Raw genomic sequence first — 111,812 nt, forward strand, 5'->3', positions numbered from 1 at the left:
AATCGCACGCCGTGCGCCACCACGCCGTCGAGGATACATCAGTCGTCGCATTGCGGTTCGCAAACGGCGTTCTCGCCACGCTGACCGGCAGCGATGCGGTGGCCGCACCCTGGAGCTGGGAGGCGACGACGGGCGAGAATCCTGCATTTCCCCGCTATGCCGGACATTGCTACCAGATCGGCGGCACGAAGGGTTCGCTCGGCATTCCCGATCTGACGCTTTGGACAGCGACGGCGAAACCGGATTGGCTGGAGCCGCTTGCCGAAGAGCGCGTGGCTTACGAAGCCGCCGATCCGCTTTGCCGTCAGCTCAGCCATTTTTGCGATGTCATTCGCGGCGAAGCAGCACCTCTCGTGAGCGGGCGGGAGGGCCTTGCCACCCTCAGGGTCGTCGAAGCGATCAAGAGATCGGCGCGCTCGGGGCAGATGATCCACCTCTCTGACGCCGGCGCCTCTGCCGATCCCCAGAAAGTCTAGCCACATGATCACCGGGACGACCAAACTCATCGCCCACCTCGGCTACCCCACCGAGTCCTTCAAGGCGCCTCTGATCTACAATCCCTATTTCGAGAAGAACGGCATCGATGCGGTCGTCGTGCCGATGGGCTGCAGGCCGGAAGACTATCCGGCGTTCCTGAAGCTTGTCTTCCGGCTCTCCAATATTCACGGCGCGCTCATCACCATGCCGCACAAGATTGCGACGATGGCACTGCTCGACGAAGCCTCGACCAACGCCAAAGTCGCGGGCTCGTGCAATGCGGTGCGTCTCGATCCGAACGGCAGGCTGATCGGCGACATGTTCGATGGCGAGGGCTTTGTGCGGGGAGTTCTGCGCAAGGGCAAAAAAGTCGAAGGGGCAAATGCGCTGGTCGTCGGCGCCGGCGGCGTCGGCTCGGCGATCGCGGCATCCCTAGCGAAGGCGGGCGTCGCCCATCTGGCGATCGTCGACGCCAACGAGGCGACCGCGGCGGCGCTGCTCGACCGGTTGAAGACATATTACCCCCACCTCCACGTCACGATCGGCTCTCTCGACCCGACGGGCTTCGACATCGTCGTCAACGCGACACCGCTTGGAATGCGGCGGGGTGACCCACTGCCGATCGATGTCGACCGCATCTCCCCATCGACCTTCGTCGGCGAGGTGGTGTTGAGCAAGGAGATCACCCCTTTCCTCGAGGCGGCCCGGGCGCGCGGCTGCACCTTTCAGGTCGGCACGGATATGCTGTTCGAACAAATCCCCGCCTATCTTGAATTCTTCGAATTCCCGACAACGACGGCCGACAATCTGCGGGCCATCGCCAAGCTCGGTTGATGCCCGTTTCGCGCGGCTTTAGGCAGTTCCGAGCCGCTTGATATTGCCTGTCAGTTCCCCCGCCAGCCGCAGCGAAGCGGCGGTCGCCATCGTCATTTGCGGCAGCAGCAGCCATTCGAGCGTCCAGGCGGCACCCGAGCGTTCCTGTTCATGGACGAGGGACTGGTGGATGCCCGACAGCGCCGTGGCGTTGAAGCGGGCGAGCGCGACCAGGGTTTCGGCGGCGACCGGGTTCTGCTTGTGCGCCATCGCCGACGAGGTGCCGCCGCCTGCGATTTCGATTTCGCCGCCGGCCTGGGCAAGCAGAGCGATATCCTGGCCGATCTTGCCGAGGCTGCCGGAGATCGAGACAAACAGGCCGGCGATATCGGCGATCGGCAGACGCCCGCTCTGCCATTGCCTGCAATCGGTCAGGCCAAGTTCCTGGGCGAGCGCGGCGCGGATGGCCGGGCCTTGCGGTCCGAGCTTGTCGAGGGTGCCGGCGGCGCCGCCGAACTGGACGGGGAAGCTCTGCTCGGTCAGCCGGTCGCGATAGATCTCCAATGGCGCGCGCCACGCAGTGAGGCGGTCGCTGACGGAAATCGGGATGGCTGACTGCATGCGGGTATGACCCATCAGCCGGTTGCGGCCGAACCGGCGATCGAGCCCATCGAGCCCGGCGACGATGGCGGAAAGCCGGCCGGCAAACAGGAAAACCACCGCCTTCAAGCGGATCATCAGGCTGGTGTCGATCACATCCTGGCTGGTGGCGCCGAGATGCAGGCTTTTGGCCGCTTCCTCGCCGACTTTGGCGCGCAGCTGCTTGATAAGCTCTGGAACGAGGACGCCGTCCCTTGCCGTTGCCGCACGCAGACGATGCAGATCGGCGGAGAAGGCGGCGCAGATTTCGGCGATCCGCCTTGCGGCTTCGGCGGGGATCAGGCCATGCGCGGCTTCGGCCCTCGCCAACGCAGCCTCGATGAAGAGCATGGCACGGATGTCGGCCTCGGCGGAGAAATAGGGCGCGATTTCATCGTCGCCGAGCAGGCCGGAGAGGAAGGGGTGGTCGAAGGGCGATGCGGTCATGGGTTGCTCGTTCGTGGTCGTGGCCCCCTCATCCGGCTGCCGCCACCTTCTCCCCGAGGGGAGAAGGGATTTGAAGGCAGCGCCGGCGCCTATGGGCTGTCATCTCGTATGGCACATCCCCTCTCCCCTCGGGGAGAGGGAAGGGTGAGGGGGCTACGGGCGCCGGGCTCTCCGTACAAGCCGCTGGCCAGCCCCTCAAATATCCAAAAACACCGTCTCGTTGGCACCCTGCAGATAGATGTCGAAATGGCAGGTGGCGCCGTCGCGGGTGGCGATCACGGTGGCGACCCGCTCGCGATGTTCGATGCGCTGAAGCAGCGGGTCGGCGGCGTTGGCTTCCGTCTCCTCCGGGAAGTACATGCGCGTATGCAGGCCGATATTGATGCCGCGGGCGACGATCCAAAAGGTGATGTGCGGGGCTTGTCTGCGGCCGTCCTTGAAGGGGACGCGGCCGGGCTTGATGGTTTCGAAGCTGTAGACGCCGTCTTCAGCGCGGGTTGGGCAGCGGCCCCAGCCGGTAAAATTGGGATCGGCGGCGCCGCGCATTTCCGAGGGGCTATTATAGAGGCCGGCGCTGTCGGCCTGCCAGATCTCGACGACGGCATCGCGCACCAAGGCGCCGGCGCCGTCGAGAATGCGGCCGGTGACGGTGATGCGTTCGCCGAGCGTCTTGTCGTTGACCATCGCCGTGCCGAGATCGCTGTCGTAGACACCCGTTATGTCGCAGAAATTCGGCGTCAGGCCGATATGGACATAAGGCCCTGCCGTCTGCGACGGGGTTTCCTTGAGATAACCGAGCTGCTGCATGGTCAATTGCCCTCCAGCCTGTTTTCGAACATCGTCGAGCGGCGGCCGCGCAGCACGATATCGAATTTATAGGCGCGTGAATCCATCGGGATGGTGTTGCCCCAGTCGAGCGGCGCGATCAGCTGTTCGATCGCCGCCTTGTCGGGGATGGTGCCGACGATCGGACATTTCCAGATCATCGGATCGCCCTCGAAATACATCTGGGTGATCAGGCGCTGGGCAAAGCCGTGGCCGAAAACCGAGAAGTGAATATGCGCCGGGCGCCAGTCGTTGATCCCATTCGGCCAGGGATAGGCGCCGGGCCGCACCGTGCGGAAATGGTAGCGGCCTTCCTCATCGGTGACGGCACGGCCGCAGCCGCCGAAATTCGGATCGATCGCCGCCAGATAGCTTTCCTTCTTGTGGCGGTAGCGCCCGCCGGCATTGGCCTGCCAGAATTCGACCAAGGCGCCCGCAACCGGCTTGGCGCGCTCGTCGAGCACCCGTCCATGGACGATGATGCGCTCGCCGATGGCGCTTTCGCCGGGCCGCGCATAATTCAGGATCAGGTCGTTGTCGAGCTCACCAATCATCGAATGGCCGAAGACCGGGCCCGTCGTTTCGGAGATCGTGCCGTCGAGCGAGAGCAGCGCGCGCTGGGGCGCGCGCAGCACGGAGGTTTTGTAGCCGGGGGTCAGCGCCGGCGCGTGCCAAGCACGGTCGCGGGCGAAGAAGGCGCCGGTCTCCGGCTTGCGGTTCGGTAGTTCGGACATTTCTCCCCCTCAGGCCGCCTTTTCGGCGTCCATTTGTGCAAAGGTCTGTTTGGCGATCTTGATTGCATGATTGGCGGCGGGAACGCCGGCATAGATCGCCACATGCAAGAGTGCCTCGCAGACATCCTCGCGGCTCGCACCTGTGTTGGCGGTGGCGCGCACATGCATGGCGACCTCGTCGTCCTGGCCGAGAGCAGCGAGCAGGGCGATGGTCACGATCGAGCGCTCGCGCTTGCTCAGCGCCGGCCGCGACCAGACATGGCCCCAGGCGGCTTCGGTGATCAGCTCCTGGAAGGGGCGGTCGAATTCGGTCGCCGCAGCGGCCGCGCGGTCGACATGGGCGTCGCCGAGCACGGCGCGGCGGGTCGCCATGCCCTGCCGGTAGCGCTCGGAGGAGGCGGTCTCGTTCATCGGTTGGTTTCTCCAGGCGCAAGAGTTGTCAGGAAGGCGCGGATGATCGCCGTCAGCGCTTCCGGCTGCTCGACGCAGGGAATGTGGGCGCAGTCTGGGATGACCTCGTAGCGGGCACCGGGGATCAGCTTTGCTGTGGAAAGCACGAGATCGGGCGGCGTCGAGCCGTCCTGATCGCCGACGATGCAGATCGTCGGCACTGCGATCCTCTTTGCCGCTTCGGTGAAATCGGCATCGCGGATCGCTTCGCAGGCGGCGATATAACCTTCGACCGGCTGGCGCGTCAGCATGTTGCAATAGCCTGAATAGGCGGTGTTTTCGGGCCGGCGGAAGGCAGGCGTGAACCAGCGCTCCATGATGGCGTCGACGATGCTGCCGATGCCGTTTTTCTCGACCGCGGCGATGCGGGCATTCCAGCTTTCCGCCGTGCCGATCTTGTGGGCGGTGTCGCTGAGGATGAGGGCGCCGACGAGATCCGGCCGGCGCTGATAGAGCGACTGGGCGATGAGGCCGCCGACGGAGAGGCCCAAGATGACGGCGTCCTTGACCGAAAGCAGATCGAGCAGGCCGGCGAGATCGGTCGCATGATCCTCGATCGACGAGGGGAGCTGGCCGACATCGGAAAGCCCGTGGCCGCGCTTGTCGTAAAGCAGGATGGCGTAATCCCCGGCAAGCCGCACGACGACATCGCGCCAGATGCGGAAATCCGTGCCGAGCGAATTGACAAAAACGATCACCGGCCGGTCGGCGGGCGCGCCGATGACCTGATAGTGGATCGTTACGTCGTTTATGCGGGCGAACTGCACGTCAATCTCCTCAATTCAGCCGGGGCGGCCCCTCATCCGGCTGCCGCCACCTTCTCCCCGGCGCGGGGAGAAGGAGATATGCCGCACCGTCTCCGTCAACCTCAACGCCACGTTTGGCACGTCCCCTCGCCCCGCTTGCGGGGAGAGGGTTAGGGTGAGGGGCATTGGCGCCCTCCGTCATCCTCGGGTTTGACCCGAGCATCCACGCGACACCCACCGGCAGCCGCGGCATGGATCCTCGGGTCAAGCCCGAGGATGACGGAATGCGGGGGTCGCTTCTTGCCAAGCTCGCCTTTGAAGCCCATCCAACCGCACATACTCCTAATCGCAAAACTGACCGGTTGATCAGGTTAAGTAAAATGATATTTATAGGCCTTTCGATAACCCTGGAGTTATGTGAACGATGATCGACAGCCGCGTCAAGTTTCGCCACCTGCAGACCTTTGTCGAGGTGGCGCGGCAGAAGAGCGTCATGAAGGCGGCCGAATTGCTGCATGTCAGCCAGCCGGCGGTGACGAAGACGATCCGTGAGCTGGAGCAGGCGCTGGGTGTCGACGTCTTCGAACGTGACGGCCGCGGCATCAAGATTACCCGCTACGGCGAGGTCTTTCTGCGGCACGCCGGGGCGGCGCTGACGGCTTTGCGCCAGGGTCTCGATTCCGTCTCGCAGGAGCAATTCGCCGACGCGCCGCCGATCCGGATCGGCGCCCTGCCGACAGTGTCGTCGCGCATCATGCCGCGGGCGATGGAACTCTTCCTCAAAGAGCGGACCTGGAGCCGGGTGAAGATCGTCACCGGCGAGAACGCCGTGCTGCTGGAGCAGCTTCGTGTCGGCGATCTCGACATCGTCGTCGGCCGTCTGGCGGGGGCCGAGAAGATGGCGGGCTTTTCCTTCGAGCATCTTTATTCCGAGCAGGTGGTGTTTGCCGTGCGCGCCGGCCATCCGCTGCTCGACGGCGGCCAATCGCCCTTTGCCGGTTTCGGCGATTACACGGTGCTAATGCCGACGCGGGGGTCGATCATCCGGCCGGTGGTCGAAAATTTCCTCATCGCCAACGGCGTCTCCAGCCTGCCGAACCAGATCGAGACGGTGTCGGATTCCTTCGGCCGAGCCTTCCTGCGCTCGAGCGACGCGATCTGGATCATTTCCAACGGCGTGGTCGCCGATGACGTCGCCGACGGGCGGCTGGCGCTGCTGCCGGTCGATACCAGCGAGACTAGAGGGCCGGTCGGGCTGACGATGCGCGCCGATGCCGTACCGTCGGTGCCGCAATCGATCCTGATGCAGACGGTCCGCGAGGCGGCGGGCGAGTTGTCCTGAGCCTCGGCTCTTTAAATCTGCTTGTGAATTGCCCAGATTTGGACTATGTCTAATTCAAGACAGGAGGCTGTTATGCAGCATGCACGACACAGGGCGCAACGGGAAAGCCTGGAGCCGCAGCGGCTGGAAACCAGCCGGTTTGCAGCGGCGAACCGCAAAAGGCTGAGTGCACCGGCCTTGCGAACCTTCCTGGCGATCGCCGATCTTTGGGGCTTGAGCGAAGAGCAGCGTCTGCTCGTGCTCGGCTACCCCTCCCGGTCGACCTATCACAGCTGGGCCAAGCAGGCGCGTGAGCATGGGGCCTTCACGCTCGATGTCGATACGCTGACCCGGATCTCCGCCGTGCTCGGTATCCATCAGGCGCTCGGCGTGCTGTTTGCCGACGAACGCGCCGCCGTTGCCTGGCTGCGCATGCCGCATCAGGCGCCGGTTTTCGGCGGGTATCCGCCACTCGATATCGTGACCAACGGAACCCAGGACGGGTTGATGACCGTGCGCCGGTTTCTCGATGGCGCAAGAGGCGGTGTCTACATGCAGCCGAATAGGCTTGACGAGGCCTTCACACCTTACGAAGACGCGGACATCGTCTTCCGGTGAGCGCGCGTTTTGCCCAAGCGCCGCGTCCCTCCTACCGGCTCATCCCATCGCAATTTCCGCCGATCGGACTTTTCGATACGGTGACGCGGGCGGCCGATCTCGAAGCCGTAATGGACCTCGTCGGCTGGACCAATGATCGCCTCGTCGCCGATCGCATCCAGCGACTTCCCGAGGATGAATGGGTTTACGGCACGCCGAATGCCAGCATCGTGATGGCGGCGTTCCTGCACGTCGCTCCCGGCGGCATGCGCTTCAACGGCCCCGATCTCGGCGCCTGGTATGCCGCCGATGCTCTGACGACAGCCGCCGCCGAGGTCGGCCATCATTTGAGGCGAGAGGCAGTCGCCCGCAGCGTGGCGACGATGGCGCGCACCTATCGAAGCTATGCGGCCACGCTGATCGGCGACTATCTCGATATTCGCGGCGAGCAGACATTGCGGCCCCATGTCTATGACGGCGCGAGCTATGCGGCGTCGCAAGTGCTTGGTGAAGAGGTGCGATTGAGTGGCGGCGCCGGCATCCTCTATGACAGCGTCCGGCTGAGGGGTGGCGTCAACATCGCCGCGCATCGGCCGCGCAACATTCGCGATGTGCTGCAGGCCGACCACTTCGAAATCACCGTTTTCGCCGCCGACCGGCGCATCGATGTCAGGAAGCTCGCGGCCTAGATCACAACACGCTCCGCCCAGGCCTTTGCCGTCTTCGCCATCGTGGCGAGGTGATCGCCAGCGGAGAAGCCGGAGATTTTCTTGCGCGGCTTCAGGTCGTGGTCGCCGTCCTCGAGCCAGAGGATTTCGATCCGGTCAGAGAGATCGTAGCCCGGCACCTCGTCCCGCGTGCCGAATTCGTCGCGCGTTCCCTGGCAGATCAGCGCGGATGTTGTCAGCCCCTTGAGGTGAGCGGTGCGCAGTTTGGTCGGCTGGCCGGGCGGATGGAAGGGATAGCCGAGGCAGAGCAGGCCGGCGATCTTGCCCCTGCCATGGAGATCGTCGGCGATCATGCTGGCGACCCGGCCGCCCATCGACTTGCCGCCGATGATCAGCGGGCCGCTGACGCCGAGTTCGGCAATCGCCGCTTCATATTCGGGATTGAGCGTTTCGGCCCGCGGCGGCGGCTTGCGGGCTCCGGTACGGCGGGCGGCCATATAGGCGAATTCAAACCTGATTACCCTGAAGCCGACGCCGGCAAGCGCTTCCGCCGCTGCTGTCATCGACGCCGAATCCATCGGCGCGCCGGCGCCATGGGCCAATAGGATGGTGAAGCGCGCATCCTGCGGCCCCTGGAGCAGAAATCTGTCGAGCATCGGCAATCCTCCATAGCGTCATCGGAACCATCTCTACGGCCGCGACTTCTTGCCTGAAAGGAGACAGACAATGTCGACGAATGACGAAAACGTAAAGCCTGAGCAGCGCCGCCCCAACGATGTCAGCACTGTTCCCGACAAGCCGGAGCCTGCCGATGCAGAATCGCTGGCGCCACCGACGGTGCAGCCGGCTGGGGCGGCCGACAAAAGCGAACGGCCGGTCGTCAACCCCGTAACCGGCGTCGCTTTTTAGGGATCGCAAAATTATGATGCCGATCGGCCCTTGAAACCGCGGCGGAGAGGGCGCATATACCAGCCCTGCCTGAAAAATGGATGCGTGGGTATCGACGTCGTCGAACCCTTTGCTGTCCGACAGGATAAGGGCGCTCCCCGCAAGGGTCGAGCGCCCTTTTTGCTTTTCAGACATGCGTTCGCGGAAGCGTTTGTGTCGATCCGGGCGACCGTGACGAACTCCCACCATACTCTATATAGCACTTCGGAATCCCGAAATTGGTTGGCGCATTGAAATCATTGCCTGTTTTCCGCAGTGCCTCCGTGAAAAGCCCGGCGGATTTCGGAATCCCGAAGCGGCAGTCCTTCGGGATTCCGAAGTGGGATTTTTTCTTGCCGCCGTTTTTTCGCCGGCGCTGTCGATTTTCGCATTCGCCGATCGTCATCCTAAAGATGTGCTGCAATCGTGCGGCAACAGAAGGAGGAAATGTCATGGATCATCAGCATCTCGTCCCCGCCGCTGTGCTTGCGGCAAAGAACGGCGTCCGCTTTCCCAATGAGAGCCAGGAATATCGCAGCGCCCGCGACGCGCTGCTCGCCGAAGAGATCGAATTGCGCCGCCATATCGAACGTGTGGCCGTCCAGCGCCGGGCGCTGCCGCCGGGCGGCGAGGTGAAGAAAGACTACCGTTTCGAAGGCGTCGACGGGCCGATCGGTTTCAGCGAACTCTTCGCCGACAAGGAAACGCTGGTCGTCTACAGCTATATGTTCGGGCCGCAGCGGGAGCGCCCGTGCCCGATGTGCACCTCGCTGCTGTCGGCCTGGGACGGCGAGGTGCCTGATATGCTGCAGCGCGTCGGGCTTGCCGTCGTCGCCCGCTCGCCGCTCGAACGGCTGCTCGCCTTCAAGAAGGAACGCGGCTGGCATCACCTGCCGCTTTATTCCGACACGACGGATGAATACAGCCGCGACTATCACGCCATCGGCAAAGACGGCAGCGATGACGCCGCTTTCAACGTCTTCACCCGGCGCGACGGCACCATCCGCCATTTCTGGAGCGGAGAGATGGGCGTCGTGACGGCCGACCCCGGCGAGGATCCGCGCGGCGCGCCCGATCTGATGCCGCTCTGGACCGTGCTCGATTCAACGCCGGAAGGCCGGGCGCCGGATTGGTATCCGAAGCTGTCCTATTGAGGTCGTGGGCCGTCAACCAGTGGAGCGGTTTCTCGACGTTTCGATCCATTCGAGATTGGCGACCGAAGCCTCCGGCAGCGGTGACGGATCGACCTCGTAGACATAGCCGGCGAGCATGTCGGCGGCGCGTTCGGCTGCCTTGATCTTCGCCTCGGTTTCCGCGACCGCCTTGCCAATCGCTTCGATGCGGGCGCGGAACATGTGAGCGAGCACATCGCGGCCGGACTGTTTTTCGAGCCGTTCCAGATGCAGGCCGATGCGCGAGGCGTGGCGTTCCAGCTCGCTCTTGCTGAACCGCGCCTTGCGCAGTTCCTCGGAAAGGCTTTCCTGCATGACGGCGACGGGATCGAAACTTCCGGGCACGCGCTCGTCGAGCACGGCGTCGGTGACGAGCTTTTCGATCATGACGAGCGCCTGCAACTCGGCGGCGTCGGCGAGTTCGACGTCATAGCCGGTATCGTCATAAACCTTGCGGCGGACGGGATCGAGAAGCAGCCCATAGGCTTTCTGCAACTTGTCGAAAGCCTCTGTATCCCCGCCCGAATCGGGGTGGGCGACCTTGGCCAGACGCCGATAGGCGGCCTTCAGCTGCGCTTCGTTCGCATCGCGTTCAACGCCGAGAATATCGTATGGATCCGTCACGCCTGCTCCCCTGCTGCCCCTGGGTATCGCGGGCAGTCTAGGTCTTCTTCTGCATCAGAAAGGCGAAGTTTAGACCGAAAGCAGGAATGACGTCCATGGCCCGAAATAGCAACGGTTCACGCGAATACCCGGGCCGTTTTTCGATTGTCCATTTTTTTCAAGCTGTTGGACCAAGATCAGCCGGCGGCGATCGAAGCGACATAACATGTCGCGTCACCATCGATTTTGAGTTCGGTTCCCGCCGCATCCGTCATCAGCAGCGCGTCGCCGACCGCAAGCCTGCCGGTCTCGTCGCCCTGCCGGAACGACAGGCTGCCGCGGTGGCAGAGCAACAAGCATGTCGACGCCGTCAGCGGCAGGGTCCTGCCGCCATCGATTTCGAGCCGCACCAGCGTGTGAACAAGCCCCGCGCGGCGGGTCATGACATTGAGATCGGTGATCGCGCCGTCCTGGAGGCTGGCCGCGACCGGGATATCCGCCGGGAAGGCGAGGGGATCGCTCGCCGTCGTCAGCAGCGCCGGCGCCCTGCCTTTGATGTCGAGCGTCATGCCGTTGCCGTTAAGGATCGCCAGCGTGCGGTCGATGCCGGGAAAGATCGAGAACGGCCCGTCCGTTGCAACAGTCGCCATGCTGACGCGCCAGTCGAAGCCGGCAAGGCCGGCATCTTCGGGCGAAACGGCGATCTCCACCGTTTCGCCGCCACCGTTTTTCCACGGCATGCGCTTGTGGTCGCCGGCGCGCAGGATCCGCATGAGGCTCAGTTCCCGAGAATGCCGGGCAGGCGCAGGCCCTTGTCCCTCGCGCAGTCGAGGGCGATGTCGTAGCCGGCATCGGCGTGGCGCATGACGCCGGTCGCCGGATCGTTCCAGAGCACCCGCTCGAGGCGCTTGGCCGCATCGTCGGTGCCATCGGCGCAGATGACGACGCCCGAATGCTGGGAGAAGCCCATGCCGACGCCGCCGCCATGATGCAGCGATACCCAGGTGGCGCCCGAGGCGGTGTTGAGCAGCGCGTTCAGCAGCGGCCAGTCGGAGACGGCGTCCGAGCCGTCCTTCATGGCTTCGGTTTCGCGGTTCGGCGAGGCGACGGAACCGGAATCGAGGTGGTCGCGGCCGATGACGATCGGGGCGGAAAGCTCGCCATTCCTGACCATTTCATTGAAGGCCAGAGCCAGGCGGTGGCGGTCGCCGAGGCCGACCCAGCAGATGCGCGCCGGCAGGCCCTGGAAGGCGATGCGCTCTCTGGCCATGTCGAGCCAGTTGTGCAGGTGGGTATTGCCGGGGGTCAGTTCCCTCACCTTGGCATCGGTCTTGTAGATATCCTCCGGGTCGCCCGACAAGGCGGCCCAGCGGAAGGGGCCGATGCCGCGGCAGAACAGCGGTCTTATATAGGCCGGCACGAAGCCCGGGAAGGCGAAGGCGTTTTCCAGGCCTTCTTCCTTGGCTACCTGGCGGATGTTGTTGCCGTAGTCGAGTGTCGGAATACCGGCGTTCCAGAAGGCGATCATCGCCTCGACATGCTCGCGCATCGAGGCGCGCGCCGCTTTTTCCACGGCCTTCGGATCGCTCTCGCGCTTGGCCTTCCATTCGGCCATCGTCCAGCCCTTCGGCAGGTAGCCGTTGATCGGGTCATGCGCCGAGGTCTGGTCGGTGACCATGTCGGGGCGGATGCCGCGGCGGACCATTTCCGGCAGGATTTCGGCGGCATTGCCGAGCAGGCCGACGGACTTGGCTTCGCCTGATTTGGTCCAGCGGTCGATCATCTCGAGCGCCTCATCAAGCGTCTCGGCCTTGGCGTCGAGATAGCGGGTGCGCAGGCGGAAATCGATCGAGTCAGGATTGCACTCGACGGCGAGGCAGCAGGCGCCGGCCATGACGGCGGCGAGCGGCTGGGCGCCGCCCATGCCGCCGAGGCCGCCAGTCAGGATCCACTTGCCCTTGAGGTTACCGCCATAATGCTGGCGGCCGGCCTCGACGAAGGTCTCGTAGGTGCCCTGCACGATGCCCTGCGTGCCGATATAGATCCACGAGCCGGCCGTCATCTGGCCGTACATGGCAAGGCCCTTCTTATCCAGCTCGTTGAAATGATCCCAGGTCGCCCAATGCGGCACGAGGTTGGAATTTGCGATCAGCACGCGCGGCGCATCCTTGTGGGTGCGGAAGACGCCGACCGGCTTGCCGGATTGGACGAGCAGCGTTTCTTCTTCCGTCAGCGTCTTCAGCGTCGCGACGATGCGGTCGAAGTCCTCCCAGGTGCGGGCAGCGCGGCCGATGCCGCCATAGACGACGAGCTCGTTCGGATTTTCCGCCACGTCGGGATCGAGATTGTTCATCAGCATGCGCAGCGGCGCTTCGGTCATCCAGCTCTTGGCATTGAGCTCGTTGCCGCGGGGCGCATGGATTTCGCGGATATTGTGGCGTGGATTGCTCATGGCGGTTCCCCTGTCGAGTGATCGTTATCGTTTCAGGCCTGGCGCGATCTGTTCGATGCGCACCAGAATGTCTTTGAGATGGACGCGAAGCCTGTCCGCTTTCGCGGTATCGTAGGCAAAGGGTGGTGCTTCGGCCTGCAGATGGGTCGATTGCGCAAGCTCCATCTGGATCGCATGCACGCCGGTCTCCGGCCTGCCATAATGGCGCGTCGTCCAGCCGCCCTTGAAGCGGCCGTTGAGCACGCTGTCGTAGCCTTCCGCGGCTTCGACGACGGTGAGCGTCGCCTGCTCGATGGCGCCGTCGCAGGTCTTGCCCATATCGGTGCCGATGTTGAAATCCGGCAGCTTGCCTTCGAAGAGGAAGGGAATGTGCGAGCGGATCGAGTGGCAATCATAGAGGATCGCCACGCCATGCATTGCTCTGACGCGCTCGATCTCGGCGGCAAGAGCGGCGTGGTAGGGCGCATGAAAATCCCGCAGCCGGGCGGCGATATCGGCCTCGTCGGGCGCCTGCCCATCCTTCCAGATCGCCTTGCCGTCGAAATCCGTCTCGGGAACGAGGCCGGTGGTGTTCTGGCCGGGATAGAGGCTGACGCCCTCTGGATCGCGGTTGGCGTCGATCACATAGCGGTGGAAGGTGGCGCGCACGGTCGTGACATCATTGAGCAGCCCGTCATAGAGCTCGTGGATGTGCCAGTCGGTATCGGCGAGAATCCGGCCGTTGTCGTTGAGGCGGTCGTAGATCTCGGGCGGGACCTCGGTGCCGGTATGGGGGAAAGCGAGGATGACGGGGGAGGTGCCCCGATGGATTTCGAAGACGGGATTGGTCATGGCAAAAACCCCTCCCCAACCCCTCCCCACAAGGGGGAGAAGCTAGAGCCAGCCGCATGGTCTGCGTTCAAGATTGAATGCAGCCGGGGCCGCAGGTTAAGCCCCTCCCCATTGTGGGGAGGGGTTGGGGAGGGGACTTTCTTCTTCACAATCATTTCAACCCTCCAAAACCGGCAGAATGCCATTCGAAACCGAAGCATTCAGTGCGCCCGTCGCCACCAGCTCGGCCGCCGCGGCGAGGTCGTTCGCCATATAGCGGTCGCTGTCGAGGCTCGGCACCTGGCTGCGGATTGCGGCGATCGCCTTCAAAAGCTCCGGGCTGGTGGCAAGCGGCGCGCGCAGCTCGACCCCTTGCGCAGCGGTCAGCGCCTCGATGCCGATGATGCCGAACAGGTTCTCGGTCATGCCGAGCAGGCGCCGGGCACCGTGGCAAGCCATCGAGACATGGTCTTCCTGATTGGCCGAGGTCGGGGTCGAATCGACCGAGGCCGGGTGCGACATTTGCTTGTTCTCCGACATCAGCGCCGCCGAGGTGACCTCGGCAATCATCAGGCCGGAGTTCAGGCCTGGCTTTTTGGCGAGGAAGGCCGGCAGGCCGTAGGAAAGTACCGGATCGACCAGCAGCGCGATGCGTCGCTGCGAGATCGCGCCGATCTCGCAGACGGCAAGGGCTATCTGATCGGCGGCGAAGGCGACGGGTTCGGCGTGGAAGTTGCCACCGGAGACAACCGAGTTGTCCGACAGCACCAGCGGATTGTCGGTGACGGCATTGGCCTCGATTTCAAGGGTGCGGGCGACCGAACGCAAGAGGTCGAGGCAGGCGCCGTCCACCTGCGGCTGGCACCGGATGCAATAGGGATCCTGTACGCGCTCGTCGCCCTCGATATGGCTCTGGCGGATGACGGAGTTTTCGAGCAGGCCGCGAAGCGCGGCTGCGGTATCGATCTGGCCCTTGTGGCCGCGCAACGTGTGGATATCGGCGTGGAAGGGCGCCGAGGACCCCATGGCTGCGTCGGTCGACATGGCGCCGGTGATGAGCGCCGACTGCGCGGCGCGATGGGCGCGGAAGAGGCCAGCGAGCGCCAGCGCCGTCGAGGTCTGTGTGCCGTTGATCAGCGCCAGGCCTTCCTTGGCGGCGAGCACGATAGGTTTCAGTCCGGCCTTTTCCAGGGCCACTGCACCGGAAAGTCGTTCGCCGGCGAAGAAGGCTTCGGCCTCGCCCATCATCACCGCCGCCATATGGGCGAGCGGGGCAAGATCGCCGGAGGCGCCGACCGAGCCCTTTTCCGGGATCAGCGGAATAACGCCCGTATCCAGCATGCCTTCGATCAGCCGCACCAGCTGCAGCCGGACGCCGGAGGCGCCGCGCCCGAGCGAAACAAGCTTCAGCGCCATGATCAGCCGGACGATATTTTCCGGAAGCGGCGCGCCGACGCCGCAGCAATGCGACAGGATGAGATTGCGCTGCAGCGTGGCGACGTCGGCGCTGTCGATCTTGATCGAGGCGAGTTTGCCGAAGCCGGTATTGATGCCGTAAACCGGCGCATTGCCGGCGGCGATCTCGGCGATGCGGGCGGCGGCCTTGGCGATGCCGGCATCGAAGGCGGGATCGAGCCTGGCCGGCGCACCGGTCCAATAGATGGTCTCGAGATCCTTGAGCGAGACGGAGCCCGGGTGGAGCGTGATGGTCATCGACCGTTCCTTTCGCCCTTGAAGACGCGTGCGTGAAGCGGATTGAAGCCGATGCGGTAGACGAGCTCGGCAAGGCTCTCGATATTCCAGACGGCGAGATCGGCGGATTTGCCGGCTTCGAGCGTGCCGGTCTCGCCGATAAGGCCGAGCGCACGGGCGCCTTCGCGGGTGGCGCCGGCGATGCATTCCTCGACGGTGAGGCCGAACAGCGTTGCCGACATGTTCATGGTCAGCAGCATCGAGGTGAGCGGCGAGGTGCCGGGATTGCAGTCGGTGGCGATCGCGAGCGGCACGCCCGCCCGGCGCAACGCTTCCACCGGCGGCTTCTGTTTTTCATGGATGGCATAGAAGGCGCCGGGCAGGAGCACGGCGACGGTGCCGGCCGCGGCCATTGCGGCAACGCCCTCCTCGTCGAGATATTCCAGATGATCACAGGACAGCGCGCCATAGGCGGCAGCCAGCTTGGCGCCGCCGAGATTGGAGAGCTGCTCGGCATGCAGCTTGACCGGCAGGCCGAGCGTTTTGGCCTTGTCGAAGACGCGGGCGATCTCGACTGTCGAAAAAGCGATGCCTTCGCAGAAGCCGTCGACGGCATCGGCAAGGCCGAGGTTGTACATGTCGTCGAGGCCAGGCAGCACGACATCGTCGAGATAGTCGCCGTTGCGGCCCTTGTATTCCACCGGCGTCGCATGCGCACCGAGATAGGTGGTGGCAACGCGCACCGGCCTGATATGGCTGAGCAGGCGGGCGCTCTGCAGCATCTTCACTTCGCCGGTCCGGTTGAGGCCATAGCCGGATTTGATCTCGACAGTGGTCACGCCTTCGGCAAGCAGCGTATCGAGCCGCGGCAGTGCTTCGGCGACGAGTTCCTCGACCGACAGCGCATTGGTCGCCTGAACCGAGGAGACGATGCCGCCACCGGCCCGCGCGATCTCTTCGTAGGTCGCGCCTTCAAGGCGCATCTCGAATTCTCGAGCGCGATTGCCGCCGTGAACGATATGGGTGTGGCAGTCGACGAGGCCTGGTGTCACCCAGCGGCCTTCGAGATCGACGATGTCGGAGCGTTCGATAGCCGATGCCGGCAGCTCGCTTTCGGCGCCTGAGAAGGCGATGCGGCCGTTTTCGATCAGAACGGCGCCCTTTTCGACGATGCCGAGCCCGGCTTTGTCAGGCGCGAGCGTCGCCAGGCGCGCATTGCGCCACAGCGCCGGCCTGACCTCGGCGGATGCGGTTCCTTCAGAAAAATTGTTCCCGGTCATCAGCTTTGCGCCTTTCCTTATGCTGAAACATGTATATACATAATAAGCAGGTGACAAGAGAAATTTTGCGCGCTCTTCTGGAAAAGAAAGATCGGCGGCGCGGCAGAAGGGAGAAAAGGCCATGACCGTACTTCACGCGAGGACTGCTCTGACGCCGCAAGGCTGGCAGAAGGACCTGCGGCTGACGCTCGAGGCCGGGCGCATCGCCCGGCTCGAGGTGGGCGTTGCCTCCGCGCCCGGTGATGAGCGCCATGCTCTGATCGTTCCGGCCATCGGCAACCTGCACAGCCACGCCTTCCAGCGGGCGATGGCCGGTCTTGCCGAAGTGCGCGGCCCGGCAAACGACAGCTTCTGGAGCTGGCGCACGGTCATGTACAAGTTCGCTTTGGCGATGACGCCTGAACATGTCGAGGCGGTTGCCGCCAAGCTTTATGCGGAGATGCTTGAGGCTGGCTTTTCCCGCGTCGGCGAATTCCATTATCTCCATCACGACAGGGATGGCGGCACCTATGCCAATATCGCCGAGCTTGCCGAACGTATCGGTGCGGCAAGCGAAGAGACCGGGATCGGTCTGACCCTCCTGCCGGTCTTCTACGCCCATTCCGGTTTCGGCGGCGCTCAGCCGATCGACGGCCAGCGGCGTTTCATCAATTCGCTCGAAAGCTTCGAAAGGCTGATGGAGGGATGTCGGGCAGTGACTGGCCGGCTCGACGGCGCCGAACTCGGACTTGCGCCGCACAGCCTGCGCGCCGCAACACCGGAGCAATTGGCGAAGCTCGTGCCGATGGCGGGCGATGGCCCGATCCATATTCATGTCGCCGAGCAGGTGAAGGAGGTCGAGGACTGCGTCGCCTGGTCGGGCGCGCGGCCGGTGCAATGGCTGCTCGATCATATGCCAGTGGATGAGCGCTGGTGCCTGATCCATGCGACTCACATGACCGAGGACGAGACGCGGCGTATGGCGAATAGCGGCGCGATCGCCGGCCTCTGCCCGATCACCGAGGCCAATCTCGGCGACGGCGCCTTTGCCGCGCCCCTTTTCCTTCAAGAGGGCGGCCGTTACGGCATCGGCTCGGATTCCAACGTGCTGATCTCCTTGCCGGAAGAATTGCGCCAGCTCGAATATTCGCAGCGCCTGGCGCTGCGCGCCCGCAATGTCGTCGCAGCACCCGGCGGTTCGACGGCGCTTTGCCTGTTCAACCAGGCGCTTGCCGGCGGCGGTGCGGCGCTGAAAGCCCCGGCCGGTATCGCCGAAGGCCATCACGCCGATCTCGTTTCGCTCGATATGTCAGCCGTTCCCTATCTCTCCGGCGATCAGATCCTCGATCACTGGCTGTTTGCCGGCGGCATTTCCATCGATTGCGTCTGGGCGCGCGGCCGCAAGCAGGTGGTGGGTGGGCGTCATGTCGGGCGCGAGGCTATCGACCGGCGGTTCCTTGCCGCGATGGGCGAATTGCTGGCTGGCTGAAAAAGCGCTTTTCATAAGCAGGCATTCGATCTAGAGCGGGAGATCAATGGGAACGTGGCGATGAACCAAAGCAGGGATCCCACCTTGCACCAGCGCATCCTCGGCGAGATCGAGGGCCGTATCGTCTCGGGCGAATGGCCGCCGGGACACCGTATTCCCTTCGAGGTCGATCTCGCTACCCAATATGACGTCTCGCGCATGACGGTGAACAAGGTGCTGACCCAGCTCGCCAAGGCCGGCCTCATCGAGCGCCGCAAGAAATCCGGCAGCTTCGTCACCCAGCCGCAGGCGCAATCGGCCGTTCTCGAAATCCACGACATCAAGGCCGAGGTGCAGTCGCTGAACCTGCCCTATTCCTACGCGGTGTCGAAGACGGCGAGCCGCAAGGCCAAGGCTGAGGACAGCCGCCGGCTGGAGCTGCCTGTGGCGTCCTCGGTCGTCGAGGTGGTCTGCATCCACAATGCCGGCACGCGGCCCTTCTGCCTGGAGGAGCGGCTGATCAGCCTTGCGACCGTACCTGAGGCCGCCGATGCCGATTTCCTGACGGTGGCGCCGGGGCCGTGGCTGCTCAACCAGGTGCCGTGGAGCACCGCCGAACACCGGATCCACGCCGTCTCCGCCAGCGCCGAGGTGGCGGCGGCCCTCGACATCGCCCGCAACACCGCCTGCCTGGTGGTCGAGCGCCGCACCTGGAGTGGCGCCGGGCCGGTGACCCATGTGCGCTTCACTTATCCCGGCGATCGCCACGCCCTGGTGGCGCGTTTCACGCCGGCGTCGCAATAGCAGTAGCCGGAGGTTCCATATACAATGTCGCGGGTGTTTTAGTCTTCGAACATCTTGCCGCTGCGCGCCTCGAGCCGGTAGCGATAGCCGGGATAGACGAGGCGGGCTGTGGAGACCACCTGTTTTGCCGACCATGTGCGCCGGCGGATCGTCAGGCAGGGTTCGGTCTTCAGGATGGTCAGGAGCTTGCATTCCCAGGCCTGCGGCATCGCTGCCTCGACGACGTGCTCGGAGCCGCTGAGCGGGGCGGCCGCCGTCAGATAGGCGTTCGGCGTCAAGGTGGTGAAATCCTGGTCGAGATATTCGGGGGCGGCCTCCGGATGGACGAAACGGTCCTCGATCTGCACCGGAACGCCGTTTTCGCTGTGCACGATCAGTGAGTGGAAGACTGCCGCGCCGATCGCAAGTTCGAGCGCGTCGGCGATCTCCGGAGAGGCCGTTTCCTGGGCGAGAACGACGACGGAGGCCTCATGGACATGGCCGCGTTCGGCGATTTCCTCGGCGATGTTGCGCACCTCGAACAGCGCCGAATAGCCCTTGCGTTCGGCGACGAAGGAGCCGACGCCCTGGATGCGGACGAGTTCGCCTTCATTGGCAAGTTCGCGCAGCGCCCGGTTGGCGGTCATCTTGCTGACGCCGAGCTCGACGACCAACTCGTTTTCCGACGGCACGCGGTATTTCGGCGGCCATTCGCCGCTGTGGATGCGGTCGAGGATCACCTGCTTGACGCCGGCGTAAAGCGGCGTGCTATCATTTTCCGCCAGTTCGCGCTTCATCTCGCCGGAACGCTTCATTGCCTATTCCTTTTGCACGAATGGAATTCGCCACCTAAATCGACTTTCCTCTTGCATATCACAAAATATCTCATATGGTACCATATACAACCTCCCAATCAGTCCTGGACACAGAAATAGGACGGAAAGGGCAAGCCGGCGAAGATCGGCGTGGTGCCGCAAGGTCTGTTTCAACTCCAGAGGAGAATTCATCAATGAAATTCAGCACAATCCTGTTTTGCGGCGTCGCCGCTCTTTCCGCCTTCGCAGCACCCGCTTTCGCCAAGGACTGGACGAAGGCGACGATCACGCTCGAAGGCGCCTATGCGCCGTGGAACCTCACCAATGCCGACGGCACGCTCGGCGGCTTCGAACCGGAGCTCGCCAAGGTGCTCTGCGAACGCGCCAAGATCGAATGCACGCTTGTTGCTTCCGATTGGGACGGCATGATCCCGGCGCTGAACGCCGGCAAGTTCGACGTCATCATGGACGCGCTGTCGATCACCGAAGAGCGCAAGCAGGTGATCGATTTCACTATTCCCTATGCAGCCACGCCCGCCGCCTTCGCCACCGCCAAGGACAGCCCGCTGGCGAAAGCCGCCGGCACCGGCGCCACGATCAAGATGACGCCCGGCCAGACCGGCGTGAAGGAGATCGACGCGCTGAAGGAAGCCTTCAAGGGCAAGACGATCGGCATCCAGGCGGCCACCGTCTACGCCAAGTTCGTCTATGACAATTTCGGCGATATTGCCGAGATCCGCGAGTACAAGACCGGCGCCGACCGCGACCTCGACCTGCAGAACGGCCGCATCGACCTCGGCTTCGACGACGCCGTCTATTTCGCCAATGCCTTCAAGACCGCCAACGGCGCGCTCGACTTTACCGGTCCGGAGATCGTCGGCTCGATCTGGGGCGAGGGCGAAGGCCTCGGCGTCCGCAAGGCCGATACCGATCTGCGCGACAAGTTCAGCGAGGCGATCAAGTCCGCGCTCGCCGACGGCACCGTCAAGAACCTCTCGATGAAGTGGTTCCAGGTCGACGTCAGCCCGCAGCAGTAAGCGCTTCGGCCTTTTGGCCGCAGGCGCCGGTCTCCGGCTTTGTCGCCGGAGACCGCGTGTTATTCTCGATCCAGAAAATACTGCCACGGACGGGGAACGGACGATATGGCAAGCTTGGAACTGCTTGGCTTCGGCTCGACGGGATGGGGCGCGCTGCTCATTCTCGCCACCTTGATGACGCTCGCCGTCACCGCGACGGCGTTGGCGATCGGCGCGGTGCTCGGCGCGATCGTCGCGGGGGCGAAGCTCTCCGGCAATCCCTTTCTTGTGGCGCTCGGCAATGTCTATACGACGGTGTTTCGCGGCGTGCCGGAACTGCTGATCATCTATCTCATCTATTTCGGCGGCTCCTCGGCGGTCACCGCGATCGGCAAGGCGATGGGTTTCGAGGGTTTTCTCGGCCTGCCTTCCTTTGCCGCCGGCGCGCTGGCCGTCGGCATCATTTCCGGCTCCTATCAGGCGGAGGTGTTCCGCGGCGCCTTCCTCGCCATCTCCAAGGGTGAGCTCGAGGCGGCCTCGGCGATCGGCATGCATCGCGCCATGCGCTTTCGCCGCATCATCATGCCGCAGGTGCTGCGGCTGGCCATTCCCGGCCTCGGCAATGTCTGGCAGCTCAGCCTCAAGGATTCGGCGCTGATCTCGGTCACCGGCCTTGCAGAACTGATGCGCACCAGCCAGGTGGCGGCGGGTTCGACCCGGCAATATTTCCTGTTCTTCATCGCCGGCGGCTGCCTCTATCTGATCCTGACCAGCCTTTCCGACCGCATCTTCAACGGTGCGGAACGCCGCGCCAACCGCAGCATGCCGGCATCCGCCATGGGCCAGGCGTAAGGAGGCGATGATGGATTTCACCTTTCTCGCGTCAACCATGGTTACCCTGCTCAAGGCCGTGCCGACGACGCTGATCCTGTTTTCGCTGTCGATCTTCTTCGGCGGCCTGCTGGCGCTCGTCATCGTCTCGATGCGGGTCAGCGGCAACCGCTACCTGTCCGGTTTCGCCAAGGGCTACATCTTCGTCTTCCGCGGCTCGCCGCTGTTGATCCAGATGTTCCTGGTGTTCTATGGCCTCGGCCAGTTTGGCGTCATCCGCTATTCCTTCCTCTGGCCGTTCCTGCGCGAGCCGATGGTCTGCGCCGTGCTGTCGCTGGCGCTCTGCACCGCCGGCTACACGGCTGAGATTTTTCGCGGCGGCATTCGCGCCGTTTCGCCGAAGGAGATCGAGGCGGCGCGCTCGATCGGCATGTCCGGCTTCCTGCTGGTGCGCCGCATCCTGGCGCCGATCGCCTTTCGCCATGCGCTGCCGGCCTATTCCACCGAGATCGTGCTGATGATGAAATCGACGGCGCTCGCCAGCCTCGTCACTGTCTGGGAGGTCACCGGTGTCGCCCAACGGCTGATCTCGCAGACCTACCGCACGATGGAAGTCTTCCTCTGCGCCGCGATCATCTATCTCGTGCTGAACTTCATCATCCTGCAGGGCATGGCCCTGCTCGAATATTCGCTGTCCCGACACCGCCGCGCTGCGCCGCAGCCGCTGAAGGCGTAAGCGGTTTTTGAAGATTGGAGCAATCATGCCAGGCGTTACCCGACTTTCGGTCCGCAATATCCGCAAGAGCTTCGGCACACACGAGGTCCTGCGCGGCATTTCCCTCGATGCTGAGGACGGCGATGTAATTTCGCTGCTCGGCGCCTCCGGCTCCGGCAAATCCACCTTTCTGCGCTGCATCAACATGCTCGAAACCGCAAGCGACGGCGAGATCTGGGTCGATGGCGAGCACATCGAGATGGTGCACAAGAACGGGCGTAGCAAGCCGGCGAGCCAGAAGCAGGTGGACCATATCCGCTCCGAGCTCGGCATGGTGTTCCAGTCCTTCAATCTCTGGTCCCATATGACGATCCTGCAGAACGTCATCGAGGGCCCGATCCATGTGCTGAAGCGGCCGCGCGCCGACTGTATTGCCGAGGCCGAAGCGCTGCTCGAAAAGGTCGGGATCGCCGATAAACGCCATGCCTATCCCGCCCATCTCTCCGGCGGCCAGCAGCAGCGCGCCGCAATCGCCCGCGCTTTGGCGATGAAGCCGAAGGTGATGCTCTTCGACGAGCCGACCTCGGCGCTCGATCCGGAACTCGTCGGCGAGGTGCTGCGCGTCATGCGCGCGCTTGCCGAAGAAGGCATGACCATGCTCGTCGTCACCCATGAGATGAGCTTTGCCCGCAACGTCTCCAACCGCGTCGTCTTCATGCGCGAAGGGCTGGTCGAAAGCAGCGGCAAGCCCGACGACATGTTCACCGGCGGCGCCACACCCGCCTTCCGCCAGTTCATCGGCCATTTCGGAAGCGGTCAATGACGATCACCATCGAGACTGTGCTGACCTGGCGCGGTGTCGCGCGCGTCGGGGCAGGGGAAGCGCTGGCGCTGTCGCCGGCCGCCTGGGCGCGGGTCGAGCAGGCAAGCCGCATCGTTGCGCGCATCGTCGAGACCGGCGTGCGCGCCTATGGCGTCAACACCGGCGTCGGAGCGCTCGCCGATACCGTGGTCGACCGGGCCTCGCAGAGCCTGTTGTCACGCAGCATCGTGCTCAGTCACGCCTGCGGCGTGGGACCGCTGCTGGCGGCTCGCGAAGTGCGCGCCATCATCGCCGCCCAGATCGCCAATTTTTCCCATGGCCATTCCGGTGTGCGGCGCGAGATCGTCCAGTATCTCACGGCCATGCTGGAGCATCACTGCATTCCCGACGTGCCGTCGAAGGGCTCGGCCGGTTATCTCACCCACAACGCTCACACCGCGCTCGTCCTGATCGGCGAAGGCAGTGCCACCATGGCCGGGCGGCGCATGAGCGGCCGCGAGGCGCTGGCGGCGATCGGCCTGCAGCCGTTGGTGCTCGGCGCCAAGGAGGGCCTGAGCCTCGTCAACGGCACGGCCTGCGCAACCGGGCTGTCAGCTATCGCGCTTTCGCGCGCCGAACCGCTGCTCGACTGGGCCGATGCCATCGCGGCCCTGACGCTTGAGGCGGCAGGCTGCCAGATCGCCGCCTTCGACGAGGCGGTGCTGGCGCTGCGCCCATCTGCCGGGATCGACAAGGTCGGAGCCAGCTTGCGCGCCCGCCTCCAGGGCAGCGGCCTCGTCGCCGCCGCCTTCGGCCGGCGCACCCAGGATGCCCTCAGCCTTCGCTCGGTGCCGCATGCGCATGGCGCCGCCCGCGATGTCTTCGACAATTCCGCCCGCATCGCCGATCAGGAACTCGCTTCCGTCACCGACAACCCGGCTGTGTCGGGCACGCCGGAGAACCCGATCGTCTCCTCCGAGGCGCATGCCGTCGCCCCGGCGCTCGGGCAGGCGGCCGATAGCCTCGCCATTGCGCTCGCGCAGATCGGTGCGATCAGCGAACGGCGCATGGACCGGCTGGTCAATCCGCTGGTGAGCGGCCTGCCGCCGTTTCTTGCGAGCGATGCCGGCAGCCATTCCGGCTTCATGATCGCCCAATATACCGCCGCCGCCCTCAGCAACGAGAACCGCCGCCTCGCCGCACCCGCGGCGATGGACGGCGGCCTGACCTCCGGCCTGCAGGAGGATTTCCTTGCGCATCCGACAGCCGCCGCCGGCAAGCTGCTCGCAGTGATCGACAATGCCGAATATATTCTGGCGATCGAGCTGATGGCGGCTGCCCAGGCGCATGATTTCCTGGCCGCGACCGCGCCGCGGGCGCCAGGTACGGATCTCGTCTATCAGGCGGTGCGGCAGCGCATCTCCCATTATGGCGACGAACGGCCGCTGAACGGCGATATCGAGGCCGCGCGCAGCCTGATCCGCGAGACCGCGCCGCCGGCGATCGTTTGAACCAGAAAATTGTCAGAACGGCTTGCTGGTGGCGGAATCCTGCTTGGGCTTTTCGCCGGCCTCGAGCCGCTTGAGGCACTCACGATACGTCGGGTAGAGCTGATCCACCCGCGACAACGGCAGCGTCCAGTCACCTTCGTCGCCGGCAAAGGTCAGCTGTACGTCAGGGGTTCCGGCAAAAGCGTTCTTGATAATCTTCTTCAGGCCGCCGCTTCCTTTGCTGGCTGGCGGCCAGAGGCGAAGCGTGGTCTTGTCGAAGAATTCGGCGGCGACGACTTTCGTCATCGAACGATCGGTCAGCGTCACCTCGGTCGTGGTGCCGGCCGGAATATCCCAGCTGTCCTTGGTGACCAGCCAGAAGGTTTCTGTGACGGTCTGGCGGAATTCCATGGTCTTGCCGAGCTCGCTGTTCCACAGCAGCCGGCAATAGGCAGGGCGCTCGCTTGAGAAGCCGACCGACCATTGTCTTGCGCCACCCATCCATTCGGTCTCGCCCAAGGCGGCGACCGGCTGCAGGACAGCCGCCATCAGAACCATCGCTGTCAGAATTTTCATCGCCGAAATCATCTCCAGGACAATCCGCTCCAGCCATAACAAAAGAAGGTTGAGCTTTTGCTACCGGCTGGCTTCGAATGCCGCAAGGGCTTGAATTTGCGGCTCACCTTGCCGATCTGGCGTAGATCGACATGAAGTGAAGGAGCGTGGCGGCGGGCATGAGCGAGGTTGAACGACGCGGATTTTTGGCGAGGCTCACCGCATATGAGCCGCTGACGCTCATCATGCTGGCATCCGTCGCGGGCGGGCTGTTCGTGCTGCAGCGGCTGACGAGCGAGGTTCTCGAAGGCGAGACGCTCCGTTTCGACGAAACGATCCTGCTGGCGTTGCGACGGCCGGGTGAGCTTGGCGTGCCGATCGGCCCCGGCTGGCTGACGCATGCCGTCGGCGACATCACCAGTCTCGGTGGCATCACCGTTCTCTCGCTAATGACCGCTCTCGTCACAGTCTATCTCTTGCTTGACCGGCGCTGGCCGATCGCGATCTTCGTCTTTTCCTCGGTACTATCAGGCTGGTTGGCAAGCACACTGCTGAAGATTCTCGTCGCCAGGCCGCGTCCAGACATCGTCCCGCATCTCGTCGAGGTCAGCGATCTCAGCTTTCCCTCCGGCCACGCCATGGTCTCGGCCGTGACCTATCTGACGCTCGGGGCACTGCTGGCCCGCACGCAGCGTTACCGTTCGACGCGGATCTTCGTCATGGCCGCCGGCGTCTTCCTGGCCGTCATCATCGGCCTGAGCCGGATTTATCTCGGCGTCCATTACCCGACTGATGTCTTCGCCGGATGGTGCGCCGGGGCCCTCTGGGCGCTCGGCTGCTGGCTGATCTCGAAACGCTTCGTTCCGAGCCGAGCCCCGGGCGATAGCCTCGAAAACGGCAATGGCGACGGTGACTAGAACATAGGCTTAGAACGACTGTGGCGCCCGAATGGGGCGCCACAAGTGCTTGAGCGCTACGTACGCGGCTTCAGATTTTCCGGGTCGTAGATCGGCTTGTAGCCGACGCCGACGACTTCCACCGGATAGGTTTCGGCAAAGTATTCGACATTCAGCTTGCGACCGACCTGGCAATGCGACCAGGGCAGGTAGGCGAGCGCAATGTTCTTGCCGACTGTCGGACCGTAGGCGATCGAGGTCGTGTAGGAGCGGCGGCCGAGTTCGTCGACCAGGACCTCTCCGGTGGCGGGATCGACGACCGGCAGGTTGCCGAGCGGATAACGCTTGACGCCCGACTTGTCGGTATTCTCGGTCATCACAAGCGTGCAGAGCATGGCCGGCTGGTGTTCACGCGCCTTGTATTCCAGATGTTTCGCCTTGCCGCGGAAATCGGCTTCCTTGACCTTTGGACGGGCGAGATCGGCTTCGATCAGGTTGTACTGGGTCAGCAGGTCGGCGTTTTGCAGGCGCAGGCTCTTTTCCATGCGGCGCGAGTTTGCATAGGTCTCGACGCCGAAGGCCATCACGCCGGTCGAGCGCAGCGCATCCCAGACGGCGAGGCCGTCTTCGTATTTCATATGCAGCTCCCAGCCCTGCTCGCCGACATAAGAGATGCGGAAGGCGGTGACCGTCTTGCCGGCGATTTCGATCGGCTTGATCGCTGCGAAGGCGAAGTTTTCCTGATCGAGACCGGCCGGATCGGCCACGACCTTCTTCAGCGTGTCGCGGGCGTTCGGACCCCAGATGCCGACCGTCACGAATTTTTCCGAGACGTCGGTGATGGTGACGTCGAGGCCGCGATCTTCGGCGACGCGCTTCATATAGTGCAGGTCGCGCGGGCCGGCATCGGCGCCGTTGACGAGACGGCAGCGGTCGGCCATGCGGAAGACGGTGAAGTCGGCGCGGACCATGCCTTCGTCGTCGAGGAAGTGGGTGTAGACGCCCTTGCCGATGTTGGCATCGCCGCCGACCTTGGCGGCGCACAGCCATTCCATCAGTTCGACATGGTCAGGTCCCTCGATATCGACCATGTGGAAGTGGCTGAGATTGACGATGCCGCAATCCTCGCTCATCGCCAGATGCTCGGCATTCGACACCCGCCAGAAATGGCGGTTGTCCCATTCGTTCTCGCGGACCGGCACGCGGTCGCCATATTTCTCCAGCAGGTGCTCGTTGGCGGCATAGCCGTGTGCACGCTCCCAACCGCCCAGTTCCATGAAGTAACCGCCCAACTCCTTTTCGCGCTCGTAGAAGGGCGAGCGCTTGGCGTTGCGGCCGGATAGATAGGGTTCGCGGGTGTGAACTGCCGGGAAATAGATCTTCTGAGCGGCTTCGTAGCAGCGGCCTTCGATGAATTCTTCGGTCAACTGATGCGGATAGAAGCGGGCGTAGTCGATGCTGTTGTGGTCGATTTCGGTACGGCCGTCGGTCATCCAGTCGGCGATCAGCTTGCCGTAGCCCGGGCCGTCCTTGACCCAGATGGCAACGCAATACCAGAGTCCCCTGACCTTCTGGCTCTCGCCGCAGGACGCGCCGCCGCCGGCGGAAACCTGCAGCAGGCCGTTGAAGGAGTGACCCTCGTTATAGCCGAGTTCGCCGAGGATCGGCGTCAGTTCCATGGCGCGCTCGAGCGGCTCGATGATCTGTTCCATCTCGAGGTCACGCTGCGACGGCGAAAGGCGGGCTTCGTGCTTTTCGAGAAGTTCGCGCGGATGGCACATGCGCGGATTGTTGGCTTCGTAATAGCCCCACTCGATCTGACCGCCCTCGGTCGTCGCCGGGTCGCCGGTATCGCGCATATAGGCAGAGTTGCCCTGGTCGCGCAGCAGCGGGAAGCCGATTTCCTTGCCGGTGCCTTCGAACTCGTTATAGGGACCGAAGAAGGTGAGCGGATGATCGACCGGCATGACCGGCAGGTCTTCGCCGACCATCTCGGCGATCAGGCGGCCCCAAAGGCCGGCGCAGACGATGACGTGGTCGGCCATGATCGTGCCGCGATGGGTGACGACGCCCTTGATGCGGCCGCCTTCGACGATCAGCGACTTGGCCGGCGTATTGCCGAACACCTGCAGCTTGCCGGCCTTTTCGGCGGCATCGACCAGCTTGCCGGCAACGGTCTGCGAGCGCGGAATGACCAGGCCGGCATCCGGATCGTAAAGGCCGCCCATCACCTGGTCTTCCTCGATCAGCGGGAACTTTTCCTTGATCTCGGAAGGGCTGACATAATGGGCGCGCGTGCCGAAAGCGCGGGCCGAGGACAGCTTGCGCTTGATCTCTTCCATCCAGGCATCGTCGCCGGTGCGCGCCACTTCGAGGCCGCCGATGCGGGCGTAGTGGCCCATCTTCTCGTAGAAATCGATCGAATATTGCGTCGTCCAGACCGAGAGATAGTCGTGGCTGGTGGTGTAACAGAAGTCCGAGGCATGGGCTGTCGAGCCGATATCGGTCGGGATGCCCGACTTGTCGATGCCGACGATATCGTCCCATCCGCGCTCGACGAGATGATGCGCGATGGAGGCGCCGACGATACCGCCGAGGCCGATGATGACGACCTTTGCCTTTTCCGGAAATGCTGCCACGTGCTGTTCCTTCTACTGATCGGACGAACTAAATTTTGCCAGCCGCCCTCGACTTGCGACGCGGGCATTATGCATCAGGCTGACGACCGTCATTGGTCCTACGCCGCCGAGGACCGGCGTGATTGCGCCAGCGGCGCACGCCAGGCGCCCCGGGGATCACGGCGCTGAAATCGCCTGTAGCCGGTCGATATCCGCGAGCACGATGTCGTCGGAAACAGGCTCGCGATTGTGCAGGCGGAACCAATCCATCGCTTCGCGCACGCGGTCTCCATGCGGGCCTGGATAGGCGCCAAGGCCGAGGACCCATTCGCGCACAGTCTCGCGTTCCATTCGCCCGGCCCGGTATCGGTCGCAGACGGTTTTCGCAGAGGCGACCAGATCATTGATGCTTTTCACGACGATTCCTCAGTGAACGGACGGCTCTTCATCGTCGAGAAAGGATCGAATGCCATCGCGAGCGACAGTGGCGAGGAATTCGTCGAAAGCTTCCCGGTCAGTGGCAAAGGGTTCGTCCCAGCGGATCAGATCCTCGGCCTGGGTGACGACTTCCATCGTCCAGTCTTCATTGCTGCCGGATGTGCGGAAGATATCGACGAGCACGGTGATCCCGTCATCGGTGAATTCTCCGGCCAATTCCGAGTGTTCCAGCTTTTCTTTCTTTGTCATCAGTCAGCCACCCGCGCCGGGCGGCGCGTCGTTTTCGAGATACTCTTCATATTGAACCGTTTCGGCCTCGTTGGTGTCGATCGAATTTGCGCGTTTGGCAAGGCGCACACCGGCCCCTCCACCGTTTTCCGGGATGAAAACGACGCCGCCGGCTTCCAGGGCCTGCTTCATATCCTGAAGGGTCCGGTCATAGGGCGAGCGTTTGCCCGCCTCGAAATTGGCGATCGTCGCCTTGGCGACGTTTGCGGCCGAGGAGAGATCGTCCTGCGACCAGGCCAGGAGGGCGCGCGCGGCGCGGCATTGGGCGGATGACAGGTCCGTCATGATAGCCTTGCGTCGAAAGTGTCGTGGGACGGATTATATAAAAAATGCAATCTTGCACAAGCGATGATGAGAGCATGGATGGTGAGCACCGCTGTCAGGTTCGCGATTGGCCAAGACCCCTCCCCACAAGGGGGAGGGGCTTATATGCCGCTCCCGACGCTTTTCACTTCAACGTTTCATCTGCAGAAAGGCTGATGTTTTTTTGCAGGCGGATGCTGCGGGTTAGCCCTCCCCCTTGTGGCAGGGGTTGGGGAGGGGCTTACAAACCCGCCTGCACAACGCTCCGGTTGCGCCTGACAGCTACCCCGCGTGTTACTCCACCCCCCGCATTCTTTCGACCCTTAATACTTCAGATTTATCCCCTGAAAGGGAAGGTTGATTGACTGAATATTATTAAAGTCTAATTTTTAAATTCCTGAAACACGCGCGTGGGAGGAAACAATGCGTGAGCCGGATATGCAGAAACTCGATGCACTCGTCGGCCGGCTGGTCGGTGATGTCGGCGCCGCCATGTCGGGCGCCTTGGTCGTGCTGGGCGACAAGGTGGGAATTTTCAAGGCGATGGCCGATGGGACGCCGATGAACGTCCAGCAGCTTTCGCAAAAGACCGGGGTGAAGGAGCGTTATCTTCGGGAATGGCTGAGCGCCCAGGCTGCGGCTGATTATATCGTCTATGACGAAAAAACCGATCGTTTCAGCCTGACGCCGGAGCAGGCGATGGTCTTTGCCGAGGAAAACAGCCCGGCCTTCTTCGTCGGCGCCTTCGAGGTGGTGCAATCGATGTGGATGGACGAGCCGAAGGTCGCCGACGCCTTCCGTACCGGCAAGGGCCTCGGCTGGCACGAGCACAGCACCTGCCTGTTCCGGGGAACCGAGCGCTTCTTCCGCCCGGGTTATAACAGCCATCTCGTCGCCGAATGGATACCCGCCCTGTCCGGGGTCGAGGAAAAGCTCAAGGCCGGCGCCAAAGTCGCCGATGTCGGCTGCGGCCATGGGGCCTCGACCATCCTGATGGCGCAGGCCTATCCCGCCTCCCACTTTACCGGCTTTGATTACCACGGCCCGTCGATCGATAAAGCCAAGGCGGCTGCGAAAGAGGCAGGTGTCGGTGACCGTGTGACGTTCGAGCAGAGCCGGGCGGCGGAATTTCCAGGCCGCGGCTATGATATGGTCGCGATGTTCGACTGCCTGCACGACATGGGCGATCCGGTCGGCGCCGGCCAGCATGTCAAGGAAACGCTTGGACCGAACGGCACCTGGCTGATCGTCGAGCCCTTTGCTCATGACCATCTCAAGGACAATCTCAACCCCGTCGGCCGCGTCTATTACGGCGCCTCGACGATGATCTGCACGCCGGCATCGCTCTCGCAGGAGGTGGGACTCGGGCTCGGCGCCCAGGCGGGAGAGATGAAGCTTCGCAAGGTGGCGCTCGATGCCGGCTTTACGCATTTCCGCCGCGCCACGGAAACCCCGTTCAACATGGTGTTCGAGGTGCGAGCCTAAGACAACCGGCGTCCTTCGGCGGCTATCTCAGCTTGCCGATGCTGGCATACATGCCGGTGGTGCGGAATTCCGTCGGGTTGGTGCCGTAGACTCGGCGGAAGACCTTGGAGAAATAATTCGGATCCTCGAAGCCGCACATGATGGCGACTTCCTTGACCGGCAGGAAGTCCGCTTTGGTGAGAAGCTTGACGGCGCGCTGCAGCCGCTGCTGCAGCACGAATTCGGCCGGCGGCATGCCCTCGCTCTCGGCAAAGCTGCGCGAGAAATGTGCGCGGCTGAGGCCGACGATGCCGGCAAGTTCGCTGACCGGCAACGGCTTTTCGAGATTGGCGTTGATATGGTCGATCACCGGCTGCATCAGGCTGAGTTCGGCGGCAAAGGCCGGCGAGCCGAAGACGTCGTCATAGAGCGCCATCGCCGCTTCATAGGCAATCGCCGAGGCAGCCCCCGGCGAGGTCGCGCCGGTGACGAGGCGCAGGCTGCAGTCGGCGAGGTGATCTATGGTCGAGGGCTGCAGTTTCAGCACCGGGCCGGCAGTTGACAGCACCAGCTGGTGAATGCGCAGCGTCTCCTCGCCATTCATCGAAATCCAGAAATATTCCCAGCGGTCGCCTTTCTCCAGCCAGTAGCGATGATTGTGCGGCACGAGCACCAACAGCGTATCGCCGCCCTGAAGCCGATAATTGCGGTTCTGGTAGCGCAGCCGGCCGGTGCCGCTGATCGTGTGCTGCAGCACGGTGAAGGGCGTCTGGCCGCGCCTGCGGCCATCCCAGTCATAGGGTTCGTTCTCGCGCACTTCATAGCCGGAGCTCGTCGGCATGGCATGCAATCGCTGGCGGCCGCGGGGCAGCGAAACCGTCCTCATCGACTGTCCGTTGGCAATCAAATTCTGCAGCACAAAATTACCCCTGAAAGCATAATCCTTCTCTGGTCGGCTTGCCGATTTCGGGCATAATCCCGCTCGACAAACAGGGAAGAGACCACGGCCGAAAGAGCGGCCGGGAGGAAAACAGACAGTTTTTCGGCTTTTTCAACCGCATGCGCTAGCATGCGGCCTGATCCTTCATGGCCGTCTTTTCTGTAGCATTCGATTGGGTCGAGGTGAAGATCATGAGTTTCAAAATCGCTATCATCGGTGCGGGCAGCGTTGGTTTCACCAAGAAGCTGTTTACCGACATTTTGTGCGTTCCGGAGTTTCGCGACGTTGAATTCGCGCTGACCGATCTCAGCGAACATAATCTGGAGATGATCAAGGCGATCCTCGACCGGGTCGTCGAGGCGAACGGATTGCCGACCAAGGTGACGGCGACGACCGACCGGCGCCAGGCAGTGACCGGCGCGCGCTACATCATCAGCTGCGTGCGCGTCGGCGGCCTTGAGGCCTATGCCGACGATATCAGAATCCCGCTGAAATACGGCATCGACCAATGCGTCGGCGATACGATCTGCGCCGGCGGCATCCTCTATGGCCAGCGCAACATCCCCGTCATCCTCGACTTCTGCAAGGATATCCGCGAGGTCGCCGAGCCCGGCGCGAAATTCCTGAACTATGCCAATCCGATGGCGATGAACACCTGGGCGGCGATCGAATACGGCAAGGTCGATACCGTCGGCCTCTGCCACGGCGTCCAGCACGGCGCCGAACAGATCGCCGAGGTGCTCGGCGCCAAGTCGCTGGGTGAACTCGACTATGTCTGCTCCGGCATCAACCACCAGACCTGGTTCATCGACCTGCGCCTCAACGGCCGCAGGATCGGCAAGGACGAGCTGATCGCCGCCTTCGAGGCGCATCCGGTCTATTCGCAGCAGGAGAAGCTGCGCATCGACGTGCTGAAGCGGTTCGGCGTCTATTCCACCGAGAGCAACGGCCACCTTTCGGAGTACCTGCCCTGGTACCGCAAGCGGCCGGAGGAAATCACCCGCTGGATCGACATGTCCGACTGGATCCACGGCGAAACCGGCGGCTATCTCCGCCATTCTACCGAAACCCGCAACTGGTTCGAGACCGAATTCCCGCAATTCCTGGAATCCGCCTCAAAGCCGATCGACCCCGCCAAGCGCTCGAACGAACATGCGAGCCACATCCTCGAGGCGCTGGAGACGAACCGGGTCTATCGCGGCCATTTCAACGTCAAGAATAACGGCGTCATCACCAACCTGCCCTCCGATGCGATCATCGAATCGCCCGGCTTCGTCGACCGCTTCGGCATCAACATGGTCTCGGGCGTCACCCTGCCGGAAGCCTGTGCCGCTACCTGCATCGCCTCGATCAACGTCCAGCGCATGTCGGTGCATGCGGCGATCACAGGCGACATCGACCTGCTGAAGCTTGCCGTGCTGCACGACCCGCTGGTCGGCGCCGTCTCGACGCCCGAGGAGGTTTGGCAGATGGTCGACGAGATGGTCGTTGCCCAGGCGCGCTGGCTGCCGCAATATGCCGATGCCGTGCCGGCCGCCAAGGAGCGGCTGTCGAAATCCAAGGTGCAGACCCGCGACTGGGCGGGCGCTGCACGCCGCAACGTTCGCTCGATCGAAGAGCTGCGCGCGGAAAAGGCGGCGCTGAAACAGGCCGTCTGACATTTCGTGAAGGCTGGTCGTCATGGGTTTCCGGGAGGGAAATCCATGACACCGGGCCCGCCTTCATATCGTTCGAGGAGAAGAGAGCCGCGTGACCCGCGCTCCGGAACAAAAGGGAGAAACGATCATGAATTTCCGCAACGCAAGCATTCTGGCCGGACTGGCGCTCGGCGTCTCGGTTCTGGCGGTGAATGCCTATGCCTCCGAGGCAACCGTGCCGCCGGTGCCACCGGATTTCCCGGCCGAAGGCAAGATCAACTATGTGGCGCGCGACTCCATCCTCGAGTTCAAGGCGCTGCCCGAATATCACGAGCCCGACTGGGTCACGAAGAATTTCGTCTCCGCCGGCAAGCTGCCGCCGGTCAAGGACCGTCTGCCGAAGGAGCCGATGGTCTTCAAAACCGGCAACATGCCCGACGGCATCGGCGTCTACGGCGATACGATGCGCCACGTCATCGGCGGCCGGCCGGAAGGCTGGAACTACGGCGCCGGCCAGACGCAGGGCTGGGGCGGTATCGATATCGGCCTTTCCGAATGCCTGACGCGCACCGCGCCGCTGTTCCAGGTGAAAGCCCAGGACACCGAGCCGCTGCCGAACCTGGCCAAGAGCTGGGATTGGTCCGCCGACGGCCACAAGCTGACCATGCACCTGGTCGAAGGCGCCAAGTGGTCTGACGGTGCGCCGTTCAATGCCGACGACATCATGTTCTACTGGGATGACGAAGTCATCGATCCGAACGTCTCGCCGCTCGGCGGCGGCGCCTCGCCGGAGGCTTTCGGCGCCGGCACGACGCTGAAGAAGATCGACGATTACACCGTCGAATGGACCTTCAAGGAGGCCTTCCCGAAGCAATATCTCTACACGATGTCCTACCCGAACTTCTGCCCGGGTCCGTCGCATATCCTGAAACCCCAGCATCCGAAATATTCGAAGAACACCTACGACCAGTTCAAGAACGCCTTCCCGCCGGAATACATGAACATGCCGGTGATGGGCGCCTGGGTGCCAGTGGAATATCGCTCCGACGATATCATCGTACTGCGCCGCAACCCCTATTACTGGAAGGTCGACGAGAAGGGCAATCAGCTGCCTTATCTCAATGAGCTGCACTACAAGCTCTCGACCTGGGCCGACCGCGACGTGCAGGCGGTGGCGGGATCCGCCGACATTTCCAACCTCGAGCAGCCGGAGAACTTCGTGGCCTCGCTGAAGCGTGCCGCCGAGAAGACGGCACCCGCCCGCCTGGCCTTCGGGCCGCGCCTCATCGGCTATAACCTGCGCATGAACTTTTCCGCCAACGGCTGGGGCAGCCCGGACGAGCGCGGCCAGGCGATCCGCGAACTGAACCGCAACGAGGACTTCCGCAAGGCCGTCACCATGGCGCTCGACCGCAAGGCGATCGGCGACTCGCTGGTCAAGGGACCGTTCACGGCGATCTATCCGGGCGGGCTTTCGTCCGGCACCAGCTTCTACGACCGCAACTCCACCGTCTACTATCCCTTCGATCTCAAAGGCGCCAAGGCGGAACTCGCCAAGGCAGGGCTGAAGGATACCGACGGCGACGGCATCGTGAACTTCCCCGCCGGGACGGCCGGCGGCAAGAATGTCGAAATCGTCATGCTGATCAACAATCAGTACACGACCGACAAGAGCCTTGCCGAAGGCGTCGTCGGCCAGATGGAGAAGCTCGGGCTGAAGATCGTCCTCAACGCGCTCGACGGCGCCAAGCGTGACGATGCGCATTATGCCGGCCGCTTCGACTGGCTGATCCAGCGCAACACGACGGAACTGTCGTCGGTGGTGCAGAATACCGAGCAGCTCGCCCCCGTCGGCCCGCGCACCAGCTGGCAACATCGCGCCGGCAAGGATGACAAGCTCGATCTGATGCCCTTCGAAAACGAGCTTGTCGACGTCGTCAACAAGTTCACGACAAGCCAGAGCAACGACGAGCGCGTCGATCTGATGAAGCAATATCAGAAGATCTCGACCGAGCACGTCAACACGGTGGGCCTGACCGAATATCCGGGCGCGCTGATCATCAACAAGCGGTTCTCGAACGTGCCGCAGGGCACCCCGATCTTCATGTTCAACTGGGCTGAAGATTCGGTCATCCGTGAACGTCTGTGGGTGGCCGCCGACAAGCAGGGCAAATATGAGCTGTTCCCCGAGCAGCTGCCCGGCAAGCCCGGCGACAAGGGCCCGATCAACTGATCGGTGTCATCAGGACAAAGAGCTGAGCGCGTCGCATCCGATGCGGCGCGCCGGAGGACTCCCTCCCAGCTGAAATGAGCTTCCGGCCGCGCGTGGCGCGCGGCCGGATATGACCAACGAGCCGGCCGCGCCGACAAGGAGCGACTGGCGGCAAGGAAAAGCGGACCGTCCGATGTTACGATTCCTGCTCGTGCGCATAGCCTCCGCGATCCCCGTCCTCTTCATCCTGAGCGTGGTGACCTTCGCGATCATCCAGGCTCCGCCCGGCGACTACGCCGACTATATAAGATCGCAGCTGATCAACCAGGGCGGCGCTTCCTACGCCCAGGCCGACGCCCAGGCACAGGCCTACCGGGTCGAACACGGCCTGGATAAGCCGATGGTAGTGCAATACGTCAACTGGATCGGCGGCATCGTCACCCGCGGCGATTTCGGCTACAGCATGTTCTACAACAAGCCGGTCGCCGATGTCGTTGCCGAGCGGCTGCCGCGCACGCTGCTCTTGGCGCTCGTCTGCCACATCTTCGCTTCCGTGCTCGGCATCGGCTTCGGCATCTGGGCGGCGACCCGCCAATACAGCTGGATCGACAGCACGCTTTCGGCGGTTTCCTTTCTCGGCATGACGGTGCCGCGCTTCCTGATGGCGCTGATCATCGTCTATCTGCTGGTCTTCCAGTTCAACGTGTCCGAAATCGGCAGCTTCTTCTCGCCGCAGTATGGCGGGGCGCCGTGGTCCTGGGCGAAATTCGTCGACCTCGTCCACCATGTCTGGCCGGTCGTGGCGATCGCCACTTTCGGCGGGCTCGCCTACAATATGCGGGTGATGCGCGGCAACCTGCTCGATACGCTGAATGCCCAATATGTCGAGACAGCCAGGGCCAAGGGGCTTTCCGGCGGGGCGGTGGTGATGCGCCACGCGGTGCCGAATGCGCTGCACCCGCTGGTGATGTATCAGGGCGTCGTGCTGCCCTACATGCTGACCGGCGAGATCGAGACCGCCATCATCTTCGCGCTACCGACCGTCGGCCCGGCGATCGTCGGCTCGATGGCGATCGGCGACGTCTATGTCACCGCCACCTTCATGCTGGTGCTGTCGGCGACGCTGATCGTCGGCAACATCATCGCCGACATGCTGCTGGCGCTGCTCGACCCGCGTGTCCGCCAATATGAAGGAGCCTGAGATGCTGGCTTTCGACTCCTCGCCGCCACCGCCGACGACGACCGAACCTTCGGTCAGCAAGCCATCGCGCGGGCATGAGAGCTACATCGCCCTGGTCTGGCGCCGGCTCAGGCGCTCCTGGACCGGCATGGCCGGGCTCATCCTCGTCGGGCTGCTGCTGCTGATGGCGATCTTTGCCGATTTCGTCGCGCCGATGGACCCGAAGGCGACCGATGTCGGCTTCGCCCCGCCGCAGGTGATGAGCTTCCACGACAAGGACGGCAATTTCGTCTTCCAGCCGCGCGTCTATGCGCTGTCGGATTCCGAGGAACTCGACCCGGTCACCTTCCAGCCGATCGTCGGAATGGATTACGACAATCCGAGGCTGCTTGGCTTCTTCGTCAAGGGCGCCGAATACAAGCTGTTCGGCCTGATCCCGGCCGACCGCCACTTCTTCGGCTCGACCGATGGCCAGCCGGTGCATTTCCTCGGCACCGACAAGTTCGGCCGTGACGTGCTGTCGCGCGCCATCATCGGCTCGCGCATCTCGCTGATGATCGCGCTGACCGTCGTCTTCATCGTCACCCTGATCGGCACGACGGTCGGCATGGTTTCGGGCTATTTCGGCGGCACCTTCGATATCTGGCTGCAGCGCTTCGTCGAGCTGGTGCTCGCCTTCCCGCAATTGCCGCTCTATCTGGCGCTGACCTCGCTGATCCCGGTGACGGCGCCGACCAATGTCTTCCTCGCCTTCGTCATCTTCGTCATGTCGGCGCTCGGCTGGGCGCAGATGTCGCGCGAGGTGCGCGGCAAGACCTTAGCGCTTGCCCGCATCGATTATGTCCGGGCGGCAATGGCGGTCGGCGCCACCGACAAGCGCATCATCATGCAGCATATCTTCCCGAACGTGATGAGCCATGTCATCGTCGCGGTGACACTGCACATACCGAGCGTCGTGCTTCTGGAATCCTTCCTCGGTTTCCTCGGCTTTGCCGTCAAGCCGCCACTGATCTCCTGGGGGCTGATGCTGCAGGATACGGCGACCTATTCGGTCATCGGTTCCTATCCCTGGATTCTCTCCCCCGTCGGCTTCGTGCTCGTCACCGTCTTCGCCTTCAATGCGCTGGGCGACGGACTGCGCGACGCGGTCGATCCTTATTGAGGTGATTGATATGGCTCTTTCCCTGGTCAATTCCTTCGCCCCGCTTGTCCGCCACGACCATGACGGCCGCTCGGAAGCACCAATCATCGACGCCCGCAATGTGGCGGTAAATTTCAAGGTCGAGGACGGCATGGTCGAAGCCGTCAAGGACGTCTCCTTCCAGCTCTATCGCGGCGAGACCATCGCCATCGTCGGCGAATCCGGCTCCGGCAAATCGGTGACCGCAAGAACGGTGATGGGGCTTCTGTCGAAGCGCGCCGTCGTCTCCGGCAAATCGACGGTTTCCTATGACGGCAGCAATATTCTCAAATTCTCCGAGCGGGCCCGCCGCAAGCTGCGCGGCGACCGCATCTCGATGATCTTCCAGGAGCCGATGAGCTCGCTGAATCCGATCTATACGATCGGCAGCCAGATCGTCGAGGCGATCCGCGTGCATCGCCGCATGAGCCGCAGGGATGCGGAAAAGCGGGCGCTCGAACTGCTCGAACATGTGCAGATCCCCGACCCCGCCGCACGCATCCGGCAATATCCGCATCAGCTTTCCGGCGGCCAGCGCCAGCGCGTGATGATCGCCATGGCGCTCGCCAACGATCCGGACGTCTTGATCGCCGACGAGCCGACGACGGCGCTCGACGTCACCGTGCAGGCGCAGATCCTCAACCTGATCCGCAACCTGCAGAAGGAAATGGGGATGGCCGTCATCCTCATCACCCACGACCTGACGGTGGTGCGGCAGTTTTCCGATTACGTCTATGTGATGCAGCATGGCGAAGTGCGCGAGCACAACACCACGGAAGCGCTGTTTGCCAATCCGCAGCACGCCTATACAAGGCATCTGCTTGCCTCCGAGCCGCGCGGCGAGGCCAACCCGCTGCCGGCGGGATCGGATGTCATCCTCGACGCCAAGGGCGTGCGCGTCGCCTTCATGCTGCGCCACGGTTCCTTCCTCAAGCCGGCGATGCGCGAGCTTGTCGCCGTCGACAGCCTCGATCTGACGCTGCGCCGTCACGAGACGCTCGGCCTCGTCGGTGAATCCGGCTCCGGCAAGACGACCTTCGGCCAGGCGATCCTGCGGCTGAATACGCCCGACAGCGGCGAGATCCATTTCGACCATCAGCCGATCCACGGGCTTTCCCGCGCCGAGATGCGGCCGCTACGGGCCCGCATGCAGGTGGTGTTCCAGGACCCGTTCTCCTCGCTCAACCCGCGCATGACGATCGGCCAGATCATCGAGGAGGGGCTCGTCGTCAACCGGCTGGGCGCCACCAAGGGCGAGCGGCAGGACCGGGTGCGCGAGGCGCTGATCTCAGCCGGCATGCCCGGCAATATCCTGTCGCGTTTCCCGCATGAATTTTCCGGCGGCCAGCGCCAGCGCATCGCCATTGCCCGCGCCATCGCGCTGGAGCCGGAATTCATCCTGCTCGACGAGCCGACATCGGCGCTCGACCTTTCCGTCCAGGCCCAGATCATCGAACTGCTGCGCAAGCTGCAGGACGAGCGGGGTCTGAGCTACCTCTTCATTTCCCACGACCTCAAGGTCGTCCGCGCTCTCTGCCACCGCGTCATCGTCATGCAGCATGGCAAGATCGTCGAAGAGGGACCCGTCAACGAAGTTTTATCCCATCCCAAGACCGCCTACACCGAACGGCTCGTCAAAGCCGCTTTCGAGGTAGCATGACTATCGAATGCCGGAGGTTATAATGGCAGCAAATCCCAAGATCACATTCATCGGAGCTGGCTCCACCGTTTTCATGAAGAACATCATCGGCGACGTGTTGCAGCGTCCGGCGCTTTCGGGCGCGACGATCGCGCTGATGGATCTCAACCCGCAGCGGCTTGAGGAAAGCGCCATCGTCGTCAACAAGCTGATCTCGACGCTCGGGGTCAAGGCCAAGGCAGAGACCTATTCCGACCAGCGCAAGGCGCTTGCCGGCGCCGATTTCGTCGTCGTCGCCTTCCAGATCGGCGGCTATGAGCCCTGCACCGTCACCGATTTCGAGGTGCCGAAGAAATACGGGCTGCGCCAGACGATCGCCGATACGCTCGGCGTCGGCGGCATCATGCGCGGCTTACGCACCGTGCCGCATCTCTGGAAGGTCTGCGAGGACATGCTCGCCGTCTGCCCGGAGGCGATCATGCTGCAATATGTCAACCCGATGGCGATCAACACCTGGGCGATATCGGAGAAATACCCGACCATCCGCCAGGTCGGCCTCTGCCACTCGGTGCAGGGCACGGCGATGGAGCTGGCCCACGACCTCGACATTCCCTACGAGGAAATCCGCTACCGCGCCGCCGGCATCAACCACATGGCCTTCTATCTCAAATTCGAGCACCGCCTGGCCGACGGCTCCCACCGCAACCTCTATCCCGATCTCGTCCGCGGCTACCGCGAGGGCAGGGCGCCGAAGCCCGGCTGGAACCCGCGTTGCCCGAACAAGGTGCGCTACGAGATGCTGACGCGGCTCGGCTATTTCGTCACTGAAAGCTCGGAGCATTTCGCCGAATACACGCCCTATTTCATCAAGGAGGGCCGCGACGACCTGATCGAGAAATTCGGCATCCCGCTCGATGAATATCCGAAGCGCTGCATCGAGCAGATCGAGCGCTGGAAGGGCCAGGCGGAAGCCTACCGCAGCGCCGACAAGATCGAGGTGACGCCCTCGAAGGAATATGCCTCCTCGATCATCAACTCGGTCTGGACCGGCGAACCCTCCGTCATCTACGGCAACGTCCGCAACAATGGCTGCATCACCTCGCTGCCGGAAAATTGCGCCGCCGAAGTGCCTTGCCTGGTCGACGCCTCAGGCATCCAGCCGACCTTCATCGGCGACCTGCCGCCGCAGCTGACCGCGCTGATCCGCACCAACATCAACGTCCAGGAACTGACGGTGCAGGCGCTGATGACCGAAAATCGCGAGCACATCTACCACGCCGCGATGATGGACCCGCACACCGCCGCCGACCTCGACCTCGACCAGATCTGGTCGCTGGTCGACGACCTGCTCGCCACCCACGGCGACTGGCTGCCGGAATGGGCCCGCACATCTAGAAAAGTTCAAGCCGCCTGACCTCTTTCTCCCGGGTCAGGCGTCAAAGAGCCCCGCGGTGTGGCAACGACCGCGGGGCTTTTCGTGGGGCTTTGCAGTTGAGGGGGTGGTCAGCACGAGCGTGTCGACAACGAAACAGTATGCAATAATTAAATAGCTGAGAAACGAGAATGATGGGAATATTCCTTGCAAGGAATGCAGCGCTGGATTAGCACCTCAGTATTGCGGAGTGGCATGGCATGGGCAGACTGGCGGGAAAAATCATTGAAGCTTCGGCGGCGAAGGAGCCGCGCGATGAACATGCTGCTGGTGTTGACCTCCAGCGCCTTAGGCTGTTGTCCGGATTGACGCAAGCCGAGATGGCGACCCGAATGAATATTCAGCAGGCGGCCATCTCGAAGATTGAAAAGGGCGGCGAAGTCTATTTGTCGACGGTCCAACGCTATGTCGAGGCACTCGGCGCCTCTCTGCGTGTCGATGCCGTCTTCCCTGCCGACGCCCGTCTCGTCTTGCGCGTCAAGGCTTTTGATGCCGAGTACGGGCACGATGACCAACTCGTCTTTCCCCTTATGGCGGATGAACCCTTTCGCGCTCAGCGCGACGTTGTACTTTCCATTCGACCGCAGTACTCCGAAAAGATTCTCGACGGCCGCAAGACCGTTGAACTCCGTCGACGATTTCCGGTATCAGCGCCCGGGACGGTTGCCTATATTTATTCTACCTCACCCGTCAGAGCTATGGTCGGAGTGGGGGAGATCAGGGACGTGCTCAAACTCCCAATCGAACAAATCTGGGCTGAGTTTGAAGATACTGCATTTATAGGGCGCAACGACTTTGAGAGCTATTTCCACGGCTTGGAGTTTGGGTATGCTCTGCTTTTTGAAGATGTGAAGCCATTCTCCCGCCCGGTACCCCTTACAGAGCTGCGTGAAAAATTTGGCTTTGAGCCCCCTCAGTCCTTCTTGTACGCTAGCCGCGATCTTCGAAAGGCCTTGAGACATGAGGCAACAGTCGTATCTCATTGATACGAACATTCTGATCGGTCTGGAAGACTATCGCGCTGTCGAAGCCGCATACGCTAAATTTTCAAGCCTCGCTGCCGCTCACAAGATCACGATTTTCGTCCACGAAGCAGCCCGCGACGATATTTCCCGCGACAAGAATGCGGAACGTCGCCGGATTTCCCTTAGCAAAATCTCGAAGTACCAGATCTTCGGCAAGCAACGCGGCTTGAGCCAGGCCGATCTCGAAGCCGACTTCGGCCCTTTGAAGCGGCCGAATGACATAGTCGACGCAACTCTCCTCCATGCCCTTAAAAGCGACGCAGTCGATTTCCTCGTCACACAGGACAAAGGCCTTCATGAGCGCGCATTCAAACATTCTGCCGACCTCGGCCGACGTGTCTTGTTCGTCGGCGACGCGGCCGATCTTCTTACGCAGACATACGAGCCGAAGCAGGTCCCGATCAGGCACGTAGCCGAAGTTGAGGCTCACATGATCAGCCACAAAGACGGCTTCTTTGACAGCCTTCGCGAAGGATATCCGGAGTTCGACGATTGGTGGCGGAAAAAATGCGTTCGCCAGCACCGCCCTTGTTGGGTCGTCTACGACAATGACGAACTTGCTGGCCTGATTGTACGAAAGGACGAAAGCGCCAACGATACGGATGCGGTGACCAAGGCCAACAAGATCTTGAAAGTCTGCACTTTCAAAGTCGCGCCCGACAAGCGCGGTGTCAAACTTGGAGAGCTGCTTTTGAAGCAGGTCCTCTGGTACGCCCAGCGAAATGGATACGACCTTGCGTATCTGACGACATATGAAAACCAGGCGGCGCTGATCAACCTCTTGGAATTCTATGGCTTCTCCCATGCCGGCACGAAAGATAACGGAGAGCTGATTTACGAACGGGGATTTTCTTCGGCAAAGCTTATTGATGATCCCCTCATCACAGTCTTTGAGGCGGCCAGAAAAAACTACCCTCGCTTTCTTGTAACTGATCAAGTTCGCGGCTTCGGGATTCCTATCAAAGAGGACTATCACGACACCCTTTACCCTGATTTATGGAAGCCGACGCAGCCAGACTTATTTGTCGGCGCATCGCGGGCCGATCGTCCGACGCGACCAGGCAATACGATCAGGAAAGTCTACTTATGCCGAGCACCGTCAAACCTCGGTAACGCAGGCTCTCTGCTGTTCTTCTATAAGGGTGCTTCAAAGGAGCGCCCCTCCCAAGCCATGACAACGCTCGGAATACTAGAGAGCGTTACATTCGCAAACTCGACCCGAGAGCTGATGCAATTGACGGGCGGCCGATCCGTTTACAGCGAGCGACAGCTTGAGCAGTGGCAGGCAACAACGGCTAAGCCGGTAAAAGTGATCAACTATCTCCTGGCCGCTTATATCGATCCCGCAATCGGTCTCGATGAATTGCGAGGTCTTGGCGTTGTGAACGGCAACCCATAGCAGTCGATCTATGAGCTTAGGTCTGACGTCCTTCGGCGGCTTCTCGATCGCGCCAACCTGGAATTCAAGGTATGACACAGCGGGTGATCGCGTTCGTTGGCATCTCAGGGGTGGGGAAATCGACCTTTCTGAGAGCCGCGGCCAAGTTGATTACGTTTCAGCACCTGGTGGCCGGCTCATTGATCGGAACAGCACGCGAAACCGAACATGAGCATGACCGTCTTCGCTTGCAGAACATTGACCAGAACCAACAACTGCTTGTTAAGGGCTTTCACTTGAAGAAAGATGCTGGAAGCCGATTAGTTGTGCTCGACGGGCACGCTATTATCGATGGTGCGGAAGGGGTTCAAACTGTCAGCGAACAGGTGTTTGCTAGCGTGGGCACCGACGCCATCGTTCATCTTGCGGCTGACCCAAGGCAGATTCTTGCAAATCGCAAAGGGGACAGATCGCGTGACCGTCCAACGCTGTCGGTGAATGAACTGGCAGCTCACCAAGCTCGGTCGCTTGCTGCCGCTATCGATATTGGCCGCTCATTGTCGATTCCATTCAGATTGTTTTCTCACATGGATGTGTCTGGGTTTTGCGCTTTTGCCGCTAGTCTTTAATTTTCAGTCAGTCCACCCACGGGATCAATGCGTCGGTTGATGGCTCAAATCTGTATAAGGCGAGGATAGCCTACTCTCATGCTGCATCATGATTAGCGGGTTTCGTATCGACAAATACGGTCTGTCTGCCGAGGAGCCGTTTCTTGTCTTTCACGGCGACATCGTTGGTTGGCGGGACGCCAGTGAGTTGTGGCGATGTCCGGGAAGGTGACGCTGCCATTGTCTGTCCACAGATCTCTTCTCCAAAGCGAGTGGAAAATCATGGATGGTCGGGTACGATGCAGCGGCCATGGGAGACTATGCTATGCGCACTATCCTAAAAGTTGGTCTGGCCGTCCTTTCAGAAGGACGGATACTTCTGGTGCGCAAAAGGGGCGGGGACCATCTTATCCTTCCCGGGGGCAAGCCTGAAGAGGGCGAAAATGACATCGACACACTTGAGCGAGAGGTCTGCGAAGAACTCGGCTGCGGTATCAAAAGAACGTCGTTGAACTACTCTGGTTGCTTTAGCGACCGGGCAGCCGGTCTTGGCGAAACTCTCGTTTCGGTCCGGCTGTATATCGGGGAGTTGACGGGGACACCGCAGCCTCGTGCGGAGATTGAGGCGTTGGATTGGTATCCCATCCAGGCCTCAGACAGTCCGCTGCTTGCCCCCAGTCTACGAAATTCCATCCTCCCCAGCCTAGCTCGAGCGAATCCCTGCTCGGTGGAGGAAGGAGGCAAGTGACTGAGCGAACTGTTCAATTGAACCTTCGTTCAAAATGTGGCCGGTTGTGCTTCGAAACACCCGATCTATCTGCAGGCTTTCAACTTCGATTCGGTCTCTCTTCTCGACCTGCTGCGGTGTCATGGAACGACCGGGGCGCCTCTCCAGCCGCTCCGCTCGGATTTTGAAACTCGCATCAACGTATAAAAGGTGTACGGGCCATGTCACACTGCTTTTGAGACAATCATACTCGGCAGGTGACATGACGGCATCGACAAGCGCGGTCTTGCCGAGCTCTAAGCAATTCTTGATCCTGTCAACGTTCATCCGAGCCAGGGCAGCGCCGTCAGCCCGCCGCAATTCCATCCGCACTTGGCTCTGGTTCTCCGGGGTGGGCTCGACCCCTCTTCGATCAAGTTCATCAAAGATGGCCTGCCCGAGGTAGATGTACTGCCCTCCGGTGGCTTGCTGGAGGAGTTCGAGAGCCGTCGATTTGCCGGCTCCGGTAAAGCCACAGACGCCGACAAGGCAGGACATCAATTTTCGCTCGCCACTCGCTTGATGCTTAATATGCAGTAGCCGTCGCTCAGGCCGTCGCCGGAAAGGGCGCAGGGGAACTCGGAAGATGTGATATAGGTGATGCGCACATTGAGCTCTCGTCCCGTATAGGAATCTGTCGAGGGCTCGAACTCCTGCAGGCAGAGCACGTCTCCGACGCGGTAGTCGCGATCGGTACTCCGACGCATATCGTGTGTCTTTGCGCCGCTGAGAGTGGCTTCGAACAGATGGGGCCATGACTTGACCTTGTGGAGCGCCGAGCGGCGGTCGCCGGCGTCCGTGGGTGCCGTCCTGCCCCGCGAATCCGCTAGAATGGTTTTTTCCATGTGCATACCTGCGACTTATCTAGAGGACCTGGCGGATCGGAATGAAGTCGGAGTACTCAAGGTTCAACTGATCTGTCCCTTCAAGGCGCGGCAGCCGGATGCCATCCACGATCTCAAGTGCATGATCGACTTCCTCAGGAATTGGCTGCGCCAGATACCACCTGCTTCGACCGCGCGCCAGCTCGCTATTGGAGATCCGATCAATGTCGGCAAGTGCATCGCTGTGCAAGTTTTCCGCAAATCTTTCGATCATTCCGAGGACCACCTGAAGTTTTTCTCCATCCAGAAAGAAGTTCTCAGCCTTACTGTCAATATATAATACTCCTGTGACGGGGTTGCGACCACCTTTCTTGTCCGACGTCAGCATCGGCAGCGCTGAGACAAACCGAACTTCCGGAGACATCTTCCGTGAGGCCTGGTGCAGGTTGAGGAACTGCATGGCCTTCGCGAGTGCGTCGGGATCGACTCCCTGCCGCGACCTTATCATCTGATGCGTCTTGTAGGCCAGACCGATGGTTGCGTTGTCCGCCGGAAATGTCCTGCCGGCGGGGCTGTCGTCCCCCGGGGGAAGGTTGATGCCAAAGTATCTGCAGCATTGCTGCAGCACTTCCTCCGTCCCGAAGCTTACAGCCCGATGGAGCGTGACGCGAAGCCGACTGTCCGCTGGATGGTCCTTCGCGAGAAAGCCCGCGACTGCCGAACAGAAGGTCGAGGCAACCAGCGCAGTCGCACCGGGAAGATATTCCTTGCGCCAAGCATCCTTGGTGCCGTCGTCCGCGTTGAAGGCATGTTCCTTGGCGCCCGTGTAGCCAAAATAGCCACCGCTCCACATCTGTTCGTCTACCTGCCGGAACTTGTCCTTGTTTCGAGATTCCATAACCGTGAACAGCGGCTCCGACAGGATGCCCTTCAGCAGCATCTCCCGCTTTGTTCCGTGCCGCTGTATGATCCGATCGGGAGGAATGGCGTGCTGTCTAGCGAGGACAGTCTCTTTCTCCGTCGACGGGACGAAGCCTCCGCACTTGTAGAGCACGTAGACCAGAACCCGGTTCTGGAACGAAATTCTAACATCTCCGTCAAAGAGATCGGAGAGCTTCTTGACCTTCAGCCTCAGAATCACGTCAGTATCGCGGCGTAGCCTGCTTCCAAGCTTTGTCTTGACCTTTCCGAACGCTACCTCCTCCTCCTGCCAGAGGGTCTCGAATTTCTGAAATGTCCCCTTCGTGACGTCCTTCTCGTGCTCAGTCTTTATTTCCCGTAGTCTTTCGATGAGCGTTGGGCTGTCCCTGAAGAGCTCTGAAAGGATGCGGTCCTGACGAAAATGCGAAATCCGAAGGCGGAGAAGATCGACCATGGCGCCATCACCCTGACCGGAAAGAACGAAGGTAAGGCGAGGTTGCTCAAGGTTCGGCTGTCCGACAATGTCGTTTCGCCAATAGGATAGGCGGCTGTCCGCCTCTATCCCGAAGCCGATGGCGAGGATCACAGCGTCGAAGTCGTCAGTCTGACCGGTGCTGCCCGCTGGTGTTCCAGCGTTGGAGTTTCCACTCTTCACGTCCCTTGCTTCGCCAATCCATTCGATGGTAGCTTTTTTGGATCTTTCGATTCATGGATCTGCAGATGCCGGGTGTTGCAGTAGAGCTTGATCCGTTTGCCGGAGGGACCATCAACAAGCGATCTCCATTGACCCAGAACCTGGACGACAACGTCCGAGGCCCGTGCCGCAGTCCAGTTCAGCAGTGGCAGGTTCGCCGCGCTGATTTCGCTACCCTCTGCCGGCCAGTTGTAAATGTGTGGGTGAAGCCAGCGAGTGTCGCTGCCTTGCTGCAGTGGAAGCAGTGTGTCGCGCTGTTCGAAGAGCGTGATTTCTGCCTCGACGCCCTTTGAGACAAGACCAGCAGCAACCGAGAGCCCGGTGAATCCCCCGCCGACTATCGCGATCTTCTTTTGAAAATCCTTCGGTGGGGTGGCGCCCGCATGTGTCGACGGGATGACGCCTCCTTCCACCAGTGCGTATACTAGGTTCAAAGCGCGAATCTGTTGGCTCAAGACCGTGACGCCATTGTCAAAGGTTCCAACCAGATAGAGGGGCTGATCCGGTATTTTGTAGCTAGACTCGATATCGGAGGGATTTGGATTGTGCATAGTCTGCCTGCTCTGCCGTTGATTGTCATATTTCTCCGTCCAGAGATGTGCGTCGGACGGAACTAAATCGGGGCGCCCCAAGTATTTCTTGTAGTGTCCGCCAGCCGCCAAGGCGGGGCTTTGTGCAATTGCCCTGCGATGCGGCTGCCACAGGAAATCGTCGCCGTTCTCATGTATGCTCAAAGGCTAGGCGAACAATGTTAATTAATAATGCGATCAATGATTGTGCTCACAACATCATCTGGCAGCAGGTGGTGGAGCCGGGGTGCCTAACCGGGCACCTAACGCATTTCTTCAAGCTTCCGGCGCTAGACTATTAGTTGCTTATGAGTGGTACTAGTGTACTTGTCACGATTTCGCCTTTGCGCACGAATGATGTTGTTCACGTTGGTGGTGACATCGTGGGTGGATGTAGATTGAAAGCCGAGTTCGTTTTCAGCAGACGGGGTCACGACAAGTCGGGGGCAGGCCTTTCACCTCTTCAAGCGTCAGGCCGCACCAGGGGCACGAGTCCTTAATCCCTGCCTCGTCGAGTTGCTGGCCCCGTTCGGATGAGCGGATCGTGACTAGGATCCGATCATCGTCTCCTCGGTGCGTTTGCCAGGTCGCGCCAGAGATCTGGGTCGTCTATGGTTTTGCCTCCTGCCTTGCTGCAGGTCCAACTGCCGCCTCGTCATCGAAAGCGGTCAACTCAAACATGCAGAACCACCTAAATGCGACGAGGTTAGCGGTGATGCCACCTGGGCTGCAGTAAACATCAACACTGGGGTTGTGATTTTGCGATCCGTTTGATGTTGGGCAGTAGAGCGTCGGCATCCAGCTTTGGCAGGCTGCGGTTTGCAAAATCGGTAAGGAATATTTTGACGAAATCGAGGTCAGCCTTCGAGATGACCATACCCCTGTCGTCCTTCGCACACTCGGCAAGGAATGCCTCCTCTAGACCTGCCTTTCGAATGGTGTCCACCGCCATGAAAATCGTAGCGGCAGGAATGAGTTTCTGTTCGACCTTCGAAAGAACTGGTTTAATTTTCTGTTCTGTCATGGTGGTGTCTCCTCAATGGTTGGCAAAGGAACGCAGGTCATCCCGCAAACGCAAATATTCCAATTCGGCGCGTACGCGCTCTTCGGCAATCGTTAGAGATCTTTGATCGCCGCCCGCCGGCAAAACCATGACTATCGATACCTGATGCACGTCCGTGCGCGTATTCTCAGCGGATCCATCTACTCCCACCAGCTCCCAGGTTAGTCCCCTCGTTGGCAAATCAAGATCCGGCGTCAGTTTGGAATTCCACATGGTCGTGAACTTGAGCTTAATGCTATAGGTCGCCAAATCCTTGCTGCCCTCAGCGCCTGCCAGGTTTCCAGACTGGTTGTGGTCGAGATATTTTTTGACGTAGCTGATCAGGTTCAAATTTCCTGTGATCGGATACATGTAGTTTTTTGGTTTGTAGACATCGGGCTTGCAATAATCGGCGTTGCTGACCATGGTCGCCAACTTCACGAAGCTGTCGAGCTCGCGAAAAGTTTCGACATTATTACGTTCACGGTTGTTGGTGATACTTGTGCCAATGCCGAAGGTTCCCCGTGTAAAAGTGTTCAACACGTCGGCGCCCGCGGTAACATCGTTCCGCTCGGTGATGTCGAAATTCCAGTCATATCCAATTAGCGTGTCTTTATAGACGTTGACGATGCTTTGAGCATCTCGGCCGAGCGTAGCAAAATCGAATTTTAGGAAATCTTCGTCTGTAACGAGTTTTGCTGCGATTTCGGGTTGGCGCCTAGCAATTGCTTCCTTGGCCTTTTGACGAACAGCGTCTCGCATCTCACAGCGGACGCGCCGCGTAATGTCGTAAGTATCGACATGCGCAAAATCTCTAACATCGGGCGGTATCGCACACGTATTTAGCGCTGTCGCAAGCCCTGTAATGGCTGCTACACAATAGTATTTTCGGTACATCATTGACCCCTCAACAATATGAAAAAGGATATTACGCTCGCCTAAATTGTAGTCAATAAGAACTTTTACTGCTCGACGGGTTCGTTTTTGTCGTGTTGATGGCTCGATTATTGGCTGTTGCAGGGTTGGTTGGCCGCGTACTCGGCCGCAGAAAAATAAACACCTAAATCTTGTCCGATAGGCCGGAGTTTCACTTCTTCAAATTCAGCTGACATGCACGAGTGCGATCCCCGACACCAGCTCTGCGCTGTGCCGAATATGTTTTACTGCCATTCTGCAAACCATCCCATTTTTGTCACCCGCTTGCCAAAAAACCATAATTGCGCCACCTAAATCACCTATCGACAACCCAGATCGCTGGCGCCAGATGGCAAGCGCACCGAGAGACGGCGGCGGGATCCTGGTGACGAGCGGGCCTCCGTCTGCGGCCAGGGCGCCTTCTAGCGCAGCACCGCTAATCTTCCTTCACGCTGAAATCGAAACCCTGCTTGAGCAGGCTTAATGCAAGTCAAAGCGTTGTGAAACTGAACACCTCTGGCGCCTTGCGGCGGTTCAGGGCATCCTGTGATGGCTGAAAATTGTGTTTATGGCAGTTGGAGGAATGCCGATGCGCTGCTTTACCGTGCTTGGACCCTCGCAGACCGGAAAATCGACAGTCGTGGAAAAGCTCGGCTCGCTGGAGGGGACGCCGAGAAAATCCAGCTCCCCTTATGGATTGAACCTCACAGAGTTCATCTTCGGAAACGAGGCGTGGTGTGCATTGGATGCGCCAGGACCCAACGAAGCGTTGGCGCATGCGCAGCACGCGCTTCTTGCCAGCGACGCCTGCATATTGTGCGTTTCATCGGCACCCGAGGAGGCTGTGCTCGCCGCGCCCTATCTCAGGATCATCGAAGCCTCGGGGACGCCTTGCATCCTCTTCGTCAACCGGATGGACGAACCGAGGGGGCGGTTGAGGGATGTGATCGCCGCGCTTCAAGACTACGCCAGCCACACCCTTTTGCTTCGCCAGATCCCGATCCGCGAGGCGGACAGGATCGTAGGCAGTTGCGATCTGATTTCGGAACGGGCGTGGCGCTACCGGGAAGGTCAGACTTCAGCGCTGATCGCAATCCCCGAAAGCACTGCCGAACGCGAGCACGAAGCGCGCACCGAGCTCCTGGAACATCTGTCCGAATTCGATGACTGGCTTCTCGAGGAACTGATCGAGGACCGCGAGCCACCCAGCGACGCGCTCTATGCCATTTCATCACGGGTTCTGAGCGAAAACAGGATTATCCCGGTCCTGATCGGTGCCGCAAGTCACGGCAACGGCATGATGAGGCTGATGAAGGCGTTGCGCCATGAGGCGCCGCCGGTCGGGATTCTCAGGCAGCGTCTCGCTCATGCGGGAACTGTCGATGAAGGCAAGCTGATGGCCGTGAGCTTCCATGCCTATCATCGCCAGAATGTCGGCAAGACGGTGCTCGTGCGCGCACTTGGCGAGGGACTGCGGCAAGGCGCATCACTGGGCGGCTCCAGCCTCGGCGCCGTCCAAAATCTCGCAAACGGGCGGTCCAATTCGGCGGTTCTGCCTGCGCCGGGGGATGTCTTCGCGACCGTCAAGTCCGACCATCTGCGCGTCCCTTCGCTCTTGACCGCCGGCGCGGTGATCGCCCCGCCTGAGTGGACGGAACCACCCACGCCGATGCTTGAAAGGATCCTGATTCCGGGCAGCGAGCGCGATGAAAACAAGCTTTCCGAAACGCTGGCAAAACTTTCCGAGACGGATCGCGGCCTGAAAGTCTTGCAGGAGGAAGGCACGGGCGCTCAACTCGTCCGCGCCCAGGGGCCGGTACATTTGCGTGAACTTTGCCGAACGCTGGCGGAAGTCTTTCACATCTCCGTGACCGACCGAACGCCCAGCCCGATCTACCGCGAGACAATCACGAAACCATCGGAGGTTCATTACCGCCATCGCAAACAGACCGGTGGTGCCGGGCAATTCGCGGATGTGAAGCTGAGCATCCACCCCAACGAGCGCGGCGAGGGTTTTACCTTTGGCGAAACCGTCAAGGGCGGCGCCGTTCCGCGCAATTACTTCCCCGCCGTCGAAGCAGGCGCGCGCGAAGCGATGGAGAAAGGACCGCTCGGCTTCGAGGTCATCGATGTCGGCGTAACGCTGTCGGATGGTCAGCACCATGCCGTCGACAGTTCGGAACACGCCTTCCGGACTGCGTCGAAAATGGGGGTGCGTCAGGCGCTTGCCGAGGGATCGACCGTCTTGATGCAGCCGGTCTTCCGCAGCGAGATTCACATTCCGTCGGTCTATTCGGGCAGCCTCGTCCAGATCGTCTCCGCCCTCAACGGCCAGGTTCTCGGCTTCGACCGGGATGAAACCGCCAAGGGTTGGGACATCTTCCGCGCGCTCGTTCCGGGTGGCGCACTTGAGGAACTGGCGCGGGCGCTGCGCTCGGCGACGCAGGGCATTGGTTATTTTTCCAAGACCTTCGATCACTTCGAGGAGCTATACGGCAAGGAAGCGGACGCCATTGTGAGGGCAAAGGAGAAACCAGGCACCGCACACTGAAACCTTCGCGCCACTTCATGCTCGCGCGCAGATATGCTGCCGGACGTCCGATACGAGCCGTTCTCGCTGAACGATTTCGCTCCGGTACGCTTCAGGGCCTCCTGACCGATCAGCTCGGATAGTTTTGCGGCTGCCCAGACGAAGTTCCTCCCTGCTTGCCAAAAAACCACAATTGCCTCACTTAGTTCACACCTCCACCCTCGGCATGAAGAATTGGATCAACGCTGCATGCGCATAGCTTACGTTTTTCTCGGTGCATTTCTTGCACTCGTACAGTCCGCCTCCGCTGAAGTCGCATCGCCGCCGGTTTTGGCGCCGCTGGAGCGACAGGCGGAAGCCGCTCAGTTGAGCGCGCAATTTCTCTCGCGCTATAGCTATAAGCCGGTTCCGCTCGACGATGCCTTGTCGGCCAGGGTCATGGATGGGTTCATCAAGTCGTTGGATCCGGACCGCATGCTTTTCCTGCAGGCCGATATCGACAAGTTCATGGCTGAGCGCAGCGAGATCGACGATGCGATCGAGCGGAAGGATTTGAAGATCCCGTTTGCGATCTTCAACGCCTATGAACAGCGCGTCGTCGACCGCATGACCTATGCGCGCAGCCTGCTGAAGCAGGATTTCGATTTCAGCGGGCAGGACAATTATTCGGTGCTGCGCGAGAAAGCGCCCTGGCCGCAGTCGCAAGCAGAAAGCGATGATCTCTGGCGCAAGCGTGTCAAGAGCGACTGGCTGCGGCTGAAGCTCGGCGGCAAGGCCGATGCGGCCATTCGCGAAACGCTCGACAAACGCTATGAAAACACGCTCGAGCGCGCTTACAAATTCAAGAGCGACGACGTTTTCCAGTCGTTCATGGACGCCTATTCGAATGCGATCGATCCGCACACGGATTATTTCGGCGCGGCCGCTTCGGCCGATTTCGATGTATCGATGAAGCTTTCGCTGTTCGGCATCGGGGCGGTGCTGCAGGAGCGCGACGACTATACGACGATCCGTGAGCTGGTGCCCGGCGGGCCGGCTGAGCTTTCCGGCAAGCTTGCGGTCGGCGACCGCATCACCGGCGTCGGTCAGGGCAAGAATGGGCCGATCAAGGAAGTGGTTGGCACGCGGCTGGATGAAGTCGTGCAGATGATCCGCGGGAAAAAAGGCTCCGTCGTGCGCCTCGACATCCTGCCGGCCGATGCCGGCGCCGATGCCACGCATCGCGTCGTCAGCCTGGTGCGCGACAAGATCAGCCTGGAAAAGCAGGCCGCCAGGAAGACCGTGCAGACCGTGAAAGTCGGCGATACCGAGCGCAAGATCGGCATCATCACCCTGCCGGTCTTCTATGAGGATTTTGAAGCCAAGGCCAAAGGCGACAAGGATTACAAAAGCGCCAGCCGCGATGTCGCCAAGCTTCTCGGCGAGTTGAAGGATGAAAAGGTCGACAGCGTTCTCGTGGACCTGCGCAACAATGGCGGCGGTTCATTGGAAGAGGCGATCGATTTGACCGGCCTCTTCATCGGCAAGGGTCCGGTCGTTCAGCAGCGCCGCAGCGACGGCAAGATCGAGGTCAAAAGCTCGGATCTTGCCGAGCCTGTCTGGTCAGGCCCGATGGGTGTCTTGATCAATCGCGGCTCTGCCTCGGCCTCGGAGATTTTTGCCGCGGCCATCCAGGATTACGGCCGCGGCGTGATTGTCGGCGAAGCCAGCTTCGGTAAGGGCACGGTGCAGACGGTCGTCGATCTCGACCAGATGGTTCACAACAGCAAGCCCGAATATGGCGAGCTGAAGGTGACGATCGCCCAGTTCTTCCGGGTCAATGGCGGCACGACGCAGCTGCGCGGCGTCACCCCCGATATCAGCCTGCCGGGACTGTCTGATCCGACAAGCTTCGGCGAGACCAGCTATGACAATGCCCTGCCATGGGCGGAGATCAAGCCGGCGAAATACGCGCCCGAGGGCAATGTCACGGCCTTGCTGCCGGCATTGCAAAGCCGCCATGATGCGCGGGTCAAGGGCGATCCGGATTTCCAGCGCCTGGTGAAAGACATTGCCGATCTGAAGGCGCAGCGCGAGAAAGGCATCGTCTCCCTGAATGAAGCCGAACGCCGCAAGGAAGCAGCGGCGCGCGAGAAGCGCTTCAAGGAGCGGGCGCAGGCGAGCGATGGCGACAACCCCGCTGGCGATGATGGCCTGGAGGCGGGCGAGCGCAGCCTGAGCGCCGATATCGCCCTCGAAAACGCCCGCAAGAACGCAAAAGACGTCCTGCTCGACGAGGCCGCCGCGATTCTTGCAGACGAGGTGGGCTTGCAGGACGGCGTGCTGAATGCAGCCACGAAACCAGCGGGACAGGCGGACGGGAAATAGGCACACCGGCTGGGTGAGAGATAGCCGACAAAGCGCGTAGCGACGCCATCTTTACAGCGCTTGTAGAGATGAGCATCGTTGCGCTATGTGTCTGCTCCAGACAGGAGTTTCCCATGCCCTCCTCGCCCAGGAACAAAAGTGCGGAAGTGCTGCTTGAGCGGACCATATTCACGGTCAGCCCCGAGATCTATGCCGAATACCTTGCCCGCCTCGACGCGCCAGCAAAGCCCAATGACCGCCTGAAACGGACCATGTCGACCAAAGCGCCGTGGGATGAGCCTACACCGCCGGGCTGAAATCCGCCGCCAGCACCGCGGCGTCCCTTCTGACGTTCGAAATCGCTAATGAAAAATCTGGTCAAAGAAACATGACCGCGTCCTCCGTGTCGGCACCTTCGAGACCATTGCCGGTATTCCGCCTAATCCTGCTCTGCGGCTGGTGCTCCTTGATGGCAGGGATTTTTCTCTGGTCAGTCCACCCGATCGCCTACTACGATTGGGACCTCACCACTGTCCTTATGTGTCTGTTGTGGTTTTCGGGTCCGCTTGTGGCTTTTGCCATTTCGGTCGGTGCCCTTATTCTGGATCAACCGGCTTCTCGCTTAATGAGGCGAGCCGTCGCTGTGCACTTCGGGATGAATCTGGTTGTTGCTCTAATGGTATGGGTGACGGATCAGTTTAGTCCCGCCATCTGGTTGTTTGTATTGCTGGCGGGCCTGGTCGATCTGCCGATCCTTGCGCTCGCGCCAGGCAGGATCGATAGCGCGCGGGCGGTCAAACTGCTGCATATGGTGGTGATATCGTCGGTTGCTGGGCCTATTGCCGGCCTATTTCTTTGGTCGGTCCTCAACATCAAGATTGTGGAATGGCGTGCACTCGCGGTCGCCGGTTCACATCCCTATTGCGTGCAGGTGCCCAAGGATTATCTCGGGCGGTACAAGGCAGTCAGCCGATGGACTGAATTGGCGGGTTTGAGGATGCAGACACCGTTTACAAACGGCGGCGGTTCCACCGACTACCAGTTCGCGTTTCACGCAGTGCTCGTGGTCAGGCAGGGTGGTGGGGACAAGTTCTACAACTGGTCCTACTTCGCCCAGAGCTTCGTCCCCGTTTCCGAGCGTGCGATAAGCGGACTCGCTCTTGTTCGCGCTGATTGTGAGCCAATCGTTGCTTTTTTCGACGAGCTTAATCGTTAGCGGTTGCCATGGAATTATAGAAAACGCCCCGAACAGGTCATGCCTACACCAAGGCGCCGTGGGATGAGCCTACATCGCCGGGCTGAAATCCGCCGCCAGCACCGCCTCCTTGAGCGCCCGCGAATAGGGATGCTGCGGGTTATCCAGCACGGGGCGGGCCTGGCCTCGCTCGACGATTTCGCCCTTGCGCATGATGATGATGTTGTCGCTGACGTAGTAGGCGGTGGCGAGATCGTGGGTGATGTAGATGATCGACAGGCCGAGTTCGTTTTTCAGCCGGCCGAACAGGTTGACGATCGCCATGCGCAGGGATGCATCGACCATCGAGACCGGCTCGTCGGCGACCAGCAGGCGGGGTTGCGGGATCAGCGCACGGGCGATGGCGACGCGCTGAAGCTGGCCGCCGGAGAGTTCGTGGGGGAAACGGCCTTTCACTTCTTCGAGGGTGAGGCCGACATGCGTAAGCGCCGCATCGGCCATGCGCTCGGCTTCTTTCCGGTCTATCCGTTTTCCCGGGCCCGACAGATTGCGGGCCGTTTCGAACAGGTAACGGTCGACCCGCTTCAGCGGATTGAAGGCTTCGAATGGGTTTTGCAGAACCGGCTGGACCTCCTTCATGAAGGCCTTGCGTTCGGATCGGCTATGAATCGAGACGGTTTTGCCGGAGAATTCCAGCCGCCCTTCCGTCGGTGCGGTCTGCCCGAGGATCATCGCGGCGATCGTCGATTTTCCCGAGCCGGATTCGCCGACGATCGACAGGATCTCCGGCTCCTCCCCAACTTCGAAGCTGACATCCTTGACCGCGGTGATCAGGCGCCGACCGAGCATGCCGCCCTGGCGGTAGACTTTGGTGACATGCGAGAGGTGAAGCAGAGCGGTCAAACCTGATCTCCCGTAACTGCAAAACAGGCGACGCGACGCCCCGGCTCGACGGTGACGAGCGGCGGCACCTTCTGCGAGCAGATGTCCATCCGCTTCGGACAGCGCGGGTGAAAGCGGCAGCCTTCGGGCGGCATGGCGAGGTTCGGCGGGCGCCCCTCCAGCGACGGCCTAGTTGTCGCATCGCCGATGCGCGGCAGGCTGCCGACCAGATGCTGCGTATAGGGATGCAGCGGCTTGCTGAAGAGTTTGGCGGTCGGCGCTTCCTCGACCAGACGTCCGGCATAAACGATGCCGATGCGGTCGGAAACCGTCGCGTGAACGCCCATATCATGGGTGACGAACAGAAAGGACGAACCCATCTCGCGCTGGATTTCGCGGATCATCGACAGCACGTCACGCTGAACGATGACGTCGAGCGCAGTGGTCGGTTCGTCGGCGATGATGAATTCAGGCGTCAGGATGGTGGCGAGCGCAATGGTCATGCGCTGGCGCATGCCGCCGGAGAGTTCGTGGGGATAGGCGTCGAGCAGATGCGGATCGAGCTTCAGCCGCTGCAGATGGGTTGCGACCTTCTCAAAGAAGACCGGCTTGCTGACAGCCATGTGGCGAAAGGCGAAATCGGTGAAGGAATGGCGGATCCGGCGCACCGGATTGAGCACGTTCATCGAGCCCTGCATGATATAGGACAGATGCTTCCAGCGCAGCGCCATGCGCTCCTCCGGCTTCATCGCGTAAATATCCTGCGTGCCGCCGGCGAAATGGAATTTGACGCTGCCCGAGACGACCCTGAGCGGCGGCCGGATGGCGCCGGCGATGGTTTTGATCAGCGTCGTCTTGCCGCTGCTCGATTCACCGGCAACGCCATAGACCTCGCCGCGGCCGATCGTCAGGCTGATATCGTCGACGGCGCGCACTTCGCGGTCGACGCCGAAAAGGAAGGCGCGGTAATAGGCTTTCAGGTTCTCGATTTCGACCAAAGGGTCCATGCTAACTTCCCATCCGGTTCAGCCGGCTGCGCGGATCATTGTATTCGTTCATCGACATCGACAGCAGGAAGAGCGCCAGGAACAGAATGACGATGACGGCGACGGGGGCGGCCACCCACCACCATATTCCGGCGATCAGCGCCGAATGCGCATTGGCCCAGTAGATCATCATGCCCATGGTCGGCGTCTCGATATCGGTGAAACCGAGCACCGAAAGGGTGATCTCCATGCCGATCGACCAGATCATGTTGTTCATCGTGGTGGCGAAGACGATCGGCAGCACATAGGGCAGGTGCTCCTCGACCAGGATCTTGCGCATGCTCATGCCGGAATAGACGCTCTGGGTGGTGAACGGCCTGGTCTTCAGGCCGATCGCCACCGAGCGGATGAGGCGCGCATCGTAGGACCAGCCGAGCGAAGCCATGATGACGATCAGCACCGTCCAGGTCATGCTGTCCTTCAGCACGAAATAGAACAGGATCAGCAGCGGAAATTGCGGGATGACCATGATGCTGTCGTTGATCGCCATCAGCACCCGGTCGACCGTGCCGCCGGCATAACCGGCGACGAGGCCGACGACCAGCGAGATGATGCGCGAGAGAAAGGCGACGCCGATGCCGAAATACAAGGTGTTGCGAAGGGCGGTCGTCAGCTGCCAGAAAACGTCCTGTCCGCGCGATGTCGTGCCGAGCCAATAGTCGCCGTCGGGCGGCATGTCGGGCGGCAGAAGATAGATGTCCGTCGGCGCGTAGGGCGAGAAATAGGACAGGATGATGAACCCGACGATGACGGCAAAGAGCAGCAGGCCGCAGAGAAATTCCAGGTTCTGACGTGCGAGGTCGCGGATGATGGTAAACATGGCCTATTCCACCTTGATGCGCGGGTCGATCAGCGGGCTCAGAATGTCGATGATGAAGACGGCGGCGGCGACGCCGACGATCGACAAGGCGCTGAGGCCGAGCACCAGGCTGTAATCGCCGGCATGCACCGCCGAAATCAGCAGGTTGCCGATGCCGGGATAGCCGAAGACGATTTCGGTGATGACGGTGCCGTTGAAGATCGCCCCGAGCGACATGGCAAGCCCGGTGAATTGCGGCACCATGGCGTTGCGGGCGATGTAGGAGCGAAGAATTTTCCGCTTCGGAACGCCGCCGAGCTCGGCGAAGACGACGTAATCATCGGTGATGATGTTGGACACCAGCGCCCGCATGCCGATCAGCCAGCTGCCGGCTCCCACCAGGATCAGCGACAGGGCCGGCAGGATCGAGTGTTCGAGGATATCGAGCACCAGCGCGAAGGAGAGATCCAGATTGGCGTTCATCTCGTAGCCGCCATTGATCGGCAGCACCGGCCAGAGATAGCCGAACAGGATGAGCAGCACGAAGGCCAGGATATAATAGGGAATGGGAAGCAGGGCGATGCAGACGAGGCTGACGGCCTTCAGCACCATGTTCTTCCGGTAATAGCCGGCGAGCGCGCCGAGCGCATTGCCGAGCACGAAGGTGATCAGCGTCGAGACGGTCATCAGCCCGATCGTCCAGGGCAGGGACCGCAGAATGATCGTCGAAACGGGTGTCGGAAAGGCCGACAGTGAAGGGCCGAGATCGCCGGTCGCAAGCCGCAGCCAGAAGTGCAGATATTGCTGCCAGATCGAGCCCTCCATGCCGTAGAGCTCGCGCAGCGACTGGCGCATCAGTTCGATCGCATTCGGATCGGACTGCCCCATCTGGGTGATAGCTCCTATGCTCTCTTCGACCGGATCGATCGGGGTCAGGTGGGTGACGAAGAAGGTGATGCTGACGCCAAGAAAGACGACGAGCAGAAACTGACCGAACCGCTTCAGCACAAAGATCAGATAGGGCGTCATAAGGCAGTGGTTCCTCTCTGGTTCCCTTCATCGCCGGGAAAGGATCGAAGGAAAGGATCGGCGGGCAGGGCCCGCCGACAAGGAGCCGGCGCGTGGCTAAAGCGCCGGCGTTGGGAGGATTATTTCGGTTGGGCCGGCTTCAGCTTGACCATCATCAGCCTGGAGTTGGCCCAGTTCGGCACCGGGTCGGTATAGGGGTCCTTGATCGTCGGATAACCGGTCCAATACGTCGTATCCATCGAGGTGAAGACGTTATAGGACATCAGCGGGATCGTCGGCATTTCGCGGGCAACCAGCTTCAGATAATCCTTGCCGAGCTCGATGCCCTTGGGATCGTCGGCGCTGATGCCGCGGATGGTCTCGATGATCTTGTCGAGCTCCGGATTGCTCCAGCGCTGCCAGTTGCGCGGCGGCTGGTTCTCGCCCTTCTTGGCCACGAACTGCGAGTGCCAGCTGTCGAGGAAGAACGACAGGTCGGGATCGCCGCCCCATGTCTCGACGCTCCAGGCAATCGCCACCTGGAAATCGCCAGGCTGCAGTGCAACCTGCCACAGGTTGGTCGTCGGCACGGCCTTGGCATCGATGCCGAAGGCAGCCCATTGCTGGGCGATCAGCGTGCCTGCCCGGGTGAAGACGGAGCGCGTGTCGCCCTCGACGGTCATCCGGATCCTGAACGGCTGACCATCAGGGGTCATCCATTTGCCGCCGCTCTTCTTGAAGCCTGCCTTTTGAAGCAGCTCGGCGGCTGCCTGCGGGTTCGGCTTCCACCAGCCATAGCCGAAGGCCGTGCTGATCGCCTCAGGATCGGTCGGGATCTGGTCCTTGAACTTCGGCTGCTTGCGCAGGAGATCGGCGACCTGCTGGCCGATCGTCGGGTCGTAGGGCTTGATCTTCTGCTTGCCGGTGTCGATCTCGAAATCCTTCAGCCAATCCTGCATCGGTGCCTGATAGTCTTTCATGGCGATCGCCGTCGGCGGCACACCGAGTGCCGACAGCGTCGCGGTGCCGCGATAGCTCGCCATGTCGACGGCCTTGATATCGATCAGCAGGGCCAGCGCCCAGCGCACGTCGGGATTGTTGAAGGTCGGATCCTGGGTATTGAAAATCACAGCCGGCAGCGTCGGATCCGGATGGGCGAAGGGGAAGCCCGGGAACCAAGTCTCGATCGACTTGGATTTCTCCTTCAGCGTGAACATGCCCTCCGGCGTATTGTCGTGGATGATATCGAGATTGTGCTCGAGCTGGGCGATGGTGCGTTTATCCGGCGGGCCGGGATCGACGTAAGTCACATATTTCGGGGCCGGCTCGCCGAAGCGGGCAAGCGATGTCTTCTGCCAGTCGTCGCGCTTCTCCCAGGTATACCACTTGCCCTGAGGGTCGTAGGCCTTCAGCTTGTAGGCGCCGAGCGAGACGGGATTGGCGAAATCGTAGCGAAGCGGATCGGCGACCTTTTCGAACACATGCTTGGGCATGATCCATGCGCCGTTCCAGCGAACGGTGAAAAGGGCGTGGAAGCGCGAATTGGGCTTCTTCAGCTTGAACACCACGGTCTGAGGATCGGTCGCCTCGACGCTTGCCACCTGCACCGAGAAGGCAGCACTCCAGACCATGCCGGGATGATCCATCTGGGTCTTGACGGTATAGACCACGTCGTCGGCCGTGAACTCGACGCCGTCGCTCCAGAAGAGCCCCTTGCGCAGTTTCACGGTCATTTCGGTAAAGTCGGCATTATATTGCGGCTTGTCGGCGGCCAGCGAATTGTCCCAGGTCGCGCCGCCAAGCCCTTGCTCGGGGTCGATATACCAGAGCGTATCCATGGTCAGCTGCTGCAGACCGGTGGAGACACCGGCGCCGGCATTGACCCAGATATTGAACCAGCCGGGATTTTTGATCGTCCCTTCCGGATTTTCGACGATGAGCGTCTCCTTGCGCGGCAAGGAGGTATAGTCATCGGCTTTGGCCGCCGCCGTCAGGCCGAGTGCGGCCAGCGCGACGCCAAATGCGAGCCTCTTCAACTGTTGCATGAACTCCTCCCTAGAAAGCGACGATACGGCGGCCGCAAAGGCAGCATGGGCACGTCGCGGTTGTCGGTTTGCAGAGACGTCGGGACTTCAGGTCCAGGCCGCCTCTAGCGAACCATCCCTCCGGCCGTCTGCCTCCTCGCAGTCGAGCCGAACCTCTTCAGCCGGGGGCAATGGGCCTTACCCGGCGGCGGCTGTCATACCGACAGCCGAATGACGTTGTAGGACAGCGGCTTCAGCGCCGCCCGCAACCGTCCGTCCTCGATCTTGGCGCTGTCGGCTTTGACAGGCGCGACCGTATCTTGCCGCCCCGCCGTGTTGACGGCTTCGAGATCGCTATGGGTCATTTCCACCTGCTCGACGACGCTCGCGGCCCCAAAACCTTCCAGCCGCACATCGAGATCGAGCGCCGTGTTCGGATGGCGGTTGACGGCAAAGAAGGTCAGCGTCTTGCCATCCTCGGAATGGACCGCCGAGACGTCGAGATAGGGAACGTCGTTCTCCTCGTCGCTGTCATAGGTCGGGCCATCGACGACCAGCTGCAGCGCTGCGCCGCGGCCATATCGGGAAGCGTAGTAGAAGGGGTAATAGATCGTCTGGCGCCAGGCGGCACCGCCGTCGTCGGTCATGATCGGAGCGATGACGTTGACGAGCTGGGCGATACAGGCGATGCGCACCCGGTCGGAGCGGCGGATGAAGGTGTTCAGGATGCCGCCGACCTGCAGCACGTCTTCGAAATTATAGACGTCCTCAAGCAGATGCGGCGCATCCGGCCACTCGTCGCGTGCCAGGATCTCCTTGTCCTGCTGGTTGGAATGGTACCAGACGTTCCATTCATCGAAGGAAATACCGATCGTCTTCTTCGAGCGCTTTTTTGCCTTGATATAGTCGATTACGCCGCCGATCGTGGTGATATAACGATCGAGCTTAGTCGCGCGGGAGAGATAATTCAGCGTATTCTTCTCGCGGTTGGCGAAATACATATGCAGCGAGATATGATCGGCGCTGTCGTAGCACTGCTCGAGGACTTGAGCCTCCCAATCGGGATAGGTCTTCATATCGGAATTGGACGAGCCGCAGACCACGAGTTCCAGCGACTTGTCGAAGCCGCGCATGGCCTTGGCCGTCTCGTCCGCCAGCCGGCCATATTCATAGGCCGACTTGTGGCCGACCTGCCAGGGGCCGTCCATCTCATTGCCGAGGCACCACAATTTGACGTCGTGCGGATTGGTCCAGCCGTGCTTGCGACGCAGATCGGAATAATAGGTGCCGCCCGGATGATTACAATATTCGAGGAAATTACGGGCCGCATCCAGGCCGCGCGAGCCGAGATTGACGGCGAGCATCGGCTTGGTATTGGCCTTCTTGCACCAGTCGACGAATTCGTTGACGCCGATCTGATTGGCTTCGCGGGTGCGCCAGGCAAGGTCGAGGCGAACCGGGCGCTCCGAACGCGGGCCGACGCCGTCTTCCCAATTATAGGCGGAGACGAAATTGCCGCCGGGATAACGGCAGTAGGGCGTGTCGAGATCTCGCACCAGATCGAGCACGTCGCGGCGGAATCCGTCGTCGTCGGCCGTCGGATGTCCGGGCTCATAGATGCCCCCGTAGATCGCTCTGCCGAGATGCTCCAGAAATGAACTGTAGAGCCTGGCGTCAATGGTCGCGATGCGGAAATCGCGGTGGGCAACGACATTGGTCTTCAACGGATCCTCCCGTTTATGTATCAGAAATTTTGTTTTCTTGCCTCCAACTTGATATCAGGAATGTCGTTCTGTCAACCAGCCTGCGGATTTTATCATACTAATCTGATTTCCGGAAAATATCACGTAATTTCATAATGTTAATCGATTTTCTATTTCGTAGAATTCGGAAAATCGCGTGATTTTTAAATCAGCATCTCCGATATAGATTGATCACACGTGCAGCCGCATGATGATATCGCGGCCGTGATTTCCGAAGCCGCGGCCGAAAATATTGACGCCGCCGGTATGGCCGGCATTTTCGGCGATGCCGACGCGCAGCCGGATGGAAGAGTGCTGGCCGAGCGCCAGATCGGCGAGCGTGACATTCGAGGCGGCGACCCCATCGATGAAGGTCCCGCGCGTCGAGATGCGCCAGGTCTTCATCATCCCATATTGCGAGCCTTCGAGCTTCCACCAGGCCGGCGTGAAGGCGCCGCGCTTGTCGCCGTAATCGCCTGGAGACGTCCAGGTGCCGATCGCCATGCCGTTGACCCAGAGCGTGATGTCGGAGGGCCAGTCCGCATTGGTGCCGGGCACCTCCGACGACAGCTCCAAAGAGAATTCGATAGCCCGGATATCCTTGTTCAAGACCTTGGCATTGTTGGGGAATTTATACTCGACATAACCCCTTCCGAACCACACGAGCCCGGCCTGCATACGCTGTGGATCAAGGAAATAATCGGGAACGTCGAGAGGGCCGATGACGCTTTCGCTGGAGCAAAGACCGCAGGGCGCATGCACGTCGCAGCTGGTGTAGAGCCCCACCGGCATCTCGACTTCGATGATATTGTTGGCCCGTTGCGCCGCACTTTCCTCGAAGCTGATCAGGATTTCGCTATAGACCGCCGAGCAGATCTTCTGGTTCCCCTTCCGCGCCTTGGCCAGCCGGGATTCGACTAGGCCGGCCTCCTCCAAAATCTGAATGCCGGTGGCGACAGTCGATTGCGGCAGGGAAAGCGCCTGCGCGATATCATTGATATTCATCGGCCCTTTGGCGCAGAGCAGCTTGAGCATCTCGACCCGCGCCGGCGCCGAAAGCGCCCGGATTGCCTCAGTATTCTCCCCGGCCGCAATCGTTAAAAACGAACGTTCCATTATATCCCCATCGTTCCCGATAGAATGATGTATATCGAGAATTGTGATACATCAAGTAGGGACGCCTGCGCCGACTGTGATAATGTGTGCGATTGGGAATTCTAGGAGGCGGGTTTTAACGGGTCTCCCACTGATTGATGATCTGCAATCGAGCGGCGACCAGCATCTTGCCGATATCGTCTCCCATCTCGAGAGGAGCCCGGGGCGACATGCTCGTCATCGTCACCTATGACGAAAACGGCGGCTTCTGGGATCACGTCGCGCCGCCGAGGCCGATCGTTGGGGCCGGGCAACCGAATTCCGGCCTTCATCATCTCGCCCTTCGCCAAGGACGGCATCGTCGATCACACCCAATAGCACGTCATCGATCATCCGCTTCATCACCGCGCATTACGATCTGCCGGTGCTGCCGGACGGCCAGCCGCCGATGGGTGACCTCACGGCCGCGCTCGACCTGACGCATTGACAATTGCCCCGGCGCTGACCGGGGCCGCCCCTTTTTCCGTGCTTGCCGTTACCGGCGCAGCAGCGGCCGCAACGTCGCCTGGGTTTCCTTCAGCAATGGCAGATAGCGCTCCTTCATCTCCGCCGCCGGGACGAGGGCGGCCGGGGCGCCGATATTGATTGCCGCAACCGTTTCGCCGCGGTCGTTTTCGACGGGCACGGCGATCGAGCAGAGGCCGATCTCCAGCTCCTGGTCGATGATCGCATAACCCTCGGCGCGCACTCGGCGGAATTCGGCGACGAGATCCTCAGGGTCGGTTCGGGTCTTCGGCGTATTTTGTTTCAGCTCGCTACGGGCAAGGACGGCACGCGCCTCGTTTTCGGGGAGCGCCGCGAGCAGCACGCGGCCCATCGAGGCGCAATAGGCGGGCAGGCGGCTGCCGGGGGTGAGATTGATCGACATGACCCGGCGCTGCGAGGCCCGGGCGATATAGACGATTTCGGTGCCGTCGAGCACCGAGGCCGAGGCGCTCTGGCCGGCGCCTTCCGAGAGATGATCGAGATGCGGCTGCAGCAGCGCCGGCAGCGGCGTCGCCGCGAGATAGGCATGGCCGAGCCGCAGAATCTTCGGCGTCAGGGTGAAGAACTTGCCGTCATAATCGGCATAGCCGAGCTCGGCGAGCGTCAGCAGCGAGCGGCGCACGGTGGCGCGGTCGAGCTCCGTCAGCTTCGAGGCCTCGGCAATCGACAGCCGCTGCCGCGTTTCCCCGAAAGCTTCGATGACTTTCAGGCCGCGGGCGAAGCCGCTGACAAAGTCCGTTTCGCGCATGTTCGGTCCCCTAATCGATTTATCGAATATGTGCGATATACGAACAAAAGTCAAATAACGCACAAATTTCTTGCCGCGCGTGCCGTCCCGCTTTATGCCTGACACTGGAGGACGGGAGGAACCAGTTCTCGATCAGCCAAGGAGAAATCCCGCATGGACAAGACAGTCGGGAGCACGGCCGAGGCCGTCTCCGAGATCGGCGACGGCGCGATCATCATGATCGGTGGTTTCGGCGGCTCGGGCGCGCCGATAGAGCTCATTCACGCCTTGATCGACCGCGGGCCGAAGAACCTCACCGTGATCAACAACAATGCCGGCAACGGCCGCATCGGCATCGCGGCGATGATCGATGCCGGCATGGTCAGAAAAATGATCTGCTCGTTCCCGCGTTCGTCGGATCCGCGCGCCTTCACGGACAAATATCTGGCCGGAGAAATCGAGCTTGAGCTGGTGCCGCAGGGAACGCTTGCCGAGCGCATTCGCGCCGGCGGGGCCGGCATTCCGGCTTTCTACACGCCGACGGCCTATGGCACGGAACTCGCCAACGGCAAGGTCATCGCAGAATTCGACGGCCGCCATTACGTGCAGGAACGCTGGTTGAAAGCCGATTTCGCCATCGTCAAAGCCGAGATCGGCGATAACCACGGCAATCTCACCTACAACAAGGCCGGCCGCAACTTCAATCCGCTGATGTGCATGGCCGCGGCAAAGACCATCGCCCAGGTTTCATCCATCGTGCCGGCCGGCGGCATCGATCCCGAGCATGTGGTGACACCCGGCATCTTCGTCGACCGTGTCGTCACCGTCCCCCGCCCGCAGCAGGAAGAAGAGCTCATTCGAGCTGGAGTCGCCTACGTATGACCGTCGATATTAGAGAAGACATCAAGCTCTCCAATGCGCAGATCGCCTGGCGCGCCGCTCAGGATATCGCCGACGGCGCCTATGTGAACCTCGGCATCGGCTTTCCCGAAATGGTCGCCCGCTATCAGCCGCCCGGCCGCGAAGCGATCTTCCACACGGAAAACGGCATCCTCAATTTCGGCGAGCCGCCGCCCGAGGGTGAGGAGGACTGGGACCTGATCAATGCCGGCAAGAAGGCGGTGACGCTGAAACCGGGCGCGGCCTTCTTCCACCATGCCGACAGCTTCGCCATGGTGCGCGGCGGTCATCTCGATGTCGCGATCCTCGGCGCCTATCAGGTCGCCCAGAGCGGCGATCTTGCCAACTGGCGGGTGGGCAGCAAGGGCGTGCCGGCGGTCGGCGGCGCCATGGATCTGGTGCACGGCGCCAAGCAGGTCTGCGTCATCACCGAGCACGTCACCAAGACCGGTGAGCCGAAGCTGGTGGAGAAATGCACCTTCCCGCTGACCGGTGTGGCCTGCATCACCCGCGTCTATACCAGCCATGCCGTCATCGACATCGTCGACGGGCGCTTCGTCCTGCGGGAGAAGCTGGCCGCGATGTCGCAGGAGGAATTGCAGGCGATGACAGGTGCGCCGCTGCACGTCGTGGGGCCGGTTGCCGACCTCGTCGTCCCGAAACTCTAAAGGAAAAGCCATGACCGAAGCCTTTATCTGCGACTATATCAGGACGCCGATCGGCCGCTTCGCCGGCTCGCTCGCCCCGGTGCGCGCCGACGATCTCGGCGCCATTCCGCTGAAGGCGCTGATGCAGCGGAACGGCGGTGTCGACTGGGAAGCCGTCGACGACGTGATCTTCGGCTGCGCCAACCAGGCAGGCGAGGACAACCGCAATGTCGCGCGCATGTCGGCGCTGTTGGCCGGCCTGCCGATTGCCGTTCCGGGCACGACGATCAACCGGCTTTGCGGCTCCGGCATGGATGCGGTGATCACGGCGGCGCGCGCCATTCGCGCAGGCGAGGCCGAATTGATGATCGCGGGCGGCGTCGAAAGCATGTCGCGCGCGCCTTTCGTCATGCCGAAGGCCGAGACGGCATTTTCGCGGGCGGCCGAGATTCACGACACGACGATCGGCTGGCGCTTCGTCAACCCGCTGATGAAGAAGCAGTACGGCGTCGATTCCATGCCGGAGACCGGCGAGAACGTCGCCGAGGACTATAAGGTCAGCCGCGAGGACCAGGATAGCTTTGCGGTGCGTAGCCAGGCGAAGGCCGCCGCCGCCCAGGCGAGTGGACGTCTGGCGAAGGAGATCGTCACCGTCACCATCCCGCAGCGCAAGGGCGAGCCCGTCATTGTCGACAAGGATGAGCATCCGCGCGCGACGACGATCGAGACGCTGGCAAAACTCGCCACACCTTTCAAGAAGGAAGGCGGCACGGTGACGGCCGGCAATGCCTCCGGTGTGAATGACGGGGCGGCGGCGCTGATCGTCGCTTCGGAAGCGGCGGCGCGAAAATACGGCCTGACGCCGATCGCCCGCATCCTCGGCGGCGCCTCCGCCGCCGTTCCGCCACGGGTGATGGGCGTCGGGCCGATCCCGGCCTCGCGCAAGCTGATGGCCCGGCTCGGCATGGCCCAGGAACAGTTCGACGTCATCGAACTCAACGAGGCCTTTGCCAGCCAGGGGCTGGCGGTGCTGCGGGCGCTAGGCATTGCCGATGACGATCAACGGGTCAACCGCAATGGCGGCGCGATCGCGCTCGGCCATCCGCTTGGCATGTCGGGTGCCCGCATCACCGGCACGGCGGCGCTCGAGCTTGTCGAGAGCGGCGGAAAATATTCGCTGTCGACCATGTGCATCGGCGTCGGGCAGGGCATCGCGATCGCACTCGAAAGGGTCTGAGAGCGTTGCGCCCGGTGACCGGCTTCTGTAGAAATCGGGCATGCTGATCCGACTCGCAGAAAACGACGATCGAGATGCCATCTGGAGGATCATCGGCCCGACGATCCGCGCCGGTGAGACCTATGCGCTCGATCGCGATCTCTCCGAAGCCGATGCGCTCGCCTACTGGATGGGGCCGGACCGCGAGACCTTCGTCGCCGAAGAGGATGGCGTCATCCTCGGCAGCTATTACATCAAGGCCAATCAGGCCGGCGGCGGCCGGCATGTCTGCAATTGCGGTTACATGACCGATCCTGCCGCGGCCGGCCGCGGCGTTGCCCGCCGCATGCATGACCATTCCCTGCAGCACGCTCGCGCCCGCGGCTTTCGCGCCATGCAGTTCAATTTCGTCGTCAGCAGCAACCGCCGCGCCGTTGAGCTCTGGCAATCCCTCGGCTTCGAAATCGTCGGCCGCCTTCCCGGCGTTTTCCTTCATCCGAGTGAGGGTTATGTCGACGCACTGGTGATGTTTCGTACCCTATAGGACTGCACGGGAAAAAAGATGTGAGCGCGCTGTCGAAATCGCAGCAGTCCGAACGTCTTTAGATCGCGAGGAGTGCGGCGGAAGAGCCGTGTGTCGCAATCACTCTGTCGGCATGGAGGTTTGAAGCCATGGGTGTTTCCTATCGTTGGGTCATCGTTGCCGTCGGCGCGTTGATGTCGTGCGTGGCCATCGGCGCGATGTTCTCGCTGGCGATTTTCCAGGAACCGATCGCCACCGCCACCGGCTGGTCGCATGTCGGGATCGCCAGTGCGATGACGCTGAATTTCATCGTCATGGGCGTCGGCGGCTTCCTCTGGGGGGCGGCCAGCGACCGCTTCGGCCCGCGCATCGTCGTGATGATCGGCTCGGTGCTGCTCGGCCTGGCGCTGGTTCTGGCGAGCCGGGCCGAAACGCTGCTGCAGTTCCAGCTGACTTACGGCATCCTCGTTGGCCTCGCCGCCAGCGCTTTCTTCGCGCCGATGATCGCGGCAACAACCGCCTGGTTCGACGAAAACCGCGGCCTTGCCGTATCGCTCGTCTCCGCCGGCATGGGCGTTGCGCCGATGACCATCTCGCCTTTCGCACGCTGGCTGATCTCGGCCTATGAATGGCGCCCCGCCATGCTGATCATCGGCATTGCAACCTGGGTGCTGCTTGTGCCGGTGGCCCTCTTGGTTCGGCGCCCGCCGGCCGAAACCGCCGATGCCGGCACCGAGTTTGCCGCGGAGGCCGCCCCACAGCTGTCGAAAGTCTTCCGGTCGCCGCAATTCATCGTACTCGGCCTGACTTTCTTTGCCTGCTGTGCGGCCCATTCCGGCCCGATCTTCCATATGGTCAACTATGCGACCATCTGCGGCGTCGCCCCGATGGCGGCTGTAAGCATCTACAGCGTCGAAGGCTTGGCGGGCCTCGGTGGCCGGCTGCTCTATGGCACCCTTGCCGACAGGATCGGCGTGAAGCCGGTGCTGGTCGCCGGACTGCTGGTGCAGGCGGGCGCTCTTGCGACCTATCTCCTCGTCAGCGAGCTGACCCAATTTTATGCACTCGCCATCGTCTTCGGCAGCGCCTATGGCGGCGTAATGCCGCTTTATGCGGTACTGGCGCGGGAGTATTTCGGCCAGCGCATCATTGGCACCGTCCTCGGCGCGGCGACGATGCTCTCCAGCCTTGGCATGGCCTTCGGCCCTCTTATCGGCGGCTGGATCTTCGACACCTTCGCCAATTATTCCTGGCTGTTCATCGGCTCGGCGATGGTCGGCCTCGGGGCTGCGGCGATCGCGCTGGCATTCCCGCCACTCGTGCGCCAGAAGCCGCAGCCGGCCGTCGGGTCACGTCGTGATGAAGGTTGAATTCAGGGAACTCATCTGCCCAAGGGAAATACATCGTACGGTTGCCACTTATATAAATGTGTTTCAGAGTGGTCAGAATCGCCACACAGTTTAGTCGAGAATCCGGTTGAGATGCGCGTTCCTGACGCTCTTGCTGCAGCTTTAGGCCGTATCTCGTCTGTCTGTAAAACCTGTTGGGTGATCCGGATGCTGTGTCAAAATTGAATTAAGAGCAAGTTTCACTCATGGCAAACACGTCTGCCCCCTCCGGCAATACCGATTGGACGCTGGCCGATTTTCTCAGCACCTATCGCTATTGGGCTCTCTTTTTGTCCTCGCTTCTTTTGGCGATCGGTGGACAGGGGCTCAGCACAATCCTTCCCCTGATTTCGCAAATGACCGGCAGCAGCGCTCAGACGATCGGGATCTTCTATTCCGGATCCACACTCGGCTGGGGTGTCGGCGCCTTCCTGGCGTTTGTCGTCGCGAGCCGGCATGCGCGATCGGCTTTGATTTACCCGCTGGTTATCTGCGCCGTGGTCGCCATCAGTTTTCTGCCTGCGCCGGCACTTTGGGGCTCGCCGGCGTTTCTGTTTCTAATTGGTTTGGCATTGGGCACGGTTCGGGCCGTTTTTCCGCTGGCGATCGCCATCTTCCTGGTAAGCGGGCGGCCAGGCAAAATCGACTTCGGCTGCGCTCTCACTCTCCTGTCAACGACGATCCTGATCTCGGCCGTCGCTCCGATCGGCGCTTCGTGGTTGACCGAATTCGATCCAGGTGGTCTGCCCGTCGTTTTGGGTTTCCTCGCTTGCCTGCTCCTCGCTGTCATATTGCTGCTGCCGGCCGGGCACCTAACCTTCGATGAAGCTCCGCGCCCGCGACACCGGCCGCTGACGCCGCGCCGGCGATCCCCTCTCCTGGTCGCTTTCATCCTAAGCATCCCGCCGATCCTCGGCTTTCTGATGGGGCTCGGCATCTATCTGTTTCAGGCGAATGTTTTCGACGTCACTTCCTCCCCCATCACCTTGCTTCCAGCACTTCTCGCCATCGGCATTGCTGTCGCCGTCTTTATCTATTTTGCCTTTTGGGTCTACCGTATCCACGGGGAGCTGGCGGGTGCGGCGCAGTCTCAGCGTCTGGTCACGCCGCTTGCGGCCATGCTCATCGCGGTCCTTGTGCCGCTTGGATTGGCCGTCCTGGTCATGACCCTCGGTGATCTCCTCAACGATCGCGCACGCAATGCTGGCCAAGGACCGTTGGTTTCTATTGGCTGGCTCGGGATCTGGAGCTTTGTCTTTCCACCGATCGCCATGGCGATGATCCAGAATGCCGCCAACGACAGCTATGTCGCGGGCTCCGGCACGGCTTGACAGCAATAGCGCGCGTGCAGGAGGAGCCAGTTTCAATGCACGTTGAAGTAGATACAAGGTTATGATTGCCCTTTCCTTTTTGCACCGGCTTCATATCTAACTTGGCGGAAACGGCTCGCAGGAGAGAAATTTTTGAACATCATCGGGGCGACGAGTGGGGTGATCGATAGAAAGACGATTGCTCCTATGAGAGCCCGCGCCCGCCAGCTCCCTTCTGCGACGAGCGGCGTGGGGCGGATCAGCAGCCGTCGACCTGCTGCACTGTCCCTGGCTCCATGAGGATAAACACCATGTCGCGTCCTTCATTTGCCGGTGTCGCAGCGCTATCGCTTGCGATGGCTGCCTCGTTGCCCTCTTCGATCTGCGCACAATCTCAATCGGCCCCGGCGGGCATTGAAAAGCCGTCGCCGACATCACCGCCGAAGATCGCCGTGAGCCGTGGCGGTTTTGACATGAAGATGCTCGAACCGGTCAACGGCATCGACTACCGGACATACGGCCATATCACCTACGCGATGTTCCTCGATCCGGATGGCGATCACGAGGCGATCTTCAAGACATTCGGGACGGACAAGGCTGGCTATGAGGCGGCGGGCGCCGCCTTTACTGAGCGGATGAAACAGGATCAGACCTTTGCGATGATCGAGATGTTCGGCGCTTATTTTGCCGAGGACGCGCAGGGCACCTATGCGGCGCATGGGCGCGATGTTGCCCAGTCTGTGCTGAAGCAGGCGCCGCTTCGGGAGACCGAGCCGATGCCTGAGGAAAAATTTCGGGAGATACAGGTCTATTACGGCCGCAAGGTTTCGGTGGCCGGCACGGCGCTCGCGCAGCAGGATGAGATCCTGAAGCCCTATCACATCACCTTCAATGACTTTAACATCATCGGGGCCTGGTTCTCGCGCCGGCTGGCGCTGGAGACGGCCGATGCCTCGACACCCCGGGAAAGCCCGCCGGCGAGCGCCGACGGCACCCCGACGGAGCGACCGGAATGGGGAGGTCTTTGGCGATTCACCTGGAAGACCCTTCAGCGTACCGATACGGAAATGAAGGTCGTGGACGCCAGCCGCGACATTTGCATCAAGAGCGACATGACCGCGGACACGTTGCCGCTGATGCCCAAACCCTCGGGCGTCAAATGCGTACTGATCGACAAGATCCGCTTTTACGACAGCGGTGTTCAGATGAGCGCGCAATGCGACCACGGCGGCATCGGGACGTCATGGGGGCTCTATCTGCAACCGGAACATTACGGTGAAAGTTTCACCGGCCAGATCTCCTATAACGAGGTCTACGAAGGCGACAACGACATGCCGCAGCCGACAACCGACGTTCAGGTCAAGCGGATTGGCGAGTGCCAGTGAGGAGAGCGAAAACCATGATACGCTGTGTTCTCGCCGCCGCATTCGTCCTGACCCCGGCCGCGGCTCTCGCAGAGGAGGGCGGCCTGCCTACCGGACTTTGGCGGGTCAGGATCTTCACGCCGGTTCCCACGCCCGAACTGAAGAACGATGAGCAGGTCTTCCAGATCTGCTACGACAAGACGGCCGTGAAGAGCCACATGAACCCGGTGCTGCCCAAAGCGCAGGCCGCCAAATGCAAGCTGGATTTCACCGACATGGGTGACTTGGCCTATGACGCGAGCTGCAAGGACGGCGATCACCGGCTGCGCATTTCGGAAGCTGCGGACGGCTTGTGGCGCGGGACCTACCGCTTCGTCGGAAAGAAGGACGACGTCACTCTGGAGCCAGCCGTCGAACTGAAGAAGATCGCGGATACCTGCGACTAGAATTTTGCGGCCTGCGGCGTGTATTTAGCGCGAGAAGCCGGCCTTGGTCCGAACAGGGCATTGCGCAACGATGTTAATCTCCCGCTTTCGTGCATTGCCCTTCGCCGATATCGGCTGATAGACTTCCCCAATCTGTTTCATCACCTATGTCCTTGGTTTTTCGGGAGGCTGTCTTAGCCATGGTAGAACTTGCCCAATCGCTCGCATCGATCAAACTCCCGGATCTCGCCGGCAAGGCCGTGCTGATCACCGGCGCCTCGACCGGCATCGGGGCGGCGCTTGCTCGCGCTTTTGCGGCGCAGAGCGCCAAGGTCGGCGTGCATTACAATGCCAGCCGCGAGCCGGCGGAGGCACTTGCCGAGGAGATCAGGGCTGCCGGCGGTATCGTGCATCTAATCCAGGGCGACGTATCGCGGGAAGGCGAAACCGAGCGCGTCGTCGAGGAGACGGCGAAGACCTTCGGCCATCTCGACGGGCTCATCAACAATGCCGGAGGCATGCTGGGGCGCAAGCCGACGTCGGAATATACCGATGCGCATTATGCCGCGGTCATGGATCTCAACGCCCGCTCGGTGCTGGCGGCAACGCGCGCGGCCCATCCCTGGCTGAAGAAGCAGGGCGGCTTCATCATCAACACCACTTCGATTGCCGCCCGCAATGGCGGCGGCAACGGGGCGATCCTTTATGCGGCATCGAAGGGCTTCGTCTCGACGATCACCCGCGGCCATGCCAAGGAATTTGTCGCCGACAGGATCCGGGTCAACGCGGTGGCGCCCGGTGTCATCGCCACGCCCTTCCACGAGCGTTATACCAATGACGAGCAGATGGAGCTGCAGCGCAAATCGATCCCGATGGGTTTCGTCGGCACATCGGAGGATTGCGTCGGCGCCTATCTCTTCCTCGCTTCGCCGACGTTGTCCGGCTACATCACCGGCCAGATCATCGAGGTCAACGGCGGCCAGCTGATGCCGTAGGACCTTCTTCCGGCGCGCGGCATCTGCCCTTTTCCCTTGGACGAGGGAACTTTCGAACCACCGTGACGTTTCCCGCTTGGTCTTTTCATTGAGCGGGGCATCATGAGCTTTTCATTTTCGGAACTCGACTTCCTCAAGCCGGAACTCGGCGCGGAGTATACGGGTTCCGGCACTCACTTCGCCATCTTCTCGGCGCATGCCGAACAGATAGAGCTCTGCCTCTTTTCACCCGACGGAAAAAACGAGATCGCGCGGATGCCGCTGCCGAAACGCGAGGGCGACATCTGGTCGGGCTATATCGCCGGAGTCGGGCCGGGCACCGTTTATGGTTATCGCGCCCATGGTCCTTACGACCCGGGCGCCGGCCACCGTTTCAATGCGAACAAGCTTCTGCTCGATCCCTATGCAAAACAGGTGACGGGCGACCTGAAATGGGACGACGCCCTGTTCGGCTATCAGATCGGCGAAGACGACCTGTCCTTCGACGAGCGCGACAGCGCGCCCTTCATGGTCAAGGGCGTGGTGCAGGATCCGGATTTCGACTGGGCGGGTGAAGAGGCGATCCGCCGCCCCTGGCCCGACACCATCATCTACGAGGCGCATGTGCGCGGCCTGACGATGACCCATCCGAAGGTGCCGGACCGGTTGCGCGGCACCTTTCTCGGCATGTGCAGCGATCCGATCATCGATCACCTCGTCAAGCTCGGCATCTCGGCGATCGAGCTTTTGCCGATCCAGTATTTCCTCGACGATCGTTATCTCCTGGAACAGAATCTCAGCAATTATTGGGGCTACCAGACGCTCGGCTTCTTCGCGCCGCAATCGCGCTACATGTCCGGCGACAAGATCACCGAGATCAAGACCATGGTGCGGAAGTTCCATGCCGCCGGCATCGAGGTGATCATGGATGTGGTCTACAACCACACCGCCGAGGGCAGCGAGAAAGGGCCGACGCTCTCCTTCCGCGGCCTCGACAATGCCAGCTATTACATCCTCTCGCCCGACGATCCCCGCCACACCTTCGATACGACGGGCACCGGCAATACGCTGAATGTCGCCCATCCGATGGTGATGCGCATGGTGCTCGACAGCCTGCGCTACTGGGTTGGAGTCATGCATATCGACGGCTTCCGCTTCGATCTCGCCAGCACACTCGGACGGCAGGATCTGGAATTCGACCGCCAGGGCGGCTTCTTCGGCGCCATCCGGCAGGATCCGATCCTCTCCGGCGTCAAGCTGATCGCTGAACCCTGGGATATCGGCGAGGGCGGTTATCAGGTGGGCGGTTTCCCGCATCCCTTCCGCGAATGGAACGACAAGTTCCGCGACGATGTGCGCCGTTTCTGGAAGGGCGATGGCGGCATGGTGTCGGAGGTGGCGGCCCGCGTCACCGGCTCGGCGCCGCAGTTCAACCATTCGGACCGGGGCGCCACCTCCTCGGTCAACCTTCTGTCGGCCCATGACGGCTTCACCCTGATGGATACGGTTTCCTTCGACGGCAAGCACAATGAGGCGAACGGCGAGGACAACCGCGACGGCCATTCGGACAATCATTCCGACAATATGGGCGCCGAGGGCGCGACCGATAATGCCGACATCAATGCCGCCCGGGCGCGGCGCCGGCGCAACATGATCGCGACTCTGATGCTCTCCCAGGGCGTGCCGATGATCCTGGCCGGCGACGAACTCGGCAACAGCCAGGGCGGCAACAACAACGCCTATTGCCAGGACAATGAAATCGGCTGGACGGGCTGGGATGGGCTCGACGATCCCTTCCTCGATTTCTGCCGCCAGGCTGTCGCCTTCCGGAAGGCGCATCCGGTGCTGCGCCAGGAGCGGTTCCTGACCGGGGAGACAAGTGAGGACGGCCGTATCGAGATCGCCTGGTACAAGCCGGACGGCAGCTTCATGGATGACGGGGCCTGGAACGACGATGGATTGCAGGTGCTCGGCGTCTATCTCTCAAGAAGCGTGCATGCTCCCGATACCGAGACGATGGACGACCTTTTCCTCGTCTTCAACGCCGGTGGCGACTGTCAGATCCACCTGCCCGAGGTGAACGGGCTGCAGCATTGGTCGCGGATTCTCGATACGGGGGCGGAGACCGATGCCTTTGCGGTGCATGAGCAGGATAACCCGGTCATCGTCTATGCCCAGAGCGTCGCGGTCTTTGCGCCGACAGGCCAGACCCAGCCGCCGGAGGGCGCGACCAAGGCCCAGCGCCGCCGATGGTTCCAGTTCGGGCGCAGGAGCAAGTAGCGGGTCGCTGAAAAGATGAATGCCGAAGCCATCACCGAACTTGGTCTCGTTTATGTCAGCGACGCCGAACCAGGCATCCGCAGGCGAAGGAAAGGCAAGGGCTTCAGCTATGTCATGCCCGACGGCACGACGCTTGCCGATGAATTGCAGCGGGCGCGCATCGGCGCGCTCGGGTTGCCGCCGGCCTACGAGAATGTTTGGATCTGCCTCTACGACAACGGCCATCTGCAGGCGACCGGCATCGATGCGCGTGGGCGCAAGCAATACCGTTATCACAAGGACTGGCAGTCCTTCCGAAGCGCGGGAAAATTCCATCAGCTGATCGAGTTCGGCCGGGCGCTGCCGAGGATACGCCGCACCGTGCTGCGCCATCTCGACACCGGCGCGGAGGATATCGACGGCGTGCTTGCGGCGCTGACGACGCTGCTCGACGAGGCGCACCTGCGCGTCGGCAACCAGGCCTATGTCCGGGAGAACGGCACCTATGGTGCAACGACGCTGCTGAAGCGCCATCTGAAGATCGTCGACGGGCAGATCGAGCTGAAATTCCGCGCCAAGGGCGGCAAGCGCGTCCAGCGCAGCCTCAAACATCCGAGGCTGCAGAAAATCCTGGAGGAGATCGCCGACCTGCCCGGCCGCCAACTTTTCGTCTGGAAGGATGAAAGCGGCGCGCTGAAGCCGATCGATTCCGGCCGGTTGAACGCCTATCTGGCCGAGATATCGGGTATTCCCATCTCGGCGAAGACCTTCCGCACCTGGGCCGGGTCGCTGGCCGCCTTCGGCGCGGCGCGCGAGACGATTGTCGGCGGCGGCCGGCCGACGGTGAAGCAGATGTCTGAGGCTGCTGCCGAGGCGCTGCACAACACACCCGCAATTTCGCGCTCAAGCTATATCCATCCGGCAATCATTGCGCTTGCCGGCAACGATCATCCGCTGATCGAGAGCGCCGAACCACTGCGGGGCTTGCGGGCCGAGGAAAACAGGCTACTTGATTTCCTCACACGCGAGACCGAGGAATGAGCCTGAAAAATCCGCCCGCATCGGACGTCGTCCTGACCCATCCCGACCGGCTCTACTGGCCGGACGAGGGCGTGAGCAAGCAGGCGCTCGCGGATTACTACGCGGCGGTTTGGCCGTTCATGGCGCCGTATCTCGTCAATCGGCCTCTGGCGCTGCTGCGGTTGCCGGATGGGATCAAGGGTCACCAGCGGTTTTTCCAGAAACATGCGTGGAAGGGCATGAATCCTCATATCGAGGAGGTCGCCGATCCTGAGGAAATAGACGGCGAAAAGCTGCTGCGGATTGTCGATTTCGAAGGTCTGACAGCGCTGGTGCAATCGGCTGTGCTCGAAATTCATCCCTGGGGCACGACGACCGAAAATTGGGAAAGACCGGATATGATCACCATGGACCTTGATCCCGGCGAGGACGTGGCCTGGAGCGCGGTGATTTCGGCCGCGCTTGACGTCAAGGCGCGGCTGGAAGCCCGCGACCTTGCCGCTTTCGTCAAGACCTCGGGCGGCAAGGGGCTGCATGTGGTGGCGCCGCTTGCGCGGAAGGCCGGCTGGGCCGCGGTGAAGGATTTCGCCCATTCTCTTGCCGAAAGCATGTCGGCCGATGCCCCGGAAAAATACCTCTCAACCGCGACGAAGGCCAAACGCGGCGGCCATATCTATATCGATTATCTCCGCAACGGCCGCGGCAATACGGCAGTCGCCGCCTATTCGACGCGGGCGCGGCCGGGGGCTCCGGTTTCGATGCCGATCGATTGGACCGAATTGAACGAGGTCAGCGGCCCGGCCGCCTTCACCCTCGCCAATGTACCGCAGCGGTTGGCGACCCGTCCGAGCGACCCGTGGCGCGATTTCTTCGATGCGGCCGCACCGCTCGAATGAATGTCTCTCCGCTCATCCGGCGCTGTCGAGTTCGGGATAATGCCGGAAAATCCCGTCTTCGTTGAAGGCGAGGCGGCGTGGAGAAGCAAGATATCGGGCAATGTTCGAGCGCTTCGCCACCCGATCATGCAGCGCAAGCAGCGCGGGATATTCCGCCTTGCGCTTCGCCATGGCTTTCGGAAAAGCGTAGGTGAGGCCTTCGATCACCTGAAAAAGCGATAGATCGACATAGGTTAGCGCATTTCCGACGATATGATCGGGACCTGCAGGATTCTGCCGCAGCACACGCTCGAAATAACCAAGGAATTTCGGAATGCGATCACGGATGAAGGCGGCGGAGCGGGCTTTCGCTTCCGGCTTCTGTTCCTCGTAATAAAGCGATGTGTCGATCGGGTGATGCGTATCATGCACTTCGGCGACGAAATCGGTGACGGTCAGCTGCAGGCCGTTGGCGACATGGCGAAGGCCTTCATCTTCAGGCGCAAGGCCGAGCTTCGGGCCGAGATAAAACAGGATGTTGGCGACATGCGGGATAATGAGGTCGGCGTCCTTCAGGAAAGGCGGGGCGAAGGGTATATGCGGTTCGCTGTCGCTCTTCATGAGGGCGAACATGGCATCCGTACCGCGACCGGGCCCGCGAGTGATATCGACATAATCGGCGCCGGCCTCTTCAAGCGCCAACCGCACGAATTCGCCGCGGCCTTGAAGGCCGTCCCAATAATAAAGCTCGTATGCCATGGCTGATCATCCCTTCGGTTGACGACCGAAGTCTTTTCGCAATTCGTCCTTGGCCTTTTCAAGAGTGCCGCGCCGCTTTTTCGTCAGCTGGTCGCCGGCGCGGTTGATGTAGAAGGTCAGCATGGACATGGCGGTGCGGAACGGACTCGACTTGCGGCGATGGCTCTCCTCGGCCGAGTGCTTGACCGAGCGGGCGATCTTTTTTGGATCGTCCGATTTGAACACGCCTTCCTTCAGGTCCATCGCGTCGCTGTGTTCGGTGACATCCTGCGACCATTTCTTCTTCGATTTGGCCATCTCTGAAATCCTTTGCCGGATGCGGCCGCCGGCAGATCGCCGCCGTCGCATATTTTTAGTGGTGGCTGTGGTGCTCATGGCGCTTGCGCGTCGCGGCCGCCTTCTTCGCCGAAGCGGACCGTTCCTCCTTCGAGCGTGCGGCGGATGCAGCGCCGCCTATGCGGCCGCCCTTTTCAGAGGAGACATGCGTATCCTTCTTGCCGCGGCCGGAACCTGACTTATTGCCGCCGCCGCTTTCCTTGTTGACCGTCGCCCAGGCACGCCGTTCCGCCTCCTTCTCGGAAACGCCGCGATCCTCGTAGCCCTCCTCGATATGCTCGGCCTTGCGCTTCTGCTTGTCGGTATAGTCGGATTTGTCACCTTTCGGCATCGTCGCCTCCTTTGATATGCAAAGGGGTCAAACTGGTGCCGAGGCCGAAAGTTCCGGCCTTGGGATCACCGACCCGGATTTCGGAACAAAAAGCGCTTCCGCCCGGATTTCGATCAGACAGTCTTGCATGAGCCACGTAGGAAGGAGCCGAGAGCAATGGAAAACTACAGCGTCAAAGCTGATGGAAACGGCGCGATCGACGTCAATGGCCAGGTGTCGCCGGTGACCTATACGGTGAGCCTCAGGCAAGGGAAAGGGCAGTCCTACGAAATCGATATCCGCCTGATGGCGCCGCGGGACTGGCTGCTGCAAAGAGGTTTCGAACGAGATGCCGTGCTGGTCAGCCAGGGCGGCGCGCGCATCCCCGTCTATCACGATGGTGTCAACCATCACGACAAAGGTCGCCTCGATCCCGTCGCCGCAATTTCGATCGAACTGACGGCGCGTGACGACAGCTGCATCAGCGAAGACGATCTGATGCGCAAATTTCCCGAATTGGACGGCGCCGGTATTGGTTAAGGTTAGGCGACAGGCGGCGCTCGAGGGCGCCGCGCTGCTATTTCCGATGGAGCTTTTGCGTTGCGGCGAAGGCGCGGCCGATATTGAAGAAGGGCGGCTGCACCGACGCGCGCGGATCGCGGAAAACCAGCCCGACGAGATTATCGACGACAAGGATGAAACCCAGCGCGAGCCCGAGATAGAGTAGTGCGGCGATGACGAGGAGCGACATTTCCATCACCCCTAGACGATCGCGATCGAAGCGCGGCTGCCGGCTGCGACAAGCGGGACGGAAAGGATAGTGGAACGGCCGTCGTTCATGGCAACTTCCCCGGTTTTGCCATAAACACCCAGCGTATATTCTTGTTCCCGGTTGTCGGGCGAGGGCTCAACTTTTTCAGGAAGGCTCAAAGCTTGCAGCGTCATCCGGCCTCTGTTCACCCCCGCATGGAAGCCCGTCCTCCGGGAATTCGATAACGCACAACTAATTCAAGCTTATGACAAACAGCATCAAAGGGCGCCGCGACGACGCCCTTTTTTAATTTGGTTGCTCGGTATTTCGGTAATCAGAGCGCCGTCTTGCGGCTCGCCGTCCGTTTCGGCGCCGGTGTGACGACGCCGTTCGTCTTGCTGCCGGCGACGCTGCGCTTCGCCTTGGGCTTGACTTCCTTACCGTCGGAAGAGGCAGCGGAGCCCTCGAGCGCTTCGCGCTCGTGCCGTGCCTGTTCCCAATGGATGGATTCTCGCCCTGTCGGATAGCCCTCTTCTTCCCAGAGAGCGTATGCACGTTTTTTGATCCACTCGTCCCGAGTTTCTGCCATCGCTGATCTCCAGTCACATGATGCCGTCGTTCGAACGCGATACTGCCTGGATGGTTCCAGAGGAGGGGACCTCTTTCAAGAGAAATCGTGCTGCAACCGCAAATATTTCGCATTGCAGCATATCAGGGTTGAGAATCGGCATTCATCGGAGCCGAAACTCGGCCGCCTTGTGCAGATCTGATACGAAATCCAGGCGCAGCCGCTGCTGCTCCACCTCGTCGCGGATGCGCAGGAGATAAGAGGGGTGGATGGTGACGAGGACAGGCGGATGGTTTGCCGGCTGCAGGATATGACCGCGCTCCGGCGTCAGCTTCGCCTTTGGTCCGAGCAGCGCATAAAGCGCGCTTGCGCCGAGGGTGACGACGAGTTTCGGCTTGAGGATGTCGATCTCGGCGCCGAGCCACCAGGCGCAACGCTTGATCTCGCCGGCATTGGGTTTGGCGTGCAGCCGCCGTTTGCCCCGTTGCGTGAACTTGAAGTGCTTGACGGCATTGGTGACATAACAGCGCCGTCGGTCGAGGCCGGCCTCCTCAAGGCAGCGATCGAGCAACCGGCCGGCGGGACCGACAAACGGCCGGCCGGCCACATCCTCCTGATCGCCCGGCTGTTCGCCGACAAGGACAATCTCAGCTTTTCCGGGCCCTTCGCCGAAGACGATCTGCGTGGCATTCCTATAGAGATCACAGCGGCTGCAGCCTTCGGCCTGATGCCGCAGTTCGGCGATGCTTTCCGCCTCCGCGACGTCGAGCGCCAGGGCCGGCCCGACGTTTGCAACGATGTCCATGATGCGATCCTCATCTCTGCGGATCAATCGTCGGGCGCCGGGATTGTTCCCGCGGCGAAACGGGTGGCGAGCCGGCAAAATGATCACGGCGAGAAATTTCGCGTCATGGGAGAGAGCAGGCGCGATTGAACGCTGCCGTTTCGCGGCTATATTGGCCAGCGATGTTCTATCTCCTGTCGACCTACTGGCCGCATATCCTCTTTGTCGTATCGATCGCCATGGGGGCCGCGGCGGCGATCCATGCCGCCATGACCAAGGAGGAGGTGCGTGCGGCGATCGGCTGGGTCGGCGTCATCATCCTGTCTCCGATCATTGGTGCGATGCTCTATGCGATTGCCGGCATCAACCGCATCCGGCGCAAATCGCTGAGCATCCGCCGCGACGCGCTGCTGCCGGCGGCCGAGATCGACGAGCTGGAAACGTTCGACGCCGATGCCGAGACGGTGATCAGCCAGTTCGGCCGCCGCTTTGCGGCGCTGCAGACGCTCGGCGACCGGGTGACGCGCAATCCGCTGACCTCGGGCAATACGATCGACGTGCTGGAGACCGGCGACGAGGCCTATGCGGCGATGAAATCGAGCATCGACGAGGCGGCGCGCAGCATCCTGCTCGAAACCTATATTTTCGACCGCGACGCGATCGGCCTTCGCATCGCCGATGCGCTGATTGCGGCGGCCAAGCGCGGCGTGGCTGTGCGGGTGCTGATCGACGCGGTCGGCGCGCGTTATTCGGTGCCGAGCATTCTCGGCCATCTCCGGGATGGGGGCGTCACCGTCGCCGTCTTCAACGGCAATGTCATCATGGGCTTGCGGCTGCCCTATGCCAATTTGCGCACCCACCGCAAGATTTTGATCGTCGACGGGAAGATTGCGCTGACGGGTGGCATGAACATCCGCGCCGGTTTCAGCGAGGAGGCGACCGGCGAGAGCTTTGCTCACGACACCCATTTCAGCGTCACGGGCCCTGTTGTCGCCGATCTGTTCGACCTTGCTGCCGAGGATTGGCGCTTCTCCACGCAGGAGCTGTTGAATGGGGAGGCCTGGCGCATCGAACCGCCGCAGCGCAGCCCCGGTGATCCCATCCTGATGCGCATCGTCGCCTCCGGGCCGGACCGCAGCGTCGAGACCAATCACAAGATGCTGATGGGCGCCTTTTCCGTGGCGCGCCAATCGATCCGCATCATGTCGCCCTATTTCCTGCCGGACCGCGAATTGATCAGCGCCCTGGTGACGGCGGCCCGCCGCGGCGTCGAAGTCGATATCGTCGTTCCCGCGGTCAACAATCTCGTGCTGGTCGACCGGGCGATGACGGCGCAATTCGACCAGATCCTCAAGGGTTACTGCCGCATCTGGCGCTCGACCGGCAGCTTCAGCCATTCGAAGCTGCTGACGATCGACGGCACCTGGGCCTATGTCGGCTCTTCCAATCTCGACCCGCGCTCGCTCAGGCTGAATTTCGAGGTCGATCTCGAAGTGCTGAACGAAGGTTTTGCCGGCGAGATCGACGAGCATATCGAGGAAACCCTGAAATCGGCGACGCCGGTGACGCTCGACGGTTTGCGGGCGCGGCCCTTCCCGGTGCGGCTGCTCGAAAAGGTGTTGTGGCTGGGTTCGCCCTATCTCTAATGCATATCGCCCAAAAGTGTGCAGCGGTTTTGGGAGGACGACATGCAAAAAACAAAAAAATCCGGCGCATTGCATGTCGATGCGACGCGCGTTTTTTTGGCGTTTGACATGGCAAGTTCCGCTTGCCCTCCTATACTGCCGAGAGAAGCCTTTTGATCAACGGAACGATCGCGCCTTCCGATGCACGCCAAGAAAGACAATCTTCCCTCCAGCATTCTCGCCTCGATCCGGAGCAGGAAGAAGCGGCTCGACCCGGCCTATACGGAAACACGGCCGCGCAGCGTGGGAACGCTGATCGCCTCCTACAACGTGCACAAATGCGTCGGCACCGATCGCCGCTTCGATCCGGAGCGCACCAGCCGGGTGATCCATGAAATCGGCGCCGATGTGATCGCGCTGCAGGAGGCCGATACGCGTTTCGGCGAACGCACCGGCATTCTCGATCTCGGCCGGCTGGAGCGCGAGACGGGGCTGATCCCGGTGCCGGTCGCCGGCATGGCCAAGGCGCATGGCTGGCACGGCAATGTCGTGCTCTTCAAGAAGGGGATGGTGCACGACGTGCACCAGGTCAAGCTGCCGGGGCTGGAGCCGCGCGGCGCGCTGGTGGCCGAGATCGAGCTGGAGCAGGGCGGCGTGCTGCGCATCATCGCCGCGCATTTCGGCCTGCTGCGCCACAACAGAGCCCAGCAGGCCCGCATGCTGGTCGAACTTGTCAACGACAGACGGGAGATGCCGACCATCCTGCTCGGCGATCTCAACGAATGGCGGCTCGGCGACCGCTCCTCGCTCAACACCTTCCAATCCGCCTTCGGCCCGCTGCCCCCCGCCGTCCCCAGCTTCCCCGCCGGCCTGCCGCTCCTCGCCCTCGACCGCATCATCGCCAACCGCAAGGGGATCATTTCGGAGGTGGAGGCGCACGATACGCCGCTTGCCCGCATCGCCTCGGATCATCTGCCGATCAAGGCGCTTGTCGATTTGAAGACGGTCGGCGGCTAGGACTTTTCAATGCCGCGAATCTTGGTGTGCTGGTGAATTATACGAACGCAAGGCTGAAGCTGCAGGCGCTCTCGGCCAACGGCCGTGAACAGACTGTCTCGCCGCAACCCGGCATAGTTGCCATTCCCCTTCACAACCCGCGTCGTTTTTGACGTGGATCAACGACTTCGCCGGAGACCGGGCTTAGCGTCGTCGTGTGTTCATGCGGTATCAACAACTCCGAAGGAGAACCATGATGGCGAACACAGCTTTCCAGAGCCGCTCCGATGCGTCCACTGTGACGCCAGCGCAAGTTTCCGTTCCAGTTCTCGGCGCGACAGTGGCCGTTTTTGCCGCCGTTTCGTTCCTGCTTTGCATGCTTCTTGGCTTCGTCGCGCCCGAATGGGGCCTCCACAAACCATGGCTGCAGTTCTTCCTGGGTCTTACGGGATTCGAGGTTAGGAGCTTGGCTTTAGGAACTGTTCAAAGCGTGATCTTCGGCGGCTACACGGGCGCATTGCTCGGGGCTATCTTCAATTTCATCAGCGCGCGTTTTGGCTGAATAGCTACGGAGATGCAGGCGTTCTGGCGGCCTTAATCAACCCTGCGGATCTGCGGCGGAGGTCCGTGAATGCTCGCGGGGCTTCACAGGATATGATACGATCCAGGCGCATTGACCGCGGGAGGGGTAAATGCGCCGAGTCCTTCTGACTTTGATCCTTTGCTCGCAGTCCGCATCGCTGTCAGCGGCGTCAGAGCTTTCAGTTTTCCATACAGCTTCGTTCGGCAGTAGCCGGTCGGTGAGCCTCAGTCTGGCGGAGGGCAGGCCCGCCCGCAATCCGGCCTTCGATTTCGACGTCGTCATCATGCTTTCGGAATCCGATGGTGGCGGGACGGTGCTCTATCGCGACAGAGGAAGACACGAGGTAAGTGTCCGCTGCGGTTCGCCCGCCATGGTGCGGATCAACTCCGCCGACTACGCGGTCGACCTGTCGGCGCGGATGGGGGCCGACTGGAAGCACGATCTCTGGGCAGCACTCTGCAACGCTCCGGTTTCCTGAGCGGCAGCATGACATGGGTCTATCGATCGAGGCCTCAGCCCTTCGGAGGGCGGACCTCTGTGAATGGCGGCGAGCATCCTTCCGTCAGGGAACGCAGGGGCGGCGGCGGCCATTGCGATGAAGCTTCTCGCATAGTCTCCACTCCTCGATGTGCTGCCGCCCGGCTCGATCCGGGCGGCAGCCGCTCACTATTTTACGTCGGTGACGGTCAGCTTGCCATTCACGCGTTCGGCGATGAACTCGATGCTTGAACCTTCCTTCAGCTTTTCGAGCAGAGCCGGGTCTTCGACCCGGAAGACCATCGTCATTGCAGGCATGTCGAGATTCTTCAGCTCTTCATGCTTGATGGTCACTTTCTGCGCCTTGGCGTCGACCTTGTTGACGACGCCCTTCGTAAATTCCTCAGCGAACGCACCGAAGGCTGCGGTACCTGAGAGCAGGGCGGCCAGCCCGATTTTGATCATTGCGGATTTCATCTTCATGGCTCCTGCTATTGAGGGTACTTCCCAGCGACGGTGACGTCGCCGTGCATGCCGGCCTCATAATGGCCGGGGATCAGGCAAGCGAATTTGAACGCGCCGTCGGAGGTGAACTTCCAGGCGATTTCGCCGGATTGACCGGCCGGGAGGCGAATGGAATTGGCGTCGGCATGTTCCATTTCGGGGAACTTCTCCATGACCTTCTTGTGCTCCAGGATCTTGTCTTCCTGATCGAGCACGAACTCGTGGTCGACCGTCCCGGCGTTCTTGATCGCGATCTTGACCGTCTGGCCCTTGCGGACGGAGAAGACCGCCGGGGTGAACAGCATCTTGCCGTCGTCGGTTTCCGTCATCGTGACGCGGATCGTCTGCGTCGCCTTGGCCTTGTCGCCAGGCTCGCCGACGGTCATTTTCTCACCATGGCCGCCGGCGTGATTGCCGGAGGCGAAAGCCGAGCTTGCCAAGGCGGCGAACGCCAAAGCCAGTACAAAGTTCTTCATGCATATATCCTTTCTGGACGTGGGGGATTGAGCCTCAGCCCTTTGTCGGCTGCGGTGTGATTTGTGTTTTCGCGTCTTTGGCCTTGGTCGCGTCCGGCAGTTCGCCGGTCCACTCCCAGGCCTGCGTCCCAGGCGGGTTTTCGTACCAGCCCGGATCGGCGTAGTCGTCCGCAGAGATGCCCTCGCGGACTTTCACCACCGAGAACATGCCGCCCATCTCGATGGGTCCGTGCGGCCCCCAGCCTGTCATCATGGGAACGGTGTTTTCGGGGATGGGCATTTCCATCTCGCCCATGTCGGCCATCCCTTTGGTGCCCATGGGCATGTATTCCGGCTGCAGCTTCCTGATCTTCTCGGCTACCTTCGACTTATCGGCGCCGATGAAGGTCGGGATATCGTGCCCCATCGCGTTCATCGTATGATGCGACTTGTGGCAATGGATCGCCCAGTCCCCGAGGTATTTGGCATCGAACTCATAGGCGCGCATCGCCCCGACCGGGATGTCGATGCTGACCTCCGGCCAGCGAGCCTCCGGACGCACCCAGCCGCCATCCGTGCAGGTTACCTCAAAGTCGTAACCATGCATGTGGATGGGATGGTTGGTCATCGTCAGGTTGCCGACGCGCACACGCACCCTGTCATTCTTCGAGACGACCAGCGGGCTGATGTCGGGAAACACCCGGCTGTTCCAGCACCACATGTTGAAGTCGGTCATCTCCATGATGCGTGGCACATAGGAGCCGGGATCGATGTCATAGGCGTTGAGCAGGAAGACGAAGTCGCGGTCGACGCGCATGACCTTCGGATCTTTCGGATGGACGACGAAGAAGCCCATCATGCCCATCGCCATTTGCACCATCTCGTCGGAATGTGGGTGGTACATGAAGGTGCCGGATTTCACGAGGTCGAACTCGTAGACGTAAGTCTTGCCGACGGGGATGTGCGGCTGCGTCAGTCCGCCGACGCCGTCCATTCCCGATGGCAGGATCATTCCATGCCAATGGATGGTGGTGTGTTCCGGCAGCTTGTTGGTAACGAAGATGCGCACGCGGTCGCCTTCGACCGCTTCGATCGTCGGTCCGGGTGACTGGCCGTTGTAACCCCACAGGTACGCGGTCATGCCGTCGGCCATCTCACGCTCCACCGGTTCGGCGACAAGGTGGAATTCCTTGACGCCGTTGTTCAGACGGTGTGGCAGGCTCCAGCCGTTGAGAGTGACGACCGGCTGATAGTCGGGGCCCGAGGTCGGGTGGAGCGGCGGCTGCATGTCCGCCGATTCCATTGTCGGAGCGTCGGGGAGGCCCATGGCTGAGGTCTTGGTCCAGGCGCCAGCCGCCAGCAGGGCCGCGCTTGCTCCGAACAGTTGTCTTCTGTTGAACATGGTTGGATCCTTTTTCAATGGCCGCCGCCACCGCTGCTTTCGGAAGCAGCGGCGACCTCGGTTCCTGCCGACGCGTTCGTCCCGCCGCCGTAGATCGCCGGCGCGAGACTGGCTTCGGCCAGCCAGAAGTCGCGTTTCGCATTGACGGAGAGCAGGATGGAGTTGATCTTGTCGCGCGTGTCGGTGAGCAGTTCGAAGGTGTTGGTGATCATGCCGTTGTAGGACAGCAGGGATTCCTCCTCGACCTTGCTGCGCAGCGGCACGACATTGTTGCGGTAGTGTCGCGCGATGTCGTAGTTCGATCGGTACGCCTCGTAGGCGGAGCGTGCCTCCGAGCGGACGTTGACGGCTTTCTCCGCGAGCTGGTTCGCCGCCCGCATGTAAGCCAGCTCAGCCTTGCGCATCCGGGCCTTTCCGGTGTCGAAGATCGGAATGGCGAACTCAAGCTCGACCTGGGCAGTCGTCCTCGTCTTCTTCTCGTCATCCTCGATTTCCCGTTCCGTTTCAAAGCCGGTCAGAATCTCGAGGTCGGTGACATAGCGTGTCGCCTCGGTCAGCCCGTAGGACTTGGCGGTGGCCTCGAGTTCGAGTCTTGCGACATGAAGGTCTATGCGGTTTTGGAGCGCCTCGGCCTCGATGGTGTCTCGTCTGGCGACGGTCTTGGGTAGCGCCGCAAGGCTGTTGGGTATCTGATAGTCGAGGTCGGTGCCCCACAGGCCCATGAGCCGCGTCAGTTCCTCCTTGGCAAGGCGTGCCGCCAGACGGGCCTTTGCCGTCTCTCCGGCAAGTTCGGCGACGAACACATGCTCGCGGGCCTGGGCGCCCTTGTTCATCGCGCCAGTTTCGCCCAGCTTCTCCGCCAGTTCGGAAGCGGCGTCCGCCGTCGCCTGGGCCCGCTGGAGCTGCCCGGCATTCTCCCAGGCCGCCACTGCTCCGATCCAGGCACGGCGGGTGTCGGCGGCAAGCTGAAGCGTCTTTACGGCTGCGGTCAGTTGCGCCTGCCGGAAGCGGGTGTCAACGATTGCCACGTCCCGGTTCCTGGTCGCGAGCGCCAGGATATTCGTCGTGATCATCCCTTCGATGGTCCTGAACGCCTCCACCTCCGGCGTGCCCATTCCCGTTGTGCCAATGGAGACGGTCGGGTTGACGAGCATTGTCGACTGCCAGGCGTCGGCGGCGCTGTCACCGAGATCGGCATAGGCGGCCTGGAGGCCCTTGTTGTTGAGCAGGGCGATCTGAACGGCAGTCTCGACATCAAGGGTCTTCTTTCGGGCGAGCAGGCTTCTGACCTGCGCGGAGACCGATCGGGCCTGGTTCTGGTTCTGTATCCAGACCGTCTGCTTCGTTGTCACGATCGCCGTCTGGTCGGCAACGGAAGCAAAGCCCGCTTGCTTGCTTGAATATTCGGCGCCCGTGACGCAGCCGCTCAAGATCAGCGGGAATGCCAGAATCGTGGCGAATCTGAGGTCGATCATGAGGCGTCTCCCTTCTGAGGAGACTGGAGATCGTTCTGTCTGCGCCACGGCTTGGGATCGACCGGCTGCCTAGTGACATAGCCCGAAACTGGTGACCGGTAGGTGACCGGGCGCGCGGACGGCTCTTCGACCGCGGCGGAAGACGCCACCACGTCGGGAGGAAGCGTGGATGCGCAGCCGCCGACGACAAGCGGCAGCCCCACCACGAAAAGCGAGGGTTTCATTATGAAATTCCGAAAAAGAGATAGCCTACGGTGCTCTTGCCCGGATGCGGGCAGGCGACCGACTGGACCCGCTCAAGCGGGTGTATCCCTCATCAGATATTCGGTGGGCGATCCAGGAGCGGCAATTCACCCAGCACGTGCTCGTCGTCGCTAAACTGCCGGATCGAGGCGACGACCGGGCCGCCTAAGCTTTGGCCCCCGCACAGAAGCACGAAGCCGCCGCAAAAATCCTTGCAGCATTCCTGTTTGGCGATTTTGGAAGGACCATCCTTGTCGGTCGCATCGCCATGCCCGTGCTTGTGGCTTGAGACGCCGGCCATGCCGTGGCCGCCGTGGGCCGCGGCACTCGATACGGTCTTTTCGACTTGCAGGGCAGGGCCGTGCATGGCGGCGTCGACGCTGGAAATGCTGTACCCAGCCAGCGATATGATGATCGCCAGCCGCACCAGGAGGAGAAGTCTGCTCAGTGCGATTCGGTACATATGACCCATAGTGTGTCGATTACATCGAACGCCGTCCATTATCAATTGCGACGAAGGACTGGCAGAGATTCCCGCCATTTCTGTGGCGCCAGCGCATCATGCGCCGGCAACCGGACACTCGGTGGATCTCAGTCTACAGCTTTTCGGAGGTTGGATTGCGGCGGGGAAAGATCATGCGATCAAGCGTCTCGTCCCTGATGACAAGTGTATGCCACGCCGCGGCGCCGAAGTGGAGAGCGACGATCGCCAGGATGATGTTCGCCAGGGCGACATGGTAGGCCGCGGTTCCGAACCAGAGATAGCTGGTGACGAAACCCAAGCCGGCTTGCATCAGAATTGCCACGTACAAAGCGTGGTGAAAGCCGGCCGCGGCCTTCTGCCACCACGAGGCCGGCAATTGCGGCGCCGGCGGGGTCTTGATGCGCAGAAGCAACCGGACGCCCATCAGAACTCCAATCAGCATGCCGGCGCAATTGTGGACGTTGTGCTGAAAGAGATCGAACGACGAAGGTGTGACGCCCATATGGGCGGCATGATGTGTGCGTTCGATGCTGCCGCCTGTGAGGTACTGGATCGGAAGAAACAGAGCGATCAGCCAATGAAGGCCTATCTGCGCCGTCGAATAGCTGCCTTTCATCATCCCCTCCGGATCTCCCCGCAAACTATCCTGCCGCAGTTAATGCTTCGTGCGCTGCCAGCCGTAAGACCGAGGCCCGCCGCGTGCAGGGGCATTACGCCCTCTTTTCGCTCGACTTCGCTGCGACAGGATCGGAGGATCGGTCAGCTCGCCAGACTTGGTGCGATCGGCTGGTCAACATGCGAGGTTCTCGATGATTTCAGGAGTGGCCCCCATTTTCGGCGCCATCGTCGCCGTGTCTACGCTGGTTCCACCGGCGAGGGCGGATATTATCAGCGACCGACAGGCCGACATGAAGGCCATGGCAGCGGCGGCGAAAGCCATAGCCGAGATGTTCCGAAACCCCGACACTTACTCATCGAAGCAATTCGCGGCCGCCGCCGGTGCCATTGCCGAGAGGTCGGGCGAGATCCTTGCTGGACATTTCACCGATGGCGTCGAGGATGCAAGGTCGGAGGCGAAGCCTGACATCATCGAGGAGCGCGACCGCTTCGACCGCCTCGCGGAGGATCTTCGGGTCTATGCGCGCGCACTCGATGCGCAGGCGCAGGCCAATCCCGGGGCGATGACCGACCGCATGCGGATGCGGCCAGGAGAGCCGATGGGCGGCGGACCGCTCGGAACCCAAGTCACCAACGCGGCGAGCCTTTCGTCGCTTCCCGCCGAACACATTTTCCATTTGATGCTGCAGAGCTGCACGACCTGCCATGCTCGGTTCAGGATGGAGCGCTGACGTCAGGTTTCCGTGCATGCGGCGGCACCACTCATTCGCCAGTGGTCCAAGGTCGAACGTCCCGCTCATCTCCAGCGAAACAGACCCGTGAGGCGGTCAAACCGCTTGGTCCACGTCATCGGATCGGTGATTTCAGGCGTAGACGGCCGAATCAGTCGCTCACGAAGGGGCAACAAAAACGCGGCCCATTCGTCGAGATCGCTTTTGCTGAAGTAGGGCAGCCAGACGTCGGAGGGACCATCCCACTGTCTTGGATTTGCCTTCGCCAGATCACCGAGTTTTAACAGGAGAGGTCCGCCGTCTCCGACGACCTCTATGTCCGGATCGGGATCAGGCCGGGGACGGCGGGCGATAATGTGCTCTTCCAAAGCCTTGCCAATGGCCCGGTCAGCCTCGTTCAAGTGGCGCAATATCCTTGTGTCGCCAGCGGCGCCGGAACCTTCGGAAACATTGAGTGTAAATTTGCCGCCGATCAGGCTGTTCGACGATTGGGATATCTGAAGCCAGAAAACCCTTTTTCCACGGGCAAAGCTGCATTTGCCCGTTTGCGATTCCCAGCCGAGCTCCTGAAATTTGGAAGCCAGCAGTAAGCGCATATGTCGATGAAAACCTGCACTTTTCACATAGTCGCGCATGCTTCACAGCCTATACTTTGGGCCACAACCCTTTGAAGCGGTCATGGCAAGCTTGGAGGCACAATCCCTGGCGTGATGCTACCCAAGTCATCAGGGCTTTTGCTTCCCGCAACATACACTTCACCCGTCTATCCCATCAACTCGGCAAGGCGGATGACGTGGAGGCGGCAGAGCGAAGATGAGGGCACCGTGGGTTACACTTCGATGAAAGCGCCACTGGTAAAGCCATCGGTGCTGTCGTTCGAGGGCTCAGGCGGTCGAGTTATTAGACGAGTTTCAAGTTGACGATCATCGTTGCCGCCGACTGCTGCTGTCATGCTATTTGGCCGACGCTTTTGCTGTATCAAACATTGCCGTCACCTTGTCACCCTTCGACATCTTCTTTATCTCGTTGTTATAAATGTCGCCGTTGTATTGATCGTCCCCGGAAACGTTTTTGGTCCATTTCTGTTTACCCACACGCCACCACGCTTTGCACGGTTGGTAAACATATACGACATCGCCGGCCTTGTTCTTCCAGTCGGATTTGAAGCAAAACATATTGCCCGTTACGGTCCACGTGCCGTCCGCATAACCGTATTCTCCCTTTTTCTTTCCAACCTTAACGCCTTTCAACGTCCCATCCGCTGACCAGGTGTAGTATACCAACCCGTCTCCGACATCATATTTGACCGAATTGCCGACGTAGAGATCTTTGACTTCCTGCTCGGACAATTCAACGGCGCCTTTCGGCAACTTACCTTCATCTTTGGCGAACGATATCGATGGGCCAATAACCGTCACAGAAATAACTGCGAGCACTGACAGCTTATTCATGGCTGGTTCCTCCATTTTGACGATGTGACGGAACACCTTTTCGGAATGTTCGCCAATTCGCCTGATCTAGCTAAGGGCGTTAGCCCTACCGTTACGTCACTTGACAAGCCACCACCACTTTATCCCAAACATCGCTTGACGGATTTCGCTCTTTGATAAATGCTAAGATGTCAGACCAATTTGACGAACTGACTGCCTGACAAGAAAAATGGGGAACCATGAAGGCAAAGCTTAGCGACAGGCCGGTGATCCGGCCGCTTCCCGCCATGGACCGCGCGCGTCAGGTGACGGATGCGCTGGCGGATTATGTCGAGGATGCACGGCTGCAGGCCGGTGATCGGCTGCCGGCGGAGCGCGAGCTGATGGCGGCCCTTGCCGTCGGGCGTTCGACCATTCGCGAGGCAATCCGCCATTTCCAGGCGCTCGGGGTGATCGAGACGCGCAAGGGCAGCGGCACCTATCTGTTGAAGCCGGTGTCCCGGGCGACGATCCATATGCCGCTGTCCTTCGATGCGGTGCATCTTCGCGATGCGCTGCTGCAGACGCTGGAGGTTCGCCGCGGCATCGAGTGCGAGGCGGGCATGGTCGCAGCTAGGCGGCGGACTGCGAAGGATCTTGTCGTCATCGAGGAAAAGCTCAACGAGATGGAGCGGGTGCATCTGGAGAAGGGCACCTCGGGGCCGGAGGATCTGGCTTTCCATCTCGCCGTTTACGACGCCACCCACAATCCGCTGTTTCGCCAGCTTCTCGAGCAGATGCGCGAGACATTCGAGCGCTTCTGGGAACATCCGTTCGACCGGCAGGATTTCGCCCGCCGGTCCTTTCCCTTCCACCGCACCCTTTTCAACGCGATCGCGGCCGGGGATGCCGAGGCGGCGCGCGCGGAAACATTGAAGATCCTCGACATCGTCGAGGAAGACATCAAGGAAATGTCCAAATGAGCAGCGGCGAAGACCCGTTCGATCTTGCCTCCATCATCACCGCCCACGACGACGGCAATTTCGCCGACGCCGTCGTGCCGCCGATCTTCCAGACCTCGCTTTTCACCTTTTCCGATTATGACGAGATGATCACCGTCTATCGTGGCGAGAAGGTACGGCCGACCTATACGCGCGGGCTGAACCCGACGGTGCGCGCCTTCGAGGAGATGCTGGCCAAGCTCGAAGGTGCCGAGGATGCGCTGGGTTTTGCCAGCGGCATGGCGGCGATCTCCTCATCCGTGCTGAGCTTCGTCGAGCCGGGCGACCGCATCGTTGCCGTCAAACACGTCTATCCCGATGCCTTCCGCCTGTTCGGCACCATCCTGAAACGGATGAAGATCGAAGTGACCTATGTCGACGGGCGCGACGAGGAGGCGGTCGCCAAGGCACTGCCCGGCGCCAAGCTCCTCTACCTGGAAAGCCCGACGAGCTGGGTGATGGAGGCGCATGATGTCGGCGCGCTCGCAGCGCTGGCCAAGCGCCACGGCGTCGTCTCGATGATCGACAACAGCTGGGCAAGCCCGTTCTTCCAGCGGCCGCTGACGCTCGGCGTCGACCTCGTCATCCATTCAGCCTCGAAATATCTCGGCGGCCACAGCGATGTGGTGGCGGGCATCGTTGCCGGCTCGAAGGAAATGATCGCCCGCATCAAAGCCGAGGCCTATCCCTATCTCGGCGGCAAGCTTTCGCCCTTCGATGCCTGGCTGTTGATCCGCGGCCTGCGCACGCTGCCGCTGCGCATGCGGGCGCATGAGGCATCGGCGCTCGAGATCGCCAGGCGCCTGCAGAAGCTCGAAGTGGTCGAGACGGTCTGCCATCCCGGCCTCGCCAACCGACTGCCGGCCGGGCTCAACGGCACCTCGGGCCTGTTTTCCTTCATCTTCCGCGACGGCGTCGATATCCGCGCCTTCGCCGACCACCTCAAGCTCTTCAAATTGGGTGTAAGCTGGGGCGGTCATGAAAGCCTGATCGTACCGGGCGAGGTGGTGCTGCAGCAGAAGGCACAGCCGAATTCCGCGCAAACCTTTGGCATCCATGCGCGATCCGTACGCCTCCATGTCGGCCTCGAAGGAACCGAGGCGCTGTGGAGAGACATCGAGGAGGCGCTCGCCGCCGCCTCGCAATCCTGAAACCCAAGAACCTAAAAGGGGGAACTGAGCATGAAAAAACTAATAATCTCGACGCTCTTTGCTTCGATGATGGCGGGTACGGCCTTTGCCGATACGACGCTGAAGCTTGTCGAAGTCATCACCAGCCCGGAGCGCACCGAAACGCTGAAATCGATCGTCGGCAAATTCGAGGCCGCCAATCCCGGCACCAAGGTCGACATCATCTCGCTGCCGTGGAACGAAGCCTTCCAGAAGTTCGCGACCATGGTATCGGCCGGCGACGTGCCCGATGTGATGGAGATGCCCGATACCTGGCTGTCGCTCTATGCCAATAACGGCATGCTCGAAAGCCTCGAGCCCTATCTCGCAAAGTGGGAGCACACCAAGGAGCTGACGCCGCGCGCGCTCGAACTTGGCCGCGACGTGAAGAACACCGCCTATATGCTGCCCTACGGCTTCTATTTGAGGGCGATGTTCTACAATAAGAAGCTGCTTTCGGAAGCTGGCGTCGCAGCGCCGCCGAAGACGCTGGAAGAGTTCACCGCCGCTTCGGAAAAGATCTCCAAACTGCAGGGTAAATACGGCTACTGCATGCGCGGCGGCGCGGGCGGGCTCAACGGCTGGATGATTTTTGCCGCCTCGATGGCCGGGTCGAACAAGTACTTCAACGAAGACGGTACCTCGACGATGAACAGCCCGGGCTGGGCCAAGGGCATCGAATGGATGGTCGATCTCTATAAGAAGGGCTATGCGCCGAAGGACAGCGTCAACTGGGGCTTCAACGAAGTCGTCGCCGGCTTCTATTCCGGCACCTGTGCTTTCCTCGACCAGGATCCGGATGCGCTGATCGCCATTGCCGAACGGATGAAAAAGGAAGATTTCGGCGTCATGCCGCTGCCGAAAGGCCCGGATGGCAAGTCCTTCCCGACGATCGGCTATGGCGGCTGGTCGATGTTTGCGACCAGCGGCAACAAGGATCTCTCCTGGAAGCTGATTGCCACCCTCGAAGGGCCGGAAGGCAATATCGAGTGGAACAAGCGCATCGGCGCTCTGCCGGCCTATACGGCCGCCGAGAAGGACCCCTTCTATGCCGGTGACCAGTTCAAGGGCTGGTTCGAGGAACTGGCGGACCCGAACACGGTGCCGACCGTGATGCCGACCTACCTCGAGGAGTTCGCCTTCTTCAAGGATTCGCTGGCTATCAAGACCTCGCAGCAGGCGCTGCTCGGCGATATCTCGGCGAAGGATCTGGCCGACCAGTGGGCGGACTATCTGACCAAGGCGCAGCAGAAGTTCCTGAGCAAGAAGTAAGGGGTGATGGGGGCTTCGAGCCAGAAGCCCCCTCATCCGCCTTACGTCGAGCCGCCGGTCTCGACCCGTCCTTCGGACCCCCGCTGGGGAGAAGAGACTCGTGGCGGCGCCTCATTCCCCTTCTCCCCAGCGGGGAGAAGGTGGCCCGAAGGGTCGGATGAGGGGGCTCCGGTCTCTCCATTCAGAAACATCACCAATTCCCAACCGGGTAAGACGATGGAAACTGCAATCTGATGACCATTTCCGCCGATACGCTCGACATGCGTCGTGACCGCAGGCCATGGCTGCGTCGTCTTGCCGATGCTTCGCAGCCTTATCTCTACAGCGCGCCGTCGCTGGTCCTGATCATTGCGGTGATGCTGGTGCCGCTGACATTGGGCGTTTCCTACGCCTTTCGCGATATCCAGCTGCTCAATCCGTTTTCCGGCGGCTTCATCGGGCTCGATCATTTCCGTGAGCTTGCGGGCGATCCGGCCTTTTACGGAGCGCTGAGGAATACGCTCTGGTGGACCGGCGCCTCCGTCGTCCTGCAGTTTACCTTCGGGCTTATCCTGGCGCTTCTGCTCGACAAGCCCTTCCCGGGCAGGGCGATTGCGCAGGCGCTGGTCTTCCTGCCCTGGGCCGTGCCGTCCTTTCTTGCCGGCCTCAACTGGGCCTGGCTGTTCAATCCGGTCATCGGGCCGATCCCGCATTGGCTCTTCGGGCTCGGCCTGATGCATGAGCCGGGCAATATCCTTTCCGATCCCAATTATGCGATGTGGGGGCCGATCGTCGCCAATGTCTGGTGGGGCATTCCGTTCTTCGCGATCACGCTGCTGGCCGCCCTTCAGGCGATCCCGCGCGATCTCTACGAGGCGGCGTCGATCGACGGCGCCGGATGGTTCCAGCGCTTCCGCTCGATCACCCTGCCGTTTCTGGCGCCGACCATCGCCATCACCGTGCTCTTGCGCACCGTCTGGATCTCAAATTTCGCCGATCTGATCGTCGTCATGACCAATGGCGGGCCGGCCGACCGCACCCAGATCGTCGCAAGCTACATCTTCACCACGGCGTTCAAGCGGCTCGATTTCGGTTATGCCTCGGCGATCGCGCTGGTGCTGCTCGTGCTGCTGCTTGCCTATTCGATGCTGATCATCCTGCTACGGCAGACGCTGCTGAACAAGGATTGAGCCGATGAGACGATCCGCCATCCCCACCATCGCGCACCGCCTGGCAATCCTCTGCTATATCGCCTTCGCGCTCTTCCCGCTGTTCTGGCTGCTCAAGGTCTCGGTGACGCCGAACGACCTGCTCTATAGCGAAGGCGTGCGCATGTGGCCGTCGCGCACGACATGGGATCACTATGCCTTCGTGCTGCAGCACAGCGCCTTTCCGACTTTCTTCAAGAACAGCCTGATCGTCTCGGCCTCGACGGCGGTGACCGTGACGGTCTGCGCCTCGCTTTCCGGCTACGCATTGTCGCGTTTCAATTTCCGGGCGAAATACTGGATCGTCGCGCTGATGCTGCTGACCCAGATGTTCCCGCTCGTCATGCTGGTGGCGCCGATCTTCAAGATCCTGTCGCCCTTGCACCTGACCAACAGCCTGACGGGGCTCGTCATCGTCTACACCGCCTTCAACGTGCCTTTCGCCACCTTTCTGATGCAGTCCTTCTTCGACGGTATCCCCAAGGATTTGGAAGAGGCAGCGATGATCGACGGTGCGACGCAGTTCACGGCTTTTCGCCAGATCATCCTGCCGCTGACGCTGCCCGGCATCGCTGCCACACTCGGCTTCGTCTTCACCGCCGCCTGGAGCGAACTGCTCTTTGCGCTGATGCTGATCAACGGCAACGACGCGGCGACCTTCCCGGTCGGGCTTCTCACCTTCGTTTCGAAATTCTCGGTGGATTTCGGGCAGATGATGGCGGCGGGCGTCATGGCGCTCATTCCGGCCGGCCTCTTCTTCCTGCTCATCCAGCGTTATCTCGTCCAGGGCCTGACGGCCGGCGCGGTCAAGGGTTAAACAAATGGCATCGATCGAGATCCAGAATATCCGCAAAGCCTATGGCCATGTGCAGGTGCTGCACGGTGTCGACCTCGAGATCAAGGACGGCGAATTCGTCGTGCTCGTCGGCCCCTCCGGCTGCGGCAAGTCCACGCTGCTGCGGATGATCGCCGGACTGGAGGACGTCACATCAGGCGAGATCCGCATTGCCGGCGCCCGGGTGAACGAGCGGCATCCCAAGGACCGCGACATCGCCATGGTGTTCCAGTCCTATGCGCTTTACCCGCATATGAACGTTGCCGGCAATATGAGCTACAGCCTGAAACTGCGGAAGACGGCGAAGGAGAAGATCGCCAGTGCCGTCTCCGCGGCCGCCTCCAAGCTCGGTCTCGATCCGCTGCTTGAACGTCGGCCGAAGGCGCTCTCCGGCGGCCAGCGCCAGCGCGTCGCCATGGGCCGCGCCATCGTGCGCCAGCCTAAGGCCTTCCTGTTCGACGAGCCGCTGTCCAATCTCGATGCGCGCCTGCGCGAACAGATGCGTGCCGAAATCAAGAAGCTGCACGGCGACCTGAAGGCGACCTCGATCTACGTGACCCATGACCAGATCGAGGCAATGACGCTGGCGGACCGGATCGTCGCCATGCACGGCGGCGTGGTGCAGCAGGTCGGCAGTCCGCTCGAACTCTACGATCACCCCGCCAATCTGTTCGTCGCGGGCTTCATCGGCTCGCCGGGGATGAATTTTCTCGATGCGAGCTATGTCGACGGCGGCGTCAAGCTGCAGGACGGAACGATCGTTCCGCTGGCAAAGCCGCTGCCCCTTGAAGATGGTGCCAAGGTTACGCTCGGCATTCGGCCGGAGCATGTGCTGATGACGAATGACGGGGCGGGCCTTGCCACCGATGTCGAACTCGTCGAACCCACCGGCTTCGGCATCATCCTGCATCTTGCCCTGCACGGCCTGCCGTTCAAGATCTTCACGCTCGATCGCGAAGCGCTGAAGGCAGGCCCGAAGGTCAATGTGGCTTTCCCGGCGCAGTACCTGCATGTGTTCGACGACGAGGGGCTACGCGTCGATTGATCAGGTCAATCCTCACGCATTGCGAGCGGAAAAACCTTTTGCCGCATCGTCCGTGAGGATTATATCAACCAGGTGATTTGCTGGATTGGATGCCATGACCGACACTGTTCTCGACCGCTTTCTCCGTTATGTCGTTATCGACACGCAATCCGATCCTGCCTCGTCGACGCAGCCGACCACCGAAAAGCAGAAGGATCTCGGCCGGGTGCTGGTCGATGAACTGCTGAAGATTGGGCTGGCCGACGCGCATCTCGATGAACACGGTTATGTCTATGCGACCATTCCTGGAAATAGCGACAAGGCGGTGCCGGTCATCTGCTTCTGCTCGCATATGGATACCGCGCCCGATTTCAGCGGCACGGGTGTCAAGCCGCAGATCATCCGCAACTATGCCGGCGGGGACATCGAACTTGCCGGCGATTCGAGCCGGGTGATCCGCGTTTCCGAGCATCCCGAGCTGAATAACCAGATCGGCAACGATATCGTCACCACCGATGGCACGACCCTGCTCGGCGCCGACGACAAGGCGGGGCTGGCGGAAATCGTGACTGCCGCGCAGTTCCTGATCGACAATCCCGAGATCCGCCACGGGACGATCAAGATCCTGTTCACGCCCGACGAGGAAGTCGGTCGCGGCGTCAACAAGGTTGACCTGAGGAAACTCGGTGCCGACTTCGCCTATACCATGGACGGCGAGACGGCCGGCCATATCGAGGACGAGACTTTCTCGGCCGATGGCGTCGAGATCGCTATTTCAGGCGTGGCTATTCATCCGGGCTTTGCCAAGGACCGCATGGAAAACGCCATCAAGATTGCCGGCGCCATCATCGACCGGCTGCCGAAGGAGATGGCGCCGGAGACCACCGAGAGCAAGCAGGGATTCATCCATCCCACCGGCGTGACCGGCTCGATGGAAAAGGCCTCGCTCAGCCTCATCATCCGCGACTTCACCGACAAGGGACTGGTGGAAAAGGAAACGATGCTCGAAGCCATCGTCAAGGAGGTCATGGCGGGCTATCCCGGCTCGACCTATCATTTTCAGGTCAAGGAACAGTATCGCAACATGAAGGTGGTGCTCGACCGGCACCCGGAGATCGTCGACAACGCCATCGAAGCCGTGCGCCGTGCCGGCATGACGCCGGTGCGCGGCAGCATCCGCGGCGGCACGGACGGCTCACGCCTTTCCTTCATGGGACTGCCATGCCCGAACATCTTCGCCGGCGGCCATGCCTTCCACTCGCCGCTCGAGTGGGTCAGCCGGCAGGATATGGAAAAGGCAGTTAAGACGATCGTGGAACTCGCCAAGGTGTGGGAAGACCGCGCGTGAGCGCCCTGCAATTTAACCCACAACCGGAAGAACGACGGGCTTAGCCGCCGTTCGCCGTGACGCTGCCGCGCAGCATGACGCTGTCATAGGCGGGGCGGGGGATGGGGATCGCGATCCGCATTCCCGGGTCCGGTTCGATCGAGGTTTCCGGCGCGGTCACCGGCGCCGTGATCTGCATCGGCATGGGATTTGCGATGGGCGCCATATGGGCGGCCGTGGGCGCCGCATTGATCGGGGACATCGTGCTCGCCGTCGGCATCGGATCCGGCGCCGGAAGCGGAACCGGAACGGCCGAGGGGATCAAAGCCTCGAACTGCGGCGGCAGCATGCTTTCTCCCGGCACATAGTTCATCGCCACCTCATAGGCGGGCAGCGGCGGCGGCGTTTGCAGCATGCCATCGGCGCCGCGCTTCTCGTAGAAGGCGTTGCCGCCGGCGACCGCCACATAATGCATGTTGTTGTAAGGGAATTTCAGCCCGTCGGTGTGGAAGAACATCGCATCCTTGACCGCGGGATGACGGGCGCCTTTGAGGATCGCATCGGCGGCGGTCGCCAGCTCGGTTTCGGCCTGCGGCTTGACTTCGCGCGTCATCACGCCCGGCGCAAACTGCTTTTCCTGGGCGACGACGCCGCAGATCGACGGCGGATAGGCGCCTGACGTCAGCCGGTTCATGACCACGGTTCCGACAGCCATATAGCCGTCCTCATCGGAGTGCTGCGATTCGAAATACATCGCACGCTGCAGGCAGTCGCGGTCCTTGTTCGTGTAGTTGAAGGTAACTTTCGCCGGTTGCTTTGTCTTCGCCGCCGTTGCCGCCGGTTTCGGTGTCGTCGTGCAGCCTGTAGCCGCCAGCCCTACGAACAAAATCCCGATCAGGGATATTCCAAAGGAAATCTCCGCCCTCAACGCAAGGTGCCTCCTGTGGGATTAGTCCTACTTATTAACGTGAAAATCTTTTACTCGTCATGTGACAAAAATACAAACAACCATAGATCACAAAAAGCCAAAGGGCCTCTCGCCAAATGAGAGTCCTGCAAGGAGTCGGGCCGTGACAACACCCCCTCAGCTGCGGAACAGCTTCCAGCGGGTCGGCTTGAAGGCCACGCGGTGGCGGTCGAGCCTGTCGGCCTCGCTCGGCGGCAGCTCGATCTCGATATGCGGGCGGTCATTGCCGATATCCAGTTCGATGTGGCGGGTGCCGGCGACGCGGCGGCTGGAAACCGGCTGGCCGGCGATGCAGTTTTCCGCTGATTCGCAGAGCCGCACGTCATGCGGACGGAAATAGAGCTGCGCCGTGCCGTCCGGCTCGCCCTCGGCATTGAGGCCGAGCGAGCGGCCTTCGAAGCGAATATCGCCATCTGAGATTTCCACCTGCAGGCAGTTCGACTGGCCGATGAAGCCAAAGACGAAGGGCGAGTTCGGATTGTCGTAAACCTCATCCGGCGTGCCGACCTGCTCGATCGCACCCTGGCTCATGACGACGACGCGATCGGCAAGCTCCAGCGCCTCATCCTGGTCATGGGTGACGAAGACGGTGGTGTGGCCGGTGCGGTCGTGGATCTCGCGCAGCCATTTGCGCAGGTCCTTGCGCACCTGGGCGTCGAGCGCCCCGAAGGGCTCGTCGAGCAGCAGCACGTTCGGCTCGACGGCCATCGCGCGGGCGAGCGCCACACGCTGGCGCTGGCCGCCGGAAAGCTGCGCCGGGTAGCGTTTTTCAAGACCGGAGAGCTGGACGAGGTCGAGCAGTTCCAGCGCTCGCTTGCGGATATCAGCCTTGGCCGGCCGCCGCGCGCTGTTTCTGACTCTCAAGCCGAAGGAGACGTTGTCGAGCACCGTCATGTAGCGGAACAGGGCATAATGCTGGAAGACGAAGCCGATATTGCGCTGCTGCACTGATTTCTTCGAGGCATCTTCGTCGCCGAAGAAGATCTGCCCCTCCGTCGGACTTTCGAGGCCGGCGATCAGGCGCAGCAACGTCGTCTTGCCGGAGCCCGACGGGCCGAGCAGGGCGATCAGCTCGCCGGAGCGGATGCCGAGCGAGACATCGTGCAGCGCCGGAAAACGATCGAATTCCTTGCGGATGTTTTGAACGCGTACTTCCATTCCAAATCCTTCAGTGCCGCCGGCTGGCGGAGATTTCAGCGCTATAGCGCATTTCCAGCAGCGTCTTCAAAACAAGAGTGACGAGCGCCAGCAAGGCCAAGAGCGTGGCGACGGCAAAAGCGCCGGTGAAATTATACTCGTTATAGAGGATCTCCACCTGCAGCGGCATGGTGTTCGTCTGGCCGCGGATGTGGCCCGACACCACCGAAACGGCGCCGAATTCGCCCATGGCGCGGGCGTTGCAGAGCAGCACCCCGTAGAGCAGGCCCCATTTGATGTTCGGCAGCGTCACGTGCCAGAAGGTCTGCCAGCCGCTGGCGCCAAGCGAAAGGGCTGCCTCTTCGTCGGCGGTTCCCTGTTCCTGCATCAGCGGGATCAGCTCGCGGGCGACGAAGGGAAAGGTGACGAACATGGTGGCGAGGATCAGGCCCGGCACCGCAAACAGGATCTTGATGTCGTGGGCGCTGAGCCATTGGCCGAGCCACGTATTGGCGCCGAATAACAGCACGAAGACTAGGCCCGATATGACGGGAGAAACCGAGAAGGGCAGGTCGATCAGCGTCGTCAGGAAAGCCTTGCCCTTGAACTCGAACTTGGCGATCGCCCAGGCGGCGGCAACCCCGAAGATGAGGTTAAGGGGAACGCTGACCCCGGCAACGATCAGCGTCAGGCGGATCGCCGAGAAGGTTTCGGCATCACCGAGCGCCTCGATGAAGGGGCCGGCACCCTTGCGGAAGGCCTCGACGAAGACGGCGGCCAGCGGCAGCAGCAGGATCAGCAGCAGGAAGACCAGTGAGACGATGATCAGCGTGAAGCGCGCGATGCGGTTTTCGGTGGTGACCGAACGCAGCTTCACCGGTTGAGCGGTTGTATTAAGAGCCATAGCCGTACCTCCGCCTGCTCCAGCTCTGGATGAGGTTGATGACGAGCAGCATGGCGAACGAGATGATCAGCATGATCGCCGCGATGCCGGTCGCCGCCGCATAATTATACTCTTCCAGCTTGATGATGATCAAAAGCGGCGCGATCTCCGATTTGAACGGAAGGTTGCCGGCGATGAAGATGACCGAGCCGTATTCGCCAACGCCGCGGGCAAAGGCGAGCGCAAAGCCGGTGAGCACGGCGGGCGCCAGCCCCGGCAGCAGCACACGGAAAATCGTCTGGAAGCGGTTGGCGCCGAGCGTTGCTGCGGCCTCTTCCACTTCCTTGTCGATTTCTTCCATCACCGGCTGCACGGTGCGCACCACGAAGGGCAGGCCGACGAAGATCAGCGCGACGACGATGCCGGCCGGCGTGAAGGCGATCTTGATGCCGAGCGGCGTCAGGAACTGGCCGATCCAGCCGTTTGGCGCATAGAGCGTCGTCAGCGCGATGCCGGCAACGGCGGTCGGCAGCGCGAACGGCAGATCGACCATGGCGTCGATGATGCGCTTGCCGGGAAAGCGGTAGCGCACCAGCACCCAGGCAAGCAGGATGCCGAAGACGGCATTGACGATCGCGGCGATGAAGGCGCTGCCGAAGCTGATGCGCAGCGCGTTCAGCGTGCGCGGATCGAGCGCGATCGACCAGAATTTCTCCCAGCCGAGCGCGCTCGAGCGGACTGCAAGGCCCGAGAGCGGGATGAGAATCAGAAGGGTGAGCCAGGTCAAGGTAAAGCCGAGCGCCATTCCGAAACCCGGAATGACGCTCGGCCGTCTGAACCGCCACCGCGTGGGGCTATGTGCTTTCATGAAGTCTATTATTGGGCCGGCTTGTAGATCTGGTCAAATACCCCGCCGTCGCCGAAGAATTTCGGCTGCGCTTCTTTCCAGCCGCCGAAGTCTTCGATGGTCGCGAGCGTCAGCTTCGGGAAGCGGGCGATATCGGCGGGATCGGCGGCTTCCGGCTTGATCGGCCGGTAATAATGCTTGGCGGCGATCTTCTGGCCTTCGTCAGAATAGAGGTAATTGAGATAGGCTTCGGCGACCTTGCGCGTGCCCTTCTTGTCGACATTGCCGTCGACGACGGCGACCGGCGGGTCGGCGCGGATGGAGAAGGTTGGCGTCACGATCTCGAACTGGTCTGGACCGAGTTCTTCGAGCGAGAGATAGGCTTCGTTTTCCCAGGCAAGCAGCACGTCGCCGAGGCCGCGCTGGACGAAGGTGGTCGTGGCGCCGCGCGCCCCGGTATCGAGAACCGGTACATGCTGCAGGAGCTTGGCGACATAATCCTGCGCCTTGGCTTCGTCGCCGCCATTCGCCTGCTTGGCCCATGCCCAAGCGGCGAGGAAGTTCCAGCGGGCGCCGCCCGAGGTCTTCGGGTTCGGTGTGATCACCTGCACGTCGTCCTTGACCAGGTCGCCCCAATCCTTGATGCCTTTCGGGTTGCCCTTGCGGACGAGGAAGACGATCGTCGATGTATAAGGCGTCGAATTGTTGGGGAATTTCGTCTTCCAGTCGGCCGGGATCTTGCCGGTGGCCTTGGCGATGGCGTCGATATCGCCTTCGAGGGCAAGCGTCACGACATCGGCGTCGAGACCGTCGATGACCGAGCGGGCCTGGGCGCCGGAACCGCCATGCGAGGCCTGGATCGTCACGGCTTCACCGTTGTCCTTTTTCCACTTCGCAGCAAATGCGGCGTTGAAATCCTTGTACAATTCGCGCGTCGGATCATAGGAAACGTTAAGCAACGTCTGATCCGCGAAAGCCGGAGCGATGCTCCCGATCGCGAAGCTGCCTGCCATGACCGCGGCTGCGATGAGCCGGGTGAGCCGTTGTGTCTGCATGGGAACCCTCCTGTTATCTGTCTTAACTCTATCAAGTCAGTCGTATAATGAAACGAAGGTTCTTCCGGCACGGGCCCTGCTGGTAGAATGTCATTCCATTTAAGGGGTGATTTTGAAATGGACGTGCCGAAGTTGGCCGCGGCCAATTTATGCCGCCCGCCGTCACTCGAGCGACCGTGCTTTTTCGGCCACAGTTCCTCCACGAAAGCGCCATGGTGGCGCTGATTTTTGCCCAGATTTTGCCGCGATGACACTTGCGGATTCCTATATGGCCACCGTGCGTCCGTTTTTTCCGGCCGCTACGCGGGGGCATCCCTTGAAATGTGCCTCGCATTCCAAACCTGTTAGGGCCATTCAAAATGAATATCAGAACTATCCTTTTTGCCTCCGTTGCCGCCCTTGCCGCGGCCTCCGGAGCCCGCGCAGCCGACGCCATCGTGGCGGCGGAACCCGAGCCCGTGGAATATGTTCGCGTTTGCGACGCCTACGGAACCGGCTATTTTTATATTCCGGGGACGGAAACATGCCTTTCGGTCGGCGGCTACATCCGTACCGAAGTGCGCTTCGGCGACCAAATCTCCGGCGATTCCGACGTAAACTTCTGGACTCGCGGTCAGGTCACCTTCCAGGCCAAGAACGACACCGAGTACGGCACGCTGACCGGCGTCATCACGCTGCGTTACAATGCCGACAATGCCTCCGATCAGGAAGCTCTGCTGGATGAAGGCTATATCGACATCGCCGGTTTCCGCGTCGGTAAGCTCTACAGCTGGTGGGATGACGACATGAGCGGCGAGACCGATACGCTCGCCAGCAACGAGACCACCCACAACTCGATCCGCTATCAGTACGAGAACGGCGCTTTCGCTGCCGGTCTCTCGGTCGACGAGCTGGAAGAAGACTATGCCACCAAGCCGGGCGAAGGCCCGAACAACTTCGGTGTCGCAGGCCAGGTTTCCTACAAGGCCGGCGCCGTCAGCGCTTACCTGCTTGCCGGTTATGACACCGACACCAGCGAAGTCGCCGTCCGCGGTATCGTCTATGCCGACATCGGCCCGGGCACGCTCGGCATTGCCGGCGTTTGGGCAAGCGGCGCCAACTACTACTACGAAGAGTCCGAATGGACGATCGCAGCAGAATACGCCTTGAAGATCAACGATAAGTGGTCGGTTACCCCCGGCTTCCAGTACTTCGAAAACGTCGCTCTCGAAGCTGACGGCAATGGCTTCACAGGCGGCAGCGCCTACACGACTGGCGTCACGATCGACTATCGCATCGTCGACGATCTCCGTACGAAGCTCAGCGTGCAATATCACGATGAGGACGAAGGCGACGACGAAGTGTTCGGCTTCCTGCGCTTCCAGCGCGATTTCTAAGATTGCCTGATTGCAGACGAGGAGGCGCGACCCTTGGGCCGCGCCTTTTTCATACCCTGGAGTCGGCGATGAAATCGGAATAAAATTCGTCGACCGTCCTTGCCTTGCGCATGGCGGCGAGCACGCCGTCCGATTGCAGCCGCCGGGCGATGGCGGACAAGACGTTCAGATATTCGCCGCGATTGTTCTCCCCGAAAAGCAGCACGACCGCGATATCGGTCGGGATATCGTCGATCGCCTCGAAATCCAGCGGCTGGGCGAAGCGGAGGAGCAGGCCGCGCGGGCTCGTCATGCCGTCGATCGCCGCATGCGGAATGGCGATACCGTTGCCGATCCCTGTGGAGCCGAGCTTCTCGCGCGCTTCAAGCGCTTTCAGGATGGTCTGGCCGTCGACCGAGAAAGCCTTGCCGGCCTTCTCCGCTATCCCCTGCAGCGCGCGCCATTTGGTCGGCGCCGGCACGCCGATGAAGGTGTGTTCCGGCCGGATGATGTTGGGAAGGTTCATGTCATTCTCAATACTGTTCGGGCAGCGGGAGGCAAGGGCGGTCAGTCCGGTTCCCTGAGCCGGTAGCCGACGCCGGTCTCGGTGGTGATATAGTGCGGCTGGTCGGGAATCTGTTCGACTTTTTGCCGCAGCTGCCTGATGTAGACGCGCAGATATTGCACATCCGCCGCCGGCCCCCATACCTGCTTTAAGAGAAACTGGTGGGTCAGCACCTTGCCGGCGTGCTGGGCGAGCACCCGCAGGATGTCGTATTCCTTTGGCGACAGTTTTATGTCCTGGCCGTCGACCTTGACGATGCGCTTGACGAGGTCGATCGACAGCCCGCCCGTCTGGAAGATTGCCTTTTCCCCTTGCTGCTGCAGGCGGTGGCGCAGCGCTACGCGGATGCGGGCGCCGAGTTCGTTGACGCCGAAAGGCTTGGTCACGTAATCGTCGGCGCCGCTTTCCAGCGCCGTGACGATGCCGGCCTCGTCGGTGCGGCTGGAGAGGATGACGATGGGCACGGATAGCCCATCATCGCGCCACGCCTTTAAGAGGTCGTGGCCAGATATGTCGGGCAGGCCGAGGTCGAGCACGATAAGATCGGGCAGGCTGTCGGCGACCGACTGACGGGCGCTGGCGGCATTTGCCGCTTCCTGCACCTCGTAACCTTGGGCGTTCAGGCCGACGCGGAGCAGTTTGCGGATCGGCGGCTCGTCGTCGACGACGAGGATTTTGACGGCTGAACCGGTCATTTGAGTTCATCCAGTTTCGGAATGTCGTTGGGCTTCGGCAGGCGGATGGTAAAGACGGCGCCGGGGCGACCCGTCCGGTTGCCGGCCGCGATCGTGCCGCCCATCGCCTCGATGAAGCCGCGGCAGATGGAAAGGCCAAGCCCGGTGCCGGCGCGCACCTGATCGCCCTTGCGCACCCGGTAGAAGGTGTCGAAGACACGGGTAAGATCGGCCGGCGGGATGCCCGGGCCTTCGTCGGAGACCTGCACAACGACATTGTCGGCATCGGCCCAGCCGCCGATATGGATCACCGATCCTTCGGGCGCGTATTTCGCGGCATTGTCGAGCAGGTTGAAGATCACCTGCTCGAACAGCACCGGATCGACGCGCACCATCGGCAGGTCGGCTGGAATGCTCGTCTCGGTTCTGTGCCGTTCGAGCATCTTTGCGGCGCGACGCAGTGCGCTGCCGACGATATCGCCGGCATAATGCAGCGCGCCGTTCGGCTCCATCGCGCCGGATTCGATCTTGGTCATGTCGAGCAGATTGGCGATGAAACGGTTGAGCCGCTCGGATTCGTCGACGACGGTGGAAAGCAGGTCGCTGCGATCTTCCTCCGGCATCGAGGTGAAATAATCGCGCAGCGTGCCGGCGGCGCCGAGGATGGCGGCAAGCGGGGTCTTCAGGTCATGCGAGATCGACGTGAGCAGCGCCGAACGCAGCCGGTCGGCTTCGGCCGCGAGCCTCGCCCGGTCGACATCGGCGACGAGCTGGACGCGTTCGATGGCAAGCGCCGCCTGGTCGGCCAGCGCGTCGAGCAGCCGCTGCTGCTCGGGCGTCAGCAGCGGCCCGTCGCGTCGGTCGCTGTCGAGGCCGATGACGCCGACGGCGGTGCGGCCGGTTCTCAGCGGCACGTAAAGGCGCTTGGCGCCGGGCAACGTGTCGGCGCCGCGGCCGGCGGCGTGATTGTGCTCCCAGGCCCAGCGGGCGGCGGCGATATCGGCATCGTCGAGCGTGTCGTCGGGCGGATATCCGGCCTTGACGGCGATGCTACCCTCCTCAGGCAAGAGCAGCACGACGCGGACCTTCAGCATCGAGGCGAGCTGGAAGGCGGTTGCCCAGAGCACGTCGTCGAGCGTGCCGGTGCCGGCGAGCTTCTTCGAGAAGAGATAGAGATCCTCGGTCGTTCGCGCCCGCTGCCGAGCGGCGGCGGCCTGACGCTGCACGGTCGCGGTCAGATTGCTGGCGATGATGGCGACGCCCAAAAAGAAGAACAGGGCAAGCACGCTTTCCGGATCGCTGATCGTCAGCGTGTAGCGTGGCGGCAGGAAGAAAAAGTTGAAGGACAGCGCGCTGAGGATGCAGCTGTAAAGCGCGGGCCGCAGCCCATGCAGCACGGCCGAGGTCAGCACCGCCATCAGGAAGACCAGGGCGAGGTTGCGCACGTCGAGGACCTGGTCGAGCACTATGCTGACGCCGAGCGCGATCGCGACATAGACGGTTGCCAGCAGATAAGCCCGCAAATCCAGCTGCGGCGCGGTGGCGGCCGCCTTGACGCCGCGCGCGGTGGTCCCGTCCTTCTCGGTGCCAGAGATGACGTGGACGCTGATCTCGCCGGCCTTGCGGATCAGCTCGTCGGTGATCGAGCGGCCCCACCAGTCGCGCCAGGTCGGCTTCTTCGGCGCGCCGATGACGATATGGGTGACATTGTTGGCGCTGGCGTGGCGGACGAGTTCGTCGGCCACCTCACGGCCGGGGATGGTGATGGCCTCGCCGCCGAGCTGCTCGGCAAGCCGCAGCGTCGAGGCGATCGTATCGCGCTCGGCTTCGCTGAGGTTGATCGAGCGGTTGGTCTCGACATAGACGGCCGCCCAGGGCGCCCGCAGCCGCGAGGCCATGCGAGAGGCGTAACGCACCAGCGAGGCCGACCGCGGGTGATGGTCGACCGAGACGAGGACGCGTTCGCCCGCCGCCCAGGGGCCTGATATGGCGTGGGCCTGCATATGGGTGAGCAGCTGATCGTCGACACGCTGGGCGGTCTTGCGCAGCGCAAGCTCCCTCAGCGCCGTCAGATTGCCGGGCGTGAAATAGTTGGTCAGCGCCCGCTCGGCGGTGCGCGGCATGTAGACCTTGCCGTCATGCAGGCGCTTGATGAGGTCGTCCGGTGTCAGGTCGATGATCTCGACGTCGTCGGCAAGGTCGATGATCGAGTCCGGCACCGTCTCCCGCACCCGGATGCGGGTGATCTGCGAGACGACGTCGTTCAGGCTCTCGACATGTTGGATGTTCAGCGTTGAATAGACGTCGATGCCGCGGTCGAGCAGCTCCTTGACGTCGAGGTAGCGCTTCGGATGGCGGCTGCCCTCGGCATTGGTATGGGCGAGTTCGTCGACCAGCACGAGATCTGGCCTGCGGGCGAGGATGCCGTCGAGATCCATCTCCTCGAGCAGCCTTCCCTTATAGTCGATTTCGACGCGGGGGATGATCTCGAAGCCGGCGAGCAACGCCTCGGTCTCCTTGCGGCCGTGGGTCTCGACGACGCCGATGACGACATCGAAGCCATCGGCGATCTTGGCGCGGCCGGAGAGGAGCATCTCATAGGTCTTGCCGACGCCAGGGGCGGCGCCTAAGAAGATCTTCAGACGGCCGCGCGTTTCCGCCCGGGCTTTTTCGAGCAGCGCATCGGGCGATGGCCTGCCGGCCTGGTCGCGGTTGTCGTCTGGCATGCGTGTGGTCTTTCTGCCAATGCCTGTGCTTGAGGACGGGCGCTACGCCTAGTGCTCCCTCATTCCCGTGCTCGTCACAGGAATCCAGCCACGCGAAGTCCTTCGCGTGAAAGGAAGTATCCCGCGTCGCAGACGCGACGCTGCTGGATCCCTGTGACAAGCACAGGGATGAGGGAAGAGAAGGCGGCACCCAGCCAACGAAACTCACTCAGTCATAGAAGCATCAAGGCTCTGGTTCAACGCCAGAACATTGACGGTGGGTTCGCCGAGAAGGCCGAGTTCGCGGTCGTGAACGGCGCCGTCGACCAGCGTCTTTACCTTGGCCTCATCCACGCCACGCGCCTTGGCCACGCGGGCCACC

General features: G+C 61.5%; 114 protein-coding genes and 2 pseudogenes (2 of these 116 running past the window's edge). 57 read left to right on the forward strand and 59 right to left on the reverse strand.

Annotated elements, in window-relative coordinates; translation table 11 throughout:
• A protein-coding gene (locus tag OS035_RS11975) for a Gfo/Idh/MocA family protein (RefSeq protein ID WP_331813728.1) crosses the window boundary here: on the forward strand, positions 1 to 476 show its end. The gene continues 592 nt to the left of window position 1, outside the view; the window shows 476 of its 1,068 coding nt (coding positions 593-1,068); its start codon lies beyond the left edge, outside the window; the stop codon is at positions 474 to 476.
• A gap of 4 nt (positions 477 to 480) precedes the next feature.
• On the forward strand, positions 481 to 1,311 hold the full coding sequence (locus OS035_RS11980) for a shikimate dehydrogenase family protein (RefSeq protein ID WP_183777916.1): 831 nt from the start codon (positions 481 to 483) through the stop codon (positions 1,309 to 1,311).
• An 18-nt stretch (positions 1,312 to 1,329) separates the two neighbouring features.
• On the opposite strand, the gene OS035_RS11985 is transcribed toward OS035_RS11980, so the two are convergent.
• The 5 genes from OS035_RS11985 to pcaD form a co-directional block, all read right to left on the reverse strand.
• On the reverse strand, positions 1,330 to 2,376 hold the full coding sequence (locus tag OS035_RS11985; protein ID WP_331813729.1) for a 3-carboxy-cis,cis-muconate cycloisomerase: 1,047 nt from the start codon (positions 2,374 to 2,376) through the stop codon (positions 1,330 to 1,332).
• A 195-nt stretch (positions 2,377 to 2,571) separates the two neighbouring features.
• Complete coding sequence (pcaG, locus tag OS035_RS11990) at positions 2,572 to 3,183, reverse strand: protocatechuate 3,4-dioxygenase subunit alpha (RefSeq protein WP_097625610.1); 612 nt, start codon at positions 3,181 to 3,183, stop codon at positions 2,572 to 2,574.
• Between the two features lie 2 nt (positions 3,184 to 3,185).
• Positions 3,186 to 3,935, reverse strand: coding sequence for a protocatechuate 3,4-dioxygenase subunit beta (gene pcaH / locus OS035_RS11995; RefSeq protein WP_003595120.1), 750 nt, complete (start codon positions 3,933 to 3,935; stop codon positions 3,186 to 3,188).
• Positions 3,936 to 3,944: 9 nt separating this feature from the next.
• Positions 3,945 to 4,346 carry a 4-carboxymuconolactone decarboxylase gene (gene pcaC, locus OS035_RS12000; RefSeq protein WP_183777918.1) on the reverse strand — a complete coding sequence of 134 codons (402 nt, stop codon included), beginning with the start codon at positions 4,344 to 4,346 and terminating at the stop codon, positions 3,945 to 3,947.
• A complete protein-coding gene (gene pcaD / locus OS035_RS12005) occupies positions 4,343 to 5,152 on the reverse strand; it encodes a 3-oxoadipate enol-lactonase (protein WP_331813730.1) in 810 nt (269 codons plus the stop codon). Before pcaD ends, pcaC begins: the two co-directional genes overlap by 4 nt.
• Positions 5,153 to 5,555: 403 nt before the next feature.
• On the opposite strand from pcaD, the gene pcaQ reads away from it, so the two are divergent.
• From pcaQ to OS035_RS12020, 3 genes are all read left to right on the forward strand, one after another.
• Positions 5,556 to 6,473, forward strand: coding sequence for a pca operon transcription factor PcaQ (gene pcaQ, locus OS035_RS12010; RefSeq protein WP_183777920.1), 918 nt, complete (start codon positions 5,556 to 5,558; stop codon positions 6,471 to 6,473).
• A 72-nt stretch (positions 6,474 to 6,545) separates the two neighbouring features.
• A complete protein-coding gene (locus OS035_RS12015) occupies positions 6,546 to 7,070 on the forward strand; it encodes an MbcA/ParS/Xre antitoxin family protein (protein WP_331813731.1) in 525 nt (174 codons plus the stop codon).
• Entirely contained in the window at positions 7,067 to 7,738 is a 672-nt protein-coding gene (locus OS035_RS12020) for an RES family NAD+ phosphorylase (protein ID WP_331813732.1), read from the forward strand. The genes OS035_RS12015 and OS035_RS12020 overlap by 4 nt, the downstream gene beginning before the upstream one ends.
• Here the strand turns inward: OS035_RS12020 and OS035_RS12025 are convergent.
• Positions 7,735 to 8,373 carry an alpha/beta hydrolase family protein gene (locus tag OS035_RS12025; RefSeq protein ID WP_222148588.1) on the reverse strand — a complete coding sequence of 213 codons (639 nt, stop codon included), beginning with the start codon at positions 8,371 to 8,373 and terminating at the stop codon, positions 7,735 to 7,737. The genes OS035_RS12020 and OS035_RS12025 overlap by 4 nt on opposite strands.
• Positions 8,374 to 8,443: 70 nt before the next feature.
• Between OS035_RS12025 and OS035_RS12030 the strand changes: the two genes are divergently transcribed.
• Together OS035_RS12030 and OS035_RS12035 are read left to right on the forward strand one after the other, a co-directional pair.
• Positions 8,444 to 8,626: a hypothetical protein gene (locus OS035_RS12030; RefSeq protein ID WP_310807835.1), complete on the forward strand. Its 183-nt coding sequence runs from the start codon at positions 8,444 to 8,446 to the stop codon at positions 8,624 to 8,626.
• A gap of 470 nt (positions 8,627 to 9,096) precedes the next feature.
• Complete coding sequence (locus OS035_RS12035; protein ID WP_183777925.1) at positions 9,097 to 9,798, forward strand: DUF899 family protein; 702 nt, start codon at positions 9,097 to 9,099, stop codon at positions 9,796 to 9,798.
• 12 nt (positions 9,799 to 9,810) lie between these two features.
• Here OS035_RS12035 and OS035_RS12040 read toward each other — a convergent pair whose 3' ends face one another.
• From OS035_RS12040 to hutI, 6 genes are all read right to left on the reverse strand, one after another.
• Entirely contained in the window at positions 9,811 to 10,440 is a 630-nt protein-coding gene (locus tag OS035_RS12040) for a J domain-containing protein (RefSeq protein ID WP_183777926.1), read from the reverse strand.
• A gap of 176 nt (positions 10,441 to 10,616) precedes the next feature.
• Positions 10,617 to 11,192: a HutD/Ves family protein gene (locus OS035_RS12045; RefSeq protein ID WP_222148585.1), complete on the reverse strand. Its 576-nt coding sequence runs from the start codon at positions 11,190 to 11,192 to the stop codon at positions 10,617 to 10,619.
• Between the two features lie 5 nt (positions 11,193 to 11,197).
• A complete protein-coding gene (gene hutU, locus OS035_RS12050; protein WP_331813733.1) occupies positions 11,198 to 12,871 on the reverse strand; it encodes a urocanate hydratase in 1,674 nt (557 codons plus the stop codon).
• Positions 12,872 to 12,895: 24 nt separating this feature from the next.
• The gene (gene hutG, locus OS035_RS12055; protein ID WP_331813734.1) at positions 12,896 to 13,702 is read right to left on the reverse strand and encodes an N-formylglutamate deformylase; all 807 of its coding nucleotides are present in this window, start codon (positions 13,700 to 13,702) and stop codon (positions 12,896 to 12,898) included.
• 156 nt (positions 13,703 to 13,858) lie between these two features.
• Positions 13,859 to 15,394, reverse strand: coding sequence for a histidine ammonia-lyase (hutH, locus tag OS035_RS12060; protein WP_331813735.1), 1,536 nt, complete (start codon positions 15,392 to 15,394; stop codon positions 13,859 to 13,861).
• The gene (gene hutI / locus OS035_RS12065) at positions 15,391 to 16,653 is read right to left on the reverse strand and encodes an imidazolonepropionase (RefSeq protein WP_331813736.1); all 1,263 of its coding nucleotides are present in this window, start codon (positions 16,651 to 16,653) and stop codon (positions 15,391 to 15,393) included. The genes hutH and hutI overlap by 4 nt, the downstream gene beginning before the upstream one ends.
• Before the next feature lie 121 nt (positions 16,654 to 16,774).
• Here hutI and OS035_RS12070 point away from each other — a divergent pair, with 121 nt between their 5' ends.
• Together OS035_RS12070 and hutC (OS035_RS12075) are read left to right on the forward strand one after the other, a co-directional pair.
• Positions 16,775 to 18,121: a formimidoylglutamate deiminase gene (locus OS035_RS12070; RefSeq protein ID WP_331813737.1), complete on the forward strand. Its 1,347-nt coding sequence runs from the start codon at positions 16,775 to 16,777 to the stop codon at positions 18,119 to 18,121.
• 60 nt (positions 18,122 to 18,181) lie between these two features.
• Complete coding sequence (gene hutC / locus OS035_RS12075) at positions 18,182 to 18,904, forward strand: histidine utilization repressor (RefSeq protein ID WP_183777933.1); 723 nt, start codon at positions 18,182 to 18,184, stop codon at positions 18,902 to 18,904.
• 38 nt (positions 18,905 to 18,942) lie between these two features.
• Here hutC (OS035_RS12075) and hutC (OS035_RS12080) read toward each other — a convergent pair whose 3' ends face one another.
• Positions 18,943 to 19,698: a histidine utilization repressor gene (gene hutC / locus OS035_RS12080; RefSeq protein ID WP_183777934.1), complete on the reverse strand. Its 756-nt coding sequence runs from the start codon at positions 19,696 to 19,698 to the stop codon at positions 18,943 to 18,945.
• Between the two features lie 194 nt (positions 19,699 to 19,892).
• On the opposite strand from hutC (OS035_RS12080), the gene OS035_RS12085 reads away from it, so the two are divergent.
• From OS035_RS12085 to OS035_RS12105, 5 genes are all read left to right on the forward strand, one after another.
• On the forward strand, positions 19,893 to 20,735 hold the full coding sequence (locus OS035_RS12085; RefSeq protein ID WP_183854654.1) for a transporter substrate-binding domain-containing protein: 843 nt from the start codon (positions 19,893 to 19,895) through the stop codon (positions 20,733 to 20,735).
• A gap of 105 nt (positions 20,736 to 20,840) precedes the next feature.
• The gene (locus tag OS035_RS12090; RefSeq protein ID WP_183777936.1) at positions 20,841 to 21,566 is read left to right on the forward strand and encodes an ABC transporter permease; all 726 of its coding nucleotides are present in this window, start codon (positions 20,841 to 20,843) and stop codon (positions 21,564 to 21,566) included.
• Positions 21,567 to 21,576: 10 nt separating this feature from the next.
• Positions 21,577 to 22,281, forward strand: a complete 705-nt coding sequence (locus OS035_RS12095; RefSeq protein ID WP_097625545.1) for an ABC transporter permease — start codon at positions 21,577 to 21,579, stop codon at positions 22,279 to 22,281.
• 25 nt (positions 22,282 to 22,306) lie between these two features.
• Positions 22,307 to 23,083, forward strand: coding sequence for an ABC transporter ATP-binding protein (locus OS035_RS12100; protein ID WP_003595156.1), 777 nt, complete (start codon positions 22,307 to 22,309; stop codon positions 23,081 to 23,083).
• Positions 23,080 to 24,573, forward strand: a complete 1,494-nt coding sequence (locus OS035_RS12105) for an HAL/PAL/TAL family ammonia-lyase (protein WP_331813738.1) — start codon at positions 23,080 to 23,082, stop codon at positions 24,571 to 24,573. The genes OS035_RS12100 and OS035_RS12105 overlap by 4 nt, the downstream gene beginning before the upstream one ends.
• Before the next feature lie 12 nt (positions 24,574 to 24,585).
• On the opposite strand, the gene OS035_RS12110 is transcribed toward OS035_RS12105, so the two are convergent.
• Complete coding sequence (locus OS035_RS12110; RefSeq protein WP_183777938.1) at positions 24,586 to 25,128, reverse strand: hypothetical protein; 543 nt, start codon at positions 25,126 to 25,128, stop codon at positions 24,586 to 24,588.
• Positions 25,129 to 25,286: 158 nt separating this feature from the next.
• On the opposite strand from OS035_RS12110, the gene OS035_RS12115 reads away from it, so the two are divergent.
• Entirely contained in the window at positions 25,287 to 26,024 is a 738-nt protein-coding gene (locus tag OS035_RS12115) for a phosphatase PAP2 family protein (RefSeq protein WP_310807842.1), read from the forward strand.
• A gap of 56 nt (positions 26,025 to 26,080) precedes the next feature.
• Here OS035_RS12115 and OS035_RS12120 read toward each other — a convergent pair whose 3' ends face one another.
• Genes OS035_RS12120 through OS035_RS12135 form a run of 5 tightly spaced genes read right to left on the reverse strand, consistent with a single transcriptional unit; the run spans position 26,081 to position 29,632 of the window.
• Positions 26,081 to 28,642, reverse strand: a complete 2,562-nt coding sequence (locus OS035_RS12120) for a GcvT family protein (protein WP_183777940.1) — start codon at positions 28,640 to 28,642, stop codon at positions 26,081 to 26,083.
• Positions 28,643 to 28,654: 12 nt separating this feature from the next.
• Positions 28,655 to 28,786, reverse strand: coding sequence for a hypothetical protein (locus tag OS035_RS33570; protein WP_222148666.1), 132 nt, complete (start codon positions 28,784 to 28,786; stop codon positions 28,655 to 28,657).
• Positions 28,787 to 28,798: 12 nt separating this feature from the next.
• A complete protein-coding gene (locus OS035_RS12125; protein WP_331813739.1) occupies positions 28,799 to 29,038 on the reverse strand; it encodes a hypothetical protein in 240 nt (79 codons plus the stop codon).
• Between the two features lie 9 nt (positions 29,039 to 29,047).
• Positions 29,048 to 29,308, reverse strand: a complete 261-nt coding sequence (locus OS035_RS12130) for a hypothetical protein (protein WP_088940643.1) — start codon at positions 29,306 to 29,308, stop codon at positions 29,048 to 29,050.
• Positions 29,309 to 29,311: 3 nt separating this feature from the next.
• Positions 29,312 to 29,632: a helix-turn-helix transcriptional regulator gene (locus OS035_RS12135; RefSeq protein WP_183777943.1), complete on the reverse strand. Its 321-nt coding sequence runs from the start codon at positions 29,630 to 29,632 to the stop codon at positions 29,312 to 29,314.
• A 441-nt stretch (positions 29,633 to 30,073) separates the two neighbouring features.
• Between OS035_RS12135 and OS035_RS12140 the strand changes: the two genes are divergently transcribed.
• A complete protein-coding gene (locus OS035_RS12140) occupies positions 30,074 to 31,135 on the forward strand; it encodes a class I SAM-dependent methyltransferase (protein ID WP_183777944.1) in 1,062 nt (353 codons plus the stop codon).
• A 22-nt stretch (positions 31,136 to 31,157) separates the two neighbouring features.
• On the opposite strand, the gene OS035_RS12145 is transcribed toward OS035_RS12140, so the two are convergent.
• Positions 31,158 to 32,000 (reverse strand): AraC family transcriptional regulator, encoded by an 843-nt coding sequence (locus OS035_RS12145; protein WP_131711579.1) that lies wholly within the window; start codon positions 31,998 to 32,000, stop codon positions 31,158 to 31,160.
• A gap of 245 nt (positions 32,001 to 32,245) precedes the next feature.
• Here OS035_RS12145 and OS035_RS12150 point away from each other — a divergent pair, with 245 nt between their 5' ends.
• From OS035_RS12150 to OS035_RS33575, 10 genes and pseudogenes are all read left to right on the forward strand, one after another.
• Complete coding sequence (locus OS035_RS12150; RefSeq protein WP_331813740.1) at positions 32,246 to 33,712, forward strand: alpha-glucosidase/alpha-galactosidase; 1,467 nt, start codon at positions 32,246 to 32,248, stop codon at positions 33,710 to 33,712.
• A gap of 124 nt (positions 33,713 to 33,836) precedes the next feature.
• Positions 33,837 to 35,924: an ABC transporter substrate-binding protein gene (locus OS035_RS12155; RefSeq protein ID WP_183778308.1), complete on the forward strand. Its 2,088-nt coding sequence runs from the start codon at positions 33,837 to 33,839 to the stop codon at positions 35,922 to 35,924.
• A gap of 172 nt (positions 35,925 to 36,096) precedes the next feature.
• Positions 36,097 to 37,104: an ABC transporter permease gene (locus OS035_RS12160; RefSeq protein WP_183777946.1), complete on the forward strand. Its 1,008-nt coding sequence runs from the start codon at positions 36,097 to 36,099 to the stop codon at positions 37,102 to 37,104.
• 1 nt (position 37,105) lies between these two features.
• Positions 37,106 to 38,245: an ABC transporter permease gene (locus OS035_RS12165; RefSeq protein ID WP_183777947.1), complete on the forward strand. Its 1,140-nt coding sequence runs from the start codon at positions 37,106 to 37,108 to the stop codon at positions 38,243 to 38,245.
• A 10-nt stretch (positions 38,246 to 38,255) separates the two neighbouring features.
• Positions 38,256 to 39,923: an ABC transporter ATP-binding protein gene (locus OS035_RS12170; RefSeq protein WP_183854642.1), complete on the forward strand. Its 1,668-nt coding sequence runs from the start codon at positions 38,256 to 38,258 to the stop codon at positions 39,921 to 39,923.
• Between the two features lie 22 nt (positions 39,924 to 39,945).
• Complete coding sequence (locus OS035_RS12175) at positions 39,946 to 41,316, forward strand: alpha-glucosidase/alpha-galactosidase (protein WP_331813741.1); 1,371 nt, start codon at positions 39,946 to 39,948, stop codon at positions 41,314 to 41,316.
• Positions 41,317 to 41,534: 218 nt separating this feature from the next.
• Positions 41,535 to 42,320 (forward strand): helix-turn-helix domain-containing protein, encoded by a 786-nt coding sequence (locus tag OS035_RS12180; protein WP_331813742.1) that lies wholly within the window; start codon positions 41,535 to 41,537, stop codon positions 42,318 to 42,320.
• Positions 42,295 to 43,833, forward strand: a pseudogene (locus tag OS035_RS12185) (GNAT family N-acetyltransferase). Before OS035_RS12180 ends, OS035_RS12185 begins: the two are co-directional and overlap by 26 nt.
• Positions 43,830 to 44,366 (forward strand): ATP-binding protein, encoded by a 537-nt coding sequence (locus OS035_RS12190; RefSeq protein ID WP_331813743.1) that lies wholly within the window; start codon positions 43,830 to 43,832, stop codon positions 44,364 to 44,366. The pseudogene OS035_RS12185 and the gene OS035_RS12190 overlap by 4 nt, the downstream one beginning before the upstream one ends.
• A 304-nt stretch (positions 44,367 to 44,670) precedes the next feature.
• On the forward strand, positions 44,671 to 45,093 hold the full coding sequence (locus OS035_RS33575; RefSeq protein ID WP_442967695.1) for an NUDIX hydrolase: 423 nt from the start codon (positions 44,671 to 44,673) through the stop codon (positions 45,091 to 45,093).
• Here the strand turns inward: OS035_RS33575 and OS035_RS12195 are convergent.
• The 6 genes from OS035_RS12195 to OS035_RS12220 form a co-directional block, all read right to left on the reverse strand.
• Positions 45,049 to 45,609, reverse strand: a complete 561-nt coding sequence (locus tag OS035_RS12195; protein WP_331813744.1) for an AAA family ATPase — start codon at positions 45,607 to 45,609, stop codon at positions 45,049 to 45,051. The genes OS035_RS33575 and OS035_RS12195 overlap by 45 nt on opposite strands.
• Positions 45,609 to 45,956, reverse strand: a complete 348-nt coding sequence (locus OS035_RS12200; protein ID WP_331813745.1) for a DUF3850 domain-containing protein — start codon at positions 45,954 to 45,956, stop codon at positions 45,609 to 45,611. The genes OS035_RS12195 and OS035_RS12200 overlap by 1 nt, the downstream gene beginning before the upstream one ends.
• A 19-nt stretch (positions 45,957 to 45,975) precedes the next feature.
• Positions 45,976 to 47,511 carry a hypothetical protein gene (locus tag OS035_RS12205; RefSeq protein WP_331813746.1) on the reverse strand — a complete coding sequence of 512 codons (1,536 nt, stop codon included), beginning with the start codon at positions 47,509 to 47,511 and terminating at the stop codon, positions 45,976 to 45,978.
• The gene (locus OS035_RS12210; protein WP_331813747.1) at positions 47,508 to 48,284 is read right to left on the reverse strand and encodes an FAD-dependent oxidoreductase; all 777 of its coding nucleotides are present in this window, start codon (positions 48,282 to 48,284) and stop codon (positions 47,508 to 47,510) included. Before OS035_RS12210 ends, OS035_RS12205 begins: the two co-directional genes overlap by 4 nt.
• 574 nt (positions 48,285 to 48,858) lie before the next feature.
• Positions 48,859 to 49,143, reverse strand: a complete 285-nt coding sequence (locus OS035_RS12215) for a hypothetical protein (protein ID WP_331813748.1) — start codon at positions 49,141 to 49,143, stop codon at positions 48,859 to 48,861.
• A 12-nt stretch (positions 49,144 to 49,155) separates the two neighbouring features.
• Positions 49,156 to 50,058 carry a hypothetical protein gene (locus tag OS035_RS12220; protein ID WP_331813749.1) on the reverse strand — a complete coding sequence of 301 codons (903 nt, stop codon included), beginning with the start codon at positions 50,056 to 50,058 and terminating at the stop codon, positions 49,156 to 49,158.
• 607 nt (positions 50,059 to 50,665) lie between these two features.
• On the opposite strand from OS035_RS12220, the gene OS035_RS12225 reads away from it, so the two are divergent.
• From OS035_RS12225 to OS035_RS12240, 4 genes and pseudogenes are all read left to right on the forward strand, one after another.
• Positions 50,666 to 52,627 carry an elongation factor G gene (locus OS035_RS12225; protein ID WP_331813750.1) on the forward strand — a complete coding sequence of 654 codons (1,962 nt, stop codon included), beginning with the start codon at positions 50,666 to 50,668 and terminating at the stop codon, positions 52,625 to 52,627.
• A gap of 228 nt (positions 52,628 to 52,855) precedes the next feature.
• Positions 52,856 to 54,973: a carboxy terminal-processing peptidase gene (locus tag OS035_RS12230; RefSeq protein WP_331813751.1), complete on the forward strand. Its 2,118-nt coding sequence runs from the start codon at positions 52,856 to 52,858 to the stop codon at positions 54,971 to 54,973.
• Between the two features lie 137 nt (positions 54,974 to 55,110).
• A pseudogene (locus OS035_RS12235) lies at positions 55,111 to 55,269 on the forward strand (type II toxin-antitoxin system TacA family antitoxin); the annotation flags it as partial.
• A gap of 152 nt (positions 55,270 to 55,421) precedes the next feature.
• Complete coding sequence (locus tag OS035_RS12240) at positions 55,422 to 56,168, forward strand: hypothetical protein (protein ID WP_331813753.1); 747 nt, start codon at positions 55,422 to 55,424, stop codon at positions 56,166 to 56,168.
• A gap of 69 nt (positions 56,169 to 56,237) precedes the next feature.
• Here the strand turns inward: OS035_RS12240 and OS035_RS12245 are convergent, their stop codons facing one another.
• The 7 genes from OS035_RS12245 to OS035_RS12275 form a co-directional block, all read right to left on the reverse strand.
• Positions 56,238 to 57,050, reverse strand: coding sequence for an ABC transporter ATP-binding protein (locus OS035_RS12245; protein WP_183777957.1), 813 nt, complete (start codon positions 57,048 to 57,050; stop codon positions 56,238 to 56,240).
• Positions 57,047 to 58,036, reverse strand: coding sequence for an ABC transporter ATP-binding protein (locus OS035_RS12250; RefSeq protein ID WP_097625512.1), 990 nt, complete (start codon positions 58,034 to 58,036; stop codon positions 57,047 to 57,049). The genes OS035_RS12245 and OS035_RS12250 overlap by 4 nt, the downstream gene beginning before the upstream one ends.
• A gap of 1 nt (position 58,037) precedes the next feature.
• Entirely contained in the window at positions 58,038 to 58,895 is an 858-nt protein-coding gene (locus OS035_RS12255; protein WP_097625511.1) for an ABC transporter permease, read from the reverse strand.
• A gap of 3 nt (positions 58,896 to 58,898) precedes the next feature.
• Positions 58,899 to 59,903 carry an ABC transporter permease gene (locus OS035_RS12260; RefSeq protein ID WP_131711530.1) on the reverse strand — a complete coding sequence of 335 codons (1,005 nt, stop codon included), beginning with the start codon at positions 59,901 to 59,903 and terminating at the stop codon, positions 58,899 to 58,901.
• A gap of 119 nt (positions 59,904 to 60,022) precedes the next feature.
• Positions 60,023 to 61,927: an ABC transporter substrate-binding protein gene (locus OS035_RS12265; protein ID WP_097625509.1), complete on the reverse strand. Its 1,905-nt coding sequence runs from the start codon at positions 61,925 to 61,927 to the stop codon at positions 60,023 to 60,025.
• Positions 61,928 to 62,121: 194 nt separating this feature from the next.
• Entirely contained in the window at positions 62,122 to 63,630 is a 1,509-nt protein-coding gene (gene arfA / locus OS035_RS12270) for an arabinosylfuranosidase ArfA (RefSeq protein WP_331813754.1), read from the reverse strand.
• Between the two features lie 210 nt (positions 63,631 to 63,840).
• A complete protein-coding gene (locus tag OS035_RS12275; RefSeq protein ID WP_097625507.1) occupies positions 63,841 to 64,764 on the reverse strand; it encodes an ArsR/SmtB family transcription factor in 924 nt (307 codons plus the stop codon).
• 228 nt (positions 64,765 to 64,992) lie between these two features.
• Here OS035_RS12275 and OS035_RS33580 point away from each other — a divergent pair, with 228 nt between their 5' ends.
• A complete protein-coding gene (locus tag OS035_RS33580) occupies positions 64,993 to 65,121 on the forward strand; it encodes an alkaline phosphatase family protein (RefSeq protein ID WP_442967698.1) in 129 nt (42 codons plus the stop codon).
• Between the two features lie 157 nt (positions 65,122 to 65,278).
• Here the strand turns inward: OS035_RS33580 and OS035_RS12285 are convergent, their stop codons facing one another.
• A complete protein-coding gene (locus OS035_RS12285; RefSeq protein ID WP_183777960.1) occupies positions 65,279 to 66,037 on the reverse strand; it encodes an IclR family transcriptional regulator in 759 nt (252 codons plus the stop codon).
• A gap of 153 nt (positions 66,038 to 66,190) precedes the next feature.
• Between OS035_RS12285 and OS035_RS12290 the strand changes: the two genes are divergently transcribed.
• The 12 genes from OS035_RS12290 (at position 66,191) to ligD (ending at position 78,938) form a co-directional block, all read left to right on the forward strand.
• The gene (locus tag OS035_RS12290) at positions 66,191 to 66,898 is read left to right on the forward strand and encodes a 3-oxoacid CoA-transferase subunit A (protein WP_331813755.1); all 708 of its coding nucleotides are present in this window, start codon (positions 66,191 to 66,193) and stop codon (positions 66,896 to 66,898) included.
• Positions 66,895 to 67,584 carry a CoA transferase subunit B gene (locus OS035_RS12295; RefSeq protein ID WP_310805612.1) on the forward strand — a complete coding sequence of 230 codons (690 nt, stop codon included), beginning with the start codon at positions 66,895 to 66,897 and terminating at the stop codon, positions 67,582 to 67,584. Before OS035_RS12290 ends, OS035_RS12295 begins: the two co-directional genes overlap by 4 nt.
• Before the next feature lie 10 nt (positions 67,585 to 67,594).
• A complete protein-coding gene (gene pcaF / locus OS035_RS12300; protein ID WP_331813756.1) occupies positions 67,595 to 68,800 on the forward strand; it encodes a 3-oxoadipyl-CoA thiolase in 1,206 nt (401 codons plus the stop codon).
• Positions 68,801 to 68,840: 40 nt separating this feature from the next.
• Complete coding sequence (locus OS035_RS12305) at positions 68,841 to 69,323, forward strand: GNAT family N-acetyltransferase (RefSeq protein WP_183777966.1); 483 nt, start codon at positions 68,841 to 68,843, stop codon at positions 69,321 to 69,323.
• 128 nt (positions 69,324 to 69,451) lie between these two features.
• On the forward strand, positions 69,452 to 70,672 hold the full coding sequence (locus tag OS035_RS12310; protein ID WP_331813757.1) for an MFS transporter: 1,221 nt from the start codon (positions 69,452 to 69,454) through the stop codon (positions 70,670 to 70,672).
• A 224-nt stretch (positions 70,673 to 70,896) separates the two neighbouring features.
• A complete protein-coding gene (locus OS035_RS12315) occupies positions 70,897 to 72,021 on the forward strand; it encodes a hypothetical protein (protein WP_331813758.1) in 1,125 nt (374 codons plus the stop codon).
• 290 nt (positions 72,022 to 72,311) lie between these two features.
• Positions 72,312 to 73,385, forward strand: a complete 1,074-nt coding sequence (locus OS035_RS12320) for a hypothetical protein (RefSeq protein ID WP_331813759.1) — start codon at positions 72,312 to 72,314, stop codon at positions 73,383 to 73,385.
• 14 nt (positions 73,386 to 73,399) lie between these two features.
• Positions 73,400 to 73,810, forward strand: a complete 411-nt coding sequence (locus OS035_RS12325; RefSeq protein ID WP_183778323.1) for a hypothetical protein — start codon at positions 73,400 to 73,402, stop codon at positions 73,808 to 73,810.
• A 179-nt stretch (positions 73,811 to 73,989) separates the two neighbouring features.
• Positions 73,990 to 74,784 carry an SDR family NAD(P)-dependent oxidoreductase gene (locus tag OS035_RS12330; protein ID WP_183777972.1) on the forward strand — a complete coding sequence of 265 codons (795 nt, stop codon included), beginning with the start codon at positions 73,990 to 73,992 and terminating at the stop codon, positions 74,782 to 74,784.
• Between the two features lie 102 nt (positions 74,785 to 74,886).
• Positions 74,887 to 77,043, forward strand: a complete 2,157-nt coding sequence (gene glgX / locus OS035_RS12335; protein WP_183777974.1) for a glycogen debranching protein GlgX — start codon at positions 74,887 to 74,889, stop codon at positions 77,041 to 77,043.
• A gap of 15 nt (positions 77,044 to 77,058) precedes the next feature.
• Positions 77,059 to 78,063, forward strand: a complete 1,005-nt coding sequence (locus tag OS035_RS12340) for a DNA topoisomerase IB (protein WP_097625498.1) — start codon at positions 77,059 to 77,061, stop codon at positions 78,061 to 78,063.
• Positions 78,060 to 78,938, forward strand: a complete 879-nt coding sequence (ligD, locus tag OS035_RS12345) for a non-homologous end-joining DNA ligase (RefSeq protein ID WP_310807855.1) — start codon at positions 78,060 to 78,062, stop codon at positions 78,936 to 78,938. The genes OS035_RS12340 and ligD overlap by 4 nt, the downstream gene beginning before the upstream one ends.
• 12 nt (positions 78,939 to 78,950) lie before the next feature.
• Here the strand turns inward: ligD and OS035_RS12350 are convergent, their stop codons facing one another.
• Genes OS035_RS12350 through OS035_RS12360 form a run of 3 tightly spaced genes read right to left on the reverse strand, consistent with a single transcriptional unit; the run spans position 78,951 to position 80,343 of the window.
• Positions 78,951 to 79,676: a glutathione S-transferase gene (locus OS035_RS12350; RefSeq protein ID WP_331813760.1), complete on the reverse strand. Its 726-nt coding sequence runs from the start codon at positions 79,674 to 79,676 to the stop codon at positions 78,951 to 78,953.
• A 6-nt stretch (positions 79,677 to 79,682) separates the two neighbouring features.
• Positions 79,683 to 79,973 (reverse strand): DUF3175 domain-containing protein, encoded by a 291-nt coding sequence (locus tag OS035_RS12355; RefSeq protein ID WP_097625495.1) that lies wholly within the window; start codon positions 79,971 to 79,973, stop codon positions 79,683 to 79,685.
• A 55-nt stretch (positions 79,974 to 80,028) separates the two neighbouring features.
• Positions 80,029 to 80,343: a plasmid stabilization protein gene (locus OS035_RS12360; protein ID WP_131711522.1), complete on the reverse strand. Its 315-nt coding sequence runs from the start codon at positions 80,341 to 80,343 to the stop codon at positions 80,029 to 80,031.
• Positions 80,344 to 80,499: 156 nt separating this feature from the next.
• Between OS035_RS12360 and OS035_RS12365 the strand changes: the two genes are divergently transcribed.
• Positions 80,500 to 80,862 carry a hypothetical protein gene (locus OS035_RS12365; RefSeq protein ID WP_331813761.1) on the forward strand — a complete coding sequence of 121 codons (363 nt, stop codon included), beginning with the start codon at positions 80,500 to 80,502 and terminating at the stop codon, positions 80,860 to 80,862.
• Between the two features lie 37 nt (positions 80,863 to 80,899).
• On the opposite strand, the gene OS035_RS12370 is transcribed toward OS035_RS12365, so the two are convergent.
• The 4 genes from OS035_RS12370 to OS035_RS12385 all read right to left on the reverse strand — a co-directional run bounded on the left by OS035_RS12370 (position 80,900) and on the right by OS035_RS12385 (position 82,446).
• Positions 80,900 to 81,073, reverse strand: coding sequence for a hypothetical protein (locus OS035_RS12370; RefSeq protein WP_310807858.1), 174 nt, complete (start codon positions 81,071 to 81,073; stop codon positions 80,900 to 80,902).
• Between the two features lie 11 nt (positions 81,074 to 81,084).
• Positions 81,085 to 81,267 (reverse strand): hypothetical protein, encoded by a 183-nt coding sequence (locus OS035_RS12375; protein ID WP_097625491.1) that lies wholly within the window; start codon positions 81,265 to 81,267, stop codon positions 81,085 to 81,087.
• Positions 81,268 to 81,407: 140 nt separating this feature from the next.
• A complete protein-coding gene (locus OS035_RS12380; protein WP_003574663.1) occupies positions 81,408 to 81,662 on the reverse strand; it encodes a DUF2934 domain-containing protein in 255 nt (84 codons plus the stop codon).
• Between the two features lie 142 nt (positions 81,663 to 81,804).
• The gene (locus tag OS035_RS12385; RefSeq protein WP_246699260.1) at positions 81,805 to 82,446 is read right to left on the reverse strand and encodes a UdgX family uracil-DNA binding protein; all 642 of its coding nucleotides are present in this window, start codon (positions 82,444 to 82,446) and stop codon (positions 81,805 to 81,807) included.
• A 161-nt stretch (positions 82,447 to 82,607) separates the two neighbouring features.
• Here OS035_RS12385 and OS035_RS12390 point away from each other — a divergent pair, with 161 nt between their 5' ends.
• The 4 genes from OS035_RS12390 to OS035_RS12405 all read left to right on the forward strand — a co-directional run bounded on the left by OS035_RS12390 (position 82,608) and on the right by OS035_RS12405 (position 86,107).
• Positions 82,608 to 84,071 carry a phospholipase D-like domain-containing protein gene (locus OS035_RS12390; RefSeq protein WP_183778314.1) on the forward strand — a complete coding sequence of 488 codons (1,464 nt, stop codon included), beginning with the start codon at positions 82,608 to 82,610 and terminating at the stop codon, positions 84,069 to 84,071.
• Between the two features lie 180 nt (positions 84,072 to 84,251).
• Positions 84,252 to 85,067 (forward strand): endonuclease/exonuclease/phosphatase family protein, encoded by an 816-nt coding sequence (locus tag OS035_RS12395; RefSeq protein WP_331813762.1) that lies wholly within the window; start codon positions 84,252 to 84,254, stop codon positions 85,065 to 85,067.
• 235 nt (positions 85,068 to 85,302) lie between these two features.
• Positions 85,303 to 85,608: a hypothetical protein gene (locus OS035_RS12400; RefSeq protein ID WP_310805601.1), complete on the forward strand. Its 306-nt coding sequence runs from the start codon at positions 85,303 to 85,305 to the stop codon at positions 85,606 to 85,608.
• A 130-nt stretch (positions 85,609 to 85,738) separates the two neighbouring features.
• Positions 85,739 to 86,107 (forward strand): hypothetical protein, encoded by a 369-nt coding sequence (locus tag OS035_RS12405; RefSeq protein ID WP_183777987.1) that lies wholly within the window; start codon positions 85,739 to 85,741, stop codon positions 86,105 to 86,107.
• A 188-nt stretch (positions 86,108 to 86,295) separates the two neighbouring features.
• Here OS035_RS12405 and OS035_RS12410 read toward each other — a convergent pair whose 3' ends face one another.
• The 7 genes from OS035_RS12410 to OS035_RS12440 form a co-directional block, all read right to left on the reverse strand.
• A complete protein-coding gene (locus OS035_RS12410) occupies positions 86,296 to 86,583 on the reverse strand; it encodes a copper-binding protein (protein ID WP_183854614.1) in 288 nt (95 codons plus the stop codon).
• 14 nt (positions 86,584 to 86,597) lie between these two features.
• On the reverse strand, positions 86,598 to 87,086 hold the full coding sequence (locus tag OS035_RS12415; protein WP_331813763.1) for a cupredoxin domain-containing protein: 489 nt from the start codon (positions 87,084 to 87,086) through the stop codon (positions 86,598 to 86,600).
• Positions 87,087 to 87,120: 34 nt separating this feature from the next.
• Positions 87,121 to 88,467, reverse strand: a complete 1,347-nt coding sequence (locus OS035_RS12420; protein WP_331813764.1) for a multicopper oxidase family protein — start codon at positions 88,465 to 88,467, stop codon at positions 87,121 to 87,123.
• 14 nt (positions 88,468 to 88,481) lie between these two features.
• Positions 88,482 to 89,942, reverse strand: coding sequence for a TolC family protein (locus tag OS035_RS12425; protein ID WP_331813765.1), 1,461 nt, complete (start codon positions 89,940 to 89,942; stop codon positions 88,482 to 88,484).
• Positions 89,939 to 90,166 carry a hypothetical protein gene (locus tag OS035_RS12430; RefSeq protein ID WP_183777998.1) on the reverse strand — a complete coding sequence of 76 codons (228 nt, stop codon included), beginning with the start codon at positions 90,164 to 90,166 and terminating at the stop codon, positions 89,939 to 89,941. Before OS035_RS12430 ends, OS035_RS12425 begins: the two co-directional genes overlap by 4 nt.
• A gap of 92 nt (positions 90,167 to 90,258) precedes the next feature.
• Complete coding sequence (locus tag OS035_RS12435; RefSeq protein ID WP_331813787.1) at positions 90,259 to 90,657, reverse strand: hypothetical protein; 399 nt, start codon at positions 90,655 to 90,657, stop codon at positions 90,259 to 90,261.
• A 124-nt stretch (positions 90,658 to 90,781) separates the two neighbouring features.
• Entirely contained in the window at positions 90,782 to 91,285 is a 504-nt protein-coding gene (locus OS035_RS12440; RefSeq protein ID WP_331813766.1) for a cytochrome b, read from the reverse strand.
• 193 nt (positions 91,286 to 91,478) lie between these two features.
• Between OS035_RS12440 and OS035_RS12445 the strand changes: the two genes are divergently transcribed.
• Positions 91,479 to 92,018, forward strand: coding sequence for a cytochrome c (locus OS035_RS12445; protein ID WP_310805596.1), 540 nt, complete (start codon positions 91,479 to 91,481; stop codon positions 92,016 to 92,018).
• A 65-nt stretch (positions 92,019 to 92,083) separates the two neighbouring features.
• Here OS035_RS12445 and OS035_RS12450 read toward each other — a convergent pair whose 3' ends face one another.
• A complete protein-coding gene (locus tag OS035_RS12450; RefSeq protein WP_331813767.1) occupies positions 92,084 to 92,653 on the reverse strand; it encodes a hypothetical protein in 570 nt (189 codons plus the stop codon).
• A 318-nt stretch (positions 92,654 to 92,971) separates the two neighbouring features.
• A complete protein-coding gene (locus OS035_RS12455) occupies positions 92,972 to 93,469 on the reverse strand; it encodes a DUF995 domain-containing protein (protein WP_183854606.1) in 498 nt (165 codons plus the stop codon).
• A gap of 218 nt (positions 93,470 to 93,687) precedes the next feature.
• Between OS035_RS12455 and OS035_RS12460 the strand changes: the two genes are divergently transcribed.
• From OS035_RS12460 to pepT, 7 genes are all read left to right on the forward strand, one after another.
• Positions 93,688 to 94,410 (forward strand): FadR/GntR family transcriptional regulator, encoded by a 723-nt coding sequence (locus OS035_RS12460; RefSeq protein ID WP_049732927.1) that lies wholly within the window; start codon positions 93,688 to 93,690, stop codon positions 94,408 to 94,410.
• Positions 94,407 to 95,579 carry a PLP-dependent transferase gene (locus OS035_RS12465; protein ID WP_183778008.1) on the forward strand — a complete coding sequence of 391 codons (1,173 nt, stop codon included), beginning with the start codon at positions 94,407 to 94,409 and terminating at the stop codon, positions 95,577 to 95,579. Before OS035_RS12460 ends, OS035_RS12465 begins: the two co-directional genes overlap by 4 nt.
• Positions 95,580 to 95,609: 30 nt before the next feature.
• Positions 95,610 to 96,869: an ABC transporter substrate-binding protein gene (locus OS035_RS12470; protein ID WP_012555219.1), complete on the forward strand. Its 1,260-nt coding sequence runs from the start codon at positions 95,610 to 95,612 to the stop codon at positions 96,867 to 96,869.
• A gap of 233 nt (positions 96,870 to 97,102) precedes the next feature.
• Positions 97,103 to 98,038 carry a carbohydrate ABC transporter permease gene (locus OS035_RS12475; RefSeq protein WP_183778009.1) on the forward strand — a complete coding sequence of 312 codons (936 nt, stop codon included), beginning with the start codon at positions 97,103 to 97,105 and terminating at the stop codon, positions 98,036 to 98,038.
• 4 nt (positions 98,039 to 98,042) lie between these two features.
• A complete protein-coding gene (locus OS035_RS12480) occupies positions 98,043 to 98,873 on the forward strand; it encodes a carbohydrate ABC transporter permease (protein WP_097625486.1) in 831 nt (276 codons plus the stop codon).
• A gap of 4 nt (positions 98,874 to 98,877) precedes the next feature.
• Positions 98,878 to 99,936, forward strand: a complete 1,059-nt coding sequence (locus OS035_RS12485) for an ABC transporter ATP-binding protein (protein WP_183778011.1) — start codon at positions 98,878 to 98,880, stop codon at positions 99,934 to 99,936.
• 94 nt (positions 99,937 to 100,030) lie between these two features.
• Positions 100,031 to 101,263: a peptidase T gene (gene pepT / locus OS035_RS12490; protein WP_183854604.1), complete on the forward strand. Its 1,233-nt coding sequence runs from the start codon at positions 100,031 to 100,033 to the stop codon at positions 101,261 to 101,263.
• A gap of 40 nt (positions 101,264 to 101,303) precedes the next feature.
• On the opposite strand, the gene OS035_RS12495 is transcribed toward pepT, so the two are convergent.
• From OS035_RS12495 to OS035_RS12515, 5 genes are all read right to left on the reverse strand, one after another.
• Positions 101,304 to 102,170: a cell wall hydrolase gene (locus tag OS035_RS12495; protein WP_331813768.1), complete on the reverse strand. Its 867-nt coding sequence runs from the start codon at positions 102,168 to 102,170 to the stop codon at positions 101,304 to 101,306.
• Positions 102,171 to 102,326: 156 nt separating this feature from the next.
• Entirely contained in the window at positions 102,327 to 103,367 is a 1,041-nt protein-coding gene (locus OS035_RS12500; protein ID WP_003594557.1) for a sulfate/molybdate ABC transporter ATP-binding protein, read from the reverse strand.
• 10 nt (positions 103,368 to 103,377) lie between these two features.
• Complete coding sequence (cysW, locus tag OS035_RS12505; RefSeq protein ID WP_183778019.1) at positions 103,378 to 104,250, reverse strand: sulfate ABC transporter permease subunit CysW; 873 nt, start codon at positions 104,248 to 104,250, stop codon at positions 103,378 to 103,380.
• A complete protein-coding gene (cysT, locus tag OS035_RS12510) occupies positions 104,240 to 105,097 on the reverse strand; it encodes a sulfate ABC transporter permease subunit CysT (RefSeq protein ID WP_183778021.1) in 858 nt (285 codons plus the stop codon). Before cysT ends, cysW begins: the two co-directional genes overlap by 11 nt.
• Before the next feature lie 8 nt (positions 105,098 to 105,105).
• Positions 105,106 to 106,131 (reverse strand): sulfate ABC transporter substrate-binding protein, encoded by a 1,026-nt coding sequence (locus OS035_RS12515; protein ID WP_183778023.1) that lies wholly within the window; start codon positions 106,129 to 106,131, stop codon positions 105,106 to 105,108.
• Positions 106,132 to 106,490: 359 nt separating this feature from the next.
• Between OS035_RS12515 and OS035_RS12520 the strand changes: the two genes are divergently transcribed.
• The gene (locus tag OS035_RS12520; protein WP_331813769.1) at positions 106,491 to 107,507 is read left to right on the forward strand and encodes a porin; all 1,017 of its coding nucleotides are present in this window, start codon (positions 106,491 to 106,493) and stop codon (positions 107,505 to 107,507) included.
• Between the two features lie 49 nt (positions 107,508 to 107,556).
• Here the strand turns inward: OS035_RS12520 and OS035_RS12525 are convergent, their stop codons facing one another.
• The 4 genes from OS035_RS12525 to kdpC all read right to left on the reverse strand — a co-directional run.
• Positions 107,557 to 108,012 (reverse strand): PTS sugar transporter subunit IIA, encoded by a 456-nt coding sequence (locus OS035_RS12525; RefSeq protein WP_183778027.1) that lies wholly within the window; start codon positions 108,010 to 108,012, stop codon positions 107,557 to 107,559.
• A 41-nt stretch (positions 108,013 to 108,053) separates the two neighbouring features.
• The gene (locus tag OS035_RS12530; RefSeq protein ID WP_183778029.1) at positions 108,054 to 108,746 is read right to left on the reverse strand and encodes a response regulator transcription factor; all 693 of its coding nucleotides are present in this window, start codon (positions 108,744 to 108,746) and stop codon (positions 108,054 to 108,056) included.
• Positions 108,743 to 111,451 carry a sensor histidine kinase gene (locus OS035_RS12535; protein WP_183854598.1) on the reverse strand — a complete coding sequence of 903 codons (2,709 nt, stop codon included), beginning with the start codon at positions 111,449 to 111,451 and terminating at the stop codon, positions 108,743 to 108,745. Before OS035_RS12535 ends, OS035_RS12530 begins: the two co-directional genes overlap by 4 nt.
• 204 nt (positions 111,452 to 111,655) lie before the next feature.
• On the reverse strand, positions 111,656 to 111,812 hold the 3' portion of the coding sequence (gene kdpC, locus OS035_RS12540) for a potassium-transporting ATPase subunit KdpC (protein ID WP_183778033.1). It continues 413 nt past the right edge of the window; the window shows 157 of its 570 coding nt (coding positions 414-570); its start codon lies beyond the right edge, outside the window; its stop codon occupies positions 111,656 to 111,658.

The organism is Rhizobium sp. 268 (assembly GCF_036571585.1).
In the GTDB taxonomy this organism is placed as follows: domain Bacteria; phylum Pseudomonadota; class Alphaproteobacteria; order Rhizobiales; family Rhizobiaceae; genus Rhizobium; species Rhizobium redzepovicii.

Excerpts from the sequence above, each read along its gene's own strand:
- OS035_RS11980 (WP_183777916.1), top strand. The coding sequence starts at position 481 with ATGATCACCGGGACGACCAAACTCATCGCCCACCTCGGCTACCCCACC.
- OS035_RS11985 (WP_331813729.1), bottom strand. The coding sequence starts at position 2,376 with ATGACCGCATCGCCCTTCGACCACCCCTTCCTCTCCGGCCTGCTCGGC.
- pcaG (WP_097625610.1), bottom strand. The coding sequence starts at position 3,183 with ATGCAGCAGCTCGGTTATCTCAAGGAAACCCCGTCGCAGACGGCAGGG.
- pcaH (WP_003595120.1), bottom strand. The coding sequence starts at position 3,935 with ATGTCCGAACTACCGAACCGCAAGCCGGAGACCGGCGCCTTCTTCGCC.
- pcaC (WP_183777918.1), bottom strand. The coding sequence starts at position 4,346 with ATGAACGAGACCGCCTCCTCCGAGCGCTACCGGCAGGGCATGGCGACC.
- pcaQ (WP_183777920.1), top strand. The coding sequence starts at position 5,556 with ATGATCGACAGCCGCGTCAAGTTTCGCCACCTGCAGACCTTTGTCGAG.
- OS035_RS12015 (WP_331813731.1), top strand. The coding sequence starts at position 6,546 with ATGCAGCATGCACGACACAGGGCGCAACGGGAAAGCCTGGAGCCGCAG.
- OS035_RS12025 (WP_222148588.1), bottom strand. The coding sequence starts at position 8,373 with ATGCTCGACAGATTTCTGCTCCAGGGGCCGCAGGATGCGCGCTTCACC.
- OS035_RS12030 (WP_310807835.1), top strand. The coding sequence starts at position 8,444 with ATGTCGACGAATGACGAAAACGTAAAGCCTGAGCAGCGCCGCCCCAAC.
- OS035_RS12035 (WP_183777925.1), top strand. The coding sequence starts at position 9,097 with ATGGATCATCAGCATCTCGTCCCCGCCGCTGTGCTTGCGGCAAAGAAC.
- OS035_RS12045 (WP_222148585.1), bottom strand. The coding sequence starts at position 11,192 with ATGCGGATCCTGCGCGCCGGCGACCACAAGCGCATGCCGTGGAAAAAC.
- hutU (WP_331813733.1), bottom strand. The coding sequence starts at position 12,871 with ATGAGCAATCCACGCCACAATATCCGCGAAATCCATGCGCCCCGCGGC.
- hutG (WP_331813734.1), bottom strand. The coding sequence starts at position 13,702 with ATGACCAATCCCGTCTTCGAAATCCATCGGGGCACCTCCCCCGTCATC.
- hutH (WP_331813735.1), bottom strand. The coding sequence starts at position 15,394 with ATGACCATCACGCTCCACCCGGGCTCCGTCTCGCTCAAGGATCTCGAG.
- hutI (WP_331813736.1), bottom strand. The coding sequence starts at position 16,653 with ATGACCGGGAACAATTTTTCTGAAGGAACCGCATCCGCCGAGGTCAGG.
- OS035_RS12070 (WP_331813737.1), top strand. The coding sequence starts at position 16,775 with ATGACCGTACTTCACGCGAGGACTGCTCTGACGCCGCAAGGCTGGCAG.
- hutC (WP_183777933.1), top strand. The coding sequence starts at position 18,182 with ATGAACCAAAGCAGGGATCCCACCTTGCACCAGCGCATCCTCGGCGAG.
- hutC (WP_183777934.1), bottom strand. The coding sequence starts at position 19,698 with ATGAAGCGTTCCGGCGAGATGAAGCGCGAACTGGCGGAAAATGATAGC.
- OS035_RS12085 (WP_183854654.1), top strand. The coding sequence starts at position 19,893 with ATGAAATTCAGCACAATCCTGTTTTGCGGCGTCGCCGCTCTTTCCGCC.
- OS035_RS12090 (WP_183777936.1), top strand. The coding sequence starts at position 20,841 with ATGGCAAGCTTGGAACTGCTTGGCTTCGGCTCGACGGGATGGGGCGCG.
- OS035_RS12095 (WP_097625545.1), top strand. The coding sequence starts at position 21,577 with ATGGATTTCACCTTTCTCGCGTCAACCATGGTTACCCTGCTCAAGGCC.
- OS035_RS12100 (WP_003595156.1), top strand. The coding sequence starts at position 22,307 with ATGCCAGGCGTTACCCGACTTTCGGTCCGCAATATCCGCAAGAGCTTC.
- OS035_RS12105 (WP_331813738.1), top strand. The coding sequence starts at position 23,080 with ATGACGATCACCATCGAGACTGTGCTGACCTGGCGCGGTGTCGCGCGC.
- OS035_RS12110 (WP_183777938.1), bottom strand. The coding sequence starts at position 25,128 with ATGAAAATTCTGACAGCGATGGTTCTGATGGCGGCTGTCCTGCAGCCG.
- OS035_RS12115 (WP_310807842.1), top strand. The coding sequence starts at position 25,287 with ATGAGCGAGGTTGAACGACGCGGATTTTTGGCGAGGCTCACCGCATAT.
- OS035_RS12130 (WP_088940643.1), bottom strand. The coding sequence starts at position 29,308 with ATGACAAAGAAAGAAAAGCTGGAACACTCGGAATTGGCCGGAGAATTC.
- OS035_RS12135 (WP_183777943.1), bottom strand. The coding sequence starts at position 29,632 with ATGACGGACCTGTCATCCGCCCAATGCCGCGCCGCGCGCGCCCTCCTG.
- OS035_RS12140 (WP_183777944.1), top strand. The coding sequence starts at position 30,074 with ATGCGTGAGCCGGATATGCAGAAACTCGATGCACTCGTCGGCCGGCTG.
- OS035_RS12145 (WP_131711579.1), bottom strand. The coding sequence starts at position 32,000 with ATGAGGACGGTTTCGCTGCCCCGCGGCCGCCAGCGATTGCATGCCATG.
- OS035_RS12150 (WP_331813740.1), top strand. The coding sequence starts at position 32,246 with ATGAGTTTCAAAATCGCTATCATCGGTGCGGGCAGCGTTGGTTTCACC.
- OS035_RS12160 (WP_183777946.1), top strand. The coding sequence starts at position 36,097 with ATGTTACGATTCCTGCTCGTGCGCATAGCCTCCGCGATCCCCGTCCTC.
- OS035_RS12165 (WP_183777947.1), top strand. The coding sequence starts at position 37,106 with ATGCTGGCTTTCGACTCCTCGCCGCCACCGCCGACGACGACCGAACCT.
- OS035_RS12170 (WP_183854642.1), top strand. The coding sequence starts at position 38,256 with ATGGCTCTTTCCCTGGTCAATTCCTTCGCCCCGCTTGTCCGCCACGAC.
- OS035_RS12175 (WP_331813741.1), top strand. The coding sequence starts at position 39,946 with ATGGCAGCAAATCCCAAGATCACATTCATCGGAGCTGGCTCCACCGTT.
- OS035_RS12180 (WP_331813742.1), top strand. The coding sequence starts at position 41,535 with ATGGGCAGACTGGCGGGAAAAATCATTGAAGCTTCGGCGGCGAAGGAG.
- OS035_RS12190 (WP_331813743.1), top strand. The coding sequence starts at position 43,830 with ATGACACAGCGGGTGATCGCGTTCGTTGGCATCTCAGGGGTGGGGAAA.
- OS035_RS33575 (WP_442967695.1), top strand. The coding sequence starts at position 44,671 with ATGCGCACTATCCTAAAAGTTGGTCTGGCCGTCCTTTCAGAAGGACGG.
- OS035_RS12195 (WP_331813744.1), bottom strand. The coding sequence starts at position 45,609 with ATGTCCTGCCTTGTCGGCGTCTGTGGCTTTACCGGAGCCGGCAAATCG.
- OS035_RS12200 (WP_331813745.1), bottom strand. The coding sequence starts at position 45,956 with ATGGAAAAAACCATTCTAGCGGATTCGCGGGGCAGGACGGCACCCACG.
- OS035_RS12215 (WP_331813748.1), bottom strand. The coding sequence starts at position 49,143 with ATGACAGAACAGAAAATTAAACCAGTTCTTTCGAAGGTCGAACAGAAA.
- OS035_RS12220 (WP_331813749.1), bottom strand. The coding sequence starts at position 50,058 with ATGTACCGAAAATACTATTGTGTAGCAGCCATTACAGGGCTTGCGACA.
- OS035_RS12225 (WP_331813750.1), top strand. The coding sequence starts at position 50,666 with ATGCGCTGCTTTACCGTGCTTGGACCCTCGCAGACCGGAAAATCGACA.
- OS035_RS12230 (WP_331813751.1), top strand. The coding sequence starts at position 52,856 with ATGCGCATAGCTTACGTTTTTCTCGGTGCATTTCTTGCACTCGTACAG.
- OS035_RS12240 (WP_331813753.1), top strand. The coding sequence starts at position 55,422 with ATGGCAGGGATTTTTCTCTGGTCAGTCCACCCGATCGCCTACTACGAT.
- OS035_RS12250 (WP_097625512.1), bottom strand. The coding sequence starts at position 58,036 with ATGGACCCTTTGGTCGAAATCGAGAACCTGAAAGCCTATTACCGCGCC.
- OS035_RS12255 (WP_097625511.1), bottom strand. The coding sequence starts at position 58,895 with ATGTTTACCATCATCCGCGACCTCGCACGTCAGAACCTGGAATTTCTC.
- OS035_RS12260 (WP_131711530.1), bottom strand. The coding sequence starts at position 59,903 with ATGACGCCCTATCTGATCTTTGTGCTGAAGCGGTTCGGTCAGTTTCTG.
- OS035_RS12265 (WP_097625509.1), bottom strand. The coding sequence starts at position 61,927 with ATGCAACAGTTGAAGAGGCTCGCATTTGGCGTCGCGCTGGCCGCACTC.
- OS035_RS12275 (WP_097625507.1), bottom strand. The coding sequence starts at position 64,764 with ATGGAACGTTCGTTTTTAACGATTGCGGCCGGGGAGAATACTGAGGCA.
- OS035_RS33580 (WP_442967698.1), top strand. The coding sequence starts at position 64,993 with ATGACGAAAACGGCGGCTTCTGGGATCACGTCGCGCCGCCGAGGCCGA.
- OS035_RS12285 (WP_183777960.1), bottom strand. The coding sequence starts at position 66,037 with ATGCGCGAAACGGACTTTGTCAGCGGCTTCGCCCGCGGCCTGAAAGTC.
- OS035_RS12290 (WP_331813755.1), top strand. The coding sequence starts at position 66,191 with ATGGACAAGACAGTCGGGAGCACGGCCGAGGCCGTCTCCGAGATCGGC.
- OS035_RS12295 (WP_310805612.1), top strand. The coding sequence starts at position 66,895 with ATGACCGTCGATATTAGAGAAGACATCAAGCTCTCCAATGCGCAGATC.
- pcaF (WP_331813756.1), top strand. The coding sequence starts at position 67,595 with ATGACCGAAGCCTTTATCTGCGACTATATCAGGACGCCGATCGGCCGC.
- OS035_RS12305 (WP_183777966.1), top strand. The coding sequence starts at position 68,841 with ATGCTGATCCGACTCGCAGAAAACGACGATCGAGATGCCATCTGGAGG.
- OS035_RS12310 (WP_331813757.1), top strand. The coding sequence starts at position 69,452 with ATGGGTGTTTCCTATCGTTGGGTCATCGTTGCCGTCGGCGCGTTGATG.
- OS035_RS12315 (WP_331813758.1), top strand. The coding sequence starts at position 70,897 with ATGGCAAACACGTCTGCCCCCTCCGGCAATACCGATTGGACGCTGGCC.
- OS035_RS12320 (WP_331813759.1), top strand. The coding sequence starts at position 72,312 with ATGTCGCGTCCTTCATTTGCCGGTGTCGCAGCGCTATCGCTTGCGATG.
- OS035_RS12325 (WP_183778323.1), top strand. The coding sequence starts at position 73,400 with ATGATACGCTGTGTTCTCGCCGCCGCATTCGTCCTGACCCCGGCCGCG.
- OS035_RS12330 (WP_183777972.1), top strand. The coding sequence starts at position 73,990 with ATGGTAGAACTTGCCCAATCGCTCGCATCGATCAAACTCCCGGATCTC.
- glgX (WP_183777974.1), top strand. The coding sequence starts at position 74,887 with ATGAGCTTTTCATTTTCGGAACTCGACTTCCTCAAGCCGGAACTCGGC.
- OS035_RS12340 (WP_097625498.1), top strand. The coding sequence starts at position 77,059 with ATGAATGCCGAAGCCATCACCGAACTTGGTCTCGTTTATGTCAGCGAC.
- ligD (WP_310807855.1), top strand. The coding sequence starts at position 78,060 with ATGAGCCTGAAAAATCCGCCCGCATCGGACGTCGTCCTGACCCATCCC.
- OS035_RS12350 (WP_331813760.1), bottom strand. The coding sequence starts at position 79,676 with ATGGCATACGAGCTTTATTATTGGGACGGCCTTCAAGGCCGCGGCGAA.
- OS035_RS12355 (WP_097625495.1), bottom strand. The coding sequence starts at position 79,973 with ATGGCCAAATCGAAGAAGAAATGGTCGCAGGATGTCACCGAACACAGC.
- OS035_RS12360 (WP_131711522.1), bottom strand. The coding sequence starts at position 80,343 with ATGCCGAAAGGTGACAAATCCGACTATACCGACAAGCAGAAGCGCAAG.
- OS035_RS12365 (WP_331813761.1), top strand. The coding sequence starts at position 80,500 with ATGGAAAACTACAGCGTCAAAGCTGATGGAAACGGCGCGATCGACGTC.
- OS035_RS12370 (WP_310807858.1), bottom strand. The coding sequence starts at position 81,073 with ATGTCGCTCCTCGTCATCGCCGCACTACTCTATCTCGGGCTCGCGCTG.
- OS035_RS12375 (WP_097625491.1), bottom strand. The coding sequence starts at position 81,267 with ATGACGCTGCAAGCTTTGAGCCTTCCTGAAAAAGTTGAGCCCTCGCCC.
- OS035_RS12380 (WP_003574663.1), bottom strand. The coding sequence starts at position 81,662 with ATGGCAGAAACTCGGGACGAGTGGATCAAAAAACGTGCATACGCTCTC.
- OS035_RS12385 (WP_246699260.1), bottom strand. The coding sequence starts at position 82,446 with ATGGACATCGTTGCAAACGTCGGGCCGGCCCTGGCGCTCGACGTCGCG.
- OS035_RS12390 (WP_183778314.1), top strand. The coding sequence starts at position 82,608 with ATGTTCTATCTCCTGTCGACCTACTGGCCGCATATCCTCTTTGTCGTA.
- OS035_RS12395 (WP_331813762.1), top strand. The coding sequence starts at position 84,252 with ATGCACGCCAAGAAAGACAATCTTCCCTCCAGCATTCTCGCCTCGATC.
- OS035_RS12400 (WP_310805601.1), top strand. The coding sequence starts at position 85,303 with ATGGCGAACACAGCTTTCCAGAGCCGCTCCGATGCGTCCACTGTGACG.
- OS035_RS12405 (WP_183777987.1), top strand. The coding sequence starts at position 85,739 with ATGCGCCGAGTCCTTCTGACTTTGATCCTTTGCTCGCAGTCCGCATCG.
- OS035_RS12410 (WP_183854614.1), bottom strand. The coding sequence starts at position 86,583 with ATGAAATCCGCAATGATCAAAATCGGGCTGGCCGCCCTGCTCTCAGGT.
- OS035_RS12415 (WP_331813763.1), bottom strand. The coding sequence starts at position 87,086 with ATGAAGAACTTTGTACTGGCTTTGGCGTTCGCCGCCTTGGCAAGCTCG.
- OS035_RS12420 (WP_331813764.1), bottom strand. The coding sequence starts at position 88,467 with ATGTTCAACAGAAGACAACTGTTCGGAGCAAGCGCGGCCCTGCTGGCG.
- OS035_RS12425 (WP_331813765.1), bottom strand. The coding sequence starts at position 89,942 with ATGATCGACCTCAGATTCGCCACGATTCTGGCATTCCCGCTGATCTTG.
- OS035_RS12430 (WP_183777998.1), bottom strand. The coding sequence starts at position 90,166 with ATGAAACCCTCGCTTTTCGTGGTGGGGCTGCCGCTTGTCGTCGGCGGC.
- OS035_RS12435 (WP_331813787.1), bottom strand. The coding sequence starts at position 90,657 with ATGGGTCATATGTACCGAATCGCACTGAGCAGACTTCTCCTCCTGGTG.
- OS035_RS12440 (WP_331813766.1), bottom strand. The coding sequence starts at position 91,285 with ATGAAAGGCAGCTATTCGACGGCGCAGATAGGCCTTCATTGGCTGATC.
- OS035_RS12445 (WP_310805596.1), top strand. The coding sequence starts at position 91,479 with ATGATTTCAGGAGTGGCCCCCATTTTCGGCGCCATCGTCGCCGTGTCT.
- OS035_RS12450 (WP_331813767.1), bottom strand. The coding sequence starts at position 92,653 with ATGCGCGACTATGTGAAAAGTGCAGGTTTTCATCGACATATGCGCTTA.
- OS035_RS12455 (WP_183854606.1), bottom strand. The coding sequence starts at position 93,469 with ATGAATAAGCTGTCAGTGCTCGCAGTTATTTCTGTGACGGTTATTGGC.
- OS035_RS12460 (WP_049732927.1), top strand. The coding sequence starts at position 93,688 with ATGAAGGCAAAGCTTAGCGACAGGCCGGTGATCCGGCCGCTTCCCGCC.
- OS035_RS12465 (WP_183778008.1), top strand. The coding sequence starts at position 94,407 with ATGAGCAGCGGCGAAGACCCGTTCGATCTTGCCTCCATCATCACCGCC.
- OS035_RS12470 (WP_012555219.1), top strand. The coding sequence starts at position 95,610 with ATGAAAAAACTAATAATCTCGACGCTCTTTGCTTCGATGATGGCGGGT.
- OS035_RS12475 (WP_183778009.1), top strand. The coding sequence starts at position 97,103 with ATGACCATTTCCGCCGATACGCTCGACATGCGTCGTGACCGCAGGCCA.
- OS035_RS12480 (WP_097625486.1), top strand. The coding sequence starts at position 98,043 with ATGAGACGATCCGCCATCCCCACCATCGCGCACCGCCTGGCAATCCTC.
- OS035_RS12485 (WP_183778011.1), top strand. The coding sequence starts at position 98,878 with ATGGCATCGATCGAGATCCAGAATATCCGCAAAGCCTATGGCCATGTG.
- pepT (WP_183854604.1), top strand. The coding sequence starts at position 100,031 with ATGACCGACACTGTTCTCGACCGCTTTCTCCGTTATGTCGTTATCGAC.
- OS035_RS12500 (WP_003594557.1), bottom strand. The coding sequence starts at position 103,367 with ATGGAAGTACGCGTTCAAAACATCCGCAAGGAATTCGATCGTTTTCCG.
- cysW (WP_183778019.1), bottom strand. The coding sequence starts at position 104,250 with ATGGCTCTTAATACAACCGCTCAACCGGTGAAGCTGCGTTCGGTCACC.
- cysT (WP_183778021.1), bottom strand. The coding sequence starts at position 105,097 with ATGAAAGCACATAGCCCCACGCGGTGGCGGTTCAGACGGCCGAGCGTC.
- OS035_RS12515 (WP_183778023.1), bottom strand. The coding sequence starts at position 106,131 with ATGCAGACACAACGGCTCACCCGGCTCATCGCAGCCGCGGTCATGGCA.
- OS035_RS12520 (WP_331813769.1), top strand. The coding sequence starts at position 106,491 with ATGAATATCAGAACTATCCTTTTTGCCTCCGTTGCCGCCCTTGCCGCG.
- OS035_RS12525 (WP_183778027.1), bottom strand. The coding sequence starts at position 108,012 with ATGAACCTTCCCAACATCATCCGGCCGGAACACACCTTCATCGGCGTG.
- OS035_RS12530 (WP_183778029.1), bottom strand. The coding sequence starts at position 108,746 with ATGACCGGTTCAGCCGTCAAAATCCTCGTCGTCGACGACGAGCCGCCG.
- OS035_RS12535 (WP_183854598.1), bottom strand. The coding sequence starts at position 111,451 with ATGCCAGACGACAACCGCGACCAGGCCGGCAGGCCATCGCCCGATGCG.